Here is a 115343-nt window from a genome sequence, read left to right as displayed (position 1 = left end):
GCCGGCATCCGCCTTCCGACAGGTCCGCCAGCGCAAGGTCCCACTGCATCCCGCGCGATGTCCGGCACGATCCGGTCGCGGTCGTCGGGATGCGTGAGTGGCGGCGGCTGCGCATTGCGTCTACTAGCTCACTGGCAGCTCAGGCATTCCTCGTAATCGGTCTGCTCGCCGCCGGCGGCCAGTTCGATCTTCGCGAGTTCGGGCGTGTTGTCCGCTTCCACCCCGCCGACGAAGCCGGCGCGCTGCACGCTCTTGGAGCGCAGGTAGTAGAGCGATTTGATGCCCTTTTCCCACGCCTGGTAGTGCAGCATCATCAGGTCCCACTTGTCGACGTCGGCCGGGATGAACAGGTTCAGCGACTGGGCCTGATCGATGTAGGGCGTACGATCGGCCGCGAATTCGAGCAGCCAGCGCTGGTCGATCTCGAAGCTGGTCTTGTAGGTCGCCTTTTCCTCCGGCGTGAGGAAGTCGAGGTGCTGCACCGACCCGCCGCGTTCGAGGATCGAATTCCATACATTGTTGGAATTCTTCGCCTTCTTTTCCAGCAGCTTTTCAAGATAGGGGTTCTTGACGATGAAGCTGCCCGACAGGGTCTTGTGGGTGTAGATATTGGCCGGGATCGGTTCGATACAGGCCGAGGTGCCGCCGCAGATGATGCTGATCGACGCGGTCGGCGCGATCGCCATCTTGCAGCTGAACCGCTCCATCGCGCCCATGTCGGCGGCATCGGGGCAGGGCCCGCGTTCCTGCGCCAGCAGCATCGAGGCTTCCGACGCCTTGGCGTGAACATGCTTGAACATCTTCAGGTTCACCGCCTTGGCCATCGCGCTTTCCATGGCGATGCCCTTGGACTGGAGATAGGAGTGGAAGCCCATCACCCCGAGGCCGACCGAACGTTCGCGCGCGGCGGAATACTTGGCGCGGGCCATCTCGTCCGGCGCGCGGTCGATATAGTCCTGCAGCACGTTGTCGAGGAAGCGCATCACGTCCTCGATAAACTGCTTGTCGGTGTTCCACTCGTCCCACTTTTCGAGGTTGAGCGAGGACAGGCAGCACACCGCGGTGCGATCATTGCCGAGGTGGTCGATACCGGTCGGCAGCGTGATTTCCGAGCACAGGTTCGAAGTCGAGACCTTGAGGCCCAGCTCGCGGTGATGCTTGGGCATCATCCGGTTCACGGTGTCGGAGAAGACGATGTAGGGTTCGCCCGTCGCGAGCCGGGTTTCGACCAGCTTCTGGAACAGCGAACGCGCATCCACCTTGCCGCGCACGCTGCCGTCCTTCGGGCTCTTGAGCTCGAATTCGGCGCCGTCGCGCACAGCCGCCATGAAATCGTCGGTGACGAGCACGCCGTGGTGCAGGTTCAGCGCCTTGCGGTTGAAGTCGCCCGAAGGTTTGCGGATTTCGAGGAACTCCTCGATCTCGGGGTGCGAGATATCGAGATAGCACGCCGCCGAGCCGCGCCGCAGCGAGCCCTGCGAAATCGCCAGCGTCAGGCTGTCCATCACCCGCACGAAGGGAATGATGCCGCTGGTCTTGCCGTTGAGGCCGACCGGTTCGCCGATGCCGCGGACATTGCCCCAATAGGTGCCGATCCCGCCGCCCTTCGAGGCGAGCCACACGTTCTCGTTCCAGGTGCCGACGATGCCTTCGAGGCTGTCGGACACCGAGTTGAGATAGCACGAAATCGGCAGGCCGCGGTTGGTGCCGCCGTTCGACAGCACCGGCGTTGCCGGCATGAACCACAGGTTCGAGATGTAGTCATACAATCGCTGGGCGTGGTCCTGATCATCGGCGTAGGCATCCGCCACGCGGGCGAACAGATCCTGATAGCTTTCGCCGGGCAGCAGGTAACGGTCGGTCAGGGTTTCCTTGCCGAATTCGGTCAGGTTGGCATCGCGCGCCGCATCGGTCGTGATCGTGAAGCGACGATCATTCACCTTCTTGCTGTCGGGTGCGGCCGCCTGCTTGGCCGCTTCGACCATCGCGCCGGCGAGCGCTTCGGTCGCCTTGGCGGCGATCAGCGCGTCCGAACCGGTATCCGCCTTGTTCATCGTCACGGCCTTTTCATCCTTCACCGGGGCCGCAGCGCCCGCATCCACTTCGTTCAGCACTTCGTCCGTCACGCCATCGCTCGCCTTGAATTCCATCGCTTGCCCCACTTGTGTCCCCCGAATCACAACCCGGCACAAGGCCCGCGTTCCGATTCTGTTCTATACAGGACGATCCACAAACCCGCCAACAGGATGTCCCCCGAGGGCTCCACAGGCCGGCTTGTCATTCGCCTCCCGGTTCGCCGCATTCCCCCGTCCCGGCAGCGACTCCGCCCCCTGTCACCCCTGGGGGCTTTCTACGGGGAGTCACCAATGCTTGGGGGTCCGCTTTGAACCGAACCACTAGATACTGAATCAGGTACGATTCCACGTCAACGGGCGATTAACCCTTAAATCACCATGTCCGGCCATCTGGCCATGGCCCGAAACGGCGCGACGCGTGGAGCAAGCTTGAGTCGCGTGCCTGACAAGCCCCAAATTGAATCTGTGAAGAAAAATTTGGTGATTGAATCATGTGAATCAATCCGTGAATCTTTTGCACGTCCGGCTGCATGATTGTTGCGTCCGGGCGTGCCCCCGGATCCTAGAGGAACCGCGCCCGCAATGAAAAAGGGCGGCACCATCCGGCGCCGCCCCTTTCGCATTCCTGTGATCGCGCGCCGCGTGCTTACGGGGCCGGGGGCGGGGGCGGTGCATTCTGGTTCACCGTGGCGACGTTGCCCGATCCGCCTTGCGTGATCCTGGAGAGGTTCTCGAAGCTGTCCTGCGTCACATTCGCCCTGTTCGTCGCCCCGGTCTGGGTGATGAAGGAATCGTTCAGGTCGCCATACTGATCGAGCGTCGCGATGTGATCATTGCCGCTCTGGGTGATCTCCGAATCGCCCAGATCGCCGTACTGCATCACCGTCGCGCTGTTGCCCGAGTTGGCATTGGTGCCGCTATTGTAGAACTGCTGCGTGACCGAGGACGTGTTGCCCGCCCCGATCTGCTCGACATAAACCGTGCTGGCGATCGAGCGCTGGAACACGTCCGAGGTGTTGCCGCTACCCGATTGGATCACAGTCGCCGTAAAGGGGCCGAAACCCGAACCGACACCGGTGATGCCCTGCTCGGTCGTCGCGGTATTTCCGCTGCCGCTCTGGGTCAGCGTGCTGGTGCCGTTCCTGAGGTACTGGCGCACAGTGCCGACATTGCCGTTGCCGCTCTGGGTGACATTGCTGAGATTGTCGTCATCGGTCGGGCCCGAGCCGTTGACACCCTGCTGCACGGTGATCGTGTTGAAGTCGCCAGACTGGGTGATGTTGCTGGTCTGGCGGCGCGAGACGGCGCCCTGCGTCACCGTTGCGGTGTTGCCGTCGGCGCCCAGCATCTGGGTGATGTTGCTGGTCGAATTGATGCTGCGCTGGTTCACCGTCGCGGTGTTCCCGTTACCAGCCTGCGTCGTATTGACGGTGCTTCCCGTATTGCCGAACACACCCGCATCGAGCTGGGTCGTGGTCGCGGTGTTAACGTCGCCCGACTGGATGATGTTGGCGGTGTAATTGTTGGTCGACTGGGTCAGCGTGCTGGTGTTGCCCGCGCCGGTCTGGTCGACGTCGGCGATCTGGCTGGAACCGCTTTGCGTCACCGTCGACATATTGCCCGTCGCCGCCTGGAACACATTGGCGTCATTATTGTTGCCGCTTTGCGTAACGGTCGAATCCTGATCGTCGCCGACTTGCGCGACCTCGACGTAACCGCTGGTGCCCGACTGCGTGACGCGCGAGGTGCTGACAGCGGCAGCCTGATTGACAAGTGCCCGATCACCGTTGCCCGATTGCGTCACGTTTGAGGTGCTGCCCGTGCTCGACTGCGTGACTTCGGCATCATTATTGGCATTGCTCTGCTCGACGGTGGAGGTGTTGCCCAGGCCGCTTTGCACCACCTCGGCGTCCTGCGTGCTACCCGACTGGGTCACAATGCTGGTGTTGTTGACCTGCGCCAAAGCCGGAACGGCCATTGCCAGCGCCAGCAGCGACGCGCCGCCCAAGATTACCTTGTTCATTTTTCTCTCCCCCCATCGCAGCTTTCGGAGCGGATGGCCCCGGAACGGCTGCGGACGCTGTGCACAGCGGCACCAGAAAGCGTCAAAGGCTTAGGGGTAACACCTTATTAACCCGGGGTCGGGTCCCGGCCTTGTCCGCGAGGCAAGCCTGACGGCCCTGTCCCGTATCCGGGCAAATACGGCGAAAACGGCTCGCTCGGGGTCAGCCCTGACGGGCGTGAACCACGATCTCCTCGGCCACGCGGCCGACCAGTTCGGGGGGAATGTCGTGGCCCCAGCCCGGAATCGTCACCAGCCGCGCACCGGAGATGTGGCGCGCGGTATCCTCGCCCGCCTCCAGCTTCACCAGCGGATCGGCCTCGCCGTGCAGCACCAGCGTCGGCGTGCGCACATTGGCAAGGCGCGAACGGCGGCAGCCGTCGTCGATGATCGCGGCCAGTTGGCGCGGCAGGCCCGCCGGATAGACCGAGCGGCGCACGTTCCGCAGCACCTTCTCGCGCTGCTGTTCGGGATCGAAGGGGAAGCCCGGGCTGCCGATATTCTTCGCGATATTCAGACCGTGGGCGACAAGGCTTTCCTCGTCCATGCTCTTCAGCGGGGCGATCAGTGCCTCCATCGCGTGCTTTTCGGCCTGCGGCAGCTTGCCGTTGCCGGTGGTCGACATGATCGAGGTCATGCTCATCAGCCGATCGGGGTGATGCACCGCCATCAGCTGGACGATCATGCCCCCCATCGATGCGCCGACGACGTGCGCCTGACCGATGCCGAGCGCATCGAGCAGCCCGATCCCGTCATGCGCCATGTCGGTGAGGGTATAGGGGACCTTGGCCGGAAAGCCGATCTTCTTGCGCAGCAGCTGGATCGGGAGCGAGGGCGCGCGGGCGCCTTCCATCTTCTGGCTAAGGCCGATGTCGCGGTTATCGTAACGGATGACGCGGAAGCCCTCGCCCGTCAGCGCCTCGACCAGTTCATCGGGCCACAAGGTCAGCTGCGCGCCGAGGCCCATCACCAGCAGGATGGTTTCATGCGCGGGATCGCCGTGGTCCTCGTAGAAGATCTCGATACCGGTATTGGGCGTGGTGACGGTGGGCATTGGTGCGGCGATCCTCTCTCACGCCCGCGCGGTCACTTCCACGCGGGTCCGGCTATATCGAAGCCGCGCAGCGCCAATTGGTCAAGCACGCCGTCGCTTTCCGCCAACACCCTGAGCGGCACCACCGCCAGCGTCGTGCCCTTCACGGCGCTGGCTTCGGCGATCCGATCGACCCAGATGGTCCTGAGTTCGCTGCCCAAAGTCTCGTCCGCCCAGGGCCAGCAGCGGCCCAGCGCCTGTTCGAGCGGGTTCGCCATCACCGCGGGAATATCATAGCGCCGCCAGTCCGCCCCGCGCTGTTCGACGATGTCGGGGCCCGTTTCCAATGCGTCCATCGCTGAGGTGAGGCAGGGGATATGCGCGGTCGGCGGCGCATCGGCGAGGTTGTCGATGATATCCTCGCCGCGCAGGGTGGCGGCGCGGGTGATGGGGACATCGGCCTTCTCGGCGGCGTCCTTCACGACGTCCGAGGCGTCGCGCGCGGTGTTGCGGTTGAAGCGCAATTCCTTGCGCAGCATCTCGAAGGACGTGATCAGGAAGGACTGGCGCGAATAATCTTCGTCATGCGCTTCGCCCAGCATCGAGAGCCGCGCCCATTGTTCGGGGGTCAGATACTGGCTCGCCACGGTCTTGTCGGGCAGCTTGGTGAATTTCGAGCCGGAGAACATCAGCCGCAGCACATCGCCGGGCGAAATCTTGGGCTTCGCGCCGAGGATGACGCGGTCCGCAGCCTTGGTCGCATCCTCGAGCCGGTCGGGCTGCCACGGCGTGGTTTTCGGGATCGCCCGGATCTCGCCGACGAGGATGATGGTGCCGCTGGGCGTGTCGATAGTCCACATCGGCGCGCCGGAACGCTGCGCAGTGACGACTATTGAATTTTCTGGCGCGTTTTCGGTGGGAGCAGGATCGTCCTGCGCGGCGAGGGGGGCGGCCAGCGCAGCCATACAAAGCGCGCAAAGCAGTTTCTTCATCGGTCGCCTCTCGGTTGGTTGGTTCAATGCCCTGTCCGGCTAGACGCGGCGAGATGAACCCTGACCGAACCCGCCCTGCCCGATCACAGCGGCCCTAAGGCACCAGCACCGTATCCTTCGCCTCCGCCGCCATGTCGGGATAGTCCATCGTGTAATGCAGCCCCCGGCTCTCCTTGCGGTGCAGGGCGCTTGTCACGATCAGTTCCGCCGATTGCAGCAGGTTGCGTAGCTCGATCAGATCGGTCGTCACCCGGAACGCGCCGTAATATTCCTCCACCTCGCGTTTCAGCAGGGCGATGCGGTGGGCGGCGCGTTCGAGCCGCTTGGTGGTGCGCACGATGCCGACATAGTTCCACATGAAGCGGCGGATTTCGGTCCAGTTCTGTTTGATGACGACTTCTTCGTCCGAGTCCGTCACGCGGCTTTCGTCCCATGGCAGAACCGCAGGGGGCGCTTCCAGCGTGTCCCAGCGCGACAGGATGTCCTGCGCCGCCGCCTCGCCGAACACGAAGCATTCGAGCAAACTGTTGGACGCGAGCCGGTTCGCGCCGTGCAGGCCGCTTTCGGTGCATTCGCCCGCGGCCCACAGCCCCGGCACATCGGTGCGCGCGTCGAGGCCGACCACCACTCCGCCGCAAGTATAGTGCTGCGCCGGGACGACCGGGATCGGCTGCTTCGTCATGTCGATGCCGAGGCCCATCAGCTTGTCGTAGATCGTCGGGAAGTGCTCACGCACGAAGTCCGCCGGCTGGTGGCTGATATTGAGGTGGACGTAATCGAGGCCGAAGCGCTTGATCTGGTCGTCGATCGCGCGGGCCACCACATCGCGCGGGGCCAGTTCCATGCGTTCAGGGTCGTAATCGACCATGAAACGGCGGCCGGTTTCGGGGTGGAGCAGGTGCCCGCCCTCACCGCGCACAGCCTCGGTGATCAGAAAGTTCTTCACGTCGAGATTGTAGAGGCAGGTCGGGTGGAACTGCATCATCTCCATGTTGGAGACGCGCGCGCCTGCCCGCCATGCCATCGCGATCCCGTCCCCGGTGGCGCCGCGCGGAGCGGTGGAGAATTGATACACGCGCCCCGCCCCGCCGCTGGCCAGCACGGTCGCACGGGCGACATGGCGTTCGACCCGCCCGGTTTCCTCGTTGAGCGCATAGACGCCCCAAACGCGGCCCGCGGCGGAGAAATGCTCGCGGTGGCGATCGGTGATGAGATCGATGCAGGTGCGTCCGGGCAACAGGGTGATGTTGGGATTGGCCTCGGCGGCTTTCAGCAACGCCTCCTGCACCGCCCAGCCGGTGGCATCGTCGACATGGACGATGCGCCGGTGCGAATGGCCGCCTTCGCGGGTGAGGTGGAGCGAATCCGCATCGCGGTTGAACGGCACGCCCAGCTCGCACAGCCGGTCGATCGACTGCGGGGCGCGCTCGATCACGAATTCGACCGTGGCGAGGTCGTTCAGGCCCGCGCCCGCGACCATGGTGTCGCGGATGTGATCCTCGAAGGTGTCGCCGGTATCGAGCACCGCAGCGATCCCGCCTTGCGCCCAAGCGGTCGATCCGCCGGTAAGCGTGCCCTTGGCCAGCACCAGCACGCTGCGGGTCTCGGCCAGCGCCAACGCCGCCGTCAGCCCGGCAGCGCCCGATCCGATCACCACAACGTCATGCGCCTGTCGCAATCCATTCTCCGTCGCCATTTGCGTGCCATGGCGCGCAATCGGGCGGCGGGCAAGGGCCATGCACTGTCACACGCGCTTAAGGAATGTGACTTATGGCTTTCTACCTAGGCTCGGCCCACCAGACGCAGTCGGTCGCCGGGTCGGCCCGGAAAAGCCAACCCTGAAGCCGGAATTATCTCTCCTATGTCCTTCATTTCATTCATCGGATGCGCCGTCGACAGACACGAGCCCCTCCGGCGCAAGGTGAAATGGGACGGCAAGCATTATGTCGGAGAGTGCCGCCATTGCAGCGCGGCGATCCTGCGGGTCGGCCACCGCAAGTGGCGCAAGCGCGAGGACTAGGCAGCGCTGCCGGTCAATTGCACGAAAACGTCTTCGAGATCGGGTTCGCGGGTGGTGACATCCTCGATCACCAGCCCTTGCTCCTGCAGGATCGCGAGCACCTGGCCAGCGCTCATCCGGTCCTTGTCGTAGGTCACCTCTACCTCGCGTGCGCCATCCCATTCCACCCGCACAAAGGCATCATGCGCAGGTGCCGCGGCAAGATCGGCGGCGGCAGTGACCGCAACCACCTTCTCGCGCGCCATATCGACCAGCTCGCGGGTCGGTTTGTTGGCGATCATCTGGCCATGGTTGATGATCGCGATGCGATCGCACAGTTCCTCTGCCTCTTCGAGATAGTGCGTGGTTAGCACCACCGTCACGCCTTCGCGGTTGAGTTCGCTCACCAGTTCCCACAGCTGGCGGCGCAGATCGACATCGACCCCGGCAGTGGGTTCATCCAGCACGAGGATCGGCGGGGAATGCACCATCGCCTTGGCCACCAGCAGGCGGCGTTTCATGCCCCCCGACAGGGTGCGGGCATAGGCATTGCGCTTGTCGGCCAGCCGCACTGCTTGCAGCAATTCCTCGCTGCGGCGCAGGGCCGCGGGGATGCCGTAGAAGCCGGCCTGGTTTTCCAGCACCTCGAACGGGGTGAAGAAAGGATCGAACACGATTTCCTGCGGGACAATCCCGATCGAACGGCTCGCATTGCGGCGGTGCCGGTCGATATCGAAACCCCAGATCTCCGCCGTGCCCGATGTCTTGTTGACCAGCCCTGCAAGGATGTTGATCAGCGTCGACTTGCCCGCGCCATTGGGGCCGAGCAATCCGAAGATCGATCCTTCGGGCACATCGAAGCTGACCCCGCCGAGCGCAAGCTTGCCCTCTGTCACCGTGCCGTTGGCCCCCTTGGCAGGGGCATAGCGTTTGACGAGGTTGTCGATGCGGATGGCGGGTTGAGCGGACATGGCATCGCCCTAGGCAAGCCCTGCGCCAAAGGCAATTGCACTCGGGCGGCGGCGCAGGTATCGGCAGGCGCATGAGCATTGCCCCTCCCGAAGTCCTGCTGGTCGATACGCGGCGCGTCAGCTGCGACGGCGCCAGCGACATCCGCGGCGGCGCGGGTTATCGCCCGGCCGCGCTTGGCCACCCGCGCGTGTTCCTCGAAATCGACGAACACGGCTATGTCGATTGCGGCTATTGCGACCGGCGCTTCGTGCTGCGCGGCGGCCCGGCCGATGGGGCGGATCAGGCCGCCCTGCCCGACATTTCGTCAGGGGCGAGCCCCGCGCGCGGCTGATTCGCGCTCAGCGCGGGTTAAGGCGATCTGTGCTAGGTAGAGATCATCCTACCAGCGGAGAATCGACCGTGACCTACCTCTCAGCTTCCATCCGCCCTCTGATCGCCGGGATTGCAGCTGCGCTCGCGGCGGCTCTGGCCGTGCCCGCAATCGCGCAAGACACGGGTCAGGGCGATGTCGAGACCAAGGCCGAGGCCGAGGCCGCGCCGATGACCAAGGGTGAAAAGCGGCTCGCCAAACTGCTCGAAGGCCGTGTCGCCGGTGAACCGGTGCGCTGCATCCGGACCTTCCCGAACATGCCGATGGAGACGATCGACAAGACCGCCTATGTCTATGGGCGCGGCAACACGATCTATGTCCAGCGCACCCGCAACCCCGAGGATATCGACGGCAGCGACGCGCTGGTTACGCGGCGGTTCAATGCCAGCGAGCTGTGCCGGCTCGACGTGATGACCACGATCGATCGCAATGTCGGGTTCTTTACCGGCGCGGTCTTCTTCGAGGACTTCATCCCCTACACCCGGGTGAAAGAAGACGATTCCGGCGAGGGCTGATCCCCCTCGCCCGCGTCACATCCGGTCGGACAAGGCCGGCATCATCGGTTCCGCCGCCATGCCGCCGCAAGCCTGACGGTCGGGGCAGGCAGATCGTGTGGCTGCGGGGCAGGTGGGTCGCCCGCTCAATCCGATATAGCGGCACACGGCTGCGCCCCCCTCGACGCTGCTGCGCAGAATGATCGGTTCCCGACTGTCCGGCGCGCGCTCCAGAATACGTTCGTCGCGGCGGATCGCAGTGACTTCGGCGTGAAGCTCGGCGAGCGCCACCGGGCGGGACAGCAATGCGCGGCGTTCTTCCTGTGCGCGTTGCTGGCATGGTGACGTCGCGGCGCGCGCGTTGCTTCCGCCATGGGCCCGGGATGAAACCGCCCCGACCTCCGCCGACGGGACATCCGCGGGCATTCCGGCCCTGTCCGGGCGCGCGGGCCCGGCACGGCTGCCATGTATCCGGCCCAGCGCCCAGCTCGCCACAGCTATCAGCCCGGCCAGCCCGCCAAGGGCAGCCGGATCAAAAACCAGTCCCATCACTTCCTCCGCGAGCGGCACCGCCCATCAGCCTCCTGTAGCCGGCCGGCAGCGTTGCGAATCGCCGCGCCCGACTCTCCCGAGAACGCGACCACGCAAGGATGATGCCGCAGGTCGCGGCTCAGGATAATGCGGACGGATACCTAGGCGGCGGGCAAGAACTGTCCCACGTCGAGATGGTGTCAGGCGCGGGCCATCGCCTGCATGCGGGCGATGATTTCCTCGGCCTGTAGCATGATCCGGTCGATCAGTTCCTTGCAGGTCGGGATGTCGTGGATCAGCCCGGCAACCATGCCGCAGCTCCACGCGCCTTCGTCCATCGCGCCTTCGGTCATGATCTTGGGATAGACCCCGGCGACTTCGGGCAGGATGTCCTGAATGGTGATGGCATCGCCGAGGTCCTTCTCCTTCTGGATCAGGCGCTCGACTGCGGCATTGTTAAGCACACGCTCGGTGTTGCGCAGCGGGCGCATCACAAGGCGGGTATCGAGCTCGCTCGCGGCGAGGATCGCCTGCTTCACGTTCTCGTGAACCGGCGCTTCCTTGGTGGCGATGAAGCGGGTGCCCATGTTCATCCCCTGCGCACCCATCGCGAGGCTCGCCACAAGGCTGCGCCCGTCGGCCATGCCGCCGCTGGATACGAAGGGGATCTCCAGTTCGTCAGCCGCACGCGGCAGCAGGATGAAGTTGGGCACGTCATCCTCGCCCGGGTGGCCGCCGCATTCGAACCCGTCGACGCTCACCGCGTCGCACCCGATCTCCTGCGCCTTGAGGCTGTGGCGCACGCTGGTGCACTTGTGGATCACCTTGATCCCGGCATCCTTCAGCGGCGGCAGCAGCTCGACCGGGTTGCGCCCGGCAGTCTCGACCACCTTCACACCCCCGTCGATCACGGCCTTTACCAGCCCCGGATAGTCGGGCGGCGTGAGGGTCGGGAGGATGGTGAGATTCACGCCGAAGGGCTTGTCGGTCATGTCCTTGCAACGTGCAATTTCGTTGGCGAGCTTTTCGGGCGTGCCCTGCGTCAGCCCGGTGATGATGCCCAGCCCGCCCGCATTCGAAACCGCGGCGGCCATCTCCGCGAAACCGACATAGTGCATGCCGCCCTGGATGATCGGATGCTCGATGCCGAACATTTCGGTGATGGCGGTCTTCATGGCGTATTCTCTCCCGTCAAAAGCTGCGTTTGACGGGGACACAAGCCTGTTTGCGGCGTGCTTTCAAGCCCGCTTTTGGAGAGGCACAGCGCAGGCCCTGCGCGCCGTAGCGTCAGCCCGGATGCAATTTTGTGCGAGGAACCGGGAGGCTGGGATACGATGGGATCGGGTCGCTCCCGGCCTACCCGGCAAAAACGGAAATGCCCCGCACAGGGCCGGAATACATTGATCCAGCGCAATCTGTCCGGAAAGACCGGATCAGTCGCGGGTGAAGGACAGCGCGAAGGTAACCGGCACCGCAGGCGTGATCGACGGCAGTTGCGCCAGCGCACGCAGCTCGCCCAGTTCGTCGGTCAATTCGAACATGTCGGTGGTGATGATAACCGGCGCGGTCGGCACCACCGTGACGCGATCGTCGGCGGCGCGGGTGACGAGCACTTCGGTCTCGATCTCCTGTTCCACGCCCTTGAGCGCGAGCGTCGCTTTAAGCGGACGGGTCAACGACTGGCCGACCGCAAGGCCGGCAAAGGCCGCCGGATCCAGCTGCGCCGTCACCACAGCCTTGGGATTGTCCACGACCTGGAAGAAGATTTCGCGCATCCGTTCGTTACGGATGTCGACCCCGGTGTTGACCGAAGCCAGATCGATATCGATCGTTGCGGTGCCATCGGCCGCGACGCTGCCCGACAGCGTGTCGAAGCGGTTGGCTTCGGCAATCTCGCCCGCCTTGATGCTGACATAGGACAGGCGCGAAGTCGCCGGATCGAGCGTCCACGCCGCTTCGGTCACCGGCACAGCGGCAACAGATTCGCCGTCAGATGCAGCACCCGAAGGCTGGGCGCAGGCGGAAAGGCCGAGCGCGAGCGCGGCAGCAACAGCAAGGGGGCGGAGGTTCGTCACGGGCAACACCTTTGAAGCAAAAAAACTTTCGGGGCGAGGAATATGCGATTTGCCGCGCCGCCGAAAGGGGGGCTTTAGCGCCTCATTCCCACTCGATCGTGCCCGGCGGCTTCGACGTGTAATCGTAGACGACGCGGTTGATGCCCTTCACCTCGTTAACGATGCGGGTGGCGACCCGCGTGAGGAAGCCGGCGTCATAGGGGAAGACGTCGGCGGTCATCCCGTCGGTCGATGTCACGGCGCGCAGGGCGCAGACAGAATCATAAGTGCGCCCGTCGCCCATCACGCCGACCGTCTTGACCGGCAGCAGCACGGCGAAAGCCTGCCAGATCGCATCATAAAGGCCCGCATTGCGGATCTCTTCCAGATAGATCGCGTCGGCCTTGCGCAGAATGTCGCAGCGTTCCTTTGTGACTTCGCCGGGGATGCGGATCGCGAGGCCGGGGCCGGGGAAGGGGTGGCGACCGACGAAGGCATCGGGCAGGCCCAGTTCGCGGCCCAGATCGCGCACCTCGTCCTTGAACAATTCGCGCAAGGGCTCGACCAGCGCCATGTTCATGCGCTCGGGCAGGCCGCCGACATTGTGGTGGCTCTTGATCGTGACGCTCGGCCCGCCGGTGAAGCTGACCGATTCGATCACGTCGGGATAGAGCGTCCCCTGCGCGAGGAAATCCGCGCCGCCGATCTTCTTGGCCTCGGCCTCGAACACGTCGATGAAGGTCTTGCCGATGAACTTGCGCTTGGCCTCGGGGTCGGTGAGGCCGGCCAGCCCGCCGAGGAACAGCTCTTCGGCCTCCACGTGCACCAGCGGGATGTTGTAATGATCGCGGAACAGGGTGACGACCTGTTCGGCCTCGTTCATCCGCATCAACCCGTGATCGACGAAGACGCATGTCAGCTGGTCGCCTATCGCTTCGTGGATCAGCACCGCGGCAACCGCCGAATCGACCCCGCCCGAAAGCCCGCAGATCACCTTCTTGTCGCCCACCTGGGCGCGGATTTCGGCGATCTTGGTCTTGCGGAACTCCGCCATGGTCCAATCGCCCGCAAGGCCGCAGACATGGCGCACGAAATTGGCGATCAGTTTGCCGCCGTCCGGGGTGTGGACCACCTCGGGGTGGAACTGCGTGCCGTAGAAGCGGCGCTTTTCGTCCGCGATCACCGCGAAGGGCGCGCCGTCGCTGGTGGCGACGATTTCAAAGCCATCTGCGAACTGCGTCACCTTGTCGCCGTGGCTCATCCACACCTGGTGCCGCTCGCCCACCTGCCAAAGCCCGTCGAACAGCGCGCAATCGGCGGTGACGGTAAGGAAGGCGCGGCCGAATTCGCCGCCTTCGCCGGTTTCATGGCCGGGCCGCACCTCGCCGCCCAGCTGGTGGGTCATCACCTGCTGCCCGTAACAGATGCCGAGGATCGGCAAGCCCGCATCGAACAGCATCTGCGGCGCGCGCGGGGAGCCGTCGTCCGGCACGCTAGCGGGGGAGCCTGAAAGAATGATGCCCTTGGGCTTGAGCCGCGCAAACGCCGCCTCGGCCTGGGTGAAAGGCGCGATTTCCGAATAGACCCCCGCCTCGCGTACGCGGCGCGCGATCAGCTGTGTAACTTGCGACCCGAAATCGACGATCAGGATCGATTCGGGAACGGAGGAATCGCCCGCGGCCGGGCTGGAAGGGTGCGCGCTCATGGCGGCGAATTACGAAGCGCGCCCCCTGCTGTCCAGCATCGCCGCGAGGGCGCACAGCTATTTTGCAGTGCATCAATTTTTTAGGGCAGGGAAATCAGAAGGTTCCCGGAATAGTGGTGCGAAAAAGTTGCATTCTTTGGAACCACTATCGCGCATTTCGCATTTGCACACATCTCTTGTGCACTGCACCAGAGTTTCAAACAGCAACCGAATGCCGGACAGCGGCATCGCACAATGTCAGACACCCTCTCAAATCCGGAGTACCTCTCATGCGTTTCACTCTTCCCCTCATCGCCCTTGCCGCCGTCGCCACGCCCGTTCTCGCCGCGCCGCAGGCCGGTGAGCAGACCGTCACTCTGCGCGTCGCCTATGGCGATGTCGACGTGACAAGCGAAGAAGGCCGCGCCGCTCTCGAAGCGCGGATCGACGCCAAGCTGCGTCAGGCCTGCAAGCTCGAAGGCGCCGCGCGTTACGCTTATGGCCGCACCGTGGTCGACGAAAAGTGCGTTGCCGAAGCCCGCACCGCGGCGCTGGCCGAAGTCGAGCGCGTTGCCGCCGCCGAAGCGCGCCGCGGCCGTGAAGTCGCCGCCAACTGAGCGACCTTAAAGCATTGAAACAAAAGGCGGCCGTCGGAGCGATCCGGCGGCCGCTTGCGTTTGGCAAATGCGGATTTTGTTGCGTTTTACGCAACCAACCTTGGCATTTTCTCATTTGAATTCGACGCAATCGAACAGCAAATGGCAACCACGCGATGCGTGCCGGGCTCCTCTCTCTCCACCCCGGCTTCCCCGACGCGGGGCCATCGTCCGGCAGATCGAGACCGAACACGGTTATTCTGCCTGCCTGCCAGACCCGGTAAGGACGGCCGTTCTCCCCCCCTTGGCCCTCCTGCCCCCGCCGGGCGCCCCGCCGCAACAGGCCGGGCAAGCAGCACGCGAGACGCGGCCACCAGTCCTCCCCCTATCATTGGCGGCCGCGTCTCCAGCTGCGCCTTGCTCCGAACCCCCTGTGATCGCAAAAAACGCTTTCAGCGATGAATTATATTCATTCATCGATGTGATTGAATATTACGCGAAGCTTGCCATATGGTGCTCGTGTCCGGGCGGCGATTCCTCTCTCCTGCGCCGCGCCGGACCAAACCCGAACCACAACAGAACAGGGAAAAAGAACCATGCGCATGTTCAGTGAAAAGGCGATTGCCTTCCTGCTCGCCCTCGTCATGAGCGGCACCGCGTTCAACACGTTCATCGTCTGAGGCCCCGCCTCGGACATCGTGTAAGCGCGCAAAGCAGCTATCCGGCGATACGCGAGATCCCTCTCCCTTGCGCCGCCGGAACCAAGCGGCCCGGTTGTCCGATGCGACAACCGGGCCGTCTTGTATCTACTCCACCCCGCCCAGCCGCGCGGCTTCCTCGCGCAGCTCGCTCTTCAGCAGCTTGCCGATATGGCTGCGCGGCATTTCCGCGATGGGGTGCAACGCGGCGAGGCGCTGGGTCTTGCCGAGCCGGTCGTTCACCGCCGCCATGATCGCCGCAGGCCGCGCCGCGCCGTCTTTCAACACCACGAAGCCAACCGGGCTTTCCCCCCACTTGCGCGACGGCACGCCAACCACTGCCGCTTCGGCCACGCCCGCTTCCTTCAGCAATTCGGCCTCCAGATCGGTCGGATAGATGTTGAACCCGCCCGAGATGATCATGTCCTTGGCGCGCCCGACCAGTTCGACGAAGCCTTCGGCGTCCACCCGCCCGATATCGCCCATCCGCATCCACGCCTCGCCCGTTGCAGGGTCGATCCACTGGGCTTCGGCGGTCTTGTCGGGGCGGTTCTTGTAACCGCTCATCATGGTAAGGCTGCGACCGATGAGGTTACCCGGTGTGCCGGGCGGTACCTCGCGGTCCTCGTCGTCGAGCACCTTCAGCTCGCTACCCGGCGCGGGGCGGCCCACAGTGTGCAGCTTGTCGGGGAATTCATGGCAGGGCAGCAGGCAGACAACCCCGCCTTCGGTCATCGAGTAAATCTCGATCAGCCCGCCCGGCATCCGCGCCAGCACCTCGCGCTTCAATTCCGCCGAGAAAGGCGCCGAGGTGCAGTATTTGAGTTTGAGGCTCGACAGGTCGAAGTCGTCGAAGCCGGGGAAGTCCATCAACCGCTGGTATTGCACCGGCACCAGCATGGTGATGGTCGTGCGGTCGGCCTCGGCATGGGCAAGCCACTTCGCGCAGTCGAACTTGCCCATCACCCGCACGCAGCCGCCTGCGAGCAGAACGGGGAGGAAAGCGACCATCGTGGTATTCGAATAAAGCGGGGTCGAGGCGAGCGAGCGCACTTCCAGCCCTGCGCCGAGGTAACTCAAAGCCGTCGCCGCGAATTGCCGCCAGCGCATCTGGTGCGAATGGACGATGCCTTTCGGAATACCGGTGGTGCCGCTGGAATAGATGATGTTGAAGGAATCCTTCGGCTCCGGCACGAAATCCGGTGCGCGGGTGCCGGGAGGCGCCATCCAAGTATCGATGCTCTCCAGCGGCACGCGGATCAGATCGGCCATGAAATCGGGGCCGAGCTCCGCCGCCTTGGCGGCATCGATGAACAGATGGATCGCGCCCGAATCCTTCGCCATGCCGGCAAGCTGTTCGGGGCTGGCGCTGGTGGTGAGCGGCGCGGCCACCCCGCCTGCCCGCACCGCCGCAAGGAACACCAGCGCATATTCGACCGTCGATGTGCCGAGGATCGCCACCGATTGCCCGCGCTGAAGGCCCGTTTCCACCATCCGCGCCGCCAACCGCTCGACCAGGCCCACCAGCTCCGCCCAGTAAACCTCGCGCCGGTCGTCGCGCAGGGCGAGTTCATCGCCCTTGATCCGCGACCATTCCACCAGGATTTCGGGAAAGCTGCCGAAGGGTTCGGCAAGGCGGGCCATCATCATGTCATTGCTCATGGCGGGTATGCATAATCGGGCAGGAGCGGCGCGCAAACAATTTGCAGGCACGCTCGCACAAGTGCCAAGGTGAGCACCAGAGAGAGGGCAAGAGATGATCCGGATGATGGGAATGATCGCACTCGCCGCGCTGGCGACGGCCACGGCGGGCGCGCAGGACGATGCCGCGCCGCAGCGGGTGCTGGTGGTGGTCGCCCACCCTGATGACGAGCTGTTCATGGCTCCCGCGATCGCGGCACTGGCGCGCGAAGGCGCGCAGGTCAGGGTCATCCATGCCACGCAGGGGGATGCCGGCCCCGGCGTTTCCAACCTGCCGCCGGGCGAGAAGCTGGCGCAGGTCCGCGCGATGGAGGCGTTCTGCTCGGTCGATGCGCTGGGTGCGAGGACGAGCGTCAATCTCAAACTAGGCGACGGGAAGCTGGGCATTGCCGCCCATCATCCCGGAAGTCAGGCGCAGCTGCTGGGCGAAGGCATCGCCCCCTATCTGATGCGCAGCGACCTGGTGCTTACCTGGGGGCCGGACGGTGGCTATGGCCATGCCGATCACCGCATGGTGAGCGTCCTGACGACCCAGATCGTGCAGGCCATGTCCGAGGAAAACCGCCCCAGACTGCTCTATGTCGCTATCCCCACAGGCAGCCTGCCGCCGGTGCCCGAGATGGCGCGCTGGGCCACGACCGACCCCGCTTTGCTGACCGAGACCATCGCCTATACCCCCGCCGATCTTGCCGCTGCCAAGGCCGCCGCACAGTGCCACGTCACCCAGTTCGACGCGGCCTCGCGAGAGGGAATGATGGGGCTGTTCGATGCCACGATGTGGCGCGGGCGCGTGCATTTCCGGCCCGCTTTCTGAAACCTTCGTCGAAGCAGGTCGCCCTACCGTGGAAAAGCGCCGCTTCGAAGCCTCGCAGAGTTGGGATTTCCGCCTTCAGCGCCTATATCATCGGCATGACCGAAACCACTTCACAAAGCCCTGAAAAGCGCCCCAATACCAACGAATACGGCGCGGACTCGATCAAGGTCCTCAAGGGCCTCGACGCGGTGCGCAAGCGCCCCGGCATGTATATCGGCGATACCGACGACGGATCGGGCCTGCACCACATGGTGTTCGAGGTGTCCGACAACGCCATCGACGAAGCGCTGGCGGGCCATTGTGACCTCGTCCTGATCGAGCTGAACCCCGACGGCTCCGTCTCGGTCGAGGATAACGGCCGCGGCATCCCGACCGACATCCATGCCGAGGAAGGCGTCTCGGCAGCCGAAGTCATCATGACCCAGCTGCACGCGGGCGGAAAGTTCGAGAACACCTCGGACGATAATGCCTACAAGGTTTCGGGCGGCCTGCACGGCGTGGGCGTGTCGGTGGTGAACGCGCTCAGCGAATGGCTCGAGCTGACCATCTGGCGCGAGGGCAAGGAACACTGGATGCGCTTCGAACACGGCGACGCGGTCGAAAGCCTGCGTGTCGTCGGCGATGCGCCGAAGGTTGAAGGCAATGCCGATCGCAACGGCTTCAAGAAGGGCACCCGCGTGACCTTCAAGGCCAGCCACGACACCTTCAAGAACGTCACCGAGTTCGATTTCGAGAAGCTCGAACACCGCTACCGCGAGCTGGCTTTCCTCAATTCGGGCGTGCGCATCAAGCTGTGCGACAAGCGCCACGAGGACGTGGTCGAGCATGATCTCTATTACGAGGGCGGGATTGCGGCCTTCGTCAAATATCTCGATCGCAACAAGCAGGCACTGATCCCCGAACCGATCGCCGTGTCGGCGGAAAAGGACGGTATCGGCATCGACGTCGCGCTCGAATGGAACGATTCCTATTACGAGAACGTGCTCGCCTTCACCAACAACATCCCCCAGCGCGACGGGGGCACGCACTTGGCCGCCTTCCGCGCCGCGCTGACCCGCACGCTCAACAATTATGCCGAACGTTCGGGGATGCTGAAGAAGGAAAAGGTCAGCCTGTCGGGCGAAGACATGCGCGAAGGCCTGACCGCGATTGTCAGCGTCAAGCTGCCCGATCCCAAGTTCTCCAGCCAGACCAAGGACAAGCTGGTCTCCTCCGAAGTGCGCTCGCCGCTCGAAACCCTGATGGGCGAGAAGATGACCGAGTGGCTGGAGGAAAACCCCAATGACGCGCGCTCGATCATCCAGAAGGTGATCGATGCCGCCGCTGCGCGCGAGGCTGCCCGCCGGGCGCGCGAAATGAGCCGCAAGGGCGCGATGAGCGTCGCCAGCCTGCCCGGCAAGCTGGCCGATTGTCAGGAACGCGATCCGGCCAAGTCCGAACTGTTCCTGGTCGAGGGCGATTCTGCAGGCGGTTCGGCCAAGCAGGGGCGTGATCGCAAGACGCAGGCGATCCTGCCGCTGAAGGGCAAGATCCTGAACGTGGAACGCGCGCGGTTCGACCGGATCATCTCTTCGAAGGAAGTCGGCACCCTGATCCAGGCGATGGGCACCGGCATCCGCGACGAATTCAACCTCGAAAAGCTGCGCTACCACAAGATCGTCATCATGACCGACGCCGACGTGGACGGCGCGCATATCCGCACGCTGCTGCTGACCTTCTTCCACCGCCAGATGCCCGAGATCATCAAGGCCGGGCACCTGTTCATCGCCCAGCCGCCGCTGTTCAAGGTCGCCAAGGGGCGGAGCGAGGTCTACCTCAAGGATCAGGCCGCGCTCGATCGCTATCTGGTCGATGCGGGGCTTCAGGGCCGTGTGCTGGAAACGCAGGGCGGTGCGCGCGGCGGCGATGATCTGCGCGCGATCGTCGATGCCGCGCTGCGTCTGAAAAACCTGCTCGGCTTCGTCCCGCGCCGCTACGACATGGGGCTGGTCGAACAGATGGCGCTGACCGGCGCGCTCCAGCCCGGCCTGTCGGGCGATGCGTTGACCGCAGCGCTCGATCGTGCGGCGGCGCGTCTGCAAGCAGGCGACCGCGAGGCCCGCTGGAGCGCCTCGCAGCGCGCGGACGGCACGGTGGTGTTCGAACGTCTGTGGCGCGGCGTCACCGACGTCCACGAAATCGACGCAAGGTTCCTGTCGAGCACCGAAGCGCACAAGCTCCACACGCTCGCCGCAGCGCAGGCCGATACCTATGCGGTGCCGGTCAGTCTGGTGCGCGCGGGCGACGTGCCCGAAGAGCCCGAACCGGAAGCCGTCGCGACCGATCCGCTCGCGGGCGAGGTGGAGGACACGCCGCCCGTCACCGCGATCCCCGTCGACGGGGCGATCAGCCGGCCGACCCAGCTGCTCGACGCGATCTTTGCCGCCGGGCGCAAGGGCCTGTCGATCGCCCGCTACAAGGGTCTGGGCGAAATGAACGCGGAGCAATTGTGGGAGACCACGCTTGATCCCGAAGCGCGCGTGCTGTTGCAGGTGAAGGTCGAGGATGCCGACGTCACCGACGAGATCTTCACCCGCCTGATGGGCGACGTCGTGGAACCGCGCCGCGAGTTCATTCAGGACAATGCCCTCAATGTGGCGAACCTTGATGTCTGATTGCATCAGCCATCAAGAACCACTGGGGGCATTGAACGTGGCAAACCTCGACGTCTAGCCGCCGCAAGGACACAACCGCAGCATGGCCCAAAAGCCGCACCGCACCGACGAATTGCAGCACGCCAGCTTCCTGCTGATCCTCGCCGTGGTCAGCCTGATGATGGCGGTGATCGTGTGGCCCTTCGCCACCGCGCTGCTGTGGGCGGCGCTGGCGGCGATCATGTTCCAGCCGCTCTATCGCTGGATGCTGAAGAAGCTGAACGGGCGGCGCAACCCGGCGGCAATCCTGTCGCTGCTGGTGATCTTCTTTGCCGTGCTGGTGCCGGCCCTGTGGCTGGCGACGCTGGTGGTGCAGGAAGCGCTGGTGCTGGTTTCCGCATTGCAGGAACAGCCGATCGATCTCGCCGCCAGTTTCGACCGGATCTACGGGATGCTGCCGCAAACGGCGCAGGAGGCGGTGGACCGTTCCGGATGGGCCAACGTATCGAACGCACAGGCCAAATTGCAGGAATTGCTGGCCGAAAGCGCCGGGATGATTGCCAGTCAGGCGGTGTCGATCGGCAGCGGCGCGCTGGGCTTTATCCTCTCATTCGGCGTCGGGCTTTACGTGATGTTCTTCCTGCTGCGCGACGGCGAGCGGATCGGACGCACCCTGCTCAACACCGTGCCGGTGGAGCGTTCGATCTCCGAACGGCTGGCCGAACGCTTCCTCGGCATCGTGCGAGCCACGATCAAGGGTTCGGGCGTGGTCGGCCTGGTGCAGGGCGGACTGGCGGGGATCAGCTTCGTCATCGTCGGCCTCGAATCCGCATTGCTGTTCGGGGTGCTGACCACGATCTTCGCGCTGGTACCGGTGATCGGCGCGGGCGCGGTCTATGTGCCGGTCGGGCTGTGGCTGCTGGTCACGGGCGCGGTATGGCAGGGCGTGTTCGTGCTGGTGATCGGCTTTGTCGTCATTTCCTCGGCGGACAATGTGCTGCGCCCGATCCTTGTCGGGCGCGACACGGGCATCCCCGACTGGATCATCCTTGTCACCACGCTAGGCGGAATCAGCTTCCTCGGTTTTTCGGGTATCGTGCTGGGGCCGCTGGTGGCCGGGCTGTTCCTTGCCAGCTGGTCGATCCTGCAGGAACACCGCAACGAGGATGAAAAGGCGGGCGAGGAGATTGACCCGATCCTCGTCGATGCCTCGGGCAGGGCACCCGAAGTCGCAACGGACTAGGCAGGCATGCAATCGCTCACTCGCCCCGGTAGTCAGGCCGAACAGGCCGGGCGACTGGTGCTGGCGGGGCTGGTGGTCGTCATGCTGCCCGCGCTGCCTTTCGGCAATTACCTGATCTATCCCTTCGTGATCCTCACCACCTGGTTCCACGAAATGGGCCACGGCCTGACGGCGCTGGCGACAGGCCAGAGCTTTGACCGGCTGATGATCTACGCCAGCGGATCGGGCCTCGCCGAAAGCCGGGTAGCGGTCGACGCATCACGCTTCACCTATGCCGCAATCGCTGCCGGAGGGCCGCTCGCCCCATGCGTGGCAGGGGCCTTGCTGATCCTCGCCAGCGCGCATCGGCGATTGTGGCGGCCCGTGCTGTGGCTGGTCGCTGCGGCGATTGCCGCCACGGTGATTATCTGGGTGCGTTCGCCGGTCGGCTATGCCGTGCTGCCGCTGGTCGCTGCGTGCCTTGCGCTGGTGGCGTGGCGCGCCGGGCCGGGTCTGACGCGTTTCACGCTGCAATTCCTCGGCGTGCTGGCGGCGATGAGCATGCTGCGCGATTTCCACTATCTGTTCACCGAACAGGCAGTGATCGACGGCCGGACGGTGCTGTCCGACACCGGCCAGATCGCCTCGGTGACCGGCCTGCCCCACTGGCTGTGGGCGACGATGATCCTGCTGGTATCGGCTGTGATGGTGGGCGGGGCGCTCAAATATGCGCTGGCTGAAAAACGCCTGCGCCCGCCGACGCGCAAGCCACCCGCCAACGTGCTGCAATTCCGGCGCGACTAGATGCTTGTGCCAGTTCGGCCGGAACGCCGCCGGCGCTAGACTGGCGGGCATGGATATCACCGAAGTCGCCGACCGGCTCGCCATTGCCGAAACCCTCGCGCTTTATTGCCGCGGTATTGATCGCTGCGACGGCGCGCTTCTGGCAGCGGTGTTCACCCCCGACGCGCGGATCGATTACGGCGACGGTGCGAAATCTCCCGAAGAGACCATTCCCGGCCTTGTCGCCGCACTTGGCGCGATGCGGCTGACGCAGCACAATATCTCCAACACCGTTATGCGGTTGTCGGGCGACACGGCGAAGGCCGAAACCAACTGCGTCGCGCTCCACATCATCCCGACCCCCGAAGGCGAGACCGAACTGGTCGTCGGCGGACGCTATCTCGACCGGCTGGAGAAGCGCGAGGGGCGCTGGCGGATTGCCGAGCGGCTCTATGTGATGGACTGGAACCGCACATCGCCTGCGACCATGCAGCTGGCGGGCGGGATGTTCGACGGATTGCAGCGGCGCGGCACACGCGGGACGGACGACCCGTCGGCAGCGTGGTGGGACAGCGACTAGGCGCTCAGGACGAAGCGACCTTCAGCGCGTTCACGCCCGAGGCATCCGCCCCCGCCTCGCCCGACAGACCGATAAACATGGTGTCGACGATCCGCGCCAGCTTCTGCTCGGTCAGCTTGTCGCCGAGGTAGATCAGAGCATCGGGCAGGGTGTAGTTGGAAATCATCTGGTTGATCAGCGACAGCGCCTCGTCGATCGACAGTCCGGCGAAGAAGCCCTCCGCCTGCGCCTCGGCGATCAATTCGCACAGGTAGTGGTCGGCCAGATCGACATAGCTGCGCACCCGCTCGAAATTGGCCGCGCCCATCTCGCACAGGATGGTGAAGTGCTCCGGATCCTCGCGGAAACGCCCCTGCGAAATGATGAAGCGGCGGCGGAAGAATTCGTACATCTTGCGCTGCGGCGGCAAAGTGCTGGCGAGCACTTCCTCCATCACCGCCATGTGCGGGGCAAGCCACGTCTGCGCGACGGCATCGAACAGATCGTCGTAATCGGCAAACAGCGCCTCGAACCGCGCGCGGGTGAGCCCGCTTTCGGCCATGGCGACCGTCCACGGAATCTCCGAACCGCGCTCCTTCACAAGATCGAGCACGTGGCGCGCGACGCGCTCACGCTCGGCTTCCCGTGCCGTTTCGGTCATTGGCATAGCGTGCGCGCCTCCTCGGTTGCGGGGCAACATAGGCCATGCGGACGCAGGCATAAAGGGTCGCTCGTCGATTTTTGTGCGTCGCAGCAAGGGGAAGGCCATGATTTGCCGTCTTTCAAGCCTTGGGAGGCAGCGGGAAAAACGCCGATGTGCGGCGCTTGTAATCGGCGTATTTGCCGCCCTTGGACTTGTCGAGCCCCTTCTCCAGCAGCGCCGCGCCCGACCACTTGGTGAGCGTGAAGCTGAGGAACAATGGCCCGATCACTGTCGCGGCGGCATAGTGCCAACCGGCACCGGCGCAGGCGAGCCAGATGCCCCACCACGCCGCGAAATCGCCGAAATAATTGGGGTGGCGGGTATAGCGCCACAGCCCGGTGTCGAGCACCTTGCCCTCGTTCGCCGGATCAGCCTTGAACCGCGCGAGCTGCCAGTCGCCGACCCATTCGAAGAACACGCCCACGCACCATAGGGCGAAGCCCGCCCATGCCAGCGGCGGGATCGGGGCAGGCGCGCCGCTGGCGAGGATGCCGACCTGCGCGGGGCTCGACACCATGAACAAGAGCACCGCCTGCAACAGCCACACCTTGGTCAGTGCCGCGCTGGCGAAGCGGCCCTCGGCGCGCGCCTTCTTCAGGATCAGGGCATAACGCTTGTCCTCGCCGTGTTTGCGCCAGCGCCGGAACAGATAAATGCCGAGCCGGAAGCCCCAGGCGCAGGTCATCAGCATGATCAGCGTGGCCAGATCGCCCGGCCCGCCGGCGACATGCAGCCAGCTTGCCAGCGCGAGGATACCCATGCCCGCGCCCCAGAAAGCATCGATGAAGCTGACGTCGTTGATGCGGACCGAAATCGCCCACTGGATCAGCACCAGCGCGATCAGAATGGCGGCATTCACCGCCAGCAGTTCAAACATCATTCTTGCCGGCGATAATGTCGCGCGCCTGTTGTTCCAGCACCTTGAAGCGTTCGTAATCGGGCAGCCTGGAGCGGAACCATTCGGCAATTTTCAGCAGGTCTTCGCCGTAATTGCCGGTCGGGATCAGCGGCTCGCCGAAGCTGATGATCATATTTTCGTTGTCCGCACAGGCCGGGACAATTGGCACGCCAGCCGCACGGGCGATGTTGTAAAAGCCCGATTTCCACTTCCCGTCCGAGGACCGCGTGCCTTCGGTGGCAATCACCAGCGCCAATTCGCTGCGCCGCTCGAACTCGGCCTTCATCTGCTCGACGACATTGGCGCGCTTGGACCGGTCCACCGCGATACCGCCCATGTCGAGCATGAAGTTCTTCATGATCCCCTGAAACAGCGTGTGCTTGCCCATGAAGTTGGGCTGCACCTGTTCGTGCCTGGTCGCGCCGGCGAAGAACACGAAGTCCCAGTTCGACGTGTGCGGCGCTCCCGCGATCACGTATTTCTTTAGATTCCGGGGCAGGTGCCCTTCGATCTTCCAGCCCTTCCACTTGTACAGGAACAGGATGATCCGGTTCACGATCCGCGAAAGCAGCGTGACGTTACGGGTTTCGTTGTGACGCAAGTGTGTGATCCCTCTCTCGCTCTTACGTCTGCCCTCAATCGGGTAAGTTACGCAAGGGAAAGCGTGGAGGTTTCAGACAGGAGCCATCACATCCGGAATACGCCGAACGCGGGCCGCTCTGCAATCGGAGCCTCCAGGCACGCCGCGAACGCCAGCCCCAGCACATCGCGGGTCTGTACCGGGTCGACCACGCCGTCGTCCCACAGGCGTGCGGTGGCATAGTAGGGGTTGCCTTCGTCCTCGTATTTCTGGCGGATGGGCTGCTTGAACGCCTCGGCCTCGCGTTCGTCCCACTTGTCGGCGTCGCGGTGGACCGTGGCGAGCACGGAGGCGGCCTGCTCGCCGCCCATCACGCTGATACGCGCATTGGGCCAGGTGAACAGGAAGCGCGGGGAGTAGGCGCGTCCGCACATGCCGTAATTGCCCGCGCCGAAGCTGCCGCCGATCACCACGGTGACCTTGGGCACGGTCGCGGTCGCAACGGCGGTGACCAGCTTCGCCCCGTGCTTGGCGATGCCCTCCGCCTCGTATTTGCCCCCGACCATGAAGCCTGAGATGTTCTGGAGGAACAGCAGCGGAATGCGGCGCTGGCAGGCGAGCTCGATAAAGTGCGCGCCCTTCTGCGCGCTTTCGGAGAACAGCACGCCGTTATTGGCGAGGATCGCGACCGGCATTCCCCAGATGTGGGCAAAGCCGCACACCAGCGTGCTGCCGTAATGCGCTTTGAACTCGTGGAATTCGCTGCCGTCGACCAGCCGCGCGATCACCTCTTTCACATCATAGGGCGCGCGCACATCCTCGGGGATGAGGGCGTAGAGGTCCTCTGCGTCGTATTTCGGCGGGCGCGGGTCTTTCAGCGCCACGTCCTTCGCCGCGCCGGTGTTCGCGCCAAGGTGGCTGACGATATCGCGTACGATGGTCAGCGCGTGCTCGTCGTTCTCGGCCAAGTGATCCACCACGCCGGACTTCTTGGCGTGCAAGTCCCCGCCGCCGAGGTCTTCCGCTGAGATCTCCTCGCCTGTCGCGGCCTTCACCAGCGGCGGGCCGGCGAGGAAGATGGTGCCCTGATTGCGCACGATCACCGTCTCGTCGGACATGGCGGGCACATAGGCCCCGCCCGCAGTGCAGGAGCCCATGACGCAGGCGATCTGCGGAATGCCGAGCGCGGACATATTGGCCTGATTGAAGAAGATCCGCCCGAAGTGGTCGCGGTCGGGGAACACTTCCGCCTGATGCGGCAGATTCGCGCCGCCGCTGTCGACGAGGTAGATGCACGGCAGGCGGTTCTCCTGCGCAATCTCCTGCGCGCGCAGGTGCTTCTTGACCGTCATCGGGTAATAGGTGCCGCCCTTCACCGTGGCATCGTTGCACACGATCATGCACTGGCGGCCCGAGACGCGTCCCACGCCGCAGATGATCGAGGCGCCGTTGACGTCGCCTTCGTACATCCCGTTGGCCGCAAGTTGCCCGATCTCGAGGAAGGGCGAACCCGGATCGAGCAACCGCTCCACCCGCTCGCGGGGGAGCAGCTTGCCGCGCGACACATGCCGCTCACGATGCTTCTCCGGCCCGCCGAGCGCGGCTTCGGCCACCCAGGCACGAAGTTCCTGCGCGAGGGCATGATTATGCGCGAAGCGGGCCTTGGCCTCGGGCGCCTCGCGGTCGAGTTTGGTGGTGAGGGTAGGGGCGGTCATGAAAAGGCTTGTCCTTCGCGCAACTCGATAGCGCCGATGCAGTCGATCCGTCCTCCGGCATCGACGAATTCGGCTGGCGTCATCTCCTGCGATACAGTCGTCTCCGCCGCATCGCACCAGGGGCACCGGTATGTTAGTTCGGACGGTTGGTAGAGCGTGCGGAAGCTCTGGAAGTCCAGGCCGACCGCTGATGGAGCGCGCTGGATCGCTTCTGCAAGCCTTGCCGAGCGCAATTCTTCGTCCTGCTCCACCTCGGCGTCCCTTGTATGAAAGAGAGCGAGGCGCTGACGGTCGCGATCGCCTGCGCTTGCCAGTCCGTCGGTCGCCATGTCGGTGTCGCCACAGAACCGGAAGAGCGGGTGATCCGCCCCGCATTCCGGGCACGACAGCAGTTGGACGGTGCCGCTGACAATCACCCCGCCGCCCCGATCAATTCGCGCCCGATCAGCATCCGGCGGATTTCGTTAGTGCCCGCGCCGATATCCAGCAGCTTGGCATCGCGCATGTAGCGTTCCACCGGCCAGTCAGTGGTGTAGCCCGCACCGCCCAGCGCCTGCACGCTCTCGGCAGCGACCTTGAAGGCATTCTCGCTCGCCAGCAAAATCACGCCGGCCGCGTCGAAGCGCGTCGTCTGGCCCGCGTCGCACGCCTTGGCGACCGCATAGGTATAGGCGCGGGCCGATTGCAGCGCGACATACATGTCGGCGACCTTGGCCTGCATCAGCTGGAAGCTGCCAATCGGCTTTCCGAACTGCTTCCTCTCGCGCAGATAGGGGATCACAGTGTCGAGGCAGGCCTGCATGATCCCGAGCTGCAGTCCGGCCAGCACCACGCGCTCGTAATCCAGCCCGCTCATCAGCACGCCGACGCCGCCATTGACCGGCCCCATGATGCGGTCTTCGGGGATGAAGCAGTCGTTGAACACCAGCTCGGCGGTGGGCGAGCCCTTCATGCCGACCTTGCTGATCTTCTGGCCGATGGCAAACCCCTCGTCGCCCTTCTCGATCAGGAAGGCGGTGATGCCGCGGCTGCCTGCGTGCCCATCGGTCTTGGCATAGACCACCAGCGTATCGGCCTCGGGCGCGTTAGTGATCCAGAACTTGGTGCCGTTGAGCACGTATCCGCCCTGCACCGCGTCGGCCTTCAGCTTCATCGAGACCACGTCCGACCCTGCGCCCGCTTCACTCATGGCGAGGCTGCCGACGTGCTCGCCCGAAATCAGCTTGGGGAGATATTTGGCCTTCTGCTCGTCATTCCCCCAGCGGCGGATCTGGTTGAGGCAGAGGTTGGAGTGTGCGCCGTAGCTTAAGCCCACGCTGGCGCTTGCCCGCGAGACTTCCTCGACCGCGATCACGTGCTCCAGATAGCCGAGCCCCAGCCCGCCCCATTCTTCCTCGACCGTGATGCCGTGGAGGCCAAGCGAGCCCATCGGTTCCCACAGCTCGCGCGGGAAGCGGTCTTCGCGATCGGTCCGGTCGGCAAGCGGCGCGATCTGCTCATCGGCGAAGCGCGCAGTGCTTTCACGGATCATCTCGGCGGCCTCGCCAAGCTGGAAGTCGAAATCGGGGGTGGCGCGCATTTTATGTCCTGCGAGTGAAATGATGTTCTGCGCATCCGCATAGCAAGCCGCTGCGCAAAGGCCAATTGGCGAAGCTGGCCCTCGACGTGTTTCGCGGTTACGACCCTCCGCCATGAACGCTCCGCAACCCCTGCTCGTGTTCGAACACGCAGCCCGCGCCTATGGCGACGTGCAGGCAGTGGCGGGCGTGAGTTGCAGCATCGCCGCAGGTAGCTTCGTCGCGCTGGTGGGAGCGTCAGGTTCGGGCAAATCCACGCTGCTCAAGATGGTCAACACCCTTGTCGAACCGACCGGCGGGCGCGTGCTGTTCGGGGGCGAGGATGTGAGCATGCTGCCGCCTGCCCGCCTGCGCCGCCGGGTGGGCTATGTGTTTCAGGGCATCGGCCTGTTCCCGCATATGAGCGTTGCCGAAAACATCGCCATCGGCCCGCGCCTGACAGGCGAGACACTTGCGCCCGAGCGCATCGCCGAATTGCTCGAACTGGTCGAACTCGATCCCGGTTTCGCCGGCCGCATGCCCGACGAGCTTTCGGGCGGACAGCGCCAGCGGGTCGGCGTGGCGCGCGCGCTGGCAGGCGAGCCCGAACTGCTGCTGATGGACGAACCCTTCGGCGCGCTCGATCCGCTGACCCGCGACGCGCTAGGCACCAAGGTGCGCGAGTTGCATGAACGACTCGGGCTGACGACCGTGATGGTGACGCACGACATGGCCGAGGCGTTGCTGCTGGCCGACCGGGTGCTGGTGATGGACGCAGGGCAACTGGTCGCCGACGAAACCCCGCGCGCGCTGCTGGCGGGGGCGGGTGGCGAGATCGCGCAGGGCCTTGTCGCCGTACCGCGCCAGCAGGCCGAACGGCTCGCCGCAATGGAAAGTCCGGCCTGATGGGCGATATCTGGGACATCCTCCCCGGCCTCGGCGACAAGCTGGCCGCGCACGTGGTTCTGTCGGCCAGCGCGATCGGCCTTGCGATGCTGATCGCGCTGCCGTTGGCGGTGTGGGCCAGCCGATCGCCGATGGTTTCGCGCATCGCGCTGAGCCTCGCCAGCCTTGTCCAGACCATCCCCGCGCTTGCCTTGCTGGCATTGTTTTTCCCGCTGTTGCTAAGCTTGCGCACGGTGTTCGGCGAGGGGCTGCCGACATTGGGCTTTCTCCCCGCGCTAATGGCGCTGACGCTCTATGCGTTGCTGCCGATCCTGCGGAACGCGGTAACCGCGCAGGCCAATCTCGACCCGGGCGTTCTGGAGGCCGCAGACGGGGTGGGGATGACCAAGTGGCAGAAGCTGACGCTGGTCGAAGCGCCACTATCTGCCCCCTTCATCATGGCCGGGATCCGCACGGCAGCTGTTTGGACCATCGGGCTGGCGACGCTGGGAACGACGATCGGCCAGCCGAGCCTTGGCGACCCGATCTTTGCCGGGCTGCAAACGCAGAACTGGGCACTGGTGCTGGCCGGATGCCTTGCCAGCGCTGCGCTGGCGCTGGCGGCAGACAATCTGCTGTGGGTGATCGAAGTCGGTCTCGCCCGCCGATCGCGGCTTCAGACCTTTGGCGGGATGGCGGTGGTCGCTCTGGGCATCCTAGTCGCGCTGTGGGCGCAGAATGCCGGAAGCGAGGAGCGCCGCATCGTCATCGCCTCCAAGCAGTTTTCCGAACAATACATCCTTGCCCAGCTGATCGGATCGCAGCTGGAGGCCGCGGGCTTTGCCGTCGAATATCGCGACGGGTTGGGCAGCGCGGTGGTGCATTCGGCGGTTGCATCGTCGAGCATCGATATTTCGGTCGATTACACCGGCACGATCTGGACCAATTACCTGAACCGCTCCGACAATCCGGGGCGCGAGGCGATGTATGAAACCATCCGCGACTGGGAAGCACGCGAGAACGGTGTCAAGGTGCTGGGCCGGCTGGGGTTCGAAAACGCCTATGCCTTCGCCATGCGCGGCGACCGGGCGGCGGAGCTGGGGGTTGCCTCGCTCAATGATCTGGTCGCGGTGGCCCCGCAGCTGACGGTCGGCGGCGATCCGGAGTTCTTCGAGCGGCCCGAATGGATCGCGGTGCGCGATGTCTATGGCCTGCGGTTTGCGGGCACGCGCAATTTCGCGCCGACCTTCATGTACAACGCGCTTTCCTCGGGCGAGGCGGACGTGATCAGCGCCTATACCTCCGACGGGCGGATCGCGGCGGACCGGCTGGTGGTGCTAGAAGACCCCAAAGGCGCGCTGCCGAGCTATGACGCGATGCTGATGCTCTCGCCCCGGATTGCCGGGGACGCAGACGTGATCGCCGCGCTCCAGCCGCTGGTAGGCGCGATCAGCGTCGAGGCAATGCGCGAGGCGAACCTTGCCGTCGACCGCGAGGACGACAGAAAGATGACGCCCAAGGCGGCGGCGGCGGAATTGGCAAGGAAAGCCGGGCTGTAGGGGTCTTTAGGACTCGCGCAAATCAGGGCGCCCGCTTCCACAGCTGAGTCTGGCAGAACGGGCCGATGCAGCCTTTGACCTCCAGCACATTGCCCCCCTTGCGGCGGATGATCGATCGGTAGCTCTTACCGCTCTTGGGATCGTAAATCCGGCCACGCCACAGATCGCCATCGCTGACGAAGCTCGTCAGGATCGGCATGCCGAGCAGCTTGCGGGTGCGCAGTTTCGGATCCGGATTGTTGACATTGCGCTGGTCGAGGCCCTGCGGCGGGGCGACCAGAAAGCGATCGATCGTCCCGCACATCGCCCCCTTGCTGCCGGACCCGCCGCACGGCGCGACGGCCACCACCGCGTCTTTTTCAGCGGTGACCCAGCGTCCCGCCACCGGTTCGGCGGCCTGTGCGGCAGCGCCGACCAGCGAGACGGCGGCCAGCAACGGTGCGCAAAACAGGGCAAGGCGCGACATCATCGGATGATTCTCCGGCTGCGGATAGCTCATGATACGCGCAAAACGCGCAGCCGGTTACCGCTTAGAGCACTTTCCGAAGTGCTCTAATCAAAGCCGACCCCGAAGGGCCAGCGCCGCCCGCAAATGCCCAGAACCTTGAACAGCGTTCCCATCTGGTGGTCTTGCACCAACCGGTCGCGCTGGCGCTGGAGCTTGTCCTTCTCGCCCGGGTTGCGCCGCTGGAGCGCCTCCAGCCGGGTGTCGATCCCCATCTGGCGCAGCCATTCACCCTGACCTTGCAGCCCCATCACGTCGGCGCCGTGCTGCGTCGCGACGTGACCCAGCAGCTCGAAATCGACGTGTGCGGTGATGTCGGCCTCGCCAGGATGGTCGAAAACGTCGACCTTCTTGTGCGCTTTGAGAGCCTGCAGGGTTGTGCCCGAAGCAAGTTCGCGGTGTCCGTAATCGATGATCAGCGCCGCGCCGCCCTGTTCCTTCAGCCGCCGGGCGATCTCGCCCATCACCGCCACGGCGGCGGGGCTGGTTTCGATCGTCGCACCCTGCGATGCCCTCAGCCAGCTGGGCGGCACAAGATGATCCATCCGTTCCTTGCCCGCGACATAGGTGAATTTGTCGCCGTCCAGCCCGACCATGCGTTCGAACCAGCCATCGGCCGATCGCATCAGCTGGTGGATCGGCAGCGCGTCGAAGAATTCGTTGGCGACGATCAGCAAGGGGGCATCATCGGGCAGGGTCGACAGGTCGTGGTGATGGTGGCAGCCGGGGAAGGTCTCACGCTGGATTGCGCGCAGCGTCGGCGAAGTTTCGACGAAATGCACCTCCGGCGCGAAGTCGTAGCGCGCCGCCGTCGCCAGCGCATCGCGTGACAGGGTGCCGCGACCGGGGCCAAGTTCGACAAAGTGGATGCGCTTGCGACTGCCCATCCGCACCCACAGATCGGCGAACCACAGCCCGATCAGTTCGCCGAACATCTGGCTGATTTCGGGCGCGGTGATGAAATCGCCCTGATCGCCCAGCGGATCGCGGCTGGCATAATAGCGCGCGTTGCTTTCGGCGATATAGTGGGCAAGGCTGATCGGGCCGGTCTGCTTGATGAGGCGGCGGAAGGTCTTGCCCAGATCGATCTTGGCGCGCGCGGCGGCCTCGGCATCGAGCCGCGCCTGTTCCTCGGCCTTGGCGCGCTCTGCCGCTTCGGCTTCGGCCTTCGCCTTTTCCTCCGCCTCGCGGCGGGCCTTTTCCTCGGCTTCTACCTTGGCCTTTGCGGCGGCTTCGGCCTCCTTGCGGGCCTTTTCCTCGGCCTCAGCTTTTGCGCGGGCTTCGGCTTCGGCCTTGGCTTTCTTCTCTGCTTCGGCTTTCGCCTTGGCTTCGGCGGCGGCACGGGCCTTGGCTTCGGCTTCGGCCTTCTTGCGGGCTTCCGCCTCTGCCTTGGCGCGGGCCTTGGCCTCCGCCTCTGCCTTGGCTTTCGCTTCCGCCTCGCGCCGGGCCTTTTCCTCGGCTTCTGCCTTTTCCTTGGCTTCCTTGCGGGCCTTGGCTTCGGCCTCTGCCTTCGCCTTGGCCTCTGCGGTGAGACGTGCGCGTTCGGCCGCTTCGGCCTCGCGGCGGGCACGGGCCTCGGCTGCGGCTTTGGCGCGGGCTTCGGCTTCTGCAGCGGCACGCGCTTCGGCCTCTGCTTTCGCGCGGGCGCGTTCTTCGCGCATCAGGCGGGCACGTTCATCCGCCTCGGCCTTGGCACGGGCGAGGGCTTCAGCCTTGGCTTTCGCTTCTGCTTCGGCCTTCGCCCTGGCTTCAGCTTTGGCGCGCTCGCGGGCTTCGGCTTCCTGGCGGGCTTTTTCCTCGGCTTCCGCCTTGGCGCGGGCAGCCGTTTCGGCGCGTTCGCGCGCCTCTGCTTCGGCTTTTGCCTTGGCTTCGGCAGCAGCCTTTTCACGCGCCGCACGCTCGGCGGCGGCCTGCGCTTCGGCCTCGGCCTTTGCCTTGGCCGCAGCCTCGGCTTTGGCGCGCGCCTGCGCTTGCCTGTCGTCCTCGGGATCGATCAGCCGCAGCCCGCCGCGCCAGACGCGGCTGCCGCCGGCGTTCAGGCCGGGCTCCTTGTCCCCGAGGCCAGCGGCTTCTTCCGCAGCGCGAAGAGCACGACAATCAATCCAGTCAAGATCAGCGGTATGGTTAGCCATTGCCCCATCGATAGTCCGGTTCGCGCCGCGAAGTCAGCCAACTGTGCGTCGGGCTGACGGAAAAATTCGTTAACGAAGCGCGCAATTCCCATGCCCAGCGTGAATACCCCGGCCAGCAGTCCGGGGCGATAGCGTGCGCGGGTCTTCCAGAACAGCAGCATCATCACGATCAGCAGCGCCAGCCCTTCGAGCCCGGCCTGATAGAGCTGGCTGGGGTGGCGCGGCAGATCGCCCGCGCCGGGGAACACCATCGCCCATTGCACATCGGTGACGCGCCCCCACAGCTCGCCATTGACGAAATTGGCCAGCCGCCCGAGCAGCATACCCATCGGCACGCCGACGCTGACATAATCAACCACGCGGATGAAGTTCAGCCGGTCGCGCCACGACACATAGGCCATCGCCAGCGTCACCCCGGCAAGCCCGCCGTGGAAGCTCATCCCCCCGTCCCACAGCCGCAGCAGCTTCCACGAGATGAACCCGTCACCCGAAAAATCGGTGAAGGCGGACGGGATGCCGGTCTCGCCCCCGGTGTAGAACAGCGCATAGCCCAGCCGCCCGCCGAGAATCACGCCGAGCGTGCAGTAGAAGAACAGATCGTCAGCGTGGCGCTGGGCCATCGGCGCGCCGGGCGCCTTGAGCATTTTCGAGGTGTGCCACCAGGCGAAAAACACCCCGATCAGGTAGGCGAGCGAATAATATCTGAGCGTAAAGAACCCCAGATCGATACCGGGACGCAGGCCGAGATCCGACCAGTAGACCGGATCGGCAGCGCCGCTTGCGGCAAGTAGTGACAGCACGGAGCGAACCCCTTATTGACAATGATATGCCGTATCGGCGGGCCTGGACGGGCCGTTTTGCGACTGGGCTTCTGGCACAGCGCGAAACGCAGGGGAAGGGGCGCAGGACTGCCGGCAGGAAATGGGATCGGAAGACCGGCACAGGCGCAGCGCGCGCCGGTCCTCCAGTATAAAAGAGAGGAAAGGACACCGCATGCCCACCCAGCTGGACAATGCGCTTGAAGCGATCATCACCGCCCTGACTGCCGAAGGTCAGCCCTTCGCCACCGTGCCTTTCGTGCGCGACGGGGTGGAAATGCCCGCTTTCGCCGGGGCCCCGCCGAGCCTTGCGCATTATTTCGCGCATTTCTGCAACGAGCATCGCGACGTACCCTTCCTTGTCGACGGCGATGTGCGGCTGACCTTTTCCGAAGCCTACAGCGCCGCGACCTGCGTTGCGGAAAGCCTGGTGCATGATCACGGCGTGGAAAAAGGCGATCGTATCGCGATCGCCGCGCGCAATTCGGCCAACTGGATGATCGCCTATATGGGCATTCTGATGGCGGGCGGCTGCGCCACGCTGCTCAATGGTTTTTCCAGCGGAGAGGAACTGGCCTACGGGATCGATCTGGCCGAAGCGAAGCTGGTGCTGGCCGATGCGGGGCGCGCAGCGCGGCTTGAAGGCCACGATCACGGCGGCAAGGTGGTGCTGTTCGATCACGGCAACGCCCCTTCGGAAGGCCTCGCCAATGTCTGGCGCGTGCCGCAGGGCACCAGCGCGGCGATGACGATGCTCGGGCAGATCGGGCCGGACGATATCGCCACCATCCTCTACACCTCGGGTTCCACCGGCAAGTCCAAGGGCGCGTGGTCGGATCACCGCGGCGTCGTGAACGGCGTGATGAACTATGTCGCCCAGAGCGCGATGGCCAAGGTCCATGTCGAAAGCCAGGAAGGCCCGATGACGGATCAGCCCTGCGCGCTGGTTGCCGTGCCGCTGTTCCACGTGACGGGCGAGGTGCCGCTGTTCCTCCAGAGCTTCGCGATCGCGCGCAAGCTGGTGCTGATGCCCAAGTGGGACGCAGGCCTCGCAATTCGGCTGATGGCGGAAGAAAAGGTCACTTATTTCGTCGGCGTGCCGCTGATGAGCTACGAAATCGCCAACCACCCTGACCGCGCCAAGTACGACCTGTCGAAGTGCAAGAGCTTCGCCGCGGGCGGCGCACCGCGTCCGGTGGAGCATGTCACTCGCATCAAGGAAGCCTTCCCCGGCGGGTTCCCGCTGCTGGGTTACGGCCTCACGGAAACCAACGCGGTGGGCTGCGGCAATTTCAACGAAAACTACCTCGCCAAGCCGGGTTCGACCGGCCGCCCGTCGAAGCCGATGGTCGATATGGCGATTCTCGACGATGCCGGAAACCCGCTGCCGCAAGGTCAGGTGGGCGAGGTCTGCATCCGCTCCGTCGCCAATTTCCGCGGCTACTGGAAGAACCCCGAAGCCACAAAGGCCGCCTTCACCGACAACGGCTATTTCCGCACCGGCGATCTCGGCTATCTCGACGAGGACGACTACCTGTTCATCGTCGATCGCAAGAAGGACATCATCATCCGCGGCGGCGAGAATATCTCGTGCATCGAAGTGGAAGACGCGATCTACGCGCATGACGATGTGGGCGAATGTTCGGTGTTCGGCCTGACCGACGAACGCTTCGGCGAAGTGCCGGCGGCGGTCTATCGCATGAAGGAAGGTCGCGAGCCGATCACTCCGGGCGAGCTGCGCGCATTCCTGCTGGAACGGATCGCGCCGTTCAAGGTGCCGCTCGAACACCAGATCTGGATCACCGAGGAGGCCCTGCCGCGGCTCGGCACCCAGAAGATCGACAAGCGCACCGTCAAGGCGCGTTACGCCAGCGAGAACATCGCCGCGTGAGCCCGCGCCGCGTCCCCGGCCAGCGCGCGATAATCGACCGCCGCGCGCTGGCCGACGAGGTCGCCGGCCTGCACGAGGCGCAGGGAACGAAGGCGCGCGCCGCAATCGTCAAGGCGCTGCGTGCCGCGCTTGACGCCGGGCGCGCAGAGCTGGAACGGCGGCTGGCCGAAGCGCCTTCCGCCGGGCACGAGGTGACGGGCGGCTATTCCTTCCTCACCGACCAGCTGCTGCGGGTGATCCATGATCACGTCACCACGCACCTCTATCCCGTCCCCAACCGCACCCAGGCCGAACGCCTCGCGATCCTTGCGGTCGGCGGTTACGGGCGGGCGGAGATGGCGCCGCATTCGGATATCGACATCGCCTTCATCACCCCGATGAAACGTTCGCCGTGGTGCGAACAGGTGATCGAGGCGATGCTCTATCTGCTGTGGGATCTCGGCCTCAAGGTCGGCCATTCGAGCCGCACCGTGGCCGATACCATGCGGCAGGCACGTGAAGACCTGACGATCCGCACAGCGCTGCTCGAAGGGCGGCTGGTGTGGGGCGATCAGGAGCTTTACGAGGAATTGCGCCAGCGGTTCTGGAACGAGGTCGCCAAGGGCAGCGAACGCCAGTTCCTGACCCAGAAGCTCGCCGAACGCGACGCGCGGCACAAACGGATGGGCGACAGCCGCTATGTCGTGGAACCCAATATCAAGGACGGCAAGGGGGGGCTGCGCGACCTGCAGACGCTCTACTGGATCGGCAAATATGTCCACCGCGTGCAGAACGCCGCGGAACTGGTCGATGTCGGGCTGCTGACGGCCAGCGAATATCGCAGCTTCCGCCGCGCTGAAGGCTTCCTGCTGGCGGTGCGCTGCCACATGCACATCATTACCGACCGCGCCGAGGACCGGCTGACCTTCGACCTGCAACGGCAGGTGGCCGAGCGAATGAATTTCGCCGACCGCCCGGGCAAAAGCGCGGTCGAACGCTTCATGCAGTTCTATTTCCTGCAGGCCAAACGCGTCGGCAGCCTGACCGGCGTGTTCCTTGCCCACCTGGATCAGGAATTCGCCAAGAAACGCACCCGCAGCGGGTTCTTCGCCGGATTCACCCAGCGTCCGCGCGTGTTCAAGGGCTATGTGGTCGAGGGCGGGCGGCTGCGCGCGCCGGGCGACGACTGGTTCCGCGCCGATCCGGTGCGGCTGATCGAGGTGTTCCAGCTGGCCGAGGCCGAAGGGCTGGAGGTCCACCCAGAAACCATGCGTCTCGCCGATCGCGACGCCCGTCTGATCGACGGGCGGGTGCGCCGCGACAAACGCGCCAATACCCTGTTCCTCGACCTGCTGGCGGGTCGCAAGGACCCCGAAACCGCGCTGCGCTGGATGAACGAGGCGGGAGTGTTCGGCCGGTTCGTTCCCGACTTCGGACGGGTCAACGCCCAGATGCAGTTCGACATGTATCACCACTATACGGTCGACGAGCACACCATCCGCGCGATCGGGCTGCTGTCGCAGATCGAGCGCGGCCTGCTGACCGCCGATCACCCGCGCGCCACCCGCGAATTGCCCAAGGTCGCCTCGCGCCGCGCGATTTATGTCGCGGTGCTGCTGCATGACATCGCCAAGGGGCGCGGGGGCGATCATTCGGTGCTGGGTGCGGAGGTGGCGCATCGGCTGTGCCCGCGTTTCGGGCTGGACGAGAAGGAGACTGACCTTGTCGCCTGGCTGGTGCTGCATCACCTGTTGATGAGCCGCACCGCACAGAAACGCGATCTGACCGACCCCAAGACGATCGAGGATTTCGTGGGTGAGGTGCAGAGCCTTGAACGCCTGCGCAACCTCGCGATCCTGACCGCGGTCGATATCCGCGCCGTCGGCCCGGGCACCTGGAACAGCTGGAAAGCGCAGCTTTTGGGCGAGTTGTTCGACGCCGCGCAGGAACGGCTGCGGCTGGGCCACAAAGGCCACGGGCGCGCGCAGCGGGTGGCAGCGAAGAAGGACGCGGTTGCCCGGCTGCTGGGCGATAATGATCATCTGGTGGACAGCACCGGCGCGCTGCTGGCCGATGCCTACTGGATTGCCGAGCCGGAAGACATCATCGCCAGCAATCTGCTGCAATACGAAGCCGCACGCGCGGCCGAAGATCAGCTGTCGATCCATTGCGAACCCGACGAGACCCGCGGCGCGACCCGCGTCAACGTCATCGCCGCCGACCATCCGGGCCTGTTCTACCGCATGGCAGGCGGCATCCATCTGGCCGGCGGCAACATCATCGACGCGCGCATCCACACCGCCAAAAGCGGCTATGCCTTCGACAATTTCCTGGTGCAGGACCAGCACGGCCAGCCGATGGGAGAGGACGCACAGATCGCGCGCATCAAGAAGGGCATCCGCGACGCGCTGCTGGCCAAGGTCGAACTGGTGCCCAAACTCGCCGCGCGACCGCTTGCCCATTCGCGCGCCAAGGCGTTCGACGTCGCCCCGCGGGTCGGGTTCGACAATGATGCGTCCAACCATTTCACCGTGGTGGAAGTGACCGCGCGCGACCGTCCGGCGCTGCTCAACCGGCTTGCCCATGCGCTCTACAAGGCCAACCTGATCGTCCATTCGGCGCATATCACCGCCTATGGCGAGGCCGCGGCGGATACCTTCTACGTCACCGATCTGACAGGCGCCAAGGTCAAGGCGCCCGAACGGATGGCCGAAATCGAGGCAGCGCTGCTCGAAGCCGCCAGCGATCGCCGCCAGCAGCAGCTCGAACAAGCCTGATCGGGCGCCATTGGCGCTCTGTCGAGAGGAGCGCCGAGATAGGTTGCATTCTCGTGACTCTTCGGTATTTGGGCGAGCCTCAACTCAGGGAGAGTTATAACATGTCCATCAACACCCCCGTGTCGGGCCCCCTCCGGCTCGGCAAGATCGCGCTGCTGCTCGGCACCGCGGCGCTGACCCCGTTCGCCGCGAGCGCGCAGGACGCCGAAACCGAAGTGCAGGAAGAAACCCGCACCAGCGCACTCGACACCATCAACGAAATTCTCGTCACCGGCACCAAGACCCGTGACCCGGAGAACGTGCAGGACGTGCCGCTGGCCGTGACCGCGTTCAATGCGGACACGCTTGAAGCCTTCAAGATCCGCGACATCCAGGGCCTGTCGTTCCAGGCACCGACCGTCAGCCTTGACCAGGTCGGCACCAGCCGCGGCACCGCCAACTTCACCGTTCGCGGCCTCGGCATCAACTCGTCGATCCCCTCGATCGACCCGACCGTCGGCGTGTTCGTTGACGGCGTCTATCTCGGCATCAACGGCGGCGTCGTGTTCGACCTGTTCGACCTTGAAAGCGTCGAAATCCTGCGCGGCCCGCAGGGCGTGCTGTTCGGCCGCAACGTGACCGGCGGTGCGGTGGTGATCAACACCGGCAACCCGACCGAAGATTTCCGCGGCAAGTTCCGTGCGGCGGTCGACGGCCCGGCGCTCGATGGCGGCCGCGGCGGCGCGAACTACACCGTCAGCGGCGTGGTCTCGGGCCCGATCGTCGAAGACGTGCTGCTGTTCAAGGTTGGCGCATACTACAACAAGGACGAAGGTTACTTCACCAACCTGTTCGACGGATCGAACCATGGTGCGGCGGAAACCAAGATCCTGCGCGGCGCTCTCGAAGCACGTCTCGGCGATCTGACCCTGACCGGTAAGCTCGACTATTTCGAAAGCGACGGCGATGGCCCCTCGGCCCAGAACCGCGCGTTCTTCGATCGCAACAGCTTCGACTTCGCGATCGACGAGCCCGGCTTCTACGCCAACGAGATCTGGACCGGATCGCTGACCGCGGAATGGGACATCGGCCCCGGCACGCTGACCAACGTGTTCGGCTATCGCGATTACAAGGCACGCACCCGCGGCGACATCGACGCGACCCCGCTGTTCCTGTTCCACTCCAACTCGCTGACCGAGCAGGACCAGATCTCGAACGAACTGCGCTATGCCATGTCGTTCGACCGCATCGACCTGACCTTCGGCGGTTTCTTCTTCCAGCAGGATCTCGCCTATGACGAAAGCCGCGAGCTGCGTCGTGACCTGCCGCCGGCCTTCCAGCCGCCGGTGTTCTACGGCGGTGGCACGCAGGACCACGAAGTGCTTGGCGTGTTCGCCAATGCCCAGTGGGAATTCGTCGACAACCTGTCGCTGATCGCCGGTATCCGCTGGAACCAGGAAACCAAGGACGCTGCGGTCACCTACATCCTGCCGCGTGCGGCCTGTTCGGTGGTGGCGGGCACCTGCCCGACCGGTACCGAGCCGTTCAACCCGGCGACCGAAACCAACGGATTCACCGATCGCGTGCGGTTCCGCAACGTTTCGCCCAAGCTCGGCCTGCAGTACGAATTCGCCAACAGCCAGATCTACGGTCACTGGAGCCGCGGTTTCCGTTCGGGCGGCTACAACTTCCGCATCACCAACGTTGCCGTATTCAACCGCGCCTTCCTCGCCACCAATTCGCTTGGTTTCGATGAAGAGCAGGTCGACAATTACGAAATCGGCGGCAAATTCCAGACCGATGACGGCTCGTTCACGCTGAACGCGGCGGCCTACATCACCAAGGTCGGCAACATGCAGCGCGAAGTGAACCTTGCCGATCCGGGCGCGGGCGTGGTGCAGAACATCCTCAACACCGCCGATGCGACGATCACCGGCTTCGAAGCCGAAGCGCGCATGCGCGTGTCGGATTCGCTGGCCTTCACCGCCAATATCGGGATCATCGACGCCGAGTATGACGAAGTGCTGTTCGACATCTCGGGTGACGGTGTCATCAACGACACCGATCTGGCGCTGAGCCTGCCGCGCGTTCCCCCGATCACCGTCGGTGCCGGCCTCATCCACGAACTGGATCTCGGCAGCAGCTCGATCCTGACCCGGGTGAACTACCAGTATCGCGACGAGGCGGCCTATACCGACGACAACCTCGGCTGGCTGAACAGCCTGTCGAACCTCGAGGCGAACATCACCTGGAACACCCCGGTCGATGGCCTGTCGCTGTCGCTCTACGGCCGTAACCTGCTCGATCAGGTGCAGGAAGGTGGCGACACGCAGGTTCCGTTCGGTGGCCCGAACTCGACCGGTGTGCGTCGTCCGTTCGGCGCCAACCCGACTGCTGGCACCTTCTCGCCGCTGATGCGCGGCCGCAACGTCGGCATCGAGGCGCTGTTCGAGTTCTGATGCCTTTTGTGGCGATCGCCCCTCCGGGCGATCGTCCTCGCTAGACGCGCAGCAAAACTGCGCTCGCTGCGGGCGGCCAGTCGGCCTTGCGGTCACTATGTGACCGATGCTCGCGGTGAAAACGAAACGGGGCGCTCCGGCAACGGGGCGCCCTTTTTCGTTCAGTCGTCGGCAGTGGCCAGCAGCAGCGCGATGGCGGTGTCGTCGAAGGCGACGAAAGCCCATTCGATCGGCGCGTCGGTGAGAGGGTTCCAACCGAAATACATGCGGTTGGTCACGATCTGCCGCGTGCGGGGATCGAAACACGCGAGGAAATCCCTTGCCATCGCCTGCGCATCGCTCTCGCCCAACCACGGCTGCTGCGGCAAGGCCATGTCATGCGCGAAGGCCTCGACCAGCGCAGCAAGCGCCGCGCGCGGGCCGGCCAGATCACCCTCCGGATCAAGCAGTTCCCAATTGCCGCCGATCGGCCGGTAGCCCAGTCCGCTCACGAAGCTGTCGGCGCAGGCGGCGTGCAGGCCGGGCGGCGTATCGAGCGGCCTGGCGACAAAGCGCACCTCGGCACGCCCGGAGCACAGGCGCGCGCGCCACGCATCGAAAAAAGTGTCGAGCCGGGCGAGCGTGGCGCTCAACCGCGGGCGCCGAACAGCGCGGTGCCGACCCGCACATGGGTCGCGCCGAGCATCACGGCAGTCTCGTAATCGCCGCTCATGCCCATGCTGAGGCCCTTAAGGCCATGATCCGCCGCCAGCTTTGCCAGCAGCGCGAAGAACGGCGCGGGTTCGATATCGGCGGGGGGAATGCACATCAGCCCGGCCAGCGGAATACCGGCTGCACGCACCGCTTCCAGAAACGCAGGCAGATCGGCAATCGGACAGCCGCCCTTCTGCTCCTCGTCGCCGATATTGACCTGCACGAAGCACGGTACGCGCCGTCCTGCCTTGTCCATCGCCTTGGCCAGAGCCGTCAGCAGGCTGGGGCGATCAAGCGAGTGGATGCAGTCGAACAGCGCGACCGCCTCTTCCGCCTTGTTCGATTGCAACTGGCCGATCAGGTGCAGTTCGATATCGGGATGAGCCTCGCGCAGCGCGGGCCACTTGGCGGCGGCCTCCTGCACGCGGTTCTCGCCGAACACGCGCTGGCCTGCATCGATCAGCGGCTGGATTGCGTCCACGCCCTTGGTCTTGCTGACCGCGATCAGGGTGACGTCCTCGGGCTTGCGCCGCGCGGGCTTGCACACGCGGGCGATATTGCCACGGACTTCTTCGAGAGCGGTTGCTGCACTTTCCATGCTCCGCGCTATAGAGATGCGGTGACGCAGATAAAGTCCCTCCCTGATCTCTGGCTGCTCAGCGATGCGCGCAACGATGCCGGGCTGGAGCGCGCGCTGGCGAAGCTGCCGCGCGGGTCTGGCTTCATCTATCGCCATTACCATCTGCCCGATCCGGAGCGTTTCGGGCGCTTCCTTGCGCTGCGCCGCATAGCGCGGGCGCACCGGCACAAGGTGATCCTTGCCGACAGCGCCCTGACCGCGCGCGAATGGGGAGCGGACGGAATCTATGGCGCGGCCCGCAGCCTTTACCCGCGCCGCGCGGGGTTGATCCACCTCGCTACCGCGCACGACATGGCCGAACTGGGCCTTGCCGCAAGGCTGGGCGCGGATGCGGTGCTGCTTTCACCCGTGTTCCCGACCCGCAGCCATCCCGGCGGCGCGGTGCTGGGCCCGGCGCGGTTCCGGCTGCTGGCGCGGCAGATGCGCCTGCCGGTGATCGCGCTCGGCGGGATGAGCGGCACCCGTGCGCGCGCCCTAGGCTGGCCACGCTGGGCGGCGATCGATGCCTTTATCTCCGCACGCCGTCCGGCGCGCGAAATCCTCGCTCATACGGCCTGACAGCCGCATCGCTGCGGGCGGCCGGTCGGCCTTGCGGCGGCTGGGCCGCCGATCAGTCGCCTACGCATGATGCTCGTCCCGCCGCACATCGCTTGACCGGAGTCCACGGAGGATTCATGATGTGTTCCGCTCAGGAGAACCGTCATGGCCACTCGCGCCGTTACCCCACGCAAAGCCGCTGCGCGCAAATCCGATGCCGAATGGCGCGCCGGGCTGCGCCGTGGCCTGCGCCGTCTGGCACAGATGACGGGCGCGGGGCTGCTGCTGGGCGCAACCATCTTCCTTGCGCTGGCGCTGGTGAGCTACACCCAGACCGATCCCAGTTCATCGACTGCCGCCGATCCGCAAATCGTCGCCAACTGGATGGGCAGCGCGGGCGCATGGGTGGCTGACAGTGTGCTGCTGGTGTTCGGCTATCCCGCGGCACTGCTGCTGCCCTTGCTCTATGTCTCGGCGCGCAAGCTGTGGCGCGATGTCGAGAACGGGGACGAGGCGGAGACCACCCCGTGGTGGCTGCCCACCGGCCTGCTACTGATCGCCATGACGCTGCTGGCCAGCGTGCTCAGCCTCGCCTTTCCCGGCCCCGGCGGCACCTTGCCGGCGCAGGCGGGGGGCCTTGCCGGCCTGCTCGGTGCAGGGGCGATTCAGGCGCTGGCGGCGCGGATCGCCGGCGATGCGCAGGGCTGGGTAATCCTCGGCGCGGCGCTGACCTGCCTCGCGGTGGGTGTCGCGCTGCTTACCCGCATCTTCGCGATCGACTGGCGGGTGCTGATGAGCCTGCCCGAATTTCTCGGCGGCGGATCGCTGTCCGGATTGCTGCGCCGCCTGCCCTTCGTCGGGCGCAAGGCAGCACCTGCGCTCGCCTTTGCCGATGACGAGGATGAAGCCGACGCCGCACCGCGCCCGCGCCGCATGGCAAAGGGCGATGCCGCCCCTGCCGAAACCGACGACCGCCCGCGCCGCGCGCCGGAAATCAGCGATCCTTCCGCCCCGCCCAAGCGCGCCGTCGCGGCCAAGGCCGCCCAGCGCGACATGTTCGCCGCCTTCAACCTGCCGAGCCTCGACCTGCTGGCCGAGCCCCCGGCGGACAAGGCGCCCAAGCTCGACAAGATGGCGCTGGAACGCAACGCCCGCCTGCTCGAAAACGTGCTCGACGATTTCAACGTGAAGGGCGAAATCACCGCGGTGCGCACCGGCCCGGTGGTGACGATGTACGAGCTGGAGCCCGCCCCCGGCATCAAGGCCAGCCGCGTGGTCGGCCTGGCCGAGGATATCGCCCGCAACATGAGCGCGATCAGCGCGCGCGTCTCCCCCATTCCGGGGCGCACGGTGATGGGCATAGAACTGCCCAATCAGGATCGCCAGATGGTGATGCTGAAGGAACTGGCCGCCTGCGCCGCCTTTGCCGATGCCAAGGGCAATCTGCCGATCATCCTTGGCAAGGATATCGCTGGCGAGCCGGTGATCGCCGATCTTGCCGCTATGCCGCACCTGCTGGTCGCGGGCACCACGGGTTCGGGCAAGTCGGTGGGGCTGAACGTCATTCTGCTCAGCCTGCTCTACCGCTTCACGCCATCCGAACTGCGCCTGATCCTGATCGATCCCAAGGTGCTGGAACTGAAAACCTACGACGATATCCCGCACCTTCTTTCGCCCGTGGTCACCGAACCGCACAAGTCGGTGCGTGCATTGAAATGGGCGGTCGAGGAGATGGAGCGGCGGTATCGCATGATGAGCGCGATTTCCTCGCGCAACATCAACTCCTTCAACGAAAAGGTTTCCGCAGCGATCGCCAAGGGCAAGCCGCTCGGGCGCCGGGTGCAGACCGGGTTCGATCCCGAAACCGGGGAACAGCTGTTCGAGGAAGAACAGCTCGATTACGAACCTCTGCCGCAGATCGTGCTGATCGTCGACGAACTGGCCGATCTGATGGTGACGGTGGGCAAGGAAATCGAAGTGCTGATCCAGCGCCTCTCGCAGAAATCGCGCGCTGCCGGCATCCACCTCATCATGGCGACACAGCGCCCCTCGGTCGACGTCATCACCGGCGTCATCAAGGCCAACCTGCCGACCCGCATCAGCTTCAAGGTGACCAGCCGGATCGACAGCCGCACCATCCTTGGCGAACAGGGCGCGGAACAGCTGCTCGGGCGCGGCGACATGCTCTACAAGCCCAATACAGGCGCGATGGTGCGCGTCCACGGCCCGTTCGTCAGCGACGAGGAAGTGGAGGCGGTTGCCGATTTCTGGCGCGGACAGGGCGCACCCGAATATGTCGATGCCGTGACCGAGGAACCGGAAGACGGCGGCGGCTTCGGCTTCGAGGACGAATTCACCGCCTCGGACAACCCCGAAGAGCGTAAGTATCGCCAAGCCTGCCAGATCGTGATCGAAAACCAGAAAGCCTCGGGTTCGTGGCTCCAGCGCCAGATGGGCGTGGGCTACAACACCGCCGCCAAATGGATCGAGCGGATGGAGAGCGAAGGCCTCGTCGGCCCGCCCAACCATGTCGGCCGGCGCGAGATCTTCCGCGATCGCGACGGGAATCCCTTGTGATCGCGCGCAACTGACGACGGGGCGGGCGTCACGCTCTGGCTTTCCCGCATCGGTGCACAAATACAACGCCTCAAAACTGTAAGACGGCGGTAACTTGCGCTTCATCCAATCGTCGTTTCCCCGTCACCAAGCGGTGCCACGGGCAAGGCCTCTCTCATGCAACAGGGAAGCCAGAACATGACCCGCACCGCCTTCACTCGCGTTTCGACGATCGCACTCGCCACCACCCTCGCCGCCGTGCCGCAGGCTGCGTTCGCGCAGGACGACACCGCGAGCGCCGGGGAACAAGCCTCGGACAACCAGATCATCGTCACCGCGCAGAAGATCGAACAGCGCGCGCTCGACGTGCCGATCACCATCAGCGCGGTCACCGGCGAGCGTATCCGCGAGCTGGGCGTGAATGATCTCGACGAGCTGTCGAACTACATCCCCGGCCTCAACATTCAGGAACAGAGCGCCAATAACCCCGGCGTGGTGATCCGCGGCATCACTTCGGACAGCGGATCGGCCCAGCAGGGCCCGCGCGTCACGCTCTATTACAACGGCGTCGACATCTCGCGTTCGCGCGGCAGCTATCAGGCGATCTACGATCTTGAGCGGGTCGAGGTGATCAAGGGCCCGCAGGCGACCCTGTTCGGCACGGCCAGCGCGGTGGGTGCGATCAGCCTCGTTTCCGCCCGCCCGCGCGAAGGCGTTTCCGGCCAGCTCACCGGCGGTTACGGCAATTTCAACCAGACGCTGCTTTCGGGCTTCCTCAATGCGGGGTCCGACGTGCTGGCAGGCCGCATCGCCTTCGAATGGCGCACCCGCGACGGTTATGTGAAGAACCTTTCCGAAAATCAGGAAGAGGATCTGTATGCGCAGGACCAGCTCGGCGTGCGCGCCTCGCTGCGCTATGCCCCGACAGCCGATTTCACGCTCGATGTCATCGGCACCTATGATCAGCAGAGAAACGGCGGCACCCCGTTCATTTCCGGCACTTTCCCGGCCTTCCGCGGCGCGCCGGGCGGAGCGGCCAATGCCTTCCAGAACGCCAATCTCGGCGGCAATCCGGCGGGCGCGGCGGCGCTTGGCGATGACCAGCTCGGCCTGAACCGCGAAGTCTATGACCTTAATATTACGGCCGAATACCAGTTCGCCGACGAATGGACCTTCACCACCGTCAACGGCTACCGCGAATTCGACAGCCGCGAAGTGTTCGACGCCGACGGTTCGGCGGCGCCTTTCCTCGAATTCGCGGAAATCGCCGATGGCTGGCAGATCAGCCACGAAGGCCGCTTCACCTATGCGGGCGAGAAACTGCGCGCCAGCGCGGGCTGGAACCTGTTCATCGAAGACGGCCGCCAGAACGTGCCCTTCGCAACCGAGGAGGGCACGTATCTCCAGTGCCTCACCAGCCTGTTCGGTGCGCCGCTGATCCCCGGCATCCCCTGCGTCGCGCCCAATGGCAGCGTTCCGGCTGCGGGGGTGACAGGCCTGCTGACCGGCGGGGCGGTGGAGGCCATTCCCTATTCCTCGGTGTTCGAGAACCAGGGCCGTAACGAAGCCTATTCGGTGTTCGCCGATGTCACCTGGCTGGCGACCGACGCGCTTGAACTGACGGCGGGCGTGCGCTTCCTCGATGAATATCGCCGTTCGGGCTTCTTTGCCGCCGTGCCCAATGCGGTGCTGAGCGGTGCGCCGCTGATCCCTGGTCAGATCGACACGCGGGGCCAGACTTTCACCGCCGACGACAGCTTCCAGGCGGTGCTGCCGCGCTTCAACGCGCTGTACCGGATCACCGACGACGTGAACGTCTTCGCCACCGTGTCCAAGGGCCGCCGCTCGCCGGTCGTGCAGGTCAATGCCGCACGCAGCGGCGGGGGCGTGGTGCCCAACGTGCAGAACATCTCCGAGGAAATCGTCTGGAACTACGAAGGCGGGATCAAGCTCGCCAGCGGGCCGGTGTCGGGCTCGCTCGGGGTCTATTACCAGGTCTATGACGACTTCCAGGTCTCGATCGCCCAGCTCGACGATCAGGGCAACCCGACCGGCGCCTTCGTTACGGCCAGCGCGGGCAGCGCCAAAAACCTCGGCGTGGAAGCCGAACTTTCGGTCAGGCTGGCCGACTGGCTGCGTGCATTCGGCAATGTCGGCTATATCGACGGCGGCATCGACGAGGACGGCGCGTTCTCGCCCGCCTTCTCGGGCGCGCGCTTCCGGCTCCAGCCCGAATGGCAGGCAGCCGGCGGCTTCACCGTCGATTACGAATTCGCAAGCGGGGTGCGCTTCTTCCTGACGCCCAGCATCACCCACCGCAGCCGGATCTTCTTCGAAGTGCCCAACAACCCGCTGATCTCGCAAGAGGCGGTGACGCTGGTGAACGCGCGCGGCGGCATGAGCTTTGCCGACGGGCGTTACGAGATCGCCGGCTTCATCCGCAACGCCACGGGCGAAGACTATCTGCTCGATGCCGGCAATACCGGCGGGGCCTTCGGCATCCCGACCTTCATTCCCGCCGAGCCGCGCTTTTACGGAGTGCAGCTGACAGCCCGGTTCTGACCGGCCGCGACCGCACGGCGCCAAGGATTAAAGGGGCGGGAGGCCAGCGCGGCTTCCCGCCCCTTTTTTTGCGCTCTCGCGGCACGAATTTGATGGTTTATGGGCGTGGTTAGCATTTTCTAAAGAACCTCCCCGTAGCCCTACGTAAATCAACGGGGGCCAAGACCATGAACCACATGCTGCGTATCGCAGGCCGGATGATGCTCGCCGGCCTTGCCCTGGCGGCCGCATCGCGGACCGTAGCGCAGGACGAGGGCTGGCAGCTCCAACCCGACGCGCGCATCGAGGTGCAGACCGTCAGCGCCCAGACCACAACCCGCGACAATGATCTGATCGTCGACGGCGAGGCGATTTCGGTGCGTGGACAGGTGGGCCTTGCGCTGGAAAAGCGCGGGGTTCGGCTGCGGGTAGAGGCCGACCGGATCGAGGTCTTCCGGCTTGGCGAAGGGCGGCGCGACATCGCCCGCGACCGCTTCAGCGCGACTGTCCAGACCGACATCGAAAAGGACTGGGAGCTGCAATTGCAGGCCCGCCATTACGACGATGTGGTGTCGGTCGAATCCAATGATACCGACGAATGGCAAGGATCGGCGCGGGTCACCTGGGAACCGAAGCGCGAACACCGCCTGCGGTTGCAGGGCACCTGGCGGGAACGCGAATATGCCAATGGCGCCAATGCCGAAACCACCGGCGAAGGCGCGCGCGTCGATGCACAATATCGCCGCCGCTTCGGCCGTTACCACTATCTCGCCTTCGACCTGCGCGCGGAATCGATCCGTTCGGACGATGCCCGGCGCGGCTACGAACGCGATTCCGCAGGCGTCGCCTATACCCGACCGATCACCCCCGACCTGCGCGTGCGCCCGGCGATCGAGGTGATCCGCACCCGGTTCGACGGCCGCCTGACCGATACCGGCGAACGCCGCCGCGACAGCCTTGTCGTGCCCGAGGTGGAACTGCTGTGGTGGCCGGGCAAGTGGCGGATAGAGGCCGAGGCCAAGTATATCTTCGCCGGCAGCAACGAGCCTGTGCGCGAGCGCGAGGGCTATCGCCTGTCTGTTTCGGTCGGGTATGCTTTCTGAGCTGATCTCCACAATCCGACGGATACGGGAGCGCGCGACCCCTCAGGTCAAGCGCCCCTTCTATATCGGCCTGACCGTCGGCGCGGTGATCGCGGCGCTGGTGGCGCTGGGCATTGCCAATACCGAAGTCTTCTTCGCGCTGCCTTCTTCCTTCGAAGGGGTGGCGACATCGCAGGCGATCTGGGGCCTGAAGCCGTCCAACCTGCTGATGGTTCTGCCGCTCGGCGCGTTTCTGGTGGTGCTGGCGCGCAGTTTCGTCGGTGTGAAGGCGTTCGGCCTGTTCACCCCCATGCTGATCGCACTGGCGTTTCTGCAGATCGGGCCGGTGATGGGCCCGGTGGTGCTGTGTTCCTCGGTGCTGACCGGGATGATCGTCACCCCGTCCCTGCTCAAGCTGCGCATGACCCGCGTGGGCTTTCTCGGCGTGCTGATCTCGCTGATCGTACTGGTGCTGGTGGCGATGCAGCTGATCCTCGACACCCAGCTTCAGGTCGATGCCTTCCCGGTGATTGTCTGCGCCCTGTGCGTGGAGCGGTGGTGGAAGCAGTGGGGCAAGGACGGGGCCAAGGCGGCAGCAAAGATGGCGCTCAACACCTTCCTCCTCGCGATCGTGATCGAATTCGTGATGGTCAGCCATTTCGCGCTGGCGCTGATCGAATGGTCGCCGTTGCTGATGCCCGCCTTCACCGCCGTGGCGATCGCCATTCTGGGCCGGTATCGCGGATTGCGCCTGTCGGAAATCCATCGCTTCGCCCCGATCTGGCTCGAACGCCGGCGGCAGGCGCGGCAAAGGGCCGATGCCGACCAGCTCGAACTCGATCTCGAACCGGTCGATTGGGAAGAACGCCTCGCCAATGCGCCTCCGCTCGACGGCATATGGGTGATCAGTTCGCCCGAGGACCTCGCGCCTGGACGACGAAGGCGGGTTCCACAGCCCGTTACCCCCAACAAGGAGGCCCAGTTCGGGCCTCTGTCCGGCAACAATGGCCGAACGATGATCCACAATGCGTGGATCATCCGGTCGGTTGAGGACGTTTGAGATGCTGAAGCTGTTTCGCAAACCCCGGCCAAATTACGATGCCCTGAGCAAGCTGCGCCCGCCGTCGCTGGAGGGGATGGACGAAATCCTCGGGATCAACATGCGCAACGCGCTGATCGCCAAATATAATCCGCGCCACGCAATCGAGCGGGCACGCGACAAGGTGGCGGCCAAAGTGGCGCTGGAAGCGGCAGGTATCGCCTGCACCGGCACAGTGGCGGTGATCGACGACCATCAGAAGCTGGGAGCCTTCAAGCCGAGCCGGGACATGCCCGATGCCTGGGCGATCAAGCCCGCGCGCGGATCGCAGGGCGACGGCATTCTCCTTGCCGTCCGGCGCGAGGGCAACACCTGGTACAAGGGATCGGGCGCCCCGCTGACCGAGGAAGCGGTGATGCACCACATCCAGAAGGTCGTCGATGGCGGCTTTTCGGGCGATTCCGCCGCCGAGGATGCGGCGCTGATCGAACCGCTGATCATCGCCGACCCGGCATTGTCGCGGATCGTGCCCGAAGGCCTGCCCGATCTGCGCGTCATCAGCCTTCACCACAACCCGCTGATGGCAATGGTGCGGCTGCCGACGCTCGAGAGCGACGGCAAGGCCAACCTCCACCAACGCGCGATCGGTGCAGGGATCGACATGGAGACCGGCCGCATCACCCGCGCGGTCGTCAAAGGCACGCCCATCACCCACCACCCCGATACCGGCGTGAACCTGATCGGGTTCGAGATTCCGGGATGGGAGCGCGTGCTCGAACTGGCGGCGAAATGCGGGCCGGCGGTGGGGCTGGGTTACTGCGGGGCGGACATCGTGCTCGACGTCAACGATGGCCCGCTGGTGATCGAGGTGAACGCCCACCCGGGGATCGAGATCCAGAACATCTGTCAGGCCGGGCTCAAGGTCCGGATTGCGGCGACGGGGGAGGATTTCCGCTAGATTCGATCATGATCGCAGGCACGGGCCGTTCTTCCGGTGGCGCATCGCGCGCGGCGCGTTCTTCGGTCGTGAGCGGACGGAAACGGATCGCAACCGGCGTGAAGCTGCCGTCGTCGCGCTGGCGGATGGTGACGATCCCGCGCTGGTCACCGTCGCGCAGCTGGGCATCGATCATCGCCGCCTTGTACTGATCGAGATAGAGCCGCCCGCGTTCGAGGCTGGTCATGCCGTAGACATGGTCTTCTTCCGCACTCAGTGGATAGGCGCAGGCGGCCAGATCGGCCTCGCTCTCCAGCGGCGTCGCGCTATCAAGCCGCGGCGCCTCGCCCGAGAGGCACAGGAACGCGAGCCCGCTCTCGGCCACGGCGCCTTCCAGCGGCCAGTCATAGGTGAATTCGACATAATGCCCACGCAGCATGTCGCGCGGGTCATAGCCCATCACCGGCACCTCCCATTCGGTGCCCTGATTATAGGTGTTGTGGCTCTGCCCCCACAGCATCGCCAGCCCGAGAGCCGGGAGCAGCACGGCGGCAAGGCGCAAAAGCCGGTTCATGCCGCGTCCTCCCTGGGCGGGGCGAAGGTCTTGGACACCCGCACCGCGGCCCACGCCACGCCAAGTATCATGATGCCCGACAGGATCAGGCCAAAGCCGCTCGCCAGCAAGTCTCCCGCCAGCTCGAAACTGAGGATGATGAGCCGCAGCGCGATTCCCGCCACCGCCAGCTGGAACAACCCGCGCCAGTGCGCGGCGAGCGCCGCGGCAGCGATGCCCACCCACAGCGCCATGAACAGCGCGGCGGCAGGCACGGTTAGATCATTCGCGCCCCATGCCAGCGGCAGCAATAGTCCCGCCGCAGCGATGATCGCTCCCGACATGCGGCCCGACATGCCGGGCCGCGCCACCATCACGCCAAGGCCAGCGAGCACGCCGACGGCGCCGCGCAGCGCCATCGGGCCAAGATCGAACGGGGTCGGGCCTTCATCGAACCCTCCCGCGCTCGCCATCGCACAGGCAAGCGAGGCTCCGCCGACCGCGTAGGCCAGAGCAAGCTGTTCCAGCTGCTGCCAGAATTCGGCCCGCGCGCCAAAACCGCGCCGCCACGCGGCCAGCGGTGCGAACAGCACCGGCAGCGCCGTCACCAGCGCCAGACACGCCATCGGGGGCACATTCTCGCGCATGCCGAACAGGAAATGATCGTATGAGCCGAGGTATTCCCACACGCACCACACCCCGCCGCCCATCAACGTCGTCGCCGCCAGCCGGCCGCGCCCGCTTATCAGCAGCAGCGGCGCGAACAGCACCAGCCACGCAGCCAGCGGCTGCCACAGCGGGGCGGAGGTCTGGTAGACCTGTCCGACATGCCCGAAAAACGTCAGGCCCAGCGCGGCGGTAACGAACAGCAGCGCCTCGGCCGCCCAGGGGGAGACCGCCGCCAGCCGATCTTCGCGCAGAAACAGCGCCGCGAGCGCAGCAATGATCAGCATCAGATGGACGGCAAGGCGCACCTGCCCGGGAATATCTTCCCAGTTGGCGGCGATGACGGAGACCAGCCCCAGCCCGATCGCCAGCGCGCCGATGCCGAACACCGCCCACAGCGCCAGCGGGCGGGCATGTTCGGTTTCGTAGGCAAGCAGCCGGTCGCGCGTGGCCGCGTCGATCAGTCCGGCTTCGTGCCATGCGGCGATCTTGCGGGCGCTCATAAGCGCGATGCTACCGCGCGGCGCAGCGCCCGGCAATCACCGCTTTATTTGGCGGCGAGTTCCTCGCGGGTCAGCACGGTCTGCTCGCGCACCTTGGCGGCATTGGCCTGCATCGCTTCGGGCGTCATTGCGACCATGCCGATCTTGGCCAGCGGGCCGTCCTTGTCCCAGCTCTTCACCCACTCGTCGAGATAGGCGCCGAGACCCGGAATGGCGCGCATATGTGCCTTCTTTACATAGACATAAAGCGGGCGCGCGCCGGGATAGGCGAAGCTGGCGATGTTTTCATAGGTCGGCTGCACGCCGTTCATCGGCAGGCCCTGCACCTTGTCGAGATTTTCCTCGAGATAGGAATAGCCGAAGATGCCGACCGCACGCGGATTGCTCTCGATCTTCTGGACGATGAGGTTGTCCTGCTCACCCTGATCGACATAGGCGCCGTCGTCGCGCACTTCGGTGCAGACCTGCTTGTACTTGTTCTCGTCGCTGTCCTTCAGCGCCTTCATCGCCGGATCGGACTTGCACCCGGCTTCAAGGATCAGTTCCTTAAGCGCATCGCGCGTGCCCGATGTGCTGGGCGGACCGTAGACGAGGATCGGATCGGCGGGCAGCGCCGGATCGACATCCTTCCAGGTCTTGGCGGTCTGTTCCTTGCCATAGGGGCTGGCGGCCAGCGCCTCGTAGACGGTCTTGGGCGACAGGTTCAGCATGATCCCGCCCTTGGCCGAAGCAAAGGCGATCCCGTCGAGCCCGACCTGCAATTCCATGATCTCGTCGACCTTGTTGGCCGCGCAGTTATCGAATTCGCTGTCCTTCATCCGGCGCGAGGCGTTGACCATGTCGGGGGTGTTTGCACCCAGTCCCTTGCAGAACAGCTGGATGCCGTTGCCGGTGCCGGTGGATTCGATCAGCGGCGAACGGAAATCGGTGTTCGAGCGGGCGAAGTTTTCCGCCACCAGCTTGGCGAAGGGATAAACCGTCGACGAGCCGACCGCATGCACCGAATTGCGCGAGGCACCCCCGCCGCTGTCGCAGGCGGAAAGGGCAAGCGCGGCAAGCGCGAGGGCGGCACCGGTACGGGCGATAGCGGGAATGCGAAGAGACATGGGACATCCTGATGGTGTTAGCGCTGAGGCGCGCTACTGCCTGTTCATGACAACAGTGTGACGCGGACCGCGCTGTCATAAAGGCCTGTGCGCGGGCGCCGGTGAAGATTTGCAGCCCTTTCTGCAACCGCCTGACGATGCGTGATATTTCCTCCGAAACGGAGATATCCGGCTTAACAGCATCGTAAGGGCTTTCATGCTAGCCGCGTGGGCATGAGCAGGGTGCGCCTCGCGTTACTGATGTGGATGGCTGCAGCGCTGATGGCGCTGGGCCTTGCCGCGCCTGCTTCCGCCGGCACGCCGAAGCGCGCCGCTATTTCGGCGCTGTGCCATGCTGCCAGCGGGCCGGATCGCACCACCGAAGCAATGATCGAACGTGCCGCATGGAATTGCACCGGCGCCGGTTGGCAGGCCGATGCGCCTGTCGCCTGGCTGCGGTTCGAGGCTGATGCGTGGCGTGACGCGTCCCTCCCGCGGCATTTTGTCACCCGCGCCGCACGGCACGAACGGATCACCTTCTATGCGCTTGACGCGGGCGGCACCCTGCGCGGGCGAAACTTTGACGAAAGCGACGGGACGCCTTTTGCCGCCGGGCCGGTGTTCCGCCTTCCGCTGCCGGTGCTGACCTCGGAAACCGAGGCACTGCTGGTGCGGATCGACCGCCCGCATTCGATTCCGATGCTGACCGAAGCCGTGCTGGTGCATGACCTCGACGAAGCGGGCCGCTCGCTGGAAGAGATGATGCTGCTGACGCTCGTGCTGGGGATGCTGGTGCTGCCGCTGCTGTTCGATATCAGCTTCTATCTGGTGCTGCGCGAACGGTTCGTGCTGTTCCACGCCGCCATGGTCGTGTCGATGATGGGCTATGTGCTGTTCGCGGGCGGCGTGATTTCGAGCGTGGTCACTCTGCCGGTGGCGGTGATGGCGGTCATGGCGCCGCTGTGGTGGTCGAGCGGCTGCGGCGCAGCATTGCTGTTTCTCAGCACCTTTCTCGAAGGCGGGGCGCTGTCGCGCGGGATGCGTCGCCTGACCTTCTGGGCCGGATGCTGGACCATCGCCGTGCCGGGGTTCTTCGCCTTGCAGCTGCACGCCACACAGGCCTTCGACGATGCGGGCTATTTCCTTGCGATCATGCCTTCGGCAGTGGTGGTTTCGGCTGCGCTGATCCATGCGATCCTGCGCGGCAGCCGCTCGGCCAAATTTGTCGGCGTCGCGTGGTTCCCGCTGATCCTGACCTCGATGGAGCGGCTGATCCGCGGGCTGGGTGTCTATGCTGGCCCGTCCAGCCTCGATCTGATGATGTTCGTGGCCACGGGGATCGAGGTGATCGTGATCAGCCTTGCCATTGCCGACCGTTTCCTCGCGATCCGCATCGAACGCGACGCGGCGCTGACAGAGGCGCGGATGCTGGAACAGATATCGACCCGCGATTCGCTCACCGGGCTGATGAACCGCCGCGCGATCGAGGCGCGGTTCGACGCGCTGCTTGCGCAGGGTTTCGATACCTTCGCGCTGGTCGATCTCGATCGCTTCAAGGCGATCAACGACCTGCACGGGCATCAGGTCGGCGATGCCGCACTGGTCGCCTGCGCCAATGCGATCCGCATGGCGGGCGACCGCGATTCGGTCGCGGTCAGGCTTGGCGGGGAGGAATTCGTGGTCCTGCTGCGCGGCGAACGGACGCTCGAACGGGCCGAGGCGCTGCGGCAGGCAATCCCGCGGCGGATCGCGCAGGACGTGCCCGGGCTGGACCTGCCAGTGACCGCGAGCATGGGCGTGATCGTGCTGGCGCAGGCGACGCGCCATGCGATGCAGTTTTCCGAATTCTACGCCCGCGCCGATGCGCTGATGTACGAAGCCAAGGCGAGCGGGCGCAACCGGCTTGCCTATGAACGCCTGACCGTGTTCAGCCAGCCGCCCGCGCCGCGCCGCACGCGTGAAAGCAAGGCTGCCTAATCGCCCCTGAAGGGCGCGAGCACTTCGGGCCGCACGCGGGCCAGCCTGCCGCTTGCCCGGTCAAGCATCGCCCACGTGGTCGCCGCGCTGACGAGGCGTTTGCCGGATGCGTCGGTGAACTCCACCCGGCGGAGCGATTTTGCGCCTTGGGCCGGGCCTTCTATCCATGTCTCGGCGGTGACGGTCTCGCCTTCGGACACGTTGCCGCGATAATCGATCTCGTGCCGCACCACGACCCAGAAGAACGCCGCGCGATCCTCCGGGCGAGCCACCGCATCCCAGTGGGCGGTGGCCATGTCCTGAATCCACTGCACCCAGACAGTGTTGTTGACGTGGCCGAGTTCGTCGATGTGCTGCGGCGCGGCCACGAAGGTGCGGGTGAAGCGATGGGTCATTTCCAATCTCCGTTCGCCTCGAGCGCAGTCGAGAGGCCGAGATCAGTGTCTCGCCTACGCTCGACACGAACGGGCTTGAGGGGGCTTACTCCTTCGGAGCCATACCCATCTGCCACAGGATAAAGGCGAATTCCTCCGCCGTTTCCTTCAAGGAGTTCCAGCGCCCGGACTGCCCGCCGTGGCCTGCGCCCATGTTGGTCTTGAGCAGCAGCAGGTTATCGTCGGTCTTCAGCTCGCGCAGCTTGGCGACCCACTTGGCCGGTTCCCAATAGGTCACGCGCGGATCGTTGAGGCCCGCCGTCACCAGCATCGGCGGGTAATCCTTGGCCACCACCTGATCATAGGGCGAATAGGCCAGCAGGTAGGCAAAGGCCGCCTTGTCGGTGATCGGGTTGCCCCATTCCTGCCATTCGCCCGGTGTCAGCGGCAGCTTTTCGTTGAGCATCGTGTTCAGCACATCGACGAAGGGAACATGCGCGACGATCGCACCATATTGCGCAGGATCCTGATTGATGATCGCCCCCATCAGCTCGCCGCCTGCCGAACCGCCGCTTGCGGTCACCATGCCTTCGCCGGTGTAGCCCTTGGCAATCAGGCCACGGCCTGCGTCGACGAAATCGTTGAAGGTGTTCATCCGTTCGAACAGCTTGCCCTGCAGATACCAGCGCCGCCCCAGATCGTCGCCGCCGCGAATATGGGCGATGGCATAGGCAAAGCCGCGGTCCACCAGCGACAGACGCGAGGTCGAAAAGCCCGGCGGCACGGCATAGCCATAGGCGCCATAGGCATAGAGATGCAGCGGCCCCGGCCCTTCGATGCCCTGCTTCGCCAGAATCTCCGCCCGGTCTTTCCGCATCAGGATGCTGACCGGCACCATCGTCCCGTCGCGCGCCGCGATTGTCAGGCGTTCGGAGACATAGAGCGAGGGATCATATCCGCTCGGAATTTCCTGCGTCTTGAGCGTTTCCAGCGCGCCCGTCGCCACGTCGTAGTCATAGACCGTGCTCGGCGTGACCATCGACTGATAGGCCAGCCGCAGCTTCTTCATGTCGTATTCTGGATTGTTCGACAGGCCCGCGGTGTAGCTCGGTTCGGGGAAGGTGATCGGGGTCACCCTGGCCGGATCGGCATATTGGCGCAGCTGGATCTGGTCGAGCCCGTTCAGCCGCCCTTCGGTGACGAAGAAGTCTTTGAAAAGCTCGAAATCGGTGAGGTAGAAATCGTCCGATCCGGCAATCACCGTCTGCCATTCGCCGGGCGTTTCCAGCTTCGCCTTGGCAAGGCGGAAGTTGATGTGTTCATCATTGGTCAGCACCCAAAGCTCGCCGTCGCGGATGTCGACGCTGTATTCGACGCCCTTCTGCCGCGCCTTCACCAGGATAGCAGGTGCGGTGGGATCGGCGGCGGGCACAAGGCGCACCTCGCTCGTCTCGTTGTCGCCGGTGGCAATGATCAGCCAGTCTTCCTGCGCGGTCAGGCCAGTGCCGACGCCGAAGGACTGGTCTTCCTCCTTGTAAAGCGTAACGTCCTCGCTCACCGGCGTGCCGATCACGTGCAGCTTGGCCTCCAGCGTGCGCCATTCCTCGGTCGCGGGGCCATAGACCAGCGCGGTGTCGCCCTTCACCCAGGTCAGCCCGCCGCGCAGGTTTTCCAGCACGTCGGGCAGCAGTTCGCCGGTTTCGAGGTCCTTGATCCGCGCGGTGTAGCGTTCCGACCCGTTGGTATCGGTCGAAAAGGCAAGGAACCGCCCGTTCTGGCTGATCGAGGCCGCACCGAGGCGGAAATATTCGAGCCCCTCGGCCAGCTCGTTCTCGTCGATCAGCAGCTGCGGATCGCCCCCGCCCACGGGCTTGCGCCAGTGCTTGCGATACTGCGCGCCTTCCTCGAACTCGCTCCAGTAGATGTAGTCGCCGTCCTTCTGCGGAACGGTGCTGTCGTCTTCCTTGATGCGCGCGCGCATTTCCTTGAACAGCGCCTCAGTCAGGCCTTCCTGCGCGGCCATGTGCGCTTCGAAATAGGCGTTTTCGGCCTTGAGGTGATCGAGCACCTCCTCGTCGTCCACCAGCGGATAGGACTTGTCGTACAGCCAGTCATACGGGTCTTCGATGGTGATCCCGTGGCGGGTGTAGGAATGCGGGCGCTTCTCGGCGACGGGGGCCTTGATGTCGGTGACGGCGGACTTGGCGGAAGTGGTCACGCGGGTCGGTTCCTCGTTGTTGGCATTGCCGGTCGCGGCAAGCGGAGAAGTGGTGGCTGCAAGCGTGGCTGCAAGAACGAATGTGCAGATCTGGCCGGTCATGGTGCGACACCCCTTGTCGACGGTTCGGGTGGAAAGGCGAGGCCGATAGGCCTATGTTGGGGGTTCTAATCATACATTTCCGCGCGGCAAGTGCTGCGCGCCGACACCCGAGGATCCTTGCCATGCTGATGCAAACCCATGAAGCCCGCCTTGCCGCCCTGCGCGAAGAGTTGAAGCGGCGCGGGGTGGACGGGTTCATCGTGCCGATCAGCGATGAACATATGAGCGAATATGTCGGCGATTATGCCCAGCGCCTGAACTGGCTGACGGGTTTCGGCGGATCGGCGGGCTTTGCCGCGGTGACGCTGAACCACGCGGCGATCTTCGTCGACGGGCGATATACCGTGCAGGTGCGCGAGCAGGTGGACGGCAATCTGTTCACATACAAAAGCGTGCCTGCCGACAGCCTCGGCGCGTGGCTGGCCGAAGTATGCGAGGCCGGCGCCAAGATCGCCTATGATCCCTGGCTCCATACCTGGGCCTGGGTTGAGGCGGTGGAGAAACAGGTGGAGCCCAAGGGCGTCACCCTTGTGCCCGCCGAAAGCAACCCGATCGACGCGGTGTGGGCCGATCGTCCCGCGCCCTCGCCCGCCGCAGCGCTGGTTTACGAGGATGATCTGGCCGGAAGCTCCTCGGCCGAAAAGCGCGCCGCCGTGGCCGACTGGCTGGTGAAGCACGGGCATGACGCGGTGGTGATCCCGGCGCTCGATTCGGTCGCATGGCTGCTCAATATCCGCGGGGCCGACGTGCCGCACACGCCCGTCGCGCTGTCCTATGTCATCGCCCACAAGGACGGCAGCGCCGAGCTGTTCATCGCGCCCGAGAAGGTGACGCCCGAACTGGCGCGCCACCTCGGCAATGCGGTGACGATCCGTGATCGCGACGCCTTCGAGAGCGCGCTGACTGGCGAGCTTTCGGGCAAGAGCGTCAGTCTCGATCCCGATTTCGCGGTGGTCGGCATCGCGCAGGCGCTGCGTTCGGGCGGCGCGAGGTTCACCTTCAAACAGGACCCGACGATCCTTGCCAAGGCGATCAAGAACCCCGCCGAACAGCAGGGCCACCGCGATGCGCAGGTGCGCGACGGCGCGGCGGTGAGCCGGTTCCTGCGCTGGCTGGAGATCGAGGCGCCGCTGGGGGGCGTGGACGAACTGTCCGCCGCCGCCAAGCTGGCCGAATTCCGCGGGCGCGATCCGGGCCTGCGCGATCTTTCCTTCGACACCATCTCCGCCGCCGCCGGCCACGCCGCGCTGCCGCATTACAAGGTGGACGAGGACAGCAATATCCCGATCCCGCCGGGTTCGATCTACCTCGTCGATTCGGGCGGGCAATATCCGGGCGGCACCACCGACATCACCCGCACCGTGTGGGTGGGACCGGGCGAACCGACGGCGGAGATGCGCGACCGCTTCACCCGCGTGCTGAAAGGCCACATCCAGATTGACCGTGCAGTGTTTCCGCAGGGCACCTGCGGCGGCCAGCTCGACGTGCTGGCGCGTCAATATCTGTGGGAGGCGGGCGTCGATTACGCCCACGGCACCGGGCACGGGGTGGGCAGCTTCCTCGGCGTCCACGAAGGCCCGCAGCGCATCGCCAAGCCTTCGGGCGGTCAGGCCGGGACGGGTCAGGAACTGTTCGCAGGGATGATCCTGTCGAACGAACCGGGCTATTACAAGCAAGGCGCCTTCGGCATCCGGATCGAAAACCTCGTGCTGACCGAGGAACGCCGGATCGAAGGGATGGAGGGCCGCTATCTCGGGTTCGAGACGCTGACCTTCGTGCCGATCGATCGCAAGCTGATCGAAAAGAGCCTGCTGACCACCGAGGAAGTGGCGTGGATGGATGCCTATCACGCCAAGGTGCGCGAACTGCTGTCGCCGCTGCTCGAAGGCGAGGAGCTACAATGGCTGGAGCGCGAGACCCAGCCGCTTTGAGGCAGCTTGCGGGAACATATTTGTTCTTGTAATGTTCTCACCTCGGCGAGTCGCATCGGGCGGCGCGCGTGACGGGAGAACTTTCGATGATCGGTTACGTCACTCTTGGCACCAATGATCTGCCGCGCGCGGCGGCGTTCTATGATGCGATTGCCGCGCATTTCGGCGTCGGGCGGATGATGGATTTCGAAACCTTCATCGCCTGGGGGCAATGGGGCGGCGCGCCCGGGATCGCGGCAACAGTGCCGTTCGACGGCCAGCCTGCCACAGTCGGGAACGGGGTAATGGTCGCGCTCGAAGTGAAAACGCCCGAGGATGTCCACGCCCTCTATGATATCGCCATGGCCCACGGCGGCAGCGATGAAGGCGCACCCGGCCCGCGCGGGGATGACGGGTTCTACGCCGGTTATTTCCGCGATCCGGACGGCAACAAGCTCAACGCCTTTTGCATGGTCGCAGCCCCGCAATAGCGCGAATCTCGGGCAATTTTCGCCGGTTTAGGCCTCGTTTTCGCCCGTTTAGACCCCCGCGAGCCCGGTTTTCGGCGATGTTTCACGTGGAACATCGCCGCCGGGAAAGGGGGCAGGGGGTCAGCGCATCAGCCCGCCGACAAGGTTGCGCACGAAACGGCCGACAACCGGCCCGGCCAGATCGGTCGCGATCGAACCGGCGGCGGACGTGACCCCCGAGGCAACCGGATTGGCGCGGCTTTTCTTGCCCAGCACCTTTGACGCGGCCATCCCTGCGGCGCCGCCTACAGCCACCTGGACCCCGCGCGAAATCGCCTTCTCCCACAGGCTGGTGCTCTTGCGGGGCCGCTTGCCGACTTCCTCCTCGCCAACCTCGGCGACTTCTTCGGCGGTGGCGGCGGCATCGGCAGCCTTCGCGGCGAGGACTTCCTCGGCACTCTCGCGGTCAACGCGGGTATCGTACTTGCCGTCGACCGGACTGATCGACTGGATGATCGCGCGTTCCTTCGGCGTCACCGGCCCCAGCCGCGAACGCGGCGGCTTGATCAGCGTGCGTTCCACCACCGTCGGGGCGCCGTCATCGTCAAGCGTCGAGACCAGCGCTTCGCCCACCTTCAGCTCGGTGATCGCAGCCTCGACATCGAGCTTCGGATTGATGCGGAAGGTCTCGGCCGCCGCCTTGATCGCCCGTTGGTCACGCGGGGTAAAGGCGCGCAGCGCGTGCTGGACACGGTTGCCGAGCTGGCCCGCGACTTCCTCGGGAATGTCGATCGGGTTCTGGGTGACGAAGAACACCCCCACCCCCTTTGAACGGATCAGGCGCACGACCTGCTCGATCGTGTCCTGCAACGCCTTAGGCGCATCGTCGAACAACAGGTGCGCCTCGTCGAAGAAGAACACCAGCTTGGGCTTTTCCGGATCGCCCACTTCGGGCAGCGATTCGAACAGTTCGGCGAGCAGCCACAGCAGGAAGGTTGCGTAAAGCTTGGGGCTGCGCATCAGCTTGTCCGCGGCAAGAACATTCACATAGCCGCGCCCCTGTTCGTCCACCTTCAGGAAATCGTCGATCTCCAGCGCCGGCTCACCGAAGAAGTTGTCCGCCCCCTGCGCTTCGAACGACAGCAATTGCCGCTGGATCGCGCCGACCGAGGCCTTCGACACATTGCCGTATTTGCCCGAAAGCTCGGCCGCATTGGCATTGGCCCATTGCAGCAGCGCGGAAAGGTCTCCGAAATCGAACAGCAGCAAGCCGTTCTCGTCGGCATAGCGGAAGACGATCTGCAGCACGCCTTCCTGCGTTTCGTTCAGATCGAGCAGGCGCGACAGCAGCAGCGGGCCCATTTCCGATACGGTGGTGCGGATCGGATGCCCCTGTTCGCCGTAAAGATCCCAGAAGATCACAGGATTGTCGGAATAGGCATAGTCGGTGATGCCCAGTTCCTTCGCGCGGCCTTCCAGCTTGTCGGCGTGCTTGAAGGTGGGCGAACCCGGCATGGCAATACCCGACAGATCGCCCTTCACATCGGCAACGAACACCGGCACCCCGGCGGCAGAGAAGCTTTCGGCGATGCCTTGCAGGGTCACCGTCTTGCCGGTGCCGGTCGCCCCGGCAATCAGCCCGTGGCGGTTCGAACGCCCCAGCAGCAGCGTCTGGCGCGAACCGTCCGCGCCGAGACCCAGATAGATTTCGCCCGCCACTTCCGTCATTCCGCGTCCCCTTGTCTGCGCCTGATCCTGATGTGCAGGGGGCGGACGCGGTGGTCAAGTTCTCGACAGAGGCGCAGGTTTCAGCCAAGGCTTATGCCATGGGTCAACCGCTGCCATTCGTGCTGCTCGACGATGCCCGCGCCGGCGACGGGGCGGCCGATGCGCTGCTCTATGAAGCGCCGCGGGCGCTGTTCGTGGCCACCCGTCCCGATCAGGTTGAACGGGTGCTGGCCGAGGCCGAAACCGCGCGGGCGGCGGACGGCGGATCGCTGGCGGGATACATCGCCTACGAAGCGGGTCTGGCGCTCGAACCGCGGCTCGCTCCGCTTGCCGCAGCGCGTTCGGGCGCAGCCGGCCCGCTGGTGTGGCTCGGTCTGTTCGATGCGCCCCGCCGCATTGCGGCCGCCGATGTCCCCGGCTGGCTGGCTGACCGCTCCGAAGGCACCGGCACCCTCGGGCCGATGGACCCCCAGCTTTCGCCCGGCGGCTATGTCGAGGCGTTCGAGGCGCTGCGCGAGGCGATCCACGCGGGCGACATCTATCAGGCCAACCTCACCTACCCGCTGGCCGGTTCCTGGCGCGGCGATCCGGTGGGGCTTTATGCGGCACTGCGCGACGGCAGCCGCGCGGGCTATGGCGGGCTGATCTTCGACGGATCGCACTGGCTGGCAAGCTTCTCGCCCGAACTGTTTGTCGCGCTGAATGGCAACGAGGCCAAGGTCAAACCGATGAAGGGCACCCGCCCCCGCATGGCCGAGCCCGAAGCCGACAGGGCGATGGCGGACGACCTCGCCTCCTCGGTCAAGGACCGCGCCGAAAACCTGATGATCGTCGATCTGATGCGCAACGATCTGTCGCGCGTGGCCGAAGCGGGCAGCGTCCATGTCGATGCGCCCTTCGCGGTCGAATCCTACCCGACGGTGCACCAGATGGTGTCGACCGTGCGCGCCCGCCTCGCGCCCGGCAAGGGGGCGATGGATCTGGTGCGGGCATTGTTCCCCTGCGGATCGATCACCGGCGCGCCCAAGATCCGCGCGATGGAACTGCTGGGCGAGATCGAGCGCGATGCACGCGGGCCATACTGCGGGGCGATCGGGCGAATCGATGCAGACGGCAACGCCGCCTTCAACGTCGCGATCCGCACCCTGCGCCTGACCCCGATCGAAAACGGGCAGGGTTCGGCGGTGCTGGGCATCGGATCGGCCATCGTCGCCGACAGCGAGGCCATGGCCGAACGGCGCGAATGCGAGGTGAAGGCGGGCTTCCTGCGCCGCGCGGCGCCTGGGCTGACGGCGCCGCAATGCGATCTGATCGAGACCATGCGGTTCGAACCGGACAGCGGCATCGCGCTGCTCGAACTGCATCTGGCGCGGATGAAAGCGAGCGCGGCGGAATTGGGCTTCGCCTTCGATCGCCACGCGCTGCGCAACCAAATTCAGGCGCTGTGCTTCGAACTCGATACCCCCGCCAAGGTGCGCCTGCTGGTCGCCCGTAGCGGGGCGAGCGCGCTCGAAACCGCGCCGCTGCCTGCGCCGCTGCCAGACCCGGTGAAGGCGGTCGCGCTGCCCAACCCGATCGATCCGTCGGACTGGCGGCTGATGCACAAGACCACCGATCGCGGTTTCTACGAGGATGCGCTCGAGGCAGCACGCAGCTTCGGCGCGAACGAGGCGGTGCTGGTGCGCGCTGACGGGCTGGTGACCGAAGGCAGCTTTACCAGCGTCTTCGTCGAAGGGCCGGACGGCGTGCTCCTCACCCCGCCCGCCAGCCTCGGCCTGCTGCCCGGGGTGCTGCGCGAACAACTGCTGGCCGAAGGCAAGGCCCGCGAATCGGAACTGACATTGCACGATCTCGAAAACGGCTTCTGGCTCGGCAATGCCCTGCGCGGGCTGATGCGGGCGGAACTGATATGAACCTGAACATCCTTTACGAAGACGGAGAAGCGCTGGTGATCGACAAGCCCGCCGGGCTCCCGGTCGATCGCCCGCGCAAGGGCGGGCCGTGCCTTGACGATCATCTCGACGCGCTGAAGCTCGGCTTCCAGCGTCGCCCGGTGGCGGTGCACCGGCTGGATACCGACACCTCGGGCTGCCTGCTGCTGGCCCGCAATCCCAAAGCGCTCGCCCGCTTCAACCGCGCGTTCGAGGATCGGCTGGTAGGCAAGACCTATCTTGCCATTCTCGCCGGACATCCGCCGGGAACCGAGGGCACGATTGAACTCGCGCTGTCGAAGATCAGCTCGGCAGAGAAGGGCTGGCGGATGATCCCGGCGAAGAAGGGCAAGCCTGCCGTATCGCATTGGGAGCTGGTCGGGGAGTTGGGGCCCAACAGCCTGATCCGTTTCCGCCCCGAAACCGGCCGCACGCACCAGCTGCGCGTCCATGCCCTGAAAGGCCTTGGCGCACCCCTGCTGGGCGATCCGGTCTATGGCGCGGGTGCGGCGCCGGGGGCTTCGCGGACGATGCTCCATGCCGAAAGCCTGACTGTGACCCGCCCCGGCAAGACTCCGATCGAAGCCCGCGCGCCCCTGCCTGCCGATTTCCGCGCGCTGGGGGCGCAAGATGGATGACGACGCGCCCGAACCGCTGACGTCGCGCGCCCTGCGACTGGCGAGCGAGAGCTTCCTCGCCGGATCGGGGCCGGGCGGGCAGAACGCCAACAAGGTCGCCACCGAAGTCGAGCTGCGCGTCAATATCTACGCGCTGCGCCTGCCGCCGCCGGTATTCGCGCGGCTGCGGTCGCTGGCCGGATCGAAGCTGGCGGGCAATGGCGATCTGATCGTCACCTCAAAGGCGCACCGCACGCAGGAGGCCAACCGCCAGGACGCCCGCGCGAAACTCGCCGCCCTGCTGGAGGAAGCCCAGACCGAACCGAAGAGGCGCGCGAAAACGCGGGTCAACCGCGTCGGCAAGACGGAGCGATTGAAGGTCAAGAAAGCGCGCGGCGCGGTGAAGGCCAATCGCGGCAAGCCGCGCGCCGGAGACTGGTAACGCCCCCGCGAGCCGCCTTGACTTTTCCCCGTGAATCGCCCAATGGCCCGCCCGTGTGCGGTGTGCCGGGCCTTCCGGGCGCGCCGCGTTTGCTTTTTTGACGCCCGCTTCGATCCGTTTTGTGGGCCAATCGTTTGACAGGATACCGCCATGGCGAAGCCCACCACCGTCAAGATCCGCCTCGTCTCGAGCGAAGGCACCGGCTTCTTCTACGTGACCAAGAAGAACCCGCGCAACATCACCGAGAAGATGAGCTTCCGCAAGTATGATCCCGTCGCGCGCAAGCACGTCGAGTTCAAGGAAGCCAAGATCAAGTAAGATCTGGTGCGCGCCTTCCGCAGGGCGGCGGGCGCGATAATTCATCGACAGTTCAATCCCGCGGCCTTAACCGCCGAGGTATGACGAACTCACCACTTTTCGCCCGCACCCTGCTGATCGGCCTCGGCGCCGGCACGCTTGCGCTTGGCCTGGTGCCCGCGCTCCCTTCCCCGATCGCTCCCGCGCCGCTCGCCGCACAGTCCGGCGGCGAGATCGATGCCGTGGTGGGCGCTCTGCGTTCGATTTCCACCATGCGCGCCGATTTCACCCAGACCGACCGGCAGGGCAATGTCATGTCCGGCGTGATGACGCTGAAGCGGCCGGGCAAGATCCGCTTCGATTATGGCAAGGATTCGGATTTCCTCGTCATCTCCAACGGTAAGTCACTCTACGTCGTCGATTACGAGGTAAGCCAGGTCGAACGTTGGCCGATCAAGAATTCGCCGCTGGGCGCGCTGTTCGATCCCGAACGCGACGTGAAGCGCTATGGCAAGCTGGTGCCGACCGGCAACAAGGACGTCATCAGCGTTGAAGTGCGCGATCCCAAGAAACCCGAATTCGGGATGATCAATCTGATCTTCGTGCGCAACGCATCGGCTCCGGGCGGCTGGCAGTTGACCCACTGGGTCGCGCTCGACGCACAGAATCACCGTACGCGGGTGCAGCTGACGAATCAGCGCTATGGCGTGGCGGTGGCGGACAGCACATTCACTTTCCGCGATCCGCGGCGTTCGTCCCGTCGCCCGGGGTGAACGGCTGGGCGGTGAATTGTTGTAAGGAAGCGACAAAATTTCGCCGCCGTTCATGTCCGTGAAAGCCAGCCACGGCTAATTACTCTCAACAAGGCAGGTCGAAGGGCGGTTTCCCCCCTGTTGCCCACCCTTCCCTAGGGCCTGTCTTGCAAAGCGTGACGAACGCTCCAACGAACCCTCGACCCACCGCCCCCGGGTCGAGGGTTTTTGTTTGTGGGGTGTTTTTGTTTTCGCCCTCAGGCACAGGGCCATCCGGACCGCTTGGCATTCCTCGCATAAGCTCGGGCGCGCGGTCGCGCTTGCGGCGGCTGCGCCGCCGTTACTGCGCGCCTTGGCAATCTTTCGGCTTTATTCCGGCCAGCCCAATGCCTTGCGCATGATGGAGTAGATGCGGTTCTGTTCGATCACGCCGCGTGCGCCTTGTGCGCCGGGGCCGGTGGCGAACAGGGCAACATCCTCGCCCCCGTGGGTTTCGCTGCCCAGCGGCACCAGCGATTGCTGGCGGGCGGAAATACCGGTTTCGGGCATCGGGCGACCATGATCGTGATCGCCGTCATCCTTCGACAGCAACCCGCCAGGCCCGTTGGCATAGCCGAGCGTGGTATAGGGCTTGCCGTCCGCAGCCAGCAGAGGCGAGGTGCCGTCGCCGCCATCCTCGCCGCTGCCCTTGGGCGGCACCACCAGCCCGAGGATGTCGTTCCCGCGCCGGGGGTAGCCCGCGATGGTGAAGACGTGGCTGTGATCGGCGGTGACGAGGATCAGCGTATCCGCCGGATCGGTGTGATCGACCGCCCATTGCACAGCACGGGCGAATTCGACCGCTTCTTCCAGCGCATAGCCCGCCTGCCCGGCATGGTGGCCGTGATCGATCCGCCCGCCTTCGACCATCAGGAAGAAGCCGTCGGGATCGCCCGAAACCCGCGCGATGGCCTGCGCGGTCATGTCGGTCAGCGTGGGTTCGGGCGACTCCGGCCGGCGTTCTGCCATGTATGTCATGTGGCTGGGGTGGAAGAGGCCCAGCACCGGCCGGTCCATCGGTGCAGCGGCGAGGCCTGCCGCGTCCTTCACCACCATGCCGCCGCTGCGCGCCGCCCATGCCGCAGGCAGATCGGCTTCCGATTCGGCGCGGCGCCCGCCCTTGTTGCGGCCATAGAAAGCCGCCGTTCCGCCGCCGAGCGCGACATCGAAATCGGCCTCGGACAATTGCAGCGCGATATCCTTGCACCCCTGCCCCTGCTGATCATCGGGGATATTGCTGTCGGCCTCCCAATCGCGGTCGGCGCTGCGGGCATAGACCGCTGCGGGCGTGGCGTGGGTCAGGCGGGTGGTGGTGACGATCCCGAGCGCAAGCCCCCGGCGTTTTGCCTCCTCGCCGATCAGCGGCAGCGGGTGGGCCAGCGCATCGCTGCACACGCCTTTTTCCGCTTCCGGCCCGATCCCGATCACGCCGATACTGGTCTTGACCCCGCTGTTCATCGCCGTTGCCGTGCCCGCGCTGTCGGGCACCTGGGCATTGGTGTTGTAGGTCTTGACCAGCGCGACATTGGGGAAACGCTCGAAGCTGAGGCTGTTCTCCTCGCCCGACTCTCCGCGTTTCTGCGCTTCGTAAATCCGCGCGGCGGTGATGGTGGAAATGCCCATCCCGTCACCGATGAACAGGATGACGTTCTTCGCGCGCGGCTCTGCCGGTGCCTCGGCCTGATGGTGGCGAGCAAGTGCGGGACTTGCAGCGGTACTGGCAAGCAGCAGGGCGGTGAGAAGCGTGCGGGTCATTGGGGTCTCCGTAGGGCTGATCCCGGCCTATCGCGACGCGATGCGACAATAAAGCGAAAGCTGGAAAGGAGTCTTTGCCGTCCTATCGCTTCGCTGCTTGAGGGCGTTCTTGCCGCCCTACCGCTTCGCTACTTGAGGGCTGCGGCTTCTCCCCCTAAGTCCACCCGATGCTGTCTGTCGCCACCTGGAACATCAACTCCGCGCGTCTGCGCGTCGGGCTGATCGAGAAATTCCTCACCGAAACCGCACCCGACATCCTGTGCCTGCAGGAAATCAAGTGCGAGAGCCACCTGTTCCCGGCCGAGGCGCTCGCCGCGCTGGGCTACACCCATCAGGCGGTGAGCGGGCAGAAAGGCTATCACGGCGTCGCCACCGTCAGCCGCGTGCCGATCCGCGAGGTCACCCGCCACGACTGGCAGGCCAATGGCGAGGCGCGCCACATCGGGGTCGAGGTGCTGGACAAGGGCGTGATGGTCGAAAACGTCTACATCCCCGCAGGCGGCGACGTGCCCGATCGCGAGGTGAACCCCAAGTTCGGCCAGAAGCTCGACTTCCTCGGCCGCATGACGGGGTGGGCGGACAAGCTTGATGCGCCCACGCTAATTGTCGGGGATTTCAACATCGCCCCTCTGGAAAGCGACGTGTGGAGCCACAAGCAGCTGCTCAAGGTCGTCAGCCATACGCCGATCGAGGTCGAAACGCTGGGCCGTTTCCGCGATGCGCATGGCTGGATCGATCTGGGGCGCGAGCATATCCCGCATCCGCAACGCTATTACTCCTGGTGGAGCTATCGCAATCCGAAGTGGCAGGAGAACGACAAGGGTCGGCGGCTCGATCACATGTGGGCCTCGCCCGATCTGGCGAAACAATCGACCGCGCACCGGGTGCTTGAGGATGTGCGGGCGTGGGAACAGCCGTCCGACCATGTCCCGCTGATCACGGAGTTCGACATCTGACGCAGACACCATCTCCCGCGCGCCGCGCCGCGCAGGCGGTGGACGCATTGCGCCACGGCTGGCCGCTGGCGTTCGACGGCGGCCCGGTGCTGCTGCCGGTCGAAACGGCGATTGCCACGGGCGCGCGCAGCCAGCGAATGCTGATATCCGCCGCGCGCGCGGCGACACTGAAACTCGCCAACCAGCGCGAGGCTGCAGTGCCCCACGCGCCCGTGCTGATCGCAGGGGGCGAGGATTTCACCCTGCGCGATGCCTTGCCGATTGCCGATCCGGCGCTTGATCTGGGCAATCCCTTGAAAGGCCCGTTCAAGGCGGTGGGGCTCGACTGGGCCGAAGCCGCCGCCGCCGCGCTGGAACTGGCGCGGATCGCCGGAATCCTGCCTGCATTCCTCGTCGATCCGGTAGACGCGGGCGAGGCCGTGCCGGTCGCCGCGAGCGATTTGGGCGCCTATGCCGATGCTGGAGCCTTGCGCATCGTGACCCGCGCGCGCCTGCCTGTCTCGGCTAGCGAGGATGCAGAGATCGTCGCTTTCCGCTCCAGTGCCGATCTGCGCGAACACGTCGCGCTGATCATCGGCAAGCAGACGGGCGACCGTCAGCCGCTGGTGCGCCTGCATTCGGAGTGCCTAACCGGCGACATCCTCGGCAGCCTCAAATGCGATTGCGGCCCGCAGCTCGATGCCGCGCTCCACGCGATGGCGCACGAGGCAAGGGGCAGCGGCGGCTGGGGCGTGCTGCTCTACATGCGGCAGGAGGGGCGCGGAATCGGGCTCGTCAACAAGCTGCGCGCCTACCGCTTGCAGGATCAGGGCTTCGACACGGTCGAGGCCAACCAGCGCCTCGGCCTGCCCGACGAAGCGCGCGATTTTCCGGTGGCGGCACGGATGCTGGAACTGCTCGGCGCGCGCACCATCCGGCTGCTGACCAACAACCCGGCCAAGGTGACGGCGCTATCGGCGGCGGGAATCACGGTAAGCGAGCGCGTGCCGCACCAGCTCCCCGAAAACCCCCACAACGCAAGGTATCTGGCGACCAAGCGGGATCGCTCGGGGCACCTTCTCCTTTAGCGCGTCTCGTACTGCTTGATCCCCGCCGCGATCCGGTTGCCGCGCATCGTCACCTGCGATGCCGTCCAGTCGGCGAGGAACACGGAGTTGCGCGAGAGGCCGGGCACGAAGCGCGCCTCGTTACCTTCGACCTTCAGCCCATCGGAAGGGTGCAGCAGGTCTTCCGCCCCCAGCGCGATGAAGGCCGAATAATTGTCCTTGTCGCGGCCCTGGACGAACCAGTTGTCGGCGATCCGCCCGATGCTGCCGGCGGGCAGATCGATCATGTAATTGGTGCCCTTGCCGTTGGCGTCGTCAAAGCTGTTGTTCTCGATCACCACCTCGGCGCTGCGGGCCTTGACGTAGTGGCCGCCCATCCCGCGCTCGAACCGGCTCTCGCGCACGGTCAGCGAGCCATAGTTCCCGATATAGATCGAATGCGCGCACCCGGCGGAGTTCTCGCAGGTGCCGAGCCCACTGAAGGTAGAGCGGGTGATGTAGATGCGCCCGCCCGGATCGTTGGCAGTAAGGATGCCCTGCTCGCTGTTCTGGAAGCGCGCGTGGGCGACATTGAGCGCGCCTTTCTCGAGCCGGATGCCCGCCCCGTTGCCGTCGGGCACTTTGATGTTGCTGAAGGTGATGCCGCGAATCTCAGCGCCGATGCCGCGCAGCACGAAGGCGGCCTTGCCCTCGCAGGCGCGGGCCATGAAGGTGACACTGCCGGGCTCGGGCGCTTCGTAGATGATCACGCCGCCTTCCTGCACCGCGCATTGCCGATAGGTGCCCGGCGCAATGCGGATCGTGCCGCGCCCGTTCCCGATTGCGTCGACCGCGTCCTGCAAATTGGCGAAGCGCTGGCCGCTTTCGGCCACGGTGAAAGCATCGGGCACCGGCTGGGCGCTGGCAGCGAACAGGGGCAGCGCGCTCGCGACGATGAGGGCGAGGGTGCGCAGGGGCGATGCAACGACGGTTTTGATCATGCGCGAGACAATATCACTCGCCGCCCCCGCTTCGCTACCGCGCATACAAGGGGTGTGCCCATTTGGCACTTGGCGTTTCCGGCCAGGCTTGGCTAAACCCTGCCGCGACCGGGCCGCGCCGCATGCGCCCTGCCCGCCCTATTCGAGAGGAGAGACCCGAACCATGCGCAAGCTTTTTGCCCCCACCGCTCTGGCCGCCGCCACGCTGATGCTGGCCGCTTGCGGCAGCTCCGACGACGCTTCGACCGAAGCGAACGCCGACACCGTCGAAATGCCGGCCGACGAAGCGCTGGAAGCGATCTCGGACGAGCCTGTGGCCGATCCCGAGGCAACCGCCACCGACGCGCCCGAAACCGACGCCGAAGCCGCCGCGACGGCCGAACAGGCCGCTGATGCTGCGGCCGGCGTCGCTGCCGAAGCAGCTGCCGCGGCCGAAGACACCGGCGAATAAGGCCCGCAGGCGGTGCGCCGTCCGCTTGTCCTTGCCGCACTGCTTGTGGCGCTCGCCGCCTGTGACAGCGCGGGCGCCGATGCACCGGGCGGCGTGAGCAAGGGCGAGGCCGAGGCGCTCGATCAGGCTGCCGAGATGCTCGATCAGCGCCGCCTGCCGCCCGAGGCGCTTCCGCCCGACGCCGCGCCTGCCGATTTGACAGGCGACACCGCGCGCCCGAACGGCCAGTGACCCCGATCAACCCCTGACGATCCGGCGGCGGGTTGCCGCCGTCCCGAGGAACAGTTTGCCATGAATGCCCCCAGCACCCTCTCCGCTCCGCACAATCCCGGCATGGACGAAGATACCTTCGAACAATTTGCCGAGCAGCTGACCCGCTATGTCCGCGAACGGCTGATCCCTGCGGAAGCCGAAGTCATCGCCAATGATCGCATTCCCGACGAAATCGTGAACGAAATGCGCGATATGGGCCTGTTCGGCCTGTCGGTGCCGGAGGAATATGGCGGCGCTGGGCTGAACATGACGCAGTATGCCCGCGTAGTGAACATCATGGCCTATGCCGCGCCCGCCTACCGTTCGATCTTCTCGATCAATGTCGGCATGTTCGCATCGGCGCTGAAGAACGGCGCAACCGAGGCGCAGAAAGCCGAATGGTATCCGCAGATCGCCGAAGGCAAAATCGCGTGTTTCGGTCTGACCGAACCGGGTTCGGGCAGCGACAGTGCCGCCATGGCCACCACCGCCGTCCCCGATCCTGACGGCAATGGCTGGATCCTCAACGGCACCAAGCGTTACATCACGAATGCCCCGCACGCCGATGTCGCGCTGATAATGGCGCGCACCAGCAAGGAAGCCCTGCCCAAGAACGCGCACGTATCCGCCTTCCTGGTGCCGATGGACACGCCGGGCGTATCGACCGGCAGCCCCGACAAGAAGATGGGCCAGTCCGGCAGCCATATCTCCGACATCATGCTTGACGACGTGCGCGTGCCGGGTGACGCGCTGCTCGGCGGGGAGACCGGCAAGGGCTTCCGCTTCGCCATGCAGAGCCTCGACAACGGCCGCATCAGCGTCGGCGCGGCGGCAACCGGCTATGCCCGCCGCGCGCTCGATTCGGCGATGCGCTACGCCAATGAACGCAAGGCCTTCGGCGAGCCGATCGCCAATTTCCAGCTGATCCAGCAGATGCTCGCCGACAGCGAGATCGAGATCTACGCCGCCGAGGCGATGATGAAGGACGTAACGGCGCGCGCCGACGCGGGGGAGAACATCCTCGTCAAGGCCGCCGCCTTCAAGGTCTTCGCCAGCGAAATGTGCGGCCGCGTGGTGGACCGCGTGGTGCAGGTCTATGGCGGTGCGGGATACCTTGCCGAATACGACGCCGAACGCTTCTTCCGCGATGCACGCATCTACCGCATCTACGAAGGCACGACGCAAATCCTCCAGCTCCAGATCGCCAAACACCTGCTGCGCGAATGGAAGGATTCTTGATGTTCCGCAGCCCATCCGGGCTGCGAAATCCTCGCTCATGGGGCCTGACGGCCCCGTCGCTGCGGGCGGGCGGTCGCCCTTGCGGCTCCCACGCGAGCCGTTCCCAGCGGCAAGCACGATAGGTTCCTGTTTAGATGTACAACCTCCTCAACGACCTTTCGATCATCGAAGTTTCAAGCTTCGTCGCGTCTCCCACCGCGGGGCTTTACTGCGCGCAGATGGGCGCAGAGGTGATCCGCGTCGATCACAAGGCGGGCGGGCTGGATTACAACCGCTACATGCTCACCAGCGAAGGGCGGAGCCTGTCGTGGGAGAACCTGAACCGCGCCAAGAAATCGGTCGCGCTTGACCTGCAATCGGGGGAAGGGCGCGAACTTTGCGTCGAACTCGCCGCGAAAACCGGTCAGCTCATCACCAACCTTCCCGAACAGAGCTTCCTCGCCCATGGGAAAATGCAGGCCAAGCGGGCGGACATGATCAGCTTGCGCATCATGGGCTGGCACGACGGGCGGCAGGCGATGGATTTCACCGTCAATGCCGCTGCCGGCTATCCGCTGATGTGCGGCCCCGAAGACTGGGATCCAGCCACTGCACCGCCCGTCAACCAAGTGCTGCCGGCGTGGGATTTCATTACCGGCGCCTATTCCGCCTTCGCGATGCTCGCCGCGCTGCATCACCGTGATCGGACGGGCGAGGGCAGCGAAGTGCGCGTTCCGCTGGGCGACGTCGCGATCGGCACGCTCGCCAATTCGGGCACCATGGCCGAAATGCTCTATCGCGGCGGCGACCGCGAACGGCTGGGCAATGCGATCTGGGGCGCATTCGGGCGCGATTTCCGCAGCCGCGACGGCGCGCGCTTCATGGTCGCCGCATTGACGCCCAAGCAGTGGAGCGGACTGGTCAAGGCCTTCGGGGTCGAGGCTGGCATGGCCGCGCTTGAAGCCGAGCTCGGCGTGCGCTTTGCTGACGGCGACACCCCCCGCTTCCAGCACCGTGGGCGGCTGTTCGCACTGTTCCAGCAGGCGGCGGACGGCATGGACTACGACACCCTCGCCGCGCGCATGGCGGCGGAGGGCTGCACCTTCGAACGTTACCGCACCGCTTACGAAGCAGCGAACGACGCGCAGCTGGTGGCGGAAAACCCGCTGTTCGGCCCCTCGCCCGCCAACCCCTCCGGTTTCACCTATCCCGCCACCCGCAGCTTCGCGAACTTCCCCGGCCGCGAGGTCGGCGATCCGCGCCCCGCCCCCTATCTTGGCGAACATTCCGAGGAAGTGCTCAGCGAGAGACTCGGCCTGTCCTCGGGCGCGATCGGCAAGCTGGTGGACGCAGGCACCGTGGCCCTTTCAGACAAGGACAGAATATGACCAGACGCGCAGCAATCTGCACCCCGCTCCGCACTCCGGTGGGCAAGTTCCTTGGCGGGCTGTCGAGCATGAACGCCGGGCAATTGGGTGCGGTGATTCTGAACGCGCTGATGGAGCGCAGCGGGATCGATCCGGCGCGGGTGGACGACGTGGTTTTCTCACAAGGCTACGGCAATGGCGAGGCGCCCGCGATTGGCCACTGGAGCTGGCTCGCGGCGGGCCTGCCCATCGAGGTGCCCGGCTTCCAGCTTGATCGTCGCTGCGGATCGGGCGTGCAGGCGGTGGCGACGGCGGCGATGATGATCGAAACCGGCATGGCCGATGTGGTGGTCGCGGGCGGCGTGGAGTCCATGTCGAATGTCGAACACTACACCACCGACCTGCGCGGCGGGGTGCGGATGGGCGACATGAAGCTGCATGATCGCCTCACCCGCGGGCGGCTGATGAGCCAGCCGATCGAGCGTTTCGGCGTCATCACCGGCATGATCGAAACCGCCGAAAACCTCGCCAAGGATTACGATATCACCCGCGAGGAAGCCGATGCTTTCGCGGTGCGCAGCCACCAGAATGCCGCGCGGGCATGGGCAGAGGGCAAGTTTGCCGAGCAGCTCGTTCCCGTCACTATCCCGCAAAGGCGCGGCGATCCGGTAGTGTTCGACCATGACGAGGGCTACCGCGCCGATGCCAGCATGGAAACGCTGGGCAAACTGGCCCCGATCGACGGTAAGCGCGATCCTGCGGCCATCGTCACAGCAGGCAATGCCAGCCAGCAGAACGATGCGGCGGCGGCCTGCCTGGTGGTGGCGGAAGACAAGCTGGAAGAACTCGGCCTCACCCCGATGCTGTGGTTCGGCGGCTGGGCGGCGGCTGGTTGCGACCCGTCGCGCATGGGCATCGGCCCGGTGCCAGCGGTGGAACGCCTGTTCGAACGGCGCGGCTACAGCTGGGACGATATCGGCCTTGTCGAGTTGAACGAAGCCTTCGCGCCGCAGGTGCTCGCGGTGCTCAAGGGCTGGGGCTGGTCGGCTGACGACAGCCGCCGCGATATGCTCAATGTAAACGGATCGGGCATCAGCCTCGGCCACCCGATCGGCGCGACCGGCGGGCGCATCCTCGCCGACATGGCGCACGAGATGCACCGCCGCGGCGTCCGCTATGGGCTGGAGACGATGTGCATTGGCGGCGGTCAGGGCATCGCGGCCGTGTTCGAGCGGGCAGCGTGAGCTTCGAGGCCTGGATCGGGCGCGAGGCGCGCGCAAGCGACCGCCTCGATGAAGGACTGGCGACCCGCTGGCTCGCCACTTTCGATCTGCCGCGTCCGCACCCGGCCATCATGCCGCAGGGCATCCACTTCGCGCTGTGCACGCCCGAAGCCCCCACCGCGCAACTGGGCGAGGACGGGCACCCCGCGCGTGATGATAGCCCGGCCAGCTTCCTGCCCCCCTTTCCCATGCCGCGCCGGATGTGGGCATCGTCGAAGATGCAGTTCCTCGCTCCCATCGCCATTGGTTCCGTGATCGAGCGAACCAGCAAGGTGGTATCGGTGAGCGAGAAAGAGGGCGGCTCTGGACGGCTCGCCTTCGTAGATGTCGAGCATGTGACCAAGGCCAACGGTTCCGTCGCGGTGATCGAGACGCAGACGCTGGTCTACCGTGATGCCGCCGCGCCCGATGCGCCGCTATCCCCGCCGCCGCCGGGCGAGAGCAGTTTCGATCCCGCCGGATGGAACGCGCACCGCGCTCTCACCCCCGATGCGCGGCTGTTGTTCCGCTACTCGGCGCTGACCTTCAACACCCACCGCATCCACTACGATGCGCCCTATGCGCAAGACGTCGAACGCTATCGCGGCCTCGTCGTCCACGGTCCGCTGACCGCGAGCCTGCTGCTGCAACTGGCCGCCAGCGAGCTGGGGGAAAACCGTCTGCGCCGCTTCGCTTTCCGCGGCCTTTCCCCCGCCATCGCGGGCGAGCCGCTGCATCTTGTCATGCGCAAGAGCGAGGCGGGATATGATCTCGCCGCCTTTGCCGGTGACGGACGGCAGGTGACCCAGGCAAGCGCCGGGGCCTAATCAGACCCGAAATCCGCGATCGGTTTCAGTACCCCGTAGCTTTCCTTCACCGGATCGCGCCCGAGATCGGGAAATTCGATTCCCGGCGGATCTTCATGCGTATCGGGAATCCGGTCGAGCAGGTCGCGGATCAGCGTCAGCCGTCCGCGCCTCTGGTCGTTGAAATCCACCAGCGTCCAGGGCGCGTGCTTGGTGTGGGTCGCTTCCAACATCGCCTCGCGCGCCTTGGTGTAATCGTCGTATTTCGACCGCGCGGCGAGATCGACGGGCGACAGCTTCCAGCGCTTCAGCGGGTCTTCCAGCCGTTCACGCAGCCGTTCTTCCTGTTGTTCCTGATCGGTCGCCAGCCAGTATTTGAACAGCAGAATGCCGTCTTTCACCAGCAGCTTTTCGAAGGTCGGTACCGCCTTGAGGAACGCCTCCACCTGTTCGGAGGAGGCATAGCCCATCACCTTCTCCACGCCGGCGCGATTGTACCACGACCGGTCGAACAGCACGATTTCGCCCGCGTGCGGCAGGTGTGCGACATAGCGCTGGAAATACCACTGGGTCAGCTCTTCCTCGCTCGGCTTGGACAGCGCCACGGTGCGGCACTGGCGCGGATTGAGCTTGGCGCGCACGGCGCTGATCGCTCCGCCCTTGCCCGCGGTATCGCGCCCCTCGAACAGCACCACGATGCGTGCACCAGTCGCTTTGGCCCAGCGCGCCATGCTGACGAGTTCGCTGGTCAGCGGTTCAAGCGCTTCCTCATATTCGCTGCGCTTCATGCCCATGCTGCCTCCCCCCTCTCCTGTTCGTCTGTTTGTCCTTGCGTCCGCCCGGTGGTAGTATCATTTGTAACGATATGGCCACGCTCGCAGAATCCGCTCCCGATTACACCACCCTGCCCGAAATGGCGCAGGATGTCTTTACCGCGCCGCTCGCCCGGCCAGCGCATGTGGGCGATGACTGGCTCGAACCGCAGCAGACCGATTATTCGTCCGAGGACCACGCGGTTTGGGACGATCTGTTCGCCCGCCAGCTGGAGATCCTGCCCGGCCGCGCGGCCAGCGCCTTCATGGCAGGCCTTGAAAAGCTCGATCTGGGACGCGGCGGGGTGCCCGAATTCGGCCAGCTGTCCGAGGAACTCGGCGCGTTGACGGGCTGGAGCGTGGTGCCGGTGCCGATGCTGATCCCCGATCACGTGTTCTTCTGGCACCTCGCCAACCGCCGCTTTCCGGCGGGCAATTTCATCCGCACGCGCGAAACCTTCGACTACATCCAGGAACCCGACGTGTTCCACGATGTGTTCGGCCACGTCCCGATGCTGACCGATCCGGTGTTCGCCGACTACATGCAGGAATATGGCCGCGCCGGATGGAAGGCGATGCGCTACAACCGGCTGAAGGCGCTGGGCGCGCTTTATTGGTACACGGTGGAATTCGGGTTGATCCTGGAAGGCGGCAAGGACTTGCGGGCCTATGGCGCGGGCATCCTGTCAGGCCCGACCGAAGCGCGATTTGCCGTGGAGGCGCAAAGCCCCAACCGCATCATGCTGAATGTCGACCGGGTGATGCGCACCGATTACGTCATCAGCGACCTGCAACCGACCTATTTCGTTATCGAAAGCTTCGCCGATCTCTATCGTCAGACGGTGGAGCGCGATTTCGACCGGCTCTATCGCAGCCTGCAGGCCGGCTTCACCTATGCCAATTCGGCGGTGATCGATGTCGATGACGTGTTGCACCGGGGGACACAGGAATATCACCTGCGCGGCGGCAGGGGGAGTGGCGCGGCGCCGGTTTAGGCTTCCGCGAGACGCCGCAGGATGGCGTGATACAGCACCAGCGCGACGGCAGTCACGGCCAGCGCGACGCCAAGGCCGAAGAACGACAGACTGCCCAGCATCGTCCCGCCATTGGCGACACCGCCCGCCAGCAGCGACACGGCCACACCGCCCGCAATCTGGCGCAGGATCGCGCCCGGCGCTTCGGTGCGCGCGATGATCGAGGCCAGCCAGCCCAAAGTCGCACCCAACACGATCAACACCAGTAACGCCATTATTTGTCTTCGATTCCTGCATCCCGGCGACTTGCCGGTTCAACTCCCAAACCGCCTTGTCGCCGTGTGGTTCCGGAAAAGTGCTCTAGCGCAAGGTCAGCCAGGCAAGGCCGGCCGCGCCGACAACGAGCCGGTACCAGGCGAAGGGGGCGAACCCGATCCGCGTAATGATCGTCACGAACAGCTTGACCACCACCAGCGCGGTGACAAAGCCCACCGCCGAACCGATCCCGATCAGTTCGAAATCGTGCGAGGTCAGATCGGCGCCGTATTTCGCCAGCTGGTAGACGGTCGCCCCCGAAAGCGTAGGCACCGCGAGGAAGAAGCTGAATTCCGCGGCGGTCTTGCGATCCACCCCGAAGGCCATGGCCCCCAGGATGGTCGCACCCGAACGGCTCACGCCCGGAATCATCGCAAGGCATTGCACCAGCCCGACAAGCACCGAAGTGCGCAGCGGCACGCCCGCAACGCCTGCACCCTCGGCGGGCGGATTGGCCCAGCGTTCGACGACCAGAATCGCGATCCCGCCGATGATGAGCGTCCAGCAGACCAGCACCGCATTGCCGAGCATCGTTTCGATCACGTCGCCAAAGGCAAGGCCCAGCAGCACCGCCGGAAAGAAGGCAACCAGCAGATTGCGCACAAAGGCAAGCGCGCCTTTCTCAAGCCCGAACAGCCCCTTGGCCACATCCCAGAAGGTGCGCCAGTAAAGCACCACGATCGCGAGGATCGCGGCGGGCTGGATAGCGATGTTGAACACCTCCCAGTCGCGCTGGTCGAAACCGAGCAACTCGGTAGCAAGGATCAGGTGCCCGGTCGAAGATACCGGCAGGAACTCGGTCAATCCTTCGAGGATGCCGAGCAGAATTGCGGCGAGCGTGTCGTTCATGGGCGCTGCGCTTTGCCGAGTGCCGCCAAAGTGTCAAACCAAAAGGCCCGCCCCGAAGCGGGAACGGGCCTTGAAGGGTTTTACCAGATGCGCACGCGCTTTTCGGGCGGCAGGTAAAGCTTGTCGCCCGGCTTCACGCCGAAGGCTTCGTACCATTCGTCAAGGTTACGGACGACGCCGTTGACGCGGTATTCCTCGGGGCTGTGGCTGTCGGTGCGCAGACGGGTGCGATAATTCGCCTCGCGCTGGGCCGAACGCCACACCTGCGCCCAGGCCAGGAAGAAGCGCTGGTCGCCGGTCAGCCCGTCGATCACCGGCACATCCTTGCCCTTGGTGGCGATCTTGTAGGCGCGGTAGGCCATCGAAAGCCCGCCGACATCGCCGATATTCTCGCCCAGCGTCAGCCGCCCGTTGACGCAGGTCTCGCCGTCATCGAGCGGGCAGAAGCCGTTGTACTGCGCCACCAGCGCATCGCCGAGCGCATCGAAGGCGGCGCGGTCCGCGTCGGTCCACCAGTTGCGCAATGCGCCGGTGGCGTCGGATTTCGAACCCTGATCGTCGAAACCGTGGCCCATCTCGTGCCCGATCACCCCGCCGATCGCGCCGTAATTCACCGCGATATCATTCGAGAGCGCGAAGAACGGCTGTTGCAGGATGCCCGCCGGGAACACGATCTCGTTCTTGGTCGAGTTGTAATAGGCGTTCACCGTCTGCGGCAGCATGCCCCATTCGGTGCGGTCGATCGGCTGGCCGAGCTTGGCGACATTATCCGCCTGTTCCCACTTCGCCGAAGCCATGCGGTTGGCGATCGGATTGTCGGCGGTGATGGCAAGGCCTTCGTAGGTCTCCAGATTGGGGCGATAGCCGATCTTGGGGTCGAAGCTGGCCAGCTTGGCGCGGGCCTGCTTTTTGGTTTCCTCGCCCATCCAGCTGATCTCGTCGATCGACTGGCCCAGCGCGACGCGCAGGTTCTCCACCAGCTCTTCCATCGCCGCCTTGTTTTCGGGCGGGAAATTGCGCGCGACATATTCCTTGCCGATCAGCTCGCCCAGCAGGCCCTCGGCCTCGCCGATGGCGCGCTTCCAGCGCGGGCGCTGTTCGGGCGTGCCGCGCAGGGTCTTGCCGTAGAAGGCAAAGCTCGCCTCGTCGAAACGCTTGGGAAGCACGGACGCATTGTCCGACAGGAATTCCTTGATCATCCACGCCTGCAGCGTCGCCACCGGAGTTTCACCGAGCAGCGCGAACATCCCCGGCAGGCCACTGCCGATCTTGGCCAGCGTGGCCGCATCAAGGCCCAGCTCGGCCGCTTCCTCTGGCGTCGGCGGCATCAGGCTGACGACATAGGTCGGGCTCTTGTCCAGCCCTGCGGCCGCAAGCATTTCCAGCACCGGAACCTTGCCGCCCATCGCCGCCATTTCCTCGGCCGAAACGCGGTTATAGGTCAGGTCGCGGTTGCGGCGCACGGCGCGGTCCCACGCCACGGTGCGGGCGATCTGCGCTTCGAAGGCATAGACCGCCTCTGCAGCAGCCGCCGGGTCTTCGTAACCGGCCTCGCCCAGCAGGAAGGCGAGATAGTCCTTGTACTTCGCCTGGATCTCGCGGCCCTTCTCGCTCTGGTCGAGGTAGTAGTCGCGATCGGGCAGGCCGAGGCCGCCGAAACCGACATAGGCGACATAGCGATCGGGCTGCTTGGCATCCACGCTCACCGATCCGCCGACCGGGCTGGCATAGCCGGGCTGGGTCCACAGCTTCGCCAGATCATCCAGCGTGGTCGCGGCGATTATGGTGTCGAGATAGGGGCGCGCCGGGGCAAGCCCGGCGGCCTCGATCGCATCGGTATCGAGATAGGCCTTGTAGGCATCGAGGATCCGCACCTCGTCGGCGGAGAGGCTGTCGGCCTTCTTCGCCATCAGCTCGTCCATTAGCGCCTTGACGTCGGCAGTGCTCTTTTCGCCCAGCAGGGTGAAGGCGCCGAAGCGGCTGAATTCGGACGGCAGCGGATTGGCGTCGAGCCAGGGGCCGTTAACATAGGCGAAGAAATCGTCGCCCGGCTTCACATCCTTGGCCAGCAACGCCGGATCGACACCCCATGCGCCGAAGCTCATGGTCGGTGTGGCGGTGGCGGCGGTGTCGCCCTCTTCAAGCAGCCGCTCGATGCCGTCGGCGCTATCATGCGCGTCATGGGCCATGGCGGGCGCGGTGCAGAGGAAGAAAGTGGCAAGCGCGGCAAGGCTTGCGCCGCGAAGAGCGGATTTGCGAATCATGTTTCGTGTCCCCGAAAGCTGATGCAGGATTTGTGCGACGGTGCACTTAACGCTGGCGCGCACGAAAGGTTGCCCTTGATCCGGCGCTGGCAGCACTTCGTCGAAAAGCGGGGTCAGGCGGTCAGTCGGGCCCGCTCACGCAGCGGCGTCGGCGAATTGCAGCCGGGCAAGGCGCGCGTAGAGCCCTCCCGCCTTGGCCAGCGTGTCATGTGTGCCTTGTTCGACAATCCTGCCCTCGTCGAGCACCACGATCCGGTCAGCCGCGCGCACGGTTGCGAGACGGTGGGCGATCACCAGCGTGGTGCGATCTTTCATCAGGCCTTCCAGTGCCTGCTGCACCAGCTGTTCGCTTTCGGCATCCAGCGCGCTGGTCGCTTCGTCGAGCAGCAGGATCGGCGCATCGCGCAGCAGTGCGCGGGCAATCGCGACGCGCTGTTGCTGCCCACCCGAAAGCTGCGTCCCGCCTTCGCCCAGATAGGTGTCGAGCCCCTGCGGGAGCGCGCGCAGGAAGGTTTCGGCATTGGCGGCACGGGCGGCCTGCCAGATATCCTCGTCGCTCGCGTCCCACTTGCCGTAGCGCAGATTGTCGCGGGCATTGGCGCTGAACAGCACGCCGTCCTGCGGCACGAGCGCGATGCGCGCACGCACGTCGGCCGGATCGGCCTTGGTCAGCGGGATGCCGTCGAGACGGATGGTGCCGCCCTGCGGATCGTAGAACCGCTCGACCAGCTGGAAAATCGTGCTCTTGCCTGCACCCGAAGGGCCGACGATGGCGACAGTCTCGCCCGGCTCGATCTCGAGCGTGAAGTCCTTGAGCGCCGCCACCTCGGGCCGTGCCGGGTAACGGAAGGTGACATTGCGGAAGCTGAGGCTGCCACGCGGCGGCTCGGGCAGACGTTCGGGCCGTGCCGGGGGCGCGATATCGGGACGCGATTCAAGCAATTCCGCCAGCCGGCTCGCCGCGCCCGCGCCGCGCAGCAGATCGCCGTAAACTTCGGTCAACGCGCCCAGCGCGCCCGCGACAAGGCCGCCGGTGAGGACGAAAGCAGCGATGGTGCCGCCGCTGATCGCACCTTCGGCCACAGCAATCGCGCCGCGCCACATCACCAGCACCACCCCGCCGAACACCAGCAGGATGACCACCGAAGTCATCGCCGCGCGCAGGATGATGCGCCGCCGGGCAGTTTCGAAGGTGCTTTCCACCACACCGGCGAACCGCTCTCCCTCGCGCCGCTCCTGCCCGAAGCTCTGCACGATCTTCATCGCCGAGAGCACTTCGGTAATATAGGCGCCGACATCGGCGATCCGGTCCTGGCTCGATCGCGATACGGCGCGGATCTTGCGCCCGAAATAGACGATCGGGGCGATCACCAGCGGGATGCCCACCAGCAAGCCGATGGTCAGGCTCGGCGCGAGATAGAGCAGCAGCCCGATGCCGCCGATCGCGGTCAGTGTGTTGCGCAGCGCCACCGAAACGGTCGTCCCCACCACGTTCTCGATGATCGCGGTGTCGCTCGTCATCCGGCTGGAAATTTCCTTGGGGCTGTTGACCTCGTAGAAACCGGGCGACAGCCGCAGCAAGTTCTGCTGAACTTTCAGACGGATATCGGCCACCACCCGTTCGCCCAGCCAGCTCACGAAATAGAACCGCAAAGCCGTGCCGATGCCGAGGATGACAACGATCATCAGCAGGTATTGAAAGGCGTGGGCAATATCGTCGGTGCTGGCCGATCCGGTGAAGGCTTCATCGATGATCACCTTGAAGCGCCACGGAATAGCCAGCGTCGCTGCCGAGGTAATCACCAGCGCCAGCAGCGCCAGCGCGATCTGGCGAGGGTATTGAACCGCCGCGCCGAACACCATGCGCAAGGGCGCGAGCGAGCGCGAGCGAGCGGGTGTTTCGGCTTCGGCTTCGTCCCCCGTCGGCTCGTTTGCGGCCGGCACGGCCTCGGCCATTGTCTCGGGCGCGTCTTCTGCGGCTGGTGCCGCGCCGTCGCGTTCTGGGGTTTCGCCATGCATATCGCCGCCCGCTCTAGCCACGCCGCACGCGAATTTCACGTGCAAAAAGCAACAGACACATCTCGCGGCGGGGAATGGCCGGAATATTGTGCATTGCACAACGGCGCGCAAAGGCCCATCTGTACACCTCAGGCGCCCGGGAGAGAGGCGCTGCAAATGTTCGTCGCTTGAGGGGCCTGCCCAATGCTTTACCACGCCTATGAACTGCAACGCAGCTGGATGAACAGCGCTAGCGCGCTGGCCTCGATCAGCGCGGGGATGTTGTCCAGCCCGGCCAATCCGCTGAGCTACATGGGTATGGGCCCGCTGGCCGCGAGCGCGCTCGACGTTTTCGCTCACGCCACGGCGCATTATGGCAAACCCGAATTCGGCATCGACAGCATCGATATCGACGGCAAGCCGCATGCCGTGGTGCAATCGACAGTGATGAAGCGCCCGTTCGGCGACCTTCTGCGCTTCCGCGTCGAAGGCCAGCCTGCCGACCGACCGCGCCTGCTGATCGTCGCACCGATGAGCGGCCACTACGCCACGCTGCTGCGCGGCACGGTGGAACGGATGCTGGAAAGCGCCGAGGTGTTCATCACCGACTGGGCCGATGCCAAAATGGTCCCGGCCGACGCGGGCAAGTTCGATCTCGACGATTATATCGACTACCTGATCGAATTCGCCGAGCACGTGCATGACGAGGCCGGTGGCCAGCGTATCCATATGATGGCGGTGTGCCAGCCTTCGGTCCCGGCCTTCGCGGCGACCGCGCTGATGAACCTCCACAATTCGCCGGCGACGCCTGCCACGCTGACCATGATGGGCGGCCCGATCGACACCCGCGAATGCCCGACGGTCGTCAACAACATGGCGATGCAGCGCCCGATCGAATGGTTCCGCCAGAGCGTGATCGCCACCGTGCCGATGAAATATGCCGGTGCCGGACGGCGCGTCTATCCCGGCTTCATGCAGCTTTCAGCGTTCATGAGCATGAACCTGTCGAGCCACATGATGAGCCATTACGAGATGTTCAAACACCTCACCATCGGTGACGAGGCGAGCGCGCAGGCGACCAAGGATTTCTACGACGAATATCGCAGCGTGTGCGACATGACGGCGGAATTCTACCTCCAGACCGTCGAGGAGGTGTTCCAGAAGCACTCGATCCCCAAGGGCGAGTTCCGCCACAAAGGCGAACTGGTCGACATCACGCAGATAACCGACACCGCACTGCTGGCGATCGAGGGTGAGCGCGACGACATCTCGGGCCTTGGCCAGACCAAGGCGGCGCTCAAGCTGACGCCGAACCTGTCTGACGGGAAAAAACGCTATTACATGGCCGAAGGCGCCGGACATTACGGCATCTTCAATGGCAGCCGCTGGCGCAACAAGGTCGCGCCGGTGGTGGAGGAATGGATCGCTGCCCACGCGGGCTAACGATCAGCGCAAGGCCTCACACAGCGAAGGCGGCCTTGCGCCGTTCGCGCTCCAGATGGATGCCCACCGGCAGACAGATGCCGATGAGGCCCGCGACCCACAGGCCGCTGACCGGGTCAGCCCCGACGATTGCCGCGAACAGGGCGATGGTGATTGCCAGGATCAGCCCCGGAAGCACCGGCTGGCCGATGGCGCGGAACGGACGCTCCATGTGTGGCCGTTTTGCCCGCAGCGCAAAATAGGACGCGTTGTACAGCACGCCGGCAAAAATCCCGGTCGCCACCTGGATCTTGAAGACAAAGACATAGGCGCCGCTCATGATCATCGGCACAGCCACCGCGGTTCCGATCAGCATCGCCACCCACGGCGTGCCGCCTCGGTTGACGAGCATCGCGCTGCGGATGAACAGCCCGTCGCGGGCCATGCCGTAAAGGATGCGCGGGTGGGTCATCACCAGTGCGTTAAGCGTCAGCAGCGCCATTATGGCCGCGGCAATGCCGGTAACCTTCGTTCCGACCGGCCCCAGCAGCATCTCGATCAGCACAGCGACAGGCAGGTCAGAGCCGCGCAGGGTATCAATGTCCAGCACGGTAAAGACGCACAGGTTTATCGCGAGATAGATCGCCAGCAGCATGAAGGCCGAGGTGAAGAAGGCGCGCGGGATGTTGCGGGCCGGATCCTTGTCCTCTTCGGCGAAGAAGCTCGGCCCCTGCCACCCGTCATAGGCCCCCAGCACGATCTGAAGCGCGGTGATGAAGGCCACCCAGCCGATGGCCGCCTCGCCAGGGGACACTGACGAGGCGGCGCTCCCGACACCGGACTGCGCGGGAGATTCCAGAGCGAAGGCGGCGATGATCACGCCGCCCAGCAGCAACAGTTTGAGCGTAAGGGCGATAATGTTGGAAATGCGTCCCTCTTCGACACCGAGCCAGTTGAACCCGGTCACAAGCAACAGCGCGCAGACCGCAATCGGCACGGTAAAATCACCAGCAGCGGGGATCGCGAAGGTGAGGAATTCGGCAAAGGCGAGCGCCAATGCCGCGCCGCCCGCAGCATAGCCCGCCCATATCGACCAGCCGGCGAGCAAGCCCATGCCGTCGCCGAAAGCCTCGTGCACCGGCACATAGATGCCGCCCGCTCGCGGCAGCGCGGTGGTCAGTTCGGACGCGACATTGACCGACAGCAGCACATAGATGCCCCCCAGCAGCCAGACCAGCATCGCCGCCCAGAATAGCGGCACCTCGTTCGCCACGACGCCCGGCGTGCGCAGGATGCCGGCACCGACTACCGAACCGGCCATGATCGCGATGCCGAAAGGCAGGCCCAGCCGCTTTTGCAGCGCACCGGAAGCTGGCGGCGAAGAGCTCATGCCGCCGCAGCCGCGTGGCGTTCATTACCCACGCCGCCCGCAAGCGCGCAGGCCAGGCCCAGCAACGTGATCGCCGCCACCGCATAATAGGTGACGCCATAACCGCCGCTTTCGACCAGCCACCCCGAATTACCCGACATCACCGAACGCGACAGGTTCGGCACCGCCATGAACAGCGCGAACTGGCTGGCCGCGATCGCGGGATTGCAGATCCGCATCGCCCATACGATCAGCATCACCGTGAGCAGGATGCTGAGCACGTAGAGCACCCCGGTCAACGCCATGAACAAGGTATCGTCGCGCCAACCCGCGACACTGGCCCCGGCCACCACCGACAGCGCGGCAATCGCAAGGAAATGAGCGATCACCGCGCGCTTCAGCCCGAACCAGCGCACCATCAGCACCGGCAGGAAGAGCGCAAACCCGGCGGCCACGAGATTGAGCAGCGCGCCGTAATTGGCATAGCGTTCGCTCGACCAGCCGAGCTGCTGCACTGCCAGCGTCGGGTTCACCGCATCGACGAAGGCAAGCATCGCGCAGGCAAAGCCGGTGCCCAGCAGGAACAGGAAGGTGCGCGGCGCCAAAACCGAGCGAACGACGCCCGAAATGACCGGCCACCACGCATCGTTCTGGCGCTCAATGCACTCGCGTGAGGCCTGCCCCGAGGTCCACGGAAGCAGGCGTTCGCCCGGCCGTTCACGGAACAGCGCGACAAATAGCGATGCAAGCAGCACCATCGCCGCCAGAGCCAGAGCCGTCGTCCGCAGGCTTCCCGATGACAGCAATTGCCCTGCGGCATAGCTGCACACCGCCACGCCGAGCGCCTGGCTTGCGAACATCAGGCTGTTGATCGCAGTGCGCTCGGCCTCGGGCACGATATCGACCGCCATGCCGTCAACCGCGACATCGCTGAACGTGACACAGACATTGAGCGTGAAGCAGAAGGCGGTAAGCAGCGCGATGTCTCGGGCGCCCGGCGCGGCCAGCGCCATCCCGATCAGCGCCATCACCATCAGCCCTTGCGCCAGCAGGATCCAGCCGCGCCGCCGCCCCATCGGCTTGTAAGTGAAGCGGTCCATGACGAGGCCGTTGAACAGCTTGGTGGACCAAGGCAGCATGGCAACGCCCACGAAGCCACCGATCGCGACCGGACTGGCACCCTGTTCAGCCAGCCAGCCGGGCAAGGCCACCAGCGTCAGGCCAAGCGGCACCCCTTGCAGGAAATAGAGCACGATGATCGCGGCAAAGCGGGCGATCTTGTGTTCGGATAGTGCTGGAAGACGGGCGGGCTGAACTGCAAGCGGCGCAGCGATGACATGAGCCATAGAGACGAGATCCTCGGTCGATGGGGGCAAGAGGCTCCGGCAAGCGGTAGGGTCGCAAGCCCGCTCGCCGGAGCCTTTCAATCCGTTGCCTGCAACTCCCCCCGGATCTGCAGGCCCCGGTGCCGACGGAACGCGTTTCCTGTCGGCAGAATTTTACCCACCGCCCTCAGCGCGGCTTGTATTCCAGAAGCAGAATCGAACTTGTCGTCCGTGCGGCCCCGCTCCCGCCTGCCGGACAACGCGCAAAGCTGTACTGCACACGCCGGACGCAAGGTGCGGCGCGCTGCTTGAACAGGCTTGATGTCTGGTTGTCGGTACAGGGGGCAAAATGCCCGCGTTCGGCGGCTCCGGCAACCGGGGCGACCGTCAAAAAAGCGTCAATTCCGTCCGTTTCAGGCGGTGCGCGGGTCGGCGGGCATGAGATCGGGCCAGCCATGGCGGTTCCACGCCTCGACCAGGCCCACCTCCTCGGCAAAGTCCATGAAGCCGGGATGCTGCCGGATCCGGCGGATCGGCTCGACATCGGTCCACAGGCTCATCAATCCGAACATGTTGGCCGGGTGGATGCGCTCGCGGTAGATCTTCATCACCAATTCGGCATGCCCCATCCAGATCGCGGGGAAGGCGATCGAAGGATCATAGGGATCGGGCATGGTCTGGTGCAGCCCGTCAAGCATCGCACAATAGGTGGCCCTTGCGGTCTCATCGCCGCTGCAAATGCCCTTGGCGGCGATCTGCCAATAGGCATCACGCATGACATCGTTCATCGGCTCGGTCCCGGCGGGCGGCAGGATCACCGTGTTCATCAGCATCCGCTGTGCATAATAGGTTTCGGCCGCTTTCCGATTGTCGCCTGTCGCCGCCTCGAACACGGCCAGCCACATGCCCGGCATTCCCAGATCGACCGTGCGCTGTCCTGTTGCCAGTGCTTGTTCGATCTCGCCAAGGTTGAAATGCGCGGTCGCCAATATCACGTGGTTGCGGCCATAGGCAGGATCCTGCTCGATCCCGGCCTCGATGAACGGCAAGGCCGCACGGCTTCGGCCGAGATAGAGCAGGAACGATCCCAGCCGCAGCGCGACATCGGCATTGCGCGGCTCGCGAGCATAGGCCTCGAACGCGAGATCGAGCGCACCCGCCGGGTTGCGGCGGGTCCATTCGTGAATGCCCTGGATCGCCAGCGCATGGCCCTGCCCGGGATCGAGCTCAACAGCCCGCCGCGCGCATTCGGCCGCCTTGCGCGACCGTTCCACCCGGTCGAGGCAGGGGGTGTAGACGGCATTGTGGATGTGGGCGTCGGCCAGTGCGGTCCAGCATTCGGCGAAGTCGGGATCGATCGCCAGCGCCTCCTCCAGCAGTTCGACCGACTTGGCCGCGGCACCATCGGTGATCGAGCGCCGGACCAGCGAACGGCCCTGGAGGTACAGCGCATAGGCGGCACGGTTGGCCGTCATCCGGCGCATCGGCGCAGGCGAAAGCGACAGGCCCAGCACCCGGCAAATCGCGGCGATGACGTTGTTCCCGATCAGTTTGCGGGATTCGAAGAAATCGTCGAGTGAACCCTCGATCCGGTCCGCCCAGATCTCGGCACCGGTTGCACCTTCAATCAGGGCGATCCTGACCGTTATGGTCTCCGCCGTGCGCTTCACCTCGCCTTCGATCAGGTGGGTCACCCGCAGGCTGGCCGCCATTTCCGTAAGCATCTGCCCGCGTCCCGCGACCGCAAGGACTGAAGTCCGTCCGGCCAGCATGATGCCTTCGACCTTGCCAAGCCGCGACGTCAGCTCGTCGGTCATGCCTTCGGCAAGGAAGAAATCCCCGCCGACGTGGTCGATCTGGTCGAACGGCAGCACGGCCAGCGCGACATCGGCAAGACGCCGGGCAAGCGGGTAGCGGACCTGGGCGGCGGCGCTCAGCCGGGCGCCGGCCTGCGAATCTCCGGCAGAGCGCAGTCCCGAAACCAGCCGCGCTATGCCCTGTCGGATCCGCGCTTCGACCTCCTGCCGTTTAAGCGCCAGCCATTCGTCGAAAGCGGGGTTGAAGTTGATGCCCTGCAGCAGCTGGAGCGTAGCGCTGCCTTCGACCATCGCGGCAGCACCGTCCGCATCGCCTTCGGCCAGCGCATCCTCAAGTTCCGAAAGATCGGACGCCAGCAAATTGCAGTCCAGGCCCACTGCGACGCGGCTGACGATCAGGGGATTGTGGCAACCTTCCTGTTCGAACTGGTGGCGCAGATCGAGCAGGCATTGCCTCAGGCTGGCCTTGGCCTGCGCATGGAAACGATCGGGCCAAAGCAGCCGGCACAATGTTTCGCGATCGAGGCTGCGGTCAGGTTGCAGGCACAACAGCGCAATGATCAGCATTCCACGACGATTGCTGAGCAGCAGCGGGGTGCCGCCCGCTGTCTCAAGCCGGAAATCGCCAAAAATTCGCGCCAGCGCCGCTGTTGTCGGCGCGGCAATCTGCTGCTTTTCGTTGCCCACGCAGGTCCCCCGGTGTGAAGATTAACCGGTGAGCGGGGTTTTTCAATGAATATCGCCGGATTGTCACCCGCCTGCTATCGCGGCGGTCGATGTCCATGCCTTCGCCCTATCACCCGCCGGTCAAACGCAGCCTCGCAATCGCCGGGCACAAGACCTCGATCAGCCTTGAACCCGTTTTCTGGGACATGCTGCGCGAGGCTGCGGCTGGCGAAAGCGTCGCGGTGGCGGCGCTGGTGGCCCGGATCGATGCCGAGCGGATCAAGTCGCCCACGCCGCCCGGTCTCGCCAGCGCGATCCGGGTGTGGCTGGTGGTCAATCGCTAGAGGCTTTGGCGCGCTGCTTGTCTTCTAGCCACGGCAGGACCGGGAATAGCCACTGCTCCCTGATCGACAGCCGTTTGCGATCATCCTGCCCGACCACCGCGGATTCGCCTTCGCGATAGGTGCCGAACACCCTGTCCCAGAAGATCACGGAGTTGCCATAATTGCAGCGCGTGTCTTCATAGCTCAAGGCGGTGTGATGCAGGCTGTGGTTGCGGATGGTGGTGAAGAAATACCCGTACCAGATCGGCGGATCGGCGCGGACATTGGCATGGGCATAAACCGCGATGGCGCCCGACGCGGTGATCGCGCCGAACAGCGCGTTGAGATCGACATCCAGCAGCGCGATCACGCCGAGGCTGATCAGAAACAGTTCTATGGGATTGCCGATGAACCCCTTCATCGCGTTCAGCTGCGTGACGTGATGATGCGGCGCGTGAGTCAGCCAGAGCGGGTGCCAGTTATGCATCGCGCGGTGCATCCAGTACTGGCCGAATTCGAACACGAACATCACCACCAGCACCTGCACGAGGAACGGGCTGGCGGCGAGCCACGGGGTGGCAATGCCGAGCTGCGCCTTCAGTTCGGCGAGCGGTGAATTGATCAGCGCGTCGCTCAAAAACCCGATCACGCCGTAGCCGAAGACAACGTAGAAAATATCGGTTGCCAGTTCCTGGCCGTTCATACGCCAGCCCTCGTGCCGTTCGAACACCAGTTCGAGCAGCTGGACAAAGGCGATCACGGAAAGGCCGACGACAATGATCGTCCATGGCGCTTCGACCCAGCTCTGCGGCGCGAAGGCCCAGAAGCAAAGCACCGCGGCAATGGTCGCGGGCGGCAGCAGATTGATCAGCGTCTGTTTCACTTCGTATCCCTTGCCAGTTGGCGCAGCGCACAGATTTAGGACACGACCCCCTGAGGACAGAATACGCCATCTTGCGCAGGTGGTCGAGGGCGGCGGGCAGAGCGGCTACAGCCCGCGCCAGACCTTCGCTTTCGCCGTGTCCTTCGCGCCATAGCGCGACGCGGTGCAGCGGACGGGGCGGAAGGTCTTGGCGTAGCACAGACGGATTTCCTCCAGCCAACCGCGCGCGTTGAGCTTTACGCCGATCGCGCTTTCGGGAATGCCGGGATTGGCATCGGCAAAGGCGGCGCGGATGCGGCCTGCGGTGAGGCCTTCCTCGCGGCTGATGCGATCGTAATCGGGAAGACGCAGACTATCCCACAGGATCCGGGTGATCTTCAGATAGGCGGCCGGGTTGTTCACCATGCAGCTGCCGTGCTTCGCCCATTGCCGCGCGATCAGGCGTTCCGAAGGCATCATGCACATCGCCCCGCGGATTTCGGCGGGGGTCAGCGGCGCCTCGCGGGTGCACCATTGCGGCCAGCTTTGCCCGCCTTCGGGCCACAGCCCGTGCACGACGAGCCCGAAACTGCCGTTCGCGCCCGAACATTGTGCCGCATGGGCGCGTTGCCCCTCGCGCGGTTTGCAAAACTCGGGCGACCAGCTGAGCGCGAGGGTATAGCCGGTGACCGGCAGGCTCCGGCGCGGTCCGTCTGGCGCGACCTGCGGGACGGAACGCACCGTCGGCGCACGGCACTGGTAGGCCTGCGCGTGGGCCGCCGCAGCCGGAAACACCAGCGCCAGCGCCACCGGCAGCAGGGTCGCTATGCGTCGCATCGCACCTATTCGAAAGCGGCAGGGTCCATACCCTTGGGGCCGTGTGCGAACCACGCTTTCGCATCGGGGCGGAACAGACACCAGATCGCCACCAGCTGAAGCGCGGTTATCGCCACCACGATAAGGCTTTCGACCAGCGGCGTGGTGGCGATCGAGAACGGAATCATCAGCGCTCCGATCACTGTCAGCACCGTCAGTATCCACTTCGCGATGCTGCTGGCCTTGCGCGAGATGAAGAACCACAGCAGCAGCGAGATGGCATATCCGAACGCGGCGCTGCCGATCAGAAAGCCAGGCGTCGCCATGCCCAATTCCGCCACCGCCGGATCGGCCTTGAGCTGCGCCATGACCGATTCAAAGGATAGCGCGGTGTTGAGGATGCCGATCACGATCGCGCCGAGAAAAAGGCGGTCGAACAGAGTGATGGAAGCCGGACGCATGAAGATCCCCCTTATGCGATTGAACCGCGCGAAGCTAACAGGCGGGCGCCGGGTGTCTATTCGAAAATTTCCGCGCCGGCCTCCTGCCGCCTGGCGAACCAGCGATGCGCCCCGGCGGTCAGCAGGCTGAACATGGCGAGCAGGACGAATGCCGCCTCCGCCCAGCGCAATAGTGCAAAACTGCCGGTTTGCAGCATCAGCACCGCATTGGCGCCCATTCCCCACAGCTTTAGCGTTCCGAAGCCCAGCACCAGCCAGCGCGCGAAGGGCGCTGCGAAGAGATAGATCCAGGCAATCGGGATCAGCGCGATGGTGAATTCGGCCGACATCGCGACAATGGTCCAGTCGCGATCCCAGGAAAACCATGGCAGCCGGATGGCCAGCCCCAGTGCGGCAAGCTCGACATCGGCAAGGCCCTGTCCCAAGCGGATGGCGGCGGCGGCCAGGAAGGCGGCGGCGAATACCCGGATCGCCAGCGGTCGCGGCCCGCTGACGACCTTCATAGCGGCTGGAAATCGAGCCCGATATCGGCGGCGGGCGCGCTCTGGGTCAGACGACCGACCGAGATGTAATCGACCCCGCTTGCCGCCTTGGCGGCGATGGTATCGAGGTTCACTCCGCCGCTCGCCTCGGTCGGCACACGGCCCGCAACCAGCCGGACGGCCTCGGCCAGCCTGGCCGGGTCCATGTTGTCCAGCAGCAGGTGGTGCGCGCCTGCCGCCAGTGCGGGTTCGATCTGGTCGATCCGGTCAACCTCGCAGATGATCTTCTCTACCCCCGCTTCCTGCGCGCGGCGCACCGCCTCGCCGACATTGCCGGCGACAGCGACGTGGTTGTCCTTGATCATCGCGGCGTCCCACAGCCCCATGCGGTGGTTCTGCGCGCCGCCCTGACGAGTGGCGTATTTCTCGAGGAAGCGGAGACCCGGAATGGTCTTGCGGGTATCGAGCAGGGTGCATGCCGGATTGCCCCCCGGCCCCCGCATCGCGGTGACATAGGCATTGGTCAGCGTGGCGATGCCGGAAAGGTGCTGGACGATGTTCAAGGCACTGCGCTCCGCCGTCAGCAGCGCCCGCGCGCGGCCCTCGATCCGCATCAGGTCGGTGGCGGCCGCAACCTTGTCACCATCATGGACCAGGGTTTCGATCGTGCAGTCGGGATCGAGGTGCCGGAAAATCGCCTCGGCCAGCGGCAGGCCCGCGACGACAATCGCATCGCGGCTGTCCATCACGCCTGCAAAACGCGCATCGGCGGGGATCACGCTTTCCGAAGTCACATCGCGCCCGCCGCCGGGCAGGCCTTCGCCAAGATCTTCGGCAAGCGTTTCGCGGATGAATTTCTCGAGGTCGAAGCCGGGCAGGGTGAACGTGGTCATGTTGGCACATTAAACGGAGCCGCAGGCTCCGCAAGCACGACCGTGCGCCCGCAGCGGGCGCGGCTCTGCCGCGCGTCTAGCGAGGACGAAGGCGCGGAGGCGCCTTCGCCAACAAGAACATCAGTGCACAAACCGCGCCACGACGTCGCGGTACGAGCGGCTCACCTTCACCTCGGCCCCGCTTTCCAGCACCAGGAAGCATTCGCCATTGGTGTGGGGGCGCACCTGCCGGACAAGGTCGAGGTTGACGATGGTCGAACGGTGGACGCGCTGGAACTTGCGCGGGTCGAGGCGGCGTTCGAGATCCTTCATCGTCTCGCGCAGCACCAACGAATTGTCGCCGGTGGAGATGATCATGTAATCGCCCGCGGCCTCGATATGCTCGATCGTGTCGACTTCGACGCGGAAGATCTGGCCGCGATCCTTGACGTTGATGAGCTTTTCGAAACGGTCGGCGCTTTCGCTAGCGGCGATGGTGGTCTCGACGAAATCGGCGGCGCGCTCGGGCGCGATCTCGTTGAGCACGTCGAGCAATTGTTCAGCATCCTCGGCCGATTTCTTCTCGGCCAGGCGCTGGCGCACGCGTTCGATGGTGTCGGCCAGCTTCTGTTCGTCGACCGGCTTCATCAGGTAATTGACGGCATTGGCCTCGAACGCGCGGATGGCGTGTTCTTCGTAAGCGGTGACGAAGACGAACAGCGGCGGTTCGATATCCATCACGCCCTTGACGACGGAAAAGCCATCGAAGCCCGGCATCTGGATGTCGAGGAAGACGAGGTCGGGCTTTTCGGTCTTGATCTTGCGGATCGCCTCGCGCCCGTTGGCGCAGGTGTCGATGATTTCCACGTCATCGAAAGGTTCGAGCCGCAGTTGCAGGCCCTGGATCGCGAGTTTCTCGTCGTCGACGAGGATGGTTCTGATGGTCATGCGGATGTTCCGAAGCTTCGTTGCGGGGGATTGAGGGGGATGACCTTCGCGCCCGGGGAGGCGGCGGCGGCATCGCCCTGCGGAGCAGGCGCAAGGGGTGCCTGCAATTCGGGTTCGCTTGCGCGGACATATGGGATTTCGATCATCACAGTGAAACCCCCGCCCGGTTCCGAGCGGGTTTCGAACACGTGCGCATCGCCATAGGCCTGCATCAGCCGGTTACGGATATTGGCAAGGCCGACACCGGTCGACACCGGCTTGCCCGGCGCATGTCCGGCGCGCATTTCGGCGCGCACGCCTGCGGCATCGAGCCGGTCAAACAGCAGAGGCTCCTCCACGCCCGGACCGGTGTCCTCGACCGTCAGGCGAAGGCGGTCACCGATCACCCGCGCGGTGAGCGAGATGCGCGCGCCTTCTTCCTGCGGGCTGACGGCATATTTGATCGCGTTTTCGACCAGCGGTTGCAGCAGCATCGAGGGCAATTGCGCGTCCATCGCCGCATCGTCGATCGCGAAATGGGTGCGCAGCCGCTCCTCGAACCGCATCCGCTCGATATCGAGATAGAGCTGGAGCGTCTCGATCTCCTGCGCCAGCGTCACCTGACTGCCCGGTTCGGCAATCAGCGTATGGCGCAGAAAGCTCGACAGGCGGGTGAGCATCGCATTGGCCGGTTCGGTCTGCTTGAGCAGCACCAGCGTGCTGATCGAATTCAGGGTGTTGAACAGGAAGTGCGGGTTGAGCTGGTAACGCAGCATGGCGAGCTGCGCGGCAGTGGCCTGCGCCTCGAGCCGCTCCAGCCGGTCGGCCTGGCGTTCTACCGTCAGGAAGAAGTTGATCGCGTAGTAAAGCGCGCTCCAGCCGACCAGCAGCGTCAGCGGGAGATAGGAAAGCCCGATGAAACGCTGCGCGAAGGTCGTCTCGCGGCTACCGGCGTAATAAACCCCCTGCACCCAGGCATCGATCGAGGCGTGCAGGATCACCGCCACGAACAACACCAGCGCCGTCACCCCCCATGTCACCAGCGGCTGCTGATGGATGAGCTTGCGATAGATTACTGACAGCACCAGCGTGATCGAAAAGCCGGTGATCGTGGTGACGAGGATCAGCGCCAGCAATTCGAGCGGCTGGCCGTTGACCAGCGCCGAGACTGCACGCAGCAGGAAAGCGGCCCCCCAGCCGGCCAGCTGGAGGTTCCAGAACGCCCGGTTCTTGCTGGCGAAGAACGGCGCCGGCTGGATCTGGAGCACTGCCATAGCGTCCCTGTCCTAACCGATTTCCGTCAAAGCCGCACCGCAATTCGCATGCGCGGTCGCTGGCCTGCCACGGCTCGGCGCAAGGCTCATTCGCGCGGCCCGGCTGCCAGCCCCTTGGCAGGGTCGATCTCGCGGCGGAAACGGGCACGCCAGTCGGCCCGCCCTTCGCGCGCCATCAGGTCGGCAATCTGCGGCAGTTCGGCGGCGATGAATTCCGCACGTTCGTCCCAGCCGTCATGATTGCGGAGCATCAGCCAGCCGGCATCGTGGCGCGAACCCCAGCGGGTCATGAAGGTGACCCCGGCCTGCGGATCATAGCCGGCATTGGCGAGCAGCCACGGGATCAGCCGGTCCGCCTCGCGCTCGGTGCGGCGCACGTGGCGGCGGCTGCGCCCGTTGCGATCGAGCCACGCGTCATGTTCGAGGAAATTATGCGCCAGTTCATGCGCAACCAGCGCGGCGAACACGTCTTCCTCGGGATAGGCGAAAGCAGGGAAATCGATGCCGATCACCACCCGGTTGCCGTCGGCCACCGCCTTGCCGCCTGCGCCCATCAGTTCGAAACGGGTGGCGCAGACCTCGACCGGCGTCAGACGTGCCTCCTCGCCATCGGCAAAGGTTACGGCGATGCCCGCGTGCTCGGCCAGCATCGCGTCGACGTGGTCATGCGCCCAGACCAGCCGCTGCCAGTCCATCTTTTCGCCCGCAGGCCATTGATTGGGGTCGAACCCGGCAAGGCCGATAATCTCGCGGTTGCGCGTAAAGGCACCCGACTGCGCTGCGGGCGATCCGCGCGCGGCGGTCTGCACCGCGAAATCGCCTGTCAGACCCAGCGCCACGCGGGCAATCGCCGGAGCGCCGTAACTTGCCATGTCCTGCAATTGCAGCCCGATTGCCGGGATCACCCGCGGACAGAATGCAATATTGCCGCGGGCCAGCTGCCAGCCGACGTTCTGCAAGCGCTGGTCGGCATCCTGATAGCGCCCGATCGCCGCACGCTCGGCAGCGTAATCGACCGGCGGGGCGTCGGAATTGGCAGTGAGTAGCGCCGCCATGCCCGCCAGCAGCGCGCGCCGCCAGCCGTATGGCCTCATCCCGCGCTGTCTCCGTCGAGCGCGGCCTTGAGGCGTTCATACCCCACCGCGCCGCCAATCGGTTTGCGCCCGGCGATCCACGCGGGCGTGCCGCTGAAGCCCAGCGAGCGGGCCAGATCGAGATTGTTAGCGATTTCGGCCGAAACCGCGTCGGACGCCGCATCGGCCTGAGCGCGGGCCATGTCGAGCCCCGCTTCGGACGCCGCGGCATTCACGTCGCCGAGCCGGAACATCGCATCGTGAAAGGCAGGATACTTGCCCTGCAATCCGGCGGCGAGCGCCATGCGCGAAGCCACGTCGCTGCCTTCGAAGATCGGCCATTCGCGGACCACCACCTTCAGATCCGGATCCTCGGCCACCAGACGATCGACTTCCTTCAGGCTCGCCGCGCAATAGGGGCAGTTATAGTCGGTGAATTCGACCAGCACCTTCTTGCCGTTCGGGTTGCCTAGCACCACGCCGGGGAAGGGGGTGAAGACCTGATCGCCCATCGCCGCCAGCCGCCGTTCCGCTTCCTGCGCCTCGTAGGCCTCGACCATCTGCGGCAGCATGTCGGGGTTATCGAGCAGGAAGGCGCGGGTGCGGTTGTCGGCGAGGCCCGCATAGGACCAGATCGCCGCGCCGAGAAAACCGAACACGAGCGCGGTGAGCGCAGTTAGCAGGGTGTTGCGCAAGGAAGATTCGGGCATCGCGGCTCCGTTGGCAGCAGGAATTGGCGTCAGCCTAGCGCCGGTCGCGCAGACGTTCCAGTTCGGCGCGCGCTTCGAGCGCGACATCCTGTGCGCGGATCCAGTCGGGCGAGCCGTAAGGCAGGCTCGCCTCGGCAGCCTGCGCGTTCTGCAAGGCCTCGGGATAGCGGCGGTTCATGACGAGCTGTTCGGCGCTGGCAAGCCGCGCGCGCGGAATGTCACCGCGTTCGGCATAGACCACGCCCAGTTGGTACCACGCGAAGGGATTGTAGCGGTCGCGCGCCACGGCGGCACGCAGCACGCGCTCTGCCTCGGGGTAATTGCTCTTGTCCTCGGTCGCGATCAGCGCGTGGCCGAAGATTCCCGCGATCAGCGGATGCGCGCGGGTCAGCTCGGTCGCCCGGCGCAGCGGATCGAGCGCTTCAAGCGGGCGCCCGGATTCGAGCAGCACCTGGCCCTTGAGTTCGAGGAAAAAGGGATTGTCCGGCTCGGCCGCGAGCAGCGCATCGGTCTCCGCCAGCGCGAGATCGACCCGCGCCTCCTTGTGATAGGCATAGGCGCGGGCATAGCGTGCCGGGATGCTGGTGTCGCTCGGCGGGAAATAGGTCAGCGTGCGCCGCGGCTCGGCCAGATAGCCATAGAGCTTGGCCTTGGCGCGCAGGAAGCGTTCCTGCAAAGCCGGATCGTCGGGCGCTTTCCACGCAGGGTCTTCCATCAGCAGGTTGCGCAGCGTCTGGACGCGATCGCCGGATAGCGGGTGGGTGCGCATATAGGCGGCCTCGTCGGCCTGGCTGTAGCCGCGCCGGATCTCGTAATTACGCAGCTTTTCGAAGAACGAGATCATCCCGCGCCCGGAAATCCCCGCACCCGAAAGATAGCGCGCACCGGCAAGATCGGTCGAAGCCTCCTGATCGCGGTTATAGGACAGGAAACTGCCGAGCGCGGCCTGCTGGCCCGCCATGATCGCGCCCATCGCCGCATCGCCCGCCCCGGCCAGCGCCGCACCAACGCCAAGCAGCAGCGAAAGAATGGTGATGCCGTTGGCGGCCTTGGTGCGTTCGTTGAAGCGGATCACGTGACCGGCGGTGATGTGGCCCAGCTCGTGCGCCAGCACGCCCTGCACCTCGTTCGCGGTGTCGGCCGCGTTGATCAGCCCGGCATGGACATAGATCGCCTGACCGCCCGCAACGAAAGCATTGATCGAGCCGTCATTGATGAGCACCAGCTCGACATTGCCGGGTTCCAGCTCGCTCGCCTCGACCAGCGGGGCCGCCATGTCGTTGAGCAGTTCTTCGGTCTCGGCATCGCGCAGGATCGACTGCGCGGCCACCGGCTGCACGACGAAAGCCGCGCAGGCCAGCAACGCCAGAACCTTTGCAAACAGGGAACGGGGGGGGCGCATCGACGCCACCCTATCGTGTTTCCGCCTGAACTCAAACTGAAGGAGGCGGGTGAATTAACCTACCAGCTTCTTCGCGGCACGTTCGAGCAGCGGCACGTCCTCGGGCAGTTCGCCCAGCACGACCAGGTTGCCCGCAGCATCCCGGCGCACCATCACCAGCGCGAATTCGGGGCCTTCGCCCGCCAGCGCCTCGAGCGTGAGCGCTTCGAGCGCGCGCAGCTTCTTGGCCAGCGCGGCGCGGACGCCCTTTTCTTCCTCGATCGCCTTGCCCTGTTCTTCGCGGCGGAGGCGGCGTTCGGCCTTGACCACGCCTTTGAGCCCGCCCTCGGCCTCGGAAAGGAAGTGTGACAGGGTGCCGCGTTCGAGGCCCAGCCGGTGAGCATGGGTCAGCACGGCGGCATATTCGGTCAGGCGGGTCTTGTCGTAATCATGCCCGAACACAAGCTTCACCACCGGCGTCATCGGCGCGCGGTCCTGCATCGTCAGGCCGCTTTCGGCGACCAGTTCGGCATAATCCTGAGGCGCGGCCTGCGCAGCGAGCGAGAAGTCGTAGGCACGGCTAACCGCTTCGTAGAGCGCACCGCGGGTGCGGTCCTCGCTCGTGGTGGCCGTGTGCGCGAGTTCGCGGGCAGCGGCGAGCCAGTCGTAAAGGCCTGCGTCTTCGGACAGTTCGGGCCCGAAACCGTCGACTTCTGCCACGGCGTCGAAATCATGCGCGTAGGTGATCACTGCATCCGGATCAAAAGGCAGTTCGGTCGGTACGATCGCTTTCTTGACGGGCGCTTCGATGTAATCGGCGAGCGAGGCGAAGCTGTAACCGGCGGATTCTTCCTCGCCCTCTTCCTCGTCCTCGTCATATTCTTCGTCGTCGAGCGCGTAGCTGGCGAAATCGGGCACCGCAGGTTCGGCGTCGGTCCAGTCTTCGTTTGCGGTGTCGAATTCGTCCGATTCGTGCGCGGGCGAATCCGCCCAGTCGGTAACGAGTTCGGCGGCACGGCGCTGCGGCTCTTCGGTCACTTCGAGTTCGGTGCCCAGTTCAAGCGCCTGATCGATCTCGAGCAGCAGCTCGTCCGCCATCAGCTGGTCGGCCATCTCCTTCCAGTTGATGACGCCATAGATGAAGTCGATCGTCTCGTCGTTGCTCGAATAGGGGAGCAGAATTCCGCGATAGAGTATCTCCACCCCGCGCTGGTTCACGAATTCGGCCTCGAATCCGATCGGCGCCTGGTTGGCGAGAATCTGCATGTAATGGTCGGTGATGCGGCTCAGCAGCGAGCGCGGGGGCACGTCGGAAAGCCGGGTAATCGCACCCTGCCCGCCGCATTCCTGCGCCAGCTTGTCGCCGAGGAACTGCACGACCGGATCCTCGATCCCGCCGGTGAAGTCGAGCAGCACGCTGTAAGGGCCGAAATCGGGGAGATTCGCGGGATCAAGATCGTCAATCAGCGGGAACATACGTTCGCCGAGCAGGCCCGCCCAGTAATTATAGGCGCGCACCTGCATGCGGCGTTCGTCCTGCCCGATCGCTTCGGGCGGCAGCTCGCGCGCAGCCGAGGTATCCACGCTGTCGTCATCGGATGCATGCCAGCCGCGATCGCTTGCCAACTCGGCCGGATCGGCAGATTCGCCGGAATCGAATGGGCCGCGCAGAGTATCCATGGCCAATTTCCGCCCCTTCGTGAACAGTTACCCGGCCGTTCTGGCCCCTTGTGGTAAACATCACGTTAAGGCCGCCACGCCTGTTTGCGCGCCGGGAGGCGTCCACGGGACTTACAGGAAATAGCGCATCTTTATGGTCATGCGGTTGGTGCCTTCGCCCTGGGTGAACACCGCGTCGTTGAACTTCGGCGGAGCCATCTTCACCGGTGCATCGCGCGAAAAGCCGTAGCCTTCCTTGGGCATCATCCCCAGCGCCCGGTCGGCCTTGCCGTTGTCGTTTTCGTCATGCAGCAGCGCGATCGCATAATTGCCTGGCTTCACCCCGGTGAAACGGATTTCGACCTTTTCGCCCGCTGGCACGACTGTGCGGTGCGACGCGGGGTCTTTGATGCATTTGGGGAAGACATCCTCGCGCGTGGTCATGCAGGCGCGCACCACGCCCTTGGTCGACCTGAGATCGGTGACAGTGATCACCACCTCGCCCGCCATGGCCGGAGACGCCGCCAGCCCTGTTGCCAGAGCCGCCGCCAAGACGGCAGCACGCATCACGACAGCACCGTCCCGCGCGCGTGCCCGGCCTCGGCAACGATCCGCCGGGACAGCCCCTTGTCCGTCCCGCACAGCCTGTCCCACACGCGGAAATAAAGCCCGAAATTGCATCTGTATTCCTCGTGATGACGCTCGTGATGGCTGGCGGTTATCAGCCAGTCCCCCAACCGCGAATGAACGAGCCAGCGCGGGAAGATTTCCCAGCCCATGTGGTTGGTCACGCCCATCACGGTGGCAACGGTCAGCACCAGGCCGAGCATCGCAACATTGATCGGCACGAAAAATACCAGCACCGGCACCACCACCGCGCCCGTCACGGCCTCGATCGGATGGAAGCTCATCGCGGTCCACGCCGTGGGCGGGCGGCTTTCGTGATGGACCGCATGGGCGATGCGGAACCACCTGGGCCGGTGCATCCAGCGGTGGCTCCAGTAGAAACAGGTGTCCTGCACAAACAGATAGATCAGCACCGAAAGCGGGTGATACCACCACGGCAGCGCGGCGAAATCGGCGGTGATCTGCGTCCAGCCGTGATGGTTCCAGCCCCACAGCACGATCCCGGCCGGCGCACCATAAATGGCTGCGGAAAGCAGCGACCAGCGGATCTCGCGCGCGATCTGCTTGCCCCGTCCGGCATAAAGGCCCGGCCGCGCCTTCGCAGTAGCCAGCGCGAATAGCCCGCTCGCCGCGAAATAGCGCAGCGCGACGATGATAGTGACGGCGAGACTGACGATCAGCAGGGCAAGCGGAATGGGCAGATCGGCGGGAAGCATCGCGCAAAGATATGGCGCAAATCGACGCTCGGGGACAGCCTCAATCGGCGCGGCGGCTCAGGGCAGGCTGTCGAGCGCCGCGCACAGCGGATCGATCAGCGCGGTGTGCCGCCGCATCGCGATACGCGCCAGCCGTTCCACCTCGACCTTGCGGCGCGCGGTGGCCAGCGGCTCGAGCGCGGCGGGACGCAGGATCTCGGCATCATAGCCGTCTGCCACGATCACGCCGCAGGTCTGCGGGCGATAGGCCTCGCTCTCCAGCGGCGCGCGGTCGAGCCCCGGCGGCACGCCCCAGAAAAACCGGTCGCAGAAATCGAGATAGTCGGGCCACTTGGCATCGCCAAGCAGATCGGCACGGGCAACCTTGATCTCGACGATCACCACCTGCCCGCGCGCGTCGATCCCCATCAGATCGGCGCGGCGTCCGTTGCGGATCGGCACTTCGGCAAGGCACCAGATGTCGTTGCGCGCGAACAGCCGCGCAATTCCGCGTGCGACGTCGTCGGCGGAAAGCGAAGGCGATGCGAGCGAATCGACAGCCGAAGATGAAGTGCCAACCATCGATCAAGGCTGGAACAGAATGCGAACGCAGTCAAGCGCCCGGAAGCGCGGCTTCAGGCAGAGCGGGCCGGGTCCAGCACGGCCAACACGCTTGCGCGGGCGGAATGGAATTCCCGCCACAGCGCCAGCGCCGGAGCCGCTGCGTCCTGTCCGCGCGCAGTCAGCGTAGCGAGCGCGGCAAGGCCCGGTTTCAGCATCGCCGAAATATCCGCTATTCCCTGCGCCGCAAACGCCAGCTGCCAGTCGCGGGCCGTGTCGACGAGATCGGCCAGCGGCGCGGGATCGGTTTCGCGTGCGATCCCGGCCATCGCCGCAAGCGAATCGGCATCGCGGTGCAGCGCGGCCCACGATTCCACCATCGCCGCCGCATCCGGCTGGCCCGACGGCATCTGGCCATCGGCGGGGAGAATCGATTCGGGCGGAAGCGTTGCCATGGCAAGGAGGCTAGGACCGCGTCCTTGCCGATTGGTTAAGCGCGATCCCACTGCCGACACGGCACAATTATCTGGCGCACTGCGCAGCCTCTTGCTAAGCGCCCCGCCGCACGTGAAGATGTACGCGCCGCACGGCATCAGGCACCCGTAGCTCAGCTGGATAGAGCGCTGCCCTCCGAAGGCAGAGGTCACAGGTTCGAATCCTGTCGGGTGCGCCATTTACGTACAAAACCGCGAACAGGTGCACCTGTTGGGTTTTGGCCAGTCAGCGCTCCAGCCAACACCTGTTTGCTGCCTATGAGTGTGACCAATTGGTCGTCCACCTCGATCCTACGGATCACGCTACCGAGCCAGTCCTTTCTGGCGCGGAAGTCTCCGGTTCTTAGTCGGTCACGCATGAGGGTGGTAAATGCAGCGATTTTCTGCGGTGTGATTGCTTCCAGATTGGCAGAGTTAGAGGCGATCTGTGTCAAGGAGGCTTGGGTTATGTCGCGCTGGGTTTTGAGCCGAGCGATTCGCTGTTTCAGCTCCTCATCCAAGTCGATGATCCCATCCTCAATGGCAGAGTAGAGGCGGTTAAGCTTGGATTTGAGCGTGTCGAACTCAGCTTCGAGTTGATGCTGCCTTTCTGTGACCGCGCGATCTTTCGCCGATGCTCGATCTATCAGACCTTCCAAGATTTGCTCGACCCGATGGGGTACAAGAAGCTGATCAGCCACGCCCTCGATCACAAGCTTGTCGAGCTTTTCCATCGGGACATGGCGGCCTTTGCAAACGGATTGCCCTTTCAGCTTGCATCCGGCGCAGCTGTAGTAGCTGTAGCGGCGGTTCCTGCGCGTGGTGCCGCTTCGGGTCATGCCAAAGCCGCAGGTGGCGCAGACTGCAAGTCCTGCAAGCAAGGTCGGGCCATTGACCACGCGTGGAGGCGTCACCTTCGGGTTGTTTCGTGCTAGTCTGGCTTGGACCTGTTCGAACAGGTCGAGCGATATGATGGTTGGCACGTCGATTTCGACGATGTTGGACGGATCATGACGTTCGCCTGTGCGTGAACTGCGAACGCCATAGGGCCATTTGCCGGTGGCGTAGCAGCGGTTGGTGAGGATGCCGTGCACGGGCCCCACGCCGAATGTGGCGCCTTTGCGGGTGCGATAGCCATGGTCATTGAGCCAGACGGTGACCCCTTTGACGCCGAGTGGGCCCGTGCCTCCGTCGCCTTGAAGGTAGAGCTTAAAGATTAAGCGAACTAGCTCGGCGTTGACCGGATCGATCTCGAGCTTCTTTTTGATTTTGGTGCCGCGCCTCTCCGCTTCGACGATGCGGTATCCGAGGGGCGGGGTCGCACCATTCCAGAAGCCTTGCTTGGCGGACTCGCGCATTGCCCTACTGACGTTCTTGCCGTTCTCACGGGAGGTGTATTCATCGAACACCCCAATGATCTGACGCATCAGTTCTTGTGCGGGGTCGGATCCGGTTGGTTGGGTTACCGAGACGACTTCCACCCCGTGCTTGCGGAGTTGGCGGATGGTCAGCTCCATCTCCGCCCCGTTGCGGTAGAAGCGCGAGAAGGAATGCACGCAGATCACGTCGAAGCGGCGATCGGGTGACCTCGCCTCTTCTAGCATACGCTGGAAAACCGGCCGCCGGTCGTCGGTTGCCGATGCACCAGGCTCAACAAACTCTCCCACTACGCTCCAACCTTGGGCTTCGCAGTACCTCGTGTTGAGATCGCGCTGGGAGGGTAGAGATACATCGCCGGCGGCCTGTCTTCCTGTGCTGACGCGCAAATAAAGAGCGGCCCGCTTGGGTACTGATCCGTGCTCAGGGGATGTCTTGTTGAAGGCCATTACGGTGGTCCTAAGTCGCGCTGACGGGCAGCGTGACAGGCGCCACCAGATCAAGGATGAAGCAAAGCAGTAAGATCGGCCCCGAGCAGTCGTTCGATGGCGTCGAGCTCGGCAGGCGTAACCTCGATCGGGCCCAGATCCACGAAGTCAGCGTTGAGTGGTTCCGCAGTCGTGTGTGCGGCCCAAGTGTTCGATTGGCGGATCGGCGAGTTTGCCATCCCGAAGGCATGATGGCTGAAGCGCAGATAGTAGTGGGCGTAACCACGGTTTGATTGAAAGCGGTTTTGCCCATCGCTTAATCCCCAAAACCGTTCCAGTGTTTTACCAGTGTCCACACCTCGTGGTCTTCTAGAAAATTCTTGATCGCGTCCTGGCTTGCGTCTGCACCATCGATTTTGCACTCATGGAGCACTGCCACGCAAAGTGCGACAAATCGAACGCCTCCGGTCCTGGTTATCGCCGGGCGCCCCTTGTGTTCTCCAAGGATCAGGCTTGCGTGGCAGGCAAGCTCAAAAAGCATGATCCGTCTGAACGGCAACGCGGCGGCCCCGCCAGGATCTGGCAATTCGGTAACTAGCCACTGCGAGAACTGTCGACGCATTTTTCTAGCAATATGAAGCAGGAAATCTGCTCGATTGCGAGCATCCAAGAGCTGCTTTCGCTCTGCATACTCCCACTCCAGCTTAAGCAGCGTTAGCGGCTCGGGATTACCTGATGACCGAAGATCGGCCGGCAGTTCACAGTCAATTCGATCATGTCCGGCAATCTCTGCGACGGCTTCGAAAGATAGGAGCCGACCGATAGATCCAACGTTTTCTGGAAGGCCGAGTGCGTTGATAGTCCCTTTGGTTGCCGTAATGGTCGCTTCTAGATCTTTCAGCTTTTTGTCCATGATGACTGCACATTCGTGCATCCTATCGAGGTCTGGCTGAAGGATACGACGGTCATGATGTCGGCGGCATTTTTCCAAGGCCGACTTTACAGTGGTTATGAGATACCATTGCTGCTCCGGATTGAGGCCGAGGTCCTTAGCGATCTTCTTGTAGTCAGCGGATACAGGGTCCCGGAGCCTACCAAACGCAGTCTCATCATAAGCTCTAGCCATGGGCCTTCCTCCTGATGTCCTGGATAATCGAGACGTACCGTTTCTGGCCTTCCTGAGCGCGGGCCTGACGATAAAATTTCTCGGTGGTACGGAGCGTTGCATGACCCAGTAGCGGTGCTGCGGCATGGATGTGTTCGGGTGCATGGCTCGCGATGGTCGAGGCCGCCATGTCGCGGAACTGGTGCGGGCTGATGTTTTCTCCAAAGACCGCGCCAGTGATGTGGGACACGCGATCGTAAAGAGCCATCTCGGTCAGTGGAGAACCGTGGCTGGAGATCCAGAGACGGTTTCCAGCATCGGCATGCCAGCGACCCGTCTGTGCGACGAGGAACGGGCGGTGGAGAGCCAGATAATCTTCTAGCCATGGACCAAGATCGCAATGCAGCGACGCTTCGAAGTGCGCATGGGTCTTGGTTTGTGCAGGGGTCAGGATGACGAACCATTGGCCTTGGCGAAAAACAAGGCTCTCGCCCAAGGTCAGTGCCGTGAAGTTCTTCCGGCGCAGCGGCAAGTGGGTCAGCAGCAACAGGATCAGCCCATCGCGGTACTGGATCGCTCCGTGTTTCGGAAGCATCGCAGAAGTTTCCTCCATCAGCCTGTAAGCCAATGTGGCCACTTCGTCGGCCATCACCCGGTTGTGTTTCGGCCGCGCTGGCCGGTGCTGCGCACGTACATGCGAGGCGATGCGGTTGATAAAGCTAAAGTCACCATCGGGGGCAAGGATGCGGGCAGCATCTGCGAGCTCCTGTAAGCGGCACAGGATCGTATGAGTGCTGTTACCCAACTCTTCCAAGCGCCGGACATAGCCGCGCACGCGGCCCAGCGTGACCCGCGCTGTGACCGGCTCTAGCAGGGCGTTGCGGTCATTAAACCGCAGATGGTTGATGAAGCGCCCCCAGCCCTTGGCAGTCTTGCGCTGGCTAATCGGAGCAAGGTGCGTCAACTCGCCGCCAGAATCCTCGAGGATACTTGTCGGCGTGCACGCCGCCTCCCAGACGATGCGGTCCTGCTCGGGCCACTTTGCGACCGGCAGGCTTTGCCGTTCGGGTGCTTTGTCCGGGGCAAAACGTCCGCCGCTCATGCTCGCTTCCTCCTATCCGAAGCTTCGGGTGCATGAAGAGCGCGAAGCCCTTCGAGAAGTTCTGCGTAGAGAAGGCCGGCCTTGCGGGTCTCCGCGCCTGAGTAAGCGCTGGTGGTGGTGTTGACCGATTTGTGCCGTAGCAGCTGCCGTACCACCTCGTAGTTGCCGGGGTTGATGTCGAGGAAGATCTTGCCTGCGGCGTGGCGGAACAGGTGGATGTTGAACTCCAGCCCAAGGAACTCCCAAACCGTCTGCTTGATCTGCTGCGCGAGGGTGTGAGGCGATTTAGGCTGGCCGCCACGTCCCGGAAACAGAGAGCTGCTCTCGCCGTCGAGCAAGTAAGGTCGGTACCCCACGATGTACCATTTGACGATCTCCAAGGCGAAGGCCGGTATCTGGAAATTGATCGGCTCGCGGTTTTTGGTCTCGTGCTCGGGGATGACGAGGTAGACGCCGTTCCGGTTTGAAACCAAGTGACGATGGATGTCGATCGCGGCGAGGTTGTTCCGGCGCAGCGGTATCACCAGCAGGATCGCGATCGCTGCCGCCATTTGGGCTTGGCGCGCCTTGAGGCGGGCAGGCCGCTTATCCTGCTCGACTTTCTTACGGATTGTATCGGGTAGGCAGACGAATTCGACAACGGTGCTGTCGTCATCGAAGGGCCGCAAGCGCTCTCTGTTCTTGGCCGTCATGCCAGAGTGTTGAACCGCAACCCGTCCTGCGAGACGTTGAAGTTTGGCATGGTGCTGGGCGTCGACCTTAACCCAGTGAAGGGCGATCTTGGCCAAGAGTGATGCCATCTGGGCTACACCTCCTGATGTCATGCCGCCACTGCGCTGCATCAGGAAGTTTAGGATCAGCTTTACGTTCCGCACTTCGACCAGCGCGGCGATCGATGTAATGTCCGTTGCCGGAACACCGGAATGGACCAGGCATGAGGCCGCCGCTCGTAGCTGCCTGCTTCGCGTTTGGGCCGTTGCTGGCCGAACCGGACGTAGCGGGCCGAGGTCGATGTCCTCGTCGTCGTCGTCAAACATGATGCCTTTGGTCAGCCGCCCGATATAGGCTTCGAGATCTGCGGCGAAGGACGCCGGGAAGTACTCCAGCGGGTAGCTGTAGCTGTCGCGCTTGTCTTGGCGCGGCACGGTTACCTGCGGCCAGTCAGGACAGGTCTTGGCCGTGCGGTTCCAAGCCCAGAGAAATGCATCTGCACCCTTTTCGGCGTTGCGTCGCATCCGGTTGCTTACGATGGCATCGCAATATTCCTCAAGGTCGGCCACCGTGACTGCCGTAGGGATCACGCCTTTACCGCTGAGGTAGCGCAAGCCGGCTGAGACCTTGCGGGCATATTTGCTGGGCAACATGTCCAGCAGAGCCTTCCACTCAGGCAGCAGGGGAGTAGTGTTGCGGCTCGGAACGAGTTCGCGAACCAATTCGATTGCCTTGGTAAGACCCGAGCAGACGTTTGCCCACCGCCGCGCAGACAACCCTGCAGCCAGCGGCGAGACCGATTCGCGCAGCGCCCGGATCTCACTTGGAACGACCGAGACCGCAGCAGGGTGTTTGCCAACCGCGCGGCAAAACGTCTTTACCGCGCTCTTGAGGTCGCGTTTTTGCGTCCCCGGTTCAAGAGCTTCGATCCTCTCTAGGACATGTTGCAGGGTGGGAATGGATGGGGCGGACTGCATAGTGACGGGTCTCATGATGTCGTGATGACAGGAGTGGACAGGAGCAGATATTCGTGAGTGCATATACTACGAATTCAACCCAATCCCGACGCGGACTTAATCACGATGATCTCCCAACATATTGGAAATATTGATCTCATTCTGATTAAGGATCATCTCGAGTGCCGAGGGCGCAATCCTAACGCTTCGGCCCAGCCGGACCGCCTTGAGCTGGCCACGTGCAATCATGCGCCGCACGGTTCGCGTTGAGAGCATCAGCTGATCAGCAACTGCCGCGATTGTGAGAAGGGTTGAAGTTGAGCGAATTTGGGGCTGCGAGGGGATGCCACTCACGTCAGCTGGTTCATGAACCCATGATGGCAGACCGCGAGGATCAGAGCATGGCGGCTCTGATGAGCGTGCCGCTTCTCCAAAAACTGGTTCCCGGAGGTAGTAAGACTTTTTCGTAACCATTCACCGAAGCTAGCAAGTGAGTCGCTCGGACTGCACATGCGCAACCTCACGTCTTTAGATTGAGGTTGCGCCCTCACTCTTGTGGACAGGCATCCCGTCCCAATCTTGGAGTATTTATTGCGGACATTAGGCAAGGAGGTCGGTTGCTGAACGGCGGGACTTGCCCAGGAAAGACCTGAAACAGCATGTCGGCTTTCGGGTCCGCCCGCCGACCCTGCTTATGGCCGCTCATGGGACTTTGCTGCCGTTCCCTGACGGCATGCTGAAGGGCTGGTTTCGCCAAAAGCGGTTAGTCAGCTTCGGCCCGGATCCTACCGAAAGCCGAAATTCTGAAACCGACCCCAAAGCAGACGTTCGCCGTTGTTTGCATCACTGCATTGCAGGTCTCCGTCTTGAGCCCGGTATTGCTCGCGACAAACCATCTTCAAACAGTAGCCTCCATGCGTGCAACAGCGGATCCTCCATTGGCATCCGGTGGTAGCTATCTTCGCTGCTACGCTAAACTTCAGGGGACTAATTTCTCTGCCCCTTAACCACTATCCAGTAGCGCCGAAGCGCAATGAAGCGCGCTCATCACCTCCTGTGCTTTGGCGCGCTGGTCCTCAGGCGTGGCCGTTCTGACCCAATCTCCGCGCATGTCCGTCGGATCCTAGTATCGGCACTATACGCACAAAAATCGAACCTCGCTTTTGGCGCTATGACAGGAGTGACAGCTGCCGGTGTAGCCGCGTGGGTCGCCGAAAGTGATGTGATTAACGCCTGCTTCCTTGTCCTGACTATTGTTGCCGCTGCACGCGTGTTTGCAGCCCACCTTCTTTCACCTGGTTCCGTCTCCCTAAGCACCCAAGCACTTGAGATATTTTACGAGATCGGCGCATATAGCTACGCACTCGTCTTGGGGGTTCTCGCAGCACTAACCCTGTGGATGCCAACCCCGGCAGACGCAAAGGTTTTGATGGTAGCCAACGCGCTTTGCTACGGCGTTGCGGTAGCCGCCCGTAATGCCGGGCGTCCTAAGATCGCAATCGGCCAGTTGGCGATCGTCGTGCTACCAATTCTTGCGACCTGCTTCCTGATTGGAAGCGCTTCGTTGATTGCGCTCGGTGCGACTATCGTCCTGCTAATCCCTGCGATGGCGTCAATCACCATGAACCTCTTTCAGGTCCTACGCCATTCTATAGCCTCAGCCGAAAACAATGCTGAGCTCGCGGCCAGAATGCAGGTTTTAGCGCACACAGACGTCGTCACAGGCCTTGCCAATCGGACAGGACTCAATCACGCTGCGTCAGAGGCCATCGCGGGATTAGGGGCCGACGACCGGCTCGCGCTAATCTGGATCGATCTCGACCGATTCAAGGAGGTTAACGACCTTCTCGGTCACCCGGTCGGAGACCAGGTGCTGTGCGAGGTCGCAAAGCGCATCGCCGAAGTGTGTTCAGACCAGGCAATTGTCTCTCGTTTCGGGGGCGATGAGTTCGTAATCGTCACGCCAATCATGACGCGCAAAGATGCTGAGCATGTCGCGAGTGAGATCCATGCGCAGATGATGCGCCCGTTTCTCATTGATGGCGACCGGCTCGAAGTTCGGGTTTCAGTCGGTGTCGCGATTTTGCCCGAAGATGGGGACGATACGGACACGCTGATGCAGCGCGCTGATTTGGCTCTTTATCATGCGAAATCTAAGGGGCGTGCGCAGACCTGCTTCTTCGATCACGCGATGACGAGACAAATGGCGAAGCGGCGGGAAATCGAAGCTGACTTGCGCAAAGCGCTTAAGCAAAACGAGCTATCGGTTTTCTTCCAACCCATCGTTGATCTCGAAAGCGGTAGGATCAAAACTTTTGAGGCGTTGGTGCGTTGGTTTCATCCAGAAAAGGGTGAGATTAGTCCTGCCGAGTTCATTCCGGTGGCAGAAGAGACCGGCATGATCCTAACACTGGGAAATTGGGTAACTGCTCAGGCCGCAAAGGTTGCTATGACTTGGCCAGCGGACGTGAACGTCGCGGTTAATCTTTCTCCGTTGCAGATTCGTGCGCCTGGCGCTTCTCTGGGTATCAAGAATGCGCTTCAGGCAGCGCAACTTGATCCGCGGCGTCTCGAAATCGAAGTGACAGAAACTCTTCTTATTGAAGACAATCACGCAACCACGTTATTTATCTCGGAGCTTTCGGAGCTTGGTGTGAAATTTGCACTCGACGATTTTGGCACTGGCTTTTCTTCTCTGTCTTATATTAACACCTTTCCTTTCTCTAAAATCAAAGTCGATCGCAGCTTTGTCTCAAGCATGCAGGTGGGGCGAAGAAGCGAGGCGATCATTCGCGCGGTTGCCGAAATGGGATCGACTTTGGGCATGGAAATTGTCGCCGAAGGAGTTGAGGATATCGAGCAGCTGCAAGCGGTGCGTGCAGCCGGCTGCACACTTGGCCAAGGCTACTATTTCAGCCGTGCAGTCCCCGACCATCTTGCGGCTATATTATTGTCAAAGGAACGAGACAGCGATGCGCAGCACGCGACGATAGCTCGCGCGACTGGTTGAGCCGAGGACCGTCGAAAGCCCTCTGGTCACCTTCTCGATGTCGGGGCAAGACGAAAGGCTGCTTACGAAAATCAGTTCCCCGTCTGTCCTTTTATCGACAAACTTACTTTGGCATATCGGCGCGCCCTAGTATTCGGCCATTCATCTTCCCACCCACTACCAGCCATGAGCGGAGCCAGAGCTCATTCCCGAAAGCCGCTCGACGGCTCTTGGCGGAAGCAGACCTTCGGCCTGATGATCGTGAACGACCGACTGTGGGTCGAAAGCTGCCATCTGACACGTCGCCTTCGAGCGGCACAAAAGCATCAGCGGTTCTAGGTCGGCTCCTCGCGGATAACGAGGAGCCGATTGCTCAAATTTCCGTGTTTTCGGCTAGAGCAAGCGCGTCTTCTACGTCGATCCCTAGATAACGCACCGTATTCTCGATCTTGCTATGGCCAAGAAGTATCTGGACCGCACGCAGATTGCCGGTAGCCCTATAGATGATCGATGCCTTGGTTCGCCGAAGAGAGTGGGTGCCATATTCGGATTGGATCAAGCCAATCCCGGTTACCCATTCATCGACGAGCCGTGCATACTGGCGGGTGCTAAGGTGGCCAGTGCGATCGACCCGGCTTGGAAATACATAATCGTCCACCGTGCCACCACGGCGCTCAAGCCATGCCAACAGACTGGCCCGGGCATCTGGCAGCAGTTCGAACTGCACAGGGCGGCTTGTCTTTTGCTGCATCACAATTGCGCGCGTCCTGACCTGACCACCATTGACGATGTCGCCGATCTTCATGCGAACAAGGTCGCAGCCACGCAGCTTACTGTCGATCGCAAGGTCAAACAGTGCGCGATCACGCACGCGGCGTCGTTCATTCAGAAAAAAGCGGATCTCCCAAATTTGTTTCGGCTTTAACGCGCGCTTAGCTCCCACGCTTCGTCCGGCGTTCCAGACCGGACGCTTGCCGGCAGGCGTTTCTTTTTCAGTCGTCTCCATGAGCATTCTCCAGTGACCACATTGGTCACACGAAGCATGTCCATCGGCTTAAAAAATGAAACTGCAGCGGCGGCATCCGACCCAGACCCGGTCGTTGGCGGCCGCCGCGCTGAACGTCTGCTTCCGCCGAAAGCCGCCAGACTGCTATTGGGATCGCCTATCGACCACACTTTTGACCGCTCGTGGGTGGGAAGCGGAAATAGCCGCAAGTTTTGAGCTAAACATCCGGCCTTGCCAGGTGGTTTGGGGCTTCACAGAGGTCGCCCTGCGTTAATTCGTCCGGCCTCTTACTCGCAAACGGATCGTTCGGGGTGTTACCTCTACTTGAATGTCGTCATCCGCAATGTGATCGCGGCGGTAGTTGCGGGATGCTCCAACTCTCAAGCGCTGGCCCGAGAAGTCATCCAATACTGCGGAGCAAAGGGGGCTCTCAAACCTTATCCCGCAACGTGAATCTTTCTGCCACACGACCACACCTTCCATCAGATGTCCCGGCCACATTAGGCTTACCTTTTCACGCACGCCCGGCGGTGACAAAGCCTCGATCAGTGCTCCAACCTTCGAGATATCTCGGACGCGCACTTCTTGCAGACCACTGCGGGCCGCAAGAGAGCCTTGAAGAAAGATGCGCAACCTTTTGGGTTGCCGCTTCGGTATCGTGAACAAATTGACTTGCCTCCACCGCAGGTAAGCGTGGCGGCAAAGTTATCTCTCTGCCATCCTGCCAGATGCGGGATAGATATCTGCCCCAAATGCCCTGCTACCACCTCGGTTATTGCTAAAGGTCAGGTACCCAAGCCTGCTTACTACGTTTGCTTGATCCCCCTATCATCCGAGCGACGCCCTGCGGCATTGGCAGTTCGCCGATCAAGCAATCCAGATCGCCGTTCGGTTTTTCTTCTATCCTGATCCGACCGCCGCTGCTCTTTCCGCCGATCATCCCCAGTAAACGGTAATTGGGCTTTGCGGCGGTCAATACCGCTTCGCCGCCCGCCACCGTTGGCATCCTGAACTCTTTGATCCATTGCCGTTAGCTCCCTTTGATCGGCAGACTAGGCTCAGGACCCATTAAATTCTTGCATTGGCGGCGATGCCTTGATTCACTCGCGGCACTGAGGAGGTGCTGCGGGTGTCTGAGCTTTGGTTGTTGAGCGAGGCGCAGATGCGCCGGA

General features: G+C 64.3%; 102 protein-coding genes and 1 tRNA gene (1 of these 103 running past the window's edge). 41 read left to right on the top strand and 62 right to left on the bottom strand.

All coding sequences use genetic code 11. The features are described from left to right. The 7 genes from OIK40_RS12855 to OIK40_RS12825 all read right to left on the bottom strand — a co-directional run. A protein-coding gene (locus OIK40_RS12855) for a PilZ domain-containing protein (RefSeq protein WP_273678747.1) crosses the window boundary here: on the bottom strand, window positions 1–115 show its 5' end (the start). Its footprint begins 233 nt before the window's first position; only the first 115 of its 348 coding nucleotides appear in the window; the start codon lies at window positions 113–115; its stop codon lies off the left edge, out of view. A 13-nt stretch (window positions 116–128) separates the two neighbouring features. Continuing rightward, the gene (locus OIK40_RS12850) at window positions 129–2150 is read right to left on the bottom strand and encodes a ribonucleoside-diphosphate reductase subunit alpha (RefSeq protein WP_273678746.1); all 2022 of its coding nucleotides are present in this window, start codon (window positions 2148–2150) and stop codon (window positions 129–131) included. A gap of 571 nt (window positions 2151–2721) precedes the next feature. Next, window positions 2722–4098, bottom strand: a complete 1377-nt coding sequence (locus OIK40_RS12845) for a beta strand repeat-containing protein (protein ID WP_273678745.1) — start codon at window positions 4096–4098, stop codon at window positions 2722–2724. A gap of 202 nt (window positions 4099–4300) precedes the next feature. Continuing rightward, the gene (locus OIK40_RS12840) at window positions 4301–5191 is read right to left on the bottom strand and encodes an alpha/beta fold hydrolase (protein ID WP_273678744.1); all 891 of its coding nucleotides are present in this window, start codon (window positions 5189–5191) and stop codon (window positions 4301–4303) included. Window positions 5192–5223: 32 nt separating this feature from the next. Beyond that, window positions 5224–6162 (bottom strand): TraB/GumN family protein, encoded by a 939-nt coding sequence (locus OIK40_RS12835; RefSeq protein ID WP_273678743.1) that lies wholly within the window; start codon window positions 6160–6162, stop codon window positions 5224–5226. A gap of 94 nt (window positions 6163–6256) precedes the next feature. Continuing rightward, window positions 6257–7858 carry an L-aspartate oxidase gene (gene nadB / locus OIK40_RS12830; protein WP_273678742.1) on the bottom strand — a complete coding sequence of 534 codons (1602 nt, stop codon included), beginning with the start codon at window positions 7856–7858 and terminating at the stop codon, window positions 6257–6259. A gap of 320 nt (window positions 7859–8178) precedes the next feature. Beyond that, on the bottom strand, window positions 8179–9132 hold the full coding sequence (locus OIK40_RS12825; protein ID WP_273678741.1) for an ABC transporter ATP-binding protein: 954 nt from the start codon (window positions 9130–9132) through the stop codon (window positions 8179–8181). 71 nt (window positions 9133–9203) lie between these two features. On the opposite strand from OIK40_RS12825, the gene OIK40_RS12820 reads away from it, so the two are divergent. Then, window positions 9204–9464, top strand: a complete 261-nt coding sequence (locus OIK40_RS12820) for a zinc-finger domain-containing protein (RefSeq protein ID WP_273678740.1) — start codon at window positions 9204–9206, stop codon at window positions 9462–9464. A 68-nt stretch (window positions 9465–9532) separates the two neighbouring features. Beyond that, entirely contained in the window at window positions 9533–10018 is a 486-nt protein-coding gene (locus OIK40_RS12815; protein WP_273678739.1) for a hypothetical protein, read from the top strand. Window positions 10019–10033: 15 nt separating this feature from the next. Here OIK40_RS12815 and OIK40_RS12810 read toward each other — a convergent pair whose 3' ends face one another. The 4 genes from OIK40_RS12810 to guaA form a co-directional block, all read right to left on the bottom strand. Next, window positions 10034–10546, bottom strand: a complete 513-nt coding sequence (locus tag OIK40_RS12810) for a hypothetical protein (RefSeq protein WP_273678738.1) — start codon at window positions 10544–10546, stop codon at window positions 10034–10036. A 182-nt stretch (window positions 10547–10728) separates the two neighbouring features. Continuing rightward, window positions 10729–11745 (bottom strand): NAD(P)H-dependent flavin oxidoreductase, encoded by a 1017-nt coding sequence (locus OIK40_RS12805; protein ID WP_273678737.1) that lies wholly within the window; start codon window positions 11743–11745, stop codon window positions 10729–10731. Window positions 11746–11961: 216 nt separating this feature from the next. Then, window positions 11962–12603 carry a YceI family protein gene (locus OIK40_RS12800; protein WP_273678736.1) on the bottom strand — a complete coding sequence of 214 codons (642 nt, stop codon included), beginning with the start codon at window positions 12601–12603 and terminating at the stop codon, window positions 11962–11964. A gap of 82 nt (window positions 12604–12685) precedes the next feature. Further along, window positions 12686–14287 (bottom strand): glutamine-hydrolyzing GMP synthase, encoded by a 1602-nt coding sequence (gene guaA, locus OIK40_RS12795; protein ID WP_273678735.1) that lies wholly within the window; start codon window positions 14285–14287, stop codon window positions 12686–12688. A gap of 269 nt (window positions 14288–14556) precedes the next feature. On the opposite strand from guaA, the gene OIK40_RS12790 reads away from it, so the two are divergent. Together OIK40_RS12790 and OIK40_RS12785 are read left to right on the top strand one after the other, a co-directional pair. Then, window positions 14557–14883 (top strand): UrcA family protein, encoded by a 327-nt coding sequence (locus tag OIK40_RS12790; protein WP_273678734.1) that lies wholly within the window; start codon window positions 14557–14559, stop codon window positions 14881–14883. Between the two features lie 464 nt (window positions 14884–15347). After that, window positions 15348–15542, top strand: a complete 195-nt coding sequence (locus OIK40_RS12785; RefSeq protein ID WP_273678733.1) for a hypothetical protein — start codon at window positions 15348–15350, stop codon at window positions 15540–15542. Between the two features lie 126 nt (window positions 15543–15668). On the opposite strand, the gene OIK40_RS12780 is transcribed toward OIK40_RS12785, so the two are convergent. After that, a complete protein-coding gene (locus tag OIK40_RS12780) occupies window positions 15669–17222 on the bottom strand; it encodes a class I adenylate-forming enzyme family protein (RefSeq protein WP_273678732.1) in 1554 nt (517 codons plus the stop codon). Between the two features lie 94 nt (window positions 17223–17316). On the opposite strand from OIK40_RS12780, the gene OIK40_RS12775 reads away from it, so the two are divergent. The 5 genes from OIK40_RS12775 to OIK40_RS12755 all read left to right on the top strand — a co-directional run bounded on the left by OIK40_RS12775 (window position 17317) and on the right by OIK40_RS12755 (window position 23293). Next, complete coding sequence (locus OIK40_RS12775; protein WP_273678731.1) at window positions 17317–18075, top strand: PIG-L family deacetylase; 759 nt, start codon at window positions 17317–17319, stop codon at window positions 18073–18075. Between the two features lie 95 nt (window positions 18076–18170). Continuing rightward, window positions 18171–20729 carry a DNA topoisomerase (ATP-hydrolyzing) subunit B gene (gene gyrB / locus OIK40_RS12770; RefSeq protein ID WP_273678730.1) on the top strand — a complete coding sequence of 853 codons (2559 nt, stop codon included), beginning with the start codon at window positions 18171–18173 and terminating at the stop codon, window positions 20727–20729. Window positions 20730–20811: 82 nt separating this feature from the next. Next, window positions 20812–21951: an AI-2E family transporter gene (locus OIK40_RS12765; protein WP_273678729.1), complete on the top strand. Its 1140-nt coding sequence runs from the start codon at window positions 20812–20814 to the stop codon at window positions 21949–21951. 6 nt (window positions 21952–21957) lie between these two features. Continuing rightward, a complete protein-coding gene (locus OIK40_RS12760; RefSeq protein WP_273678728.1) occupies window positions 21958–22734 on the top strand; it encodes a M50 family metallopeptidase in 777 nt (258 codons plus the stop codon). Between the two features lie 49 nt (window positions 22735–22783). Further along, window positions 22784–23293 (top strand): nuclear transport factor 2 family protein, encoded by a 510-nt coding sequence (locus OIK40_RS12755; protein WP_273678727.1) that lies wholly within the window; start codon window positions 22784–22786, stop codon window positions 23291–23293. Window positions 23294–23297: 4 nt separating this feature from the next. Here the strand turns inward: OIK40_RS12755 and OIK40_RS12750 are convergent, their stop codons facing one another. The 6 genes from OIK40_RS12750 to OIK40_RS12725 form a co-directional block, all read right to left on the bottom strand. Beyond that, a complete protein-coding gene (locus OIK40_RS12750) occupies window positions 23298–23939 on the bottom strand; it encodes a hypothetical protein (protein ID WP_273678726.1) in 642 nt (213 codons plus the stop codon). A 115-nt stretch (window positions 23940–24054) separates the two neighbouring features. Continuing rightward, window positions 24055–24855 (bottom strand): DUF1295 domain-containing protein, encoded by an 801-nt coding sequence (locus OIK40_RS12745; protein ID WP_309557574.1) that lies wholly within the window; start codon window positions 24853–24855, stop codon window positions 24055–24057. Continuing rightward, window positions 24845–25474, bottom strand: a complete 630-nt coding sequence (locus OIK40_RS12740; RefSeq protein WP_273678725.1) for a lysophospholipid acyltransferase family protein — start codon at window positions 25472–25474, stop codon at window positions 24845–24847. The genes OIK40_RS12745 and OIK40_RS12740 overlap by 11 nt, the downstream gene beginning before the upstream one ends. Before the next feature lie 86 nt (window positions 25475–25560). Beyond that, window positions 25561–27168 carry a carboxyl transferase domain-containing protein gene (locus tag OIK40_RS12735; protein WP_273678724.1) on the bottom strand — a complete coding sequence of 536 codons (1608 nt, stop codon included), beginning with the start codon at window positions 27166–27168 and terminating at the stop codon, window positions 25561–25563. Continuing rightward, a complete protein-coding gene (locus OIK40_RS12730; RefSeq protein WP_273678723.1) occupies window positions 27165–27584 on the bottom strand; it encodes a hypothetical protein in 420 nt (139 codons plus the stop codon). Before OIK40_RS12730 ends, OIK40_RS12735 begins: the two co-directional genes overlap by 4 nt. Then, on the bottom strand, window positions 27581–28747 hold the full coding sequence (locus OIK40_RS12725; protein WP_273678722.1) for an isovaleryl-CoA dehydrogenase: 1167 nt from the start codon (window positions 28745–28747) through the stop codon (window positions 27581–27583). Before OIK40_RS12725 ends, OIK40_RS12730 begins: the two co-directional genes overlap by 4 nt. Before the next feature lie 112 nt (window positions 28748–28859). Between OIK40_RS12725 and OIK40_RS12720 the strand changes: the two genes are divergently transcribed. Together OIK40_RS12720 and OIK40_RS12715 are read left to right on the top strand one after the other, a co-directional pair. Further along, window positions 28860–29630: an ATP-binding cassette domain-containing protein gene (locus tag OIK40_RS12720; protein ID WP_273678721.1), complete on the top strand. Its 771-nt coding sequence runs from the start codon at window positions 28860–28862 to the stop codon at window positions 29628–29630. After that, a complete protein-coding gene (locus OIK40_RS12715; RefSeq protein ID WP_273678720.1) occupies window positions 29630–31168 on the top strand; it encodes an ABC transporter permease/substrate-binding protein in 1539 nt (512 codons plus the stop codon). Before OIK40_RS12720 ends, OIK40_RS12715 begins: the two co-directional genes overlap by 1 nt. Window positions 31169–31190: 22 nt before the next feature. Here OIK40_RS12715 and OIK40_RS12710 read toward each other — a convergent pair whose 3' ends face one another. The 3 genes from OIK40_RS12710 to lgt are packed head-to-tail and all read right to left on the bottom strand — an operon-like array spanning window position 31191 to window position 34605. Then, window positions 31191–31667, bottom strand: a complete 477-nt coding sequence (locus tag OIK40_RS12710; protein WP_273678719.1) for a DUF2147 domain-containing protein — start codon at window positions 31665–31667, stop codon at window positions 31191–31193. Window positions 31668–31720: 53 nt separating this feature from the next. After that, window positions 31721–33805 (bottom strand): class I SAM-dependent methyltransferase, encoded by a 2085-nt coding sequence (locus OIK40_RS15060; protein WP_309557572.1) that lies wholly within the window; start codon window positions 33803–33805, stop codon window positions 31721–31723. Beyond that, complete coding sequence (lgt, locus tag OIK40_RS12700; RefSeq protein ID WP_273678718.1) at window positions 33709–34605, bottom strand: prolipoprotein diacylglyceryl transferase; 897 nt, start codon at window positions 34603–34605, stop codon at window positions 33709–33711. The genes OIK40_RS15060 and lgt overlap by 97 nt, the downstream gene beginning before the upstream one ends. 193 nt (window positions 34606–34798) lie before the next feature. Between lgt and OIK40_RS12695 the strand changes: the two genes are divergently transcribed. The 3 genes from OIK40_RS12695 to OIK40_RS12685 all read left to right on the top strand — a co-directional run bounded on the left by OIK40_RS12695 (window position 34799) and on the right by OIK40_RS12685 (window position 41708). Further along, entirely contained in the window at window positions 34799–36514 is a 1716-nt protein-coding gene (locus tag OIK40_RS12695; RefSeq protein ID WP_273678717.1) for a class I adenylate-forming enzyme family protein, read from the top strand. Beyond that, window positions 36511–39270, top strand: a complete 2760-nt coding sequence (locus OIK40_RS12690; protein WP_273678716.1) for a [protein-PII] uridylyltransferase — start codon at window positions 36511–36513, stop codon at window positions 39268–39270. The genes OIK40_RS12695 and OIK40_RS12690 overlap by 4 nt, the downstream gene beginning before the upstream one ends. Before the next feature lie 101 nt (window positions 39271–39371). Then, on the top strand, window positions 39372–41708 hold the full coding sequence (locus OIK40_RS12685; RefSeq protein WP_273678715.1) for a TonB-dependent receptor: 2337 nt from the start codon (window positions 39372–39374) through the stop codon (window positions 41706–41708). A gap of 161 nt (window positions 41709–41869) precedes the next feature. On the opposite strand, the gene OIK40_RS12680 is transcribed toward OIK40_RS12685, so the two are convergent. Together OIK40_RS12680 and OIK40_RS12675 are read right to left on the bottom strand one after the other, a co-directional pair. After that, window positions 41870–42340: a hypothetical protein gene (locus tag OIK40_RS12680; RefSeq protein WP_273678714.1), complete on the bottom strand. Its 471-nt coding sequence runs from the start codon at window positions 42338–42340 to the stop codon at window positions 41870–41872. Further along, the gene (locus OIK40_RS12675; protein ID WP_273678713.1) at window positions 42337–42999 is read right to left on the bottom strand and encodes a YggS family pyridoxal phosphate-dependent enzyme; all 663 of its coding nucleotides are present in this window, start codon (window positions 42997–42999) and stop codon (window positions 42337–42339) included. The genes OIK40_RS12680 and OIK40_RS12675 overlap by 4 nt, the downstream gene beginning before the upstream one ends. A gap of 21 nt (window positions 43000–43020) precedes the next feature. On the opposite strand from OIK40_RS12675, the gene OIK40_RS12670 reads away from it, so the two are divergent. From OIK40_RS12670 to OIK40_RS12645, 6 genes are all read left to right on the top strand, one after another. Next, entirely contained in the window at window positions 43021–43599 is a 579-nt protein-coding gene (locus OIK40_RS12670) for a thiamine phosphate synthase (RefSeq protein WP_273678712.1), read from the top strand. Between the two features lie 144 nt (window positions 43600–43743). Further along, window positions 43744–46155 carry an FtsK/SpoIIIE family DNA translocase gene (locus OIK40_RS12665; protein ID WP_273678711.1) on the top strand — a complete coding sequence of 804 codons (2412 nt, stop codon included), beginning with the start codon at window positions 43744–43746 and terminating at the stop codon, window positions 46153–46155. 177 nt (window positions 46156–46332) lie between these two features. Then, window positions 46333–48696 (top strand): TonB-dependent receptor, encoded by a 2364-nt coding sequence (locus OIK40_RS12660; RefSeq protein WP_273678710.1) that lies wholly within the window; start codon window positions 46333–46335, stop codon window positions 48694–48696. 167 nt (window positions 48697–48863) lie between these two features. Further along, complete coding sequence (locus OIK40_RS12655; protein WP_273678709.1) at window positions 48864–49778, top strand: BamA/TamA family outer membrane protein; 915 nt, start codon at window positions 48864–48866, stop codon at window positions 49776–49778. Then, on the top strand, window positions 49768–50817 hold the full coding sequence (locus OIK40_RS12650; RefSeq protein ID WP_273678708.1) for a 7TM domain-containing protein: 1050 nt from the start codon (window positions 49768–49770) through the stop codon (window positions 50815–50817). The genes OIK40_RS12655 and OIK40_RS12650 overlap by 11 nt, the downstream gene beginning before the upstream one ends. A gap of 1 nt (window position 50818) precedes the next feature. Further along, window positions 50819–51754: a sugar-transfer associated ATP-grasp domain-containing protein gene (locus tag OIK40_RS12645; protein ID WP_273678707.1), complete on the top strand. Its 936-nt coding sequence runs from the start codon at window positions 50819–50821 to the stop codon at window positions 51752–51754. Here OIK40_RS12645 and OIK40_RS12640 read toward each other — a convergent pair. The 3 genes from OIK40_RS12640 to OIK40_RS12630 are packed head-to-tail and all read right to left on the bottom strand — an operon-like array spanning window position 51714 to window position 54561. Continuing rightward, window positions 51714–52307 carry a GDYXXLXY domain-containing protein gene (locus OIK40_RS12640; protein ID WP_273678706.1) on the bottom strand — a complete coding sequence of 198 codons (594 nt, stop codon included), beginning with the start codon at window positions 52305–52307 and terminating at the stop codon, window positions 51714–51716. The two genes, OIK40_RS12645 and OIK40_RS12640, sit on opposite strands and share 41 nt — an antisense overlap. After that, a complete protein-coding gene (locus OIK40_RS12635; protein WP_273678705.1) occupies window positions 52304–53455 on the bottom strand; it encodes a DUF2157 domain-containing protein in 1152 nt (383 codons plus the stop codon). The genes OIK40_RS12640 and OIK40_RS12635 overlap by 4 nt, the downstream gene beginning before the upstream one ends. A 44-nt stretch (window positions 53456–53499) precedes the next feature. Beyond that, entirely contained in the window at window positions 53500–54561 is a 1062-nt protein-coding gene (locus tag OIK40_RS12630) for a substrate-binding domain-containing protein (RefSeq protein ID WP_273678704.1), read from the bottom strand. Between the two features lie 213 nt (window positions 54562–54774). On the opposite strand from OIK40_RS12630, the gene OIK40_RS12625 reads away from it, so the two are divergent. After that, a complete protein-coding gene (locus tag OIK40_RS12625) occupies window positions 54775–56517 on the top strand; it encodes a GGDEF domain-containing protein (protein WP_273678703.1) in 1743 nt (580 codons plus the stop codon). Here the strand turns inward: OIK40_RS12625 and OIK40_RS12620 are convergent. Further along, window positions 56514–56912, bottom strand: a complete 399-nt coding sequence (locus OIK40_RS12620) for an acyl-CoA thioesterase (protein WP_273678702.1) — start codon at window positions 56910–56912, stop codon at window positions 56514–56516. The two genes, OIK40_RS12625 and OIK40_RS12620, sit on opposite strands and share 4 nt — an antisense overlap. Before the next feature lie 85 nt (window positions 56913–56997). Next, window positions 56998–59211: a S9 family peptidase gene (locus OIK40_RS12615; protein ID WP_273678701.1), complete on the bottom strand. Its 2214-nt coding sequence runs from the start codon at window positions 59209–59211 to the stop codon at window positions 56998–57000. A 122-nt stretch (window positions 59212–59333) separates the two neighbouring features. On the opposite strand from OIK40_RS12615, the gene OIK40_RS12610 reads away from it, so the two are divergent. Both OIK40_RS12610 and OIK40_RS12605 read left to right on the top strand, forming a co-directional pair. Further along, window positions 59334–61142, top strand: a complete 1809-nt coding sequence (locus tag OIK40_RS12610) for an aminopeptidase P family protein (RefSeq protein WP_273678700.1) — start codon at window positions 59334–59336, stop codon at window positions 61140–61142. A gap of 86 nt (window positions 61143–61228) precedes the next feature. After that, window positions 61229–61612, top strand: a complete 384-nt coding sequence (locus OIK40_RS12605) for a VOC family protein (protein ID WP_273678752.1) — start codon at window positions 61229–61231, stop codon at window positions 61610–61612. 120 nt (window positions 61613–61732) lie between these two features. Here the strand turns inward: OIK40_RS12605 and OIK40_RS12600 are convergent, their stop codons facing one another. Continuing rightward, window positions 61733–63319, bottom strand: a complete 1587-nt coding sequence (locus OIK40_RS12600) for a helicase HerA-like domain-containing protein (protein ID WP_273678699.1) — start codon at window positions 63317–63319, stop codon at window positions 61733–61735. A 98-nt stretch (window positions 63320–63417) separates the two neighbouring features. On the opposite strand from OIK40_RS12600, the gene pabB reads away from it, so the two are divergent. From pabB to OIK40_RS12575, 5 genes are all read left to right on the top strand, one after another. Further along, a complete protein-coding gene (gene pabB, locus OIK40_RS12595) occupies window positions 63418–65232 on the top strand; it encodes an aminodeoxychorismate synthase component I (RefSeq protein WP_273678751.1) in 1815 nt (604 codons plus the stop codon). Beyond that, entirely contained in the window at window positions 65229–65888 is a 660-nt protein-coding gene (locus tag OIK40_RS12590) for an RluA family pseudouridine synthase (protein ID WP_273678698.1), read from the top strand. The genes pabB and OIK40_RS12590 overlap by 4 nt, the downstream gene beginning before the upstream one ends. Beyond that, window positions 65881–66309, top strand: a complete 429-nt coding sequence (gene arfB / locus OIK40_RS12585) for an alternative ribosome rescue aminoacyl-tRNA hydrolase ArfB (protein WP_273678697.1) — start codon at window positions 65881–65883, stop codon at window positions 66307–66309. The genes OIK40_RS12590 and arfB overlap by 8 nt, the downstream gene beginning before the upstream one ends. Window positions 66310–66459: 150 nt before the next feature. After that, on the top strand, window positions 66460–66627 hold the full coding sequence (gene rpmG / locus OIK40_RS12580) for a 50S ribosomal protein L33 (protein ID WP_017664380.1): 168 nt from the start codon (window positions 66460–66462) through the stop codon (window positions 66625–66627). Window positions 66628–66707: 80 nt separating this feature from the next. Next, the gene (locus OIK40_RS12575; protein WP_273678696.1) at window positions 66708–67379 is read left to right on the top strand and encodes a LolA family protein; all 672 of its coding nucleotides are present in this window, start codon (window positions 66708–66710) and stop codon (window positions 67377–67379) included. A 348-nt stretch (window positions 67380–67727) separates the two neighbouring features. Here the strand turns inward: OIK40_RS12575 and OIK40_RS12570 are convergent, their stop codons facing one another. Then, the gene (locus OIK40_RS12570) at window positions 67728–69152 is read right to left on the bottom strand and encodes an alkaline phosphatase (RefSeq protein WP_273678695.1); all 1425 of its coding nucleotides are present in this window, start codon (window positions 69150–69152) and stop codon (window positions 67728–67730) included. 167 nt (window positions 69153–69319) lie between these two features. On the opposite strand from OIK40_RS12570, the gene OIK40_RS12565 reads away from it, so the two are divergent. Continuing rightward, window positions 69320–70108, top strand: a complete 789-nt coding sequence (locus OIK40_RS12565) for an exodeoxyribonuclease III (RefSeq protein WP_273678694.1) — start codon at window positions 69320–69322, stop codon at window positions 70106–70108. A gap of 38 nt (window positions 70109–70146) precedes the next feature. Next, window positions 70147–71175 (top strand): GTP cyclohydrolase II, encoded by a 1029-nt coding sequence (gene ribA / locus OIK40_RS12560; protein WP_273678693.1) that lies wholly within the window; start codon window positions 70147–70149, stop codon window positions 71173–71175. On the opposite strand, the gene OIK40_RS12555 is transcribed toward ribA, so the two are convergent. Next, window positions 71172–72134, bottom strand: a complete 963-nt coding sequence (locus OIK40_RS12555; protein ID WP_273678692.1) for a right-handed parallel beta-helix repeat-containing protein — start codon at window positions 72132–72134, stop codon at window positions 71172–71174. The genes ribA and OIK40_RS12555 overlap by 4 nt on opposite strands. A gap of 163 nt (window positions 72135–72297) precedes the next feature. Between OIK40_RS12555 and OIK40_RS12550 the strand changes: the two genes are divergently transcribed. The 6 genes from OIK40_RS12550 (at window position 72298) to OIK40_RS12525 (ending at window position 77511) form a co-directional block, all read left to right on the top strand. Next, window positions 72298–72585 carry a hypothetical protein gene (locus tag OIK40_RS12550; RefSeq protein WP_273678691.1) on the top strand — a complete coding sequence of 96 codons (288 nt, stop codon included), beginning with the start codon at window positions 72298–72300 and terminating at the stop codon, window positions 72583–72585. Between the two features lie 12 nt (window positions 72586–72597). Further along, the gene (locus OIK40_RS12545; RefSeq protein WP_273678690.1) at window positions 72598–72816 is read left to right on the top strand and encodes a hypothetical protein; all 219 of its coding nucleotides are present in this window, start codon (window positions 72598–72600) and stop codon (window positions 72814–72816) included. A gap of 60 nt (window positions 72817–72876) precedes the next feature. Continuing rightward, on the top strand, window positions 72877–74076 hold the full coding sequence (locus tag OIK40_RS12540; protein WP_273678689.1) for an acyl-CoA dehydrogenase family protein: 1200 nt from the start codon (window positions 72877–72879) through the stop codon (window positions 74074–74076). Between the two features lie 134 nt (window positions 74077–74210). Continuing rightward, entirely contained in the window at window positions 74211–75443 is a 1233-nt protein-coding gene (locus OIK40_RS12535) for a CoA transferase (RefSeq protein WP_273678688.1), read from the top strand. Then, window positions 75440–76666: an acetyl-CoA C-acetyltransferase gene (locus OIK40_RS12530; protein ID WP_273678687.1), complete on the top strand. Its 1227-nt coding sequence runs from the start codon at window positions 75440–75442 to the stop codon at window positions 76664–76666. The genes OIK40_RS12535 and OIK40_RS12530 overlap by 4 nt, the downstream gene beginning before the upstream one ends. Further along, window positions 76663–77511, top strand: coding sequence for an HTD2 family dehydratase (locus OIK40_RS12525; protein ID WP_273678686.1), 849 nt, complete (start codon window positions 76663–76665; stop codon window positions 77509–77511). Before OIK40_RS12530 ends, OIK40_RS12525 begins: the two co-directional genes overlap by 4 nt. Here the strand turns inward: OIK40_RS12525 and ppk2 are convergent. After that, the gene (gene ppk2 / locus OIK40_RS12520; RefSeq protein WP_273678685.1) at window positions 77508–78284 is read right to left on the bottom strand and encodes a polyphosphate kinase 2; all 777 of its coding nucleotides are present in this window, start codon (window positions 78282–78284) and stop codon (window positions 77508–77510) included. The two genes, OIK40_RS12525 and ppk2, sit on opposite strands and share 4 nt — an antisense overlap. Window positions 78285–78355: 71 nt before the next feature. Between ppk2 and phhA the strand changes: the two genes are divergently transcribed. Beyond that, window positions 78356–79297 (top strand): phenylalanine 4-monooxygenase, encoded by a 942-nt coding sequence (gene phhA / locus OIK40_RS12515; protein WP_273678684.1) that lies wholly within the window; start codon window positions 78356–78358, stop codon window positions 79295–79297. On the opposite strand, the gene OIK40_RS12510 is transcribed toward phhA, so the two are convergent. The 4 genes from OIK40_RS12510 to OIK40_RS12495 all read right to left on the bottom strand — a co-directional run bounded on the left by OIK40_RS12510 (window position 79294) and on the right by OIK40_RS12495 (window position 84660). Beyond that, the gene (locus OIK40_RS12510; protein WP_273678683.1) at window positions 79294–79551 is read right to left on the bottom strand and encodes a hypothetical protein; all 258 of its coding nucleotides are present in this window, start codon (window positions 79549–79551) and stop codon (window positions 79294–79296) included. The two genes, phhA and OIK40_RS12510, sit on opposite strands and share 4 nt — an antisense overlap. A gap of 85 nt (window positions 79552–79636) precedes the next feature. After that, entirely contained in the window at window positions 79637–80440 is an 804-nt protein-coding gene (locus OIK40_RS12505) for an undecaprenyl-diphosphate phosphatase (protein WP_273678682.1), read from the bottom strand. An 80-nt stretch (window positions 80441–80520) separates the two neighbouring features. Further along, window positions 80521–82704 carry a M13 family metallopeptidase gene (locus tag OIK40_RS12500; RefSeq protein ID WP_273678681.1) on the bottom strand — a complete coding sequence of 728 codons (2184 nt, stop codon included), beginning with the start codon at window positions 82702–82704 and terminating at the stop codon, window positions 80521–80523. A gap of 135 nt (window positions 82705–82839) precedes the next feature. Beyond that, window positions 82840–84660, bottom strand: a complete 1821-nt coding sequence (locus OIK40_RS12495) for an ABC transporter transmembrane domain-containing protein (RefSeq protein WP_510167390.1) — start codon at window positions 84658–84660, stop codon at window positions 82840–82842. A gap of 246 nt (window positions 84661–84906) precedes the next feature. Between OIK40_RS12495 and OIK40_RS12490 the strand changes: the two genes are divergently transcribed. Then, complete coding sequence (locus OIK40_RS12490) at window positions 84907–86145, top strand: polyhydroxyalkanoate depolymerase (RefSeq protein WP_273678679.1); 1239 nt, start codon at window positions 84907–84909, stop codon at window positions 86143–86145. Window positions 86146–86161: 16 nt separating this feature from the next. Here OIK40_RS12490 and OIK40_RS12485 read toward each other — a convergent pair whose 3' ends face one another. From OIK40_RS12485 to OIK40_RS12475, 3 genes are all read right to left on the bottom strand, one after another. Continuing rightward, window positions 86162–87514 carry an APC family permease gene (locus tag OIK40_RS12485; protein ID WP_273678678.1) on the bottom strand — a complete coding sequence of 451 codons (1353 nt, stop codon included), beginning with the start codon at window positions 87512–87514 and terminating at the stop codon, window positions 86162–86164. Continuing rightward, a complete protein-coding gene (locus OIK40_RS12480; protein ID WP_273678677.1) occupies window positions 87511–88839 on the bottom strand; it encodes an MFS transporter in 1329 nt (442 codons plus the stop codon). The genes OIK40_RS12485 and OIK40_RS12480 overlap by 4 nt, the downstream gene beginning before the upstream one ends. Before the next feature lie 392 nt (window positions 88840–89231). Beyond that, entirely contained in the window at window positions 89232–91322 is a 2091-nt protein-coding gene (locus tag OIK40_RS12475; RefSeq protein WP_273678676.1) for a hypothetical protein, read from the bottom strand. Between the two features lie 95 nt (window positions 91323–91417). Between OIK40_RS12475 and OIK40_RS12470 the strand changes: the two genes are divergently transcribed. After that, complete coding sequence (locus OIK40_RS12470; RefSeq protein WP_273678750.1) at window positions 91418–91645, top strand: ribbon-helix-helix domain-containing protein; 228 nt, start codon at window positions 91418–91420, stop codon at window positions 91643–91645. On the opposite strand, the gene OIK40_RS12465 is transcribed toward OIK40_RS12470, so the two are convergent. From OIK40_RS12465 to OIK40_RS12395, 15 genes are all read right to left on the bottom strand, one after another. Further along, on the bottom strand, window positions 91635–92507 hold the full coding sequence (locus tag OIK40_RS12465; RefSeq protein ID WP_273678675.1) for a sterol desaturase family protein: 873 nt from the start codon (window positions 92505–92507) through the stop codon (window positions 91635–91637). The two genes, OIK40_RS12470 and OIK40_RS12465, sit on opposite strands and share 11 nt — an antisense overlap. Window positions 92508–92612: 105 nt before the next feature. Further along, the gene (locus tag OIK40_RS12460) at window positions 92613–93323 is read right to left on the bottom strand and encodes a ribonuclease T2 family protein (protein WP_273678674.1); all 711 of its coding nucleotides are present in this window, start codon (window positions 93321–93323) and stop codon (window positions 92613–92615) included. A gap of 5 nt (window positions 93324–93328) precedes the next feature. Further along, window positions 93329–93763, bottom strand: a complete 435-nt coding sequence (locus OIK40_RS12455) for a hypothetical protein (protein WP_273678673.1) — start codon at window positions 93761–93763, stop codon at window positions 93329–93331. Window positions 93764–93819: 56 nt separating this feature from the next. Beyond that, entirely contained in the window at window positions 93820–94266 is a 447-nt protein-coding gene (locus OIK40_RS12450; protein WP_273678672.1) for a hypothetical protein, read from the bottom strand. After that, complete coding sequence (gene nadC / locus OIK40_RS12445) at window positions 94263–95138, bottom strand: carboxylating nicotinate-nucleotide diphosphorylase (protein WP_273678671.1); 876 nt, start codon at window positions 95136–95138, stop codon at window positions 94263–94265. Before nadC ends, OIK40_RS12450 begins: the two co-directional genes overlap by 4 nt. A gap of 120 nt (window positions 95139–95258) precedes the next feature. Then, window positions 95259–96065 carry a LytR/AlgR family response regulator transcription factor gene (locus tag OIK40_RS12440; protein WP_273678670.1) on the bottom strand — a complete coding sequence of 269 codons (807 nt, stop codon included), beginning with the start codon at window positions 96063–96065 and terminating at the stop codon, window positions 95259–95261. Further along, on the bottom strand, window positions 96062–97318 hold the full coding sequence (locus tag OIK40_RS12435) for a sensor histidine kinase (protein ID WP_273678669.1): 1257 nt from the start codon (window positions 97316–97318) through the stop codon (window positions 96062–96064). The genes OIK40_RS12440 and OIK40_RS12435 overlap by 4 nt, the downstream gene beginning before the upstream one ends. Window positions 97319–97404: 86 nt before the next feature. Continuing rightward, a complete protein-coding gene (locus OIK40_RS12430; protein ID WP_273678668.1) occupies window positions 97405–98412 on the bottom strand; it encodes a M48 family metalloprotease in 1008 nt (335 codons plus the stop codon). Then, entirely contained in the window at window positions 98409–99101 is a 693-nt protein-coding gene (locus OIK40_RS12425; protein ID WP_273678667.1) for a DsbA family protein, read from the bottom strand. Before OIK40_RS12425 ends, OIK40_RS12430 begins: the two co-directional genes overlap by 4 nt. A 34-nt stretch (window positions 99102–99135) precedes the next feature. Beyond that, window positions 99136–100503: a M48 family metalloprotease gene (locus OIK40_RS12420; protein WP_273678666.1), complete on the bottom strand. Its 1368-nt coding sequence runs from the start codon at window positions 100501–100503 to the stop codon at window positions 99136–99138. A 54-nt stretch (window positions 100504–100557) separates the two neighbouring features. Continuing rightward, complete coding sequence (locus tag OIK40_RS12415; protein WP_273678665.1) at window positions 100558–102162, bottom strand: PAS domain-containing protein; 1605 nt, start codon at window positions 102160–102162, stop codon at window positions 100558–100560. Between the two features lie 111 nt (window positions 102163–102273). After that, entirely contained in the window at window positions 102274–102708 is a 435-nt protein-coding gene (locus OIK40_RS12410; RefSeq protein WP_273678664.1) for a DUF2141 domain-containing protein, read from the bottom strand. Further along, a complete protein-coding gene (locus OIK40_RS12405; protein ID WP_273678663.1) occupies window positions 102708–103484 on the bottom strand; it encodes a sterol desaturase family protein in 777 nt (258 codons plus the stop codon). The genes OIK40_RS12410 and OIK40_RS12405 overlap by 1 nt, the downstream gene beginning before the upstream one ends. Before the next feature lie 57 nt (window positions 103485–103541). Next, a complete protein-coding gene (locus OIK40_RS12400) occupies window positions 103542–104045 on the bottom strand; it encodes an MmcB family DNA repair protein (RefSeq protein ID WP_273678662.1) in 504 nt (167 codons plus the stop codon). Between the two features lie 53 nt (window positions 104046–104098). Next, window positions 104099–104479: a hypothetical protein gene (locus OIK40_RS12395; RefSeq protein ID WP_273678661.1), complete on the bottom strand. Its 381-nt coding sequence runs from the start codon at window positions 104477–104479 to the stop codon at window positions 104099–104101. 141 nt (window positions 104480–104620) lie between these two features. On the opposite strand from OIK40_RS12395, the gene OIK40_RS12390 reads away from it, so the two are divergent. Then, window positions 104621–104697, top strand: a tRNA-Arg gene (locus tag OIK40_RS12390). Here the strand turns inward: OIK40_RS12390 and OIK40_RS12385 are convergent. The 5 genes from OIK40_RS12385 to OIK40_RS15115 all read right to left on the bottom strand — a co-directional run bounded on the left by OIK40_RS12385 (window position 104668) and on the right by OIK40_RS15115 (window position 110650). After that, entirely contained in the window at window positions 104668–106323 is a 1656-nt protein-coding gene (locus OIK40_RS12385; RefSeq protein WP_273678660.1) for a recombinase family protein, read from the bottom strand. The genes OIK40_RS12390 and OIK40_RS12385 overlap by 30 nt on opposite strands. 295 nt (window positions 106324–106618) lie before the next feature. Continuing rightward, on the bottom strand, window positions 106619–107428 hold the full coding sequence (locus OIK40_RS12380; protein ID WP_273678659.1) for a hypothetical protein: 810 nt from the start codon (window positions 107426–107428) through the stop codon (window positions 106619–106621). Further along, complete coding sequence (locus OIK40_RS12375) at window positions 107421–108509, bottom strand: tyrosine-type recombinase/integrase (protein ID WP_273678658.1); 1089 nt, start codon at window positions 108507–108509, stop codon at window positions 107421–107423. Before OIK40_RS12375 ends, OIK40_RS12380 begins: the two co-directional genes overlap by 8 nt. Next, on the bottom strand, window positions 108506–110197 hold the full coding sequence (locus OIK40_RS12370; protein ID WP_273678657.1) for a site-specific integrase: 1692 nt from the start codon (window positions 110195–110197) through the stop codon (window positions 108506–108508). The genes OIK40_RS12375 and OIK40_RS12370 overlap by 4 nt, the downstream gene beginning before the upstream one ends. A 96-nt stretch (window positions 110198–110293) precedes the next feature. Then, window positions 110294–110650, bottom strand: coding sequence for a helix-turn-helix domain-containing protein (locus tag OIK40_RS15115; protein WP_374211814.1), 357 nt, complete (start codon window positions 110648–110650; stop codon window positions 110294–110296). A gap of 697 nt (window positions 110651–111347) precedes the next feature. Between OIK40_RS15115 and OIK40_RS12365 the strand changes: the two genes are divergently transcribed. Further along, entirely contained in the window at window positions 111348–113186 is a 1839-nt protein-coding gene (locus OIK40_RS12365) for a putative bifunctional diguanylate cyclase/phosphodiesterase (RefSeq protein WP_273678656.1), read from the top strand. Between the two features lie 352 nt (window positions 113187–113538). Here the strand turns inward: OIK40_RS12365 and OIK40_RS12360 are convergent, their stop codons facing one another. The 3 genes from OIK40_RS12360 to OIK40_RS12355 all read right to left on the bottom strand — a co-directional run bounded on the left by OIK40_RS12360 (window position 113539) and on the right by OIK40_RS12355 (window position 115177). Then, a complete protein-coding gene (locus tag OIK40_RS12360; RefSeq protein WP_273678655.1) occupies window positions 113539–114171 on the bottom strand; it encodes a tyrosine-type recombinase/integrase in 633 nt (210 codons plus the stop codon). Between the two features lie 270 nt (window positions 114172–114441). Beyond that, a complete protein-coding gene (locus tag OIK40_RS15110) occupies window positions 114442–114837 on the bottom strand; it encodes a PilZ domain-containing protein (RefSeq protein WP_374211813.1) in 396 nt (131 codons plus the stop codon). A 112-nt stretch (window positions 114838–114949) separates the two neighbouring features. Next, on the bottom strand, window positions 114950–115177 hold the full coding sequence (locus OIK40_RS12355; RefSeq protein ID WP_273678654.1) for a hypothetical protein: 228 nt from the start codon (window positions 115175–115177) through the stop codon (window positions 114950–114952). Window positions 115178–115343 lie beyond the last annotated feature (166 nt).

The organism is Erythrobacter fulvus (assembly GCF_028595285.1).
GTDB classification, from domain to species: Bacteria; Pseudomonadota; Alphaproteobacteria; order Sphingomonadales; family Sphingomonadaceae; genus Erythrobacter; species Erythrobacter fulvus.
This window is presented reverse-complemented; position numbering and strand designations above follow the sequence as displayed.

Excerpts from the sequence above, each read along its gene's own strand:
- nadB (WP_273678742.1), bottom strand. The coding sequence starts at position 7,858 with ATGGCGACGGAGAATGGATTGCGACAGGCGCATGACGTTGTGGTGATC.
- OIK40_RS15115 (WP_374211814.1), bottom strand. The coding sequence starts at position 110,650 with ATGGTTACGAAAAAGTCTTACTACCTCCGGGAACCAGTTTTTGGAGAA.
- nadC (WP_273678671.1), bottom strand. The coding sequence starts at position 95,138 with ATGACCACGTTCACCCTGCCCGGCTTCGACCTCGAGAAATTCATCCGC.
- OIK40_RS12375 (WP_273678658.1), bottom strand. The coding sequence starts at position 108,509 with ATGAGCGGCGGACGTTTTGCCCCGGACAAAGCACCCGAACGGCAAAGC.
- OIK40_RS12530 (WP_273678687.1), top strand. The coding sequence starts at position 75,440 with ATGACCAGACGCGCAGCAATCTGCACCCCGCTCCGCACTCCGGTGGGC.
- OIK40_RS12765 (WP_273678729.1), top strand. The coding sequence starts at position 20,812 with ATGGCCCAAAAGCCGCACCGCACCGACGAATTGCAGCACGCCAGCTTC.
- OIK40_RS12620 (WP_273678702.1), bottom strand. The coding sequence starts at position 56,912 with ATGACCCATCGCTTCACCCGCACCTTCGTGGCCGCGCCGCAGCACATC.
- OIK40_RS12760 (WP_273678728.1), top strand. The coding sequence starts at position 21,958 with ATGCAATCGCTCACTCGCCCCGGTAGTCAGGCCGAACAGGCCGGGCGA.
- OIK40_RS12555 (WP_273678692.1), bottom strand. The coding sequence starts at position 72,134 with ATGATCAAAACCGTCGTTGCATCGCCCCTGCGCACCCTCGCCCTCATC.
- guaA (WP_273678735.1), bottom strand. The coding sequence starts at position 14,287 with ATGAGCGCGCACCCTTCCAGCCCGGCCGCGGGCGATTCCTCCGTTCCC.
- OIK40_RS12425 (WP_273678667.1), bottom strand. The coding sequence starts at position 99,101 with ATGCCCGAATCTTCCTTGCGCAACACCCTGCTAACTGCGCTCACCGCG.
- OIK40_RS15060 (WP_309557572.1), bottom strand. The coding sequence starts at position 33,805 with ATGGCTAACCATACCGCTGATCTTGACTGGATTGATTGTCGTGCTCTT.
- OIK40_RS12570 (WP_273678695.1), bottom strand. The coding sequence starts at position 69,152 with ATGACCCGCACGCTTCTCACCGCCCTGCTGCTTGCCAGTACCGCTGCA.
- OIK40_RS12360 (WP_273678655.1), bottom strand. The coding sequence starts at position 114,171 with ATGGAGACGACTGAAAAAGAAACGCCTGCCGGCAAGCGTCCGGTCTGG.
- gyrB (WP_273678730.1), top strand. The coding sequence starts at position 18,171 with ATGACCGAAACCACTTCACAAAGCCCTGAAAAGCGCCCCAATACCAAC.
- OIK40_RS12535 (WP_273678688.1), top strand. The coding sequence starts at position 74,211 with ATGTACAACCTCCTCAACGACCTTTCGATCATCGAAGTTTCAAGCTTC.
- OIK40_RS12410 (WP_273678664.1), bottom strand. The coding sequence starts at position 102,708 with ATGCGTGCTGCCGTCTTGGCGGCGGCTCTGGCAACAGGGCTGGCGGCG.
- OIK40_RS12485 (WP_273678678.1), bottom strand. The coding sequence starts at position 87,514 with ATGAGCTCTTCGCCGCCAGCTTCCGGTGCGCTGCAAAAGCGGCTGGGC.
- OIK40_RS12840 (WP_273678744.1), bottom strand. The coding sequence starts at position 5,191 with ATGCCCACCGTCACCACGCCCAATACCGGTATCGAGATCTTCTACGAG.
- OIK40_RS12630 (WP_273678704.1), bottom strand. The coding sequence starts at position 54,561 with ATGTCTCTTCGCATTCCCGCTATCGCCCGTACCGGTGCCGCCCTCGCG.
- OIK40_RS12645 (WP_273678707.1), top strand. The coding sequence starts at position 50,819 with ATGCTGAAGCTGTTTCGCAAACCCCGGCCAAATTACGATGCCCTGAGC.
- OIK40_RS12365 (WP_273678656.1), top strand. The coding sequence starts at position 111,348 with ATGACAGGAGTGACAGCTGCCGGTGTAGCCGCGTGGGTCGCCGAAAGT.
- OIK40_RS12550 (WP_273678691.1), top strand. The coding sequence starts at position 72,298 with ATGCGCAAGCTTTTTGCCCCCACCGCTCTGGCCGCCGCCACGCTGATG.
- ppk2 (WP_273678685.1), bottom strand. The coding sequence starts at position 78,284 with ATGGGCATGAAGCGCAGCGAATATGAGGAAGCGCTTGAACCGCTGACC.
- OIK40_RS12420 (WP_273678666.1), bottom strand. The coding sequence starts at position 100,503 with ATGCGCCCCCCCCGTTCCCTGTTTGCAAAGGTTCTGGCGTTGCTGGCC.
- OIK40_RS12755 (WP_273678727.1), top strand. The coding sequence starts at position 22,784 with ATGGATATCACCGAAGTCGCCGACCGGCTCGCCATTGCCGAAACCCTC.
- OIK40_RS12820 (WP_273678740.1), top strand. The coding sequence starts at position 9,204 with ATGAGCATTGCCCCTCCCGAAGTCCTGCTGGTCGATACGCGGCGCGTC.
- OIK40_RS12355 (WP_273678654.1), bottom strand. The coding sequence starts at position 115,177 with ATGCCAACGGTGGCGGGCGGCGAAGCGGTATTGACCGCCGCAAAGCCC.
- OIK40_RS12575 (WP_273678696.1), top strand. The coding sequence starts at position 66,708 with ATGACGAACTCACCACTTTTCGCCCGCACCCTGCTGATCGGCCTCGGC.
- phhA (WP_273678684.1), top strand. The coding sequence starts at position 78,356 with ATGGCCACGCTCGCAGAATCCGCTCCCGATTACACCACCCTGCCCGAA.
- OIK40_RS12540 (WP_273678689.1), top strand. The coding sequence starts at position 72,877 with ATGAATGCCCCCAGCACCCTCTCCGCTCCGCACAATCCCGGCATGGAC.
- OIK40_RS12450 (WP_273678672.1), bottom strand. The coding sequence starts at position 94,266 with ATGAAGGTCGTCAGCGGGCCGCGACCGCTGGCGATCCGGGTATTCGCC.
- OIK40_RS12480 (WP_273678677.1), bottom strand. The coding sequence starts at position 88,839 with ATGGCTCATGTCATCGCTGCGCCGCTTGCAGTTCAGCCCGCCCGTCTT.
- OIK40_RS12635 (WP_273678705.1), bottom strand. The coding sequence starts at position 53,455 with ATGAGCGCCCGCAAGATCGCCGCATGGCACGAAGCCGGACTGATCGAC.
- OIK40_RS12590 (WP_273678698.1), top strand. The coding sequence starts at position 65,229 with ATGAACCTGAACATCCTTTACGAAGACGGAGAAGCGCTGGTGATCGAC.
- OIK40_RS12655 (WP_273678709.1), top strand. The coding sequence starts at position 48,864 with ATGAACCACATGCTGCGTATCGCAGGCCGGATGATGCTCGCCGGCCTT.
- OIK40_RS12835 (WP_273678743.1), bottom strand. The coding sequence starts at position 6,162 with ATGAAGAAACTGCTTTGCGCGCTTTGTATGGCTGCGCTGGCCGCCCCC.
- OIK40_RS12395 (WP_273678661.1), bottom strand. The coding sequence starts at position 104,479 with ATGGCAACGCTTCCGCCCGAATCGATTCTCCCCGCCGATGGCCAGATG.
- OIK40_RS12735 (WP_273678724.1), bottom strand. The coding sequence starts at position 27,168 with ATGACCGCCCCTACCCTCACCACCAAACTCGACCGCGAGGCGCCCGAG.
- OIK40_RS12790 (WP_273678734.1), top strand. The coding sequence starts at position 14,557 with ATGCGTTTCACTCTTCCCCTCATCGCCCTTGCCGCCGTCGCCACGCCC.
- OIK40_RS12405 (WP_273678663.1), bottom strand. The coding sequence starts at position 103,484 with ATGCTTCCCGCCGATCTGCCCATTCCGCTTGCCCTGCTGATCGTCAGT.
- OIK40_RS12455 (WP_273678673.1), bottom strand. The coding sequence starts at position 93,763 with ATGCGTCCGGCTTCCATCACTCTGTTCGACCGCCTTTTTCTCGGCGCG.
- pabB (WP_273678751.1), top strand. The coding sequence starts at position 63,418 with ATGGGTCAACCGCTGCCATTCGTGCTGCTCGACGATGCCCGCGCCGGC.
- OIK40_RS12510 (WP_273678683.1), bottom strand. The coding sequence starts at position 79,551 with ATGGCGTTACTGGTGTTGATCGTGTTGGGTGCGACTTTGGGCTGGCTG.
- OIK40_RS12430 (WP_273678668.1), bottom strand. The coding sequence starts at position 98,412 with ATGAGGCCATACGGCTGGCGGCGCGCGCTGCTGGCGGGCATGGCGGCG.
- OIK40_RS12845 (WP_273678745.1), bottom strand. The coding sequence starts at position 4,098 with ATGAACAAGGTAATCTTGGGCGGCGCGTCGCTGCTGGCGCTGGCAATG.
- OIK40_RS12715 (WP_273678720.1), top strand. The coding sequence starts at position 29,630 with ATGGGCGATATCTGGGACATCCTCCCCGGCCTCGGCGACAAGCTGGCC.
- OIK40_RS12380 (WP_273678659.1), bottom strand. The coding sequence starts at position 107,428 with ATGGCTAGAGCTTATGATGAGACTGCGTTTGGTAGGCTCCGGGACCCT.
- OIK40_RS12640 (WP_273678706.1), bottom strand. The coding sequence starts at position 52,307 with ATGAACCGGCTTTTGCGCCTTGCCGCCGTGCTGCTCCCGGCTCTCGGG.
- OIK40_RS12850 (WP_273678746.1), bottom strand. The coding sequence starts at position 2,150 with ATGGAATTCAAGGCGAGCGATGGCGTGACGGACGAAGTGCTGAACGAA.
- OIK40_RS12500 (WP_273678681.1), bottom strand. The coding sequence starts at position 82,704 with ATGATTCGCAAATCCGCTCTTCGCGGCGCAAGCCTTGCCGCGCTTGCC.
- arfB (WP_273678697.1), top strand. The coding sequence starts at position 65,881 with ATGGATGACGACGCGCCCGAACCGCTGACGTCGCGCGCCCTGCGACTG.
- OIK40_RS12400 (WP_273678662.1), bottom strand. The coding sequence starts at position 104,045 with ATGGTTGGCACTTCATCTTCGGCTGTCGATTCGCTCGCATCGCCTTCG.
- OIK40_RS12495 (WP_510167390.1), bottom strand. The coding sequence starts at position 84,660 with ATGGCCGAGGCCGTGCCGGCCGCAAACGAGCCGACGGGGGACGAAGCC.
- OIK40_RS12725 (WP_273678722.1), bottom strand. The coding sequence starts at position 28,747 with ATGCGCGCCACCCCCGATTTCGACTTCCAGCTTGGCGAGGCCGCCGAG.
- OIK40_RS12665 (WP_273678711.1), top strand. The coding sequence starts at position 43,744 with ATGGCCACTCGCGCCGTTACCCCACGCAAAGCCGCTGCGCGCAAATCC.
- OIK40_RS12810 (WP_273678738.1), bottom strand. The coding sequence starts at position 10,546 with ATGGGACTGGTTTTTGATCCGGCTGCCCTTGGCGGGCTGGCCGGGCTG.
- OIK40_RS12825 (WP_273678741.1), bottom strand. The coding sequence starts at position 9,132 with ATGTCCGCTCAACCCGCCATCCGCATCGACAACCTCGTCAAACGCTAT.
- OIK40_RS12745 (WP_309557574.1), bottom strand. The coding sequence starts at position 24,855 with ATGATGTTTGAACTGCTGGCGGTGAATGCCGCCATTCTGATCGCGCTG.
- OIK40_RS12660 (WP_273678710.1), top strand. The coding sequence starts at position 46,333 with ATGACCCGCACCGCCTTCACTCGCGTTTCGACGATCGCACTCGCCACC.
- OIK40_RS12490 (WP_273678679.1), top strand. The coding sequence starts at position 84,907 with ATGCTTTACCACGCCTATGAACTGCAACGCAGCTGGATGAACAGCGCT.
- OIK40_RS12625 (WP_273678703.1), top strand. The coding sequence starts at position 54,775 with ATGAGCAGGGTGCGCCTCGCGTTACTGATGTGGATGGCTGCAGCGCTG.
- OIK40_RS12685 (WP_273678715.1), top strand. The coding sequence starts at position 39,372 with ATGTCCATCAACACCCCCGTGTCGGGCCCCCTCCGGCTCGGCAAGATC.
- OIK40_RS12385 (WP_273678660.1), bottom strand. The coding sequence starts at position 106,323 with ATGGCCTTCAACAAGACATCCCCTGAGCACGGATCAGTACCCAAGCGG.
- OIK40_RS12435 (WP_273678669.1), bottom strand. The coding sequence starts at position 97,318 with ATGGCAGTGCTCCAGATCCAGCCGGCGCCGTTCTTCGCCAGCAAGAAC.
- OIK40_RS12720 (WP_273678721.1), top strand. The coding sequence starts at position 28,860 with ATGAACGCTCCGCAACCCCTGCTCGTGTTCGAACACGCAGCCCGCGCC.
- OIK40_RS12750 (WP_273678726.1), bottom strand. The coding sequence starts at position 23,939 with ATGCCAATGACCGAAACGGCACGGGAAGCCGAGCGTGAGCGCGTCGCG.
- OIK40_RS12440 (WP_273678670.1), bottom strand. The coding sequence starts at position 96,065 with ATGACCATCAGAACCATCCTCGTCGACGACGAGAAACTCGCGATCCAG.
- OIK40_RS12610 (WP_273678700.1), top strand. The coding sequence starts at position 59,334 with ATGCTGATGCAAACCCATGAAGCCCGCCTTGCCGCCCTGCGCGAAGAG.
- OIK40_RS12780 (WP_273678732.1), bottom strand. The coding sequence starts at position 17,222 with ATGAGCAATGACATGATGATGGCCCGCCTTGCCGAACCCTTCGGCAGC.
- OIK40_RS12695 (WP_273678717.1), top strand. The coding sequence starts at position 34,799 with ATGCCCACCCAGCTGGACAATGCGCTTGAAGCGATCATCACCGCCCTG.
- OIK40_RS12460 (WP_273678674.1), bottom strand. The coding sequence starts at position 93,323 with ATGCGACGCATAGCGACCCTGCTGCCGGTGGCGCTGGCGCTGGTGTTT.
- OIK40_RS12565 (WP_273678694.1), top strand. The coding sequence starts at position 69,320 with ATGCTGTCTGTCGCCACCTGGAACATCAACTCCGCGCGTCTGCGCGTC.
- OIK40_RS12615 (WP_273678701.1), bottom strand. The coding sequence starts at position 59,211 with ATGACCGGCCAGATCTGCACATTCGTTCTTGCAGCCACGCTTGCAGCC.
- OIK40_RS12505 (WP_273678682.1), bottom strand. The coding sequence starts at position 80,440 with ATGAACGACACGCTCGCCGCAATTCTGCTCGGCATCCTCGAAGGATTG.
- OIK40_RS12470 (WP_273678750.1), top strand. The coding sequence starts at position 91,418 with ATGCCTTCGCCCTATCACCCGCCGGTCAAACGCAGCCTCGCAATCGCC.
- OIK40_RS12650 (WP_273678708.1), top strand. The coding sequence starts at position 49,768 with ATGCTTTCTGAGCTGATCTCCACAATCCGACGGATACGGGAGCGCGCG.
- rpmG (WP_017664380.1), top strand. The coding sequence starts at position 66,460 with ATGGCGAAGCCCACCACCGTCAAGATCCGCCTCGTCTCGAGCGAAGGC.
- OIK40_RS12605 (WP_273678752.1), top strand. The coding sequence starts at position 61,229 with ATGATCGGTTACGTCACTCTTGGCACCAATGATCTGCCGCGCGCGGCG.
- OIK40_RS12600 (WP_273678699.1), bottom strand. The coding sequence starts at position 63,319 with ATGACGGAAGTGGCGGGCGAAATCTATCTGGGTCTCGGCGCGGACGGT.
- OIK40_RS12415 (WP_273678665.1), bottom strand. The coding sequence starts at position 102,162 with ATGGATACTCTGCGCGGCCCATTCGATTCCGGCGAATCTGCCGATCCG.
- OIK40_RS12370 (WP_273678657.1), bottom strand. The coding sequence starts at position 110,197 with ATGCAGTCCGCCCCATCCATTCCCACCCTGCAACATGTCCTAGAGAGG.
- OIK40_RS12775 (WP_273678731.1), top strand. The coding sequence starts at position 17,317 with ATGATCCGGATGATGGGAATGATCGCACTCGCCGCGCTGGCGACGGCC.
- OIK40_RS12675 (WP_273678713.1), bottom strand. The coding sequence starts at position 42,999 with ATGGAAAGTGCAGCAACCGCTCTCGAAGAAGTCCGTGGCAATATCGCC.
- OIK40_RS12710 (WP_273678719.1), bottom strand. The coding sequence starts at position 31,667 with ATGAGCTATCCGCAGCCGGAGAATCATCCGATGATGTCGCGCCTTGCC.